Annotated in this window: 104 protein-coding genes and 1 pseudogene (1 of these 105 cut by a window edge); 36 read left to right on the top strand and 69 right to left on the bottom strand. The window is 49.7% G+C overall.

Annotated features, from left to right (window positions below; genetic code table 11):
* Nucleotides 1–1,079: the 3' portion of a capsular polysaccharide biosynthesis protein gene (locus D9597_RS19260; protein WP_130224033.1), read on the top strand. 949 nt of this gene lie to the left of the window's left edge; 1,079 of the gene's 2,028 nt are visible here — the last part of the coding sequence; its start codon lies off the left edge, out of view; the stop codon is at nt 1,077–1,079.
* A 34-nt stretch (nt 1,080–1,113) separates the two neighbouring features.
* Nucleotides 1,114–2,346: a capsular biosynthesis protein gene (locus D9597_RS19255; protein WP_130224031.1), complete on the top strand. Its 1,233-nt coding sequence runs from the start codon at nt 1,114–1,116 to the stop codon at nt 2,344–2,346.
* Between the two features lie 261 nt (nt 2,347–2,607).
* On the opposite strand, the gene D9597_RS19250 is transcribed toward D9597_RS19255, so the two are convergent.
* The 26 genes from D9597_RS19250 to glcD form a co-directional block, all read right to left on the bottom strand.
* Nucleotides 2,608–3,567: a hypothetical protein gene (locus D9597_RS19250; RefSeq protein WP_130224029.1), complete on the bottom strand. Its 960-nt coding sequence runs from the start codon at nt 3,565–3,567 to the stop codon at nt 2,608–2,610.
* Nucleotides 3,568–3,908: 341 nt separating this feature from the next.
* A complete protein-coding gene (locus D9597_RS19245) occupies nt 3,909–4,742 on the bottom strand; it encodes a hypothetical protein (RefSeq protein WP_240780442.1) in 834 nt (277 codons plus the stop codon).
* 576 nt (nt 4,743–5,318) lie between these two features.
* A complete protein-coding gene (locus D9597_RS19240; protein ID WP_000789018.1) occupies nt 5,319–6,692 on the bottom strand; it encodes a bifunctional cytidylyltransferase/SDR family oxidoreductase in 1,374 nt (457 codons plus the stop codon).
* Between the two features lie 17 nt (nt 6,693–6,709).
* Nucleotides 6,710–8,062, bottom strand: coding sequence for a CDP-glycerol glycerophosphotransferase family protein (locus D9597_RS19235; protein ID WP_240780441.1), 1,353 nt, complete (start codon nt 8,060–8,062; stop codon nt 6,710–6,712).
* A 234-nt stretch (nt 8,063–8,296) separates the two neighbouring features.
* Nucleotides 8,297–8,974, bottom strand: a complete 678-nt coding sequence (locus tag D9597_RS19230) for an ABC transporter ATP-binding protein (RefSeq protein ID WP_130224027.1) — start codon at nt 8,972–8,974, stop codon at nt 8,297–8,299.
* The gene (locus D9597_RS19225) at nt 8,971–9,747 is read right to left on the bottom strand and encodes an ABC transporter permease (protein ID WP_130224025.1); all 777 of its coding nucleotides are present in this window, start codon (nt 9,745–9,747) and stop codon (nt 8,971–8,973) included. Before D9597_RS19225 ends, D9597_RS19230 begins: the two co-directional genes overlap by 4 nt.
* Nucleotides 9,748–10,920: 1,173 nt before the next feature.
* Complete coding sequence (yghD, locus tag D9597_RS19220; protein ID WP_130224023.1) at nt 10,921–11,457, bottom strand: GspM family type II secretion system protein YghD; 537 nt, start codon at nt 11,455–11,457, stop codon at nt 10,921–10,923.
* Nucleotide 11,458: 1 nt separating this feature from the next.
* Nucleotides 11,459–12,637, bottom strand: a complete 1,179-nt coding sequence (gene gspL / locus D9597_RS19215) for a type II secretion system protein GspL (RefSeq protein ID WP_130224021.1) — start codon at nt 12,635–12,637, stop codon at nt 11,459–11,461.
* On the bottom strand, nt 12,634–13,611 hold the full coding sequence (gene gspK, locus D9597_RS19210; protein ID WP_130224019.1) for a type II secretion system minor pseudopilin GspK: 978 nt from the start codon (nt 13,609–13,611) through the stop codon (nt 12,634–12,636). The genes gspL and gspK overlap by 4 nt, the downstream gene beginning before the upstream one ends.
* Nucleotides 13,608–14,213 carry a type II secretion system minor pseudopilin GspJ gene (gspJ, locus tag D9597_RS19205; protein ID WP_130224017.1) on the bottom strand — a complete coding sequence of 202 codons (606 nt, stop codon included), beginning with the start codon at nt 14,211–14,213 and terminating at the stop codon, nt 13,608–13,610. The genes gspK and gspJ overlap by 4 nt, the downstream gene beginning before the upstream one ends.
* Nucleotides 14,210–14,581, bottom strand: coding sequence for a type II secretion system minor pseudopilin GspI (gene gspI, locus D9597_RS19200; protein ID WP_000820118.1), 372 nt, complete (start codon nt 14,579–14,581; stop codon nt 14,210–14,212). Before gspI ends, gspJ begins: the two co-directional genes overlap by 4 nt.
* Entirely contained in the window at nt 14,578–15,141 is a 564-nt protein-coding gene (gspH, locus tag D9597_RS19195; protein WP_130224015.1) for a type II secretion system minor pseudopilin GspH, read from the bottom strand. Before gspH ends, gspI begins: the two co-directional genes overlap by 4 nt.
* Nucleotides 15,142–15,144: 3 nt before the next feature.
* Nucleotides 15,145–15,600: a type II secretion system major pseudopilin GspG gene (gene gspG, locus D9597_RS19190; protein ID WP_001087296.1), complete on the bottom strand. Its 456-nt coding sequence runs from the start codon at nt 15,598–15,600 to the stop codon at nt 15,145–15,147.
* A gap of 16 nt (nt 15,601–15,616) precedes the next feature.
* Entirely contained in the window at nt 15,617–16,840 is a 1,224-nt protein-coding gene (gspF, locus tag D9597_RS19185; RefSeq protein WP_130224013.1) for a type II secretion system inner membrane protein GspF, read from the bottom strand.
* A complete protein-coding gene (gspE, locus tag D9597_RS19180) occupies nt 16,840–18,333 on the bottom strand; it encodes a type II secretion system ATPase GspE (protein ID WP_000249356.1) in 1,494 nt (497 codons plus the stop codon). The genes gspF and gspE overlap by 1 nt, the downstream gene beginning before the upstream one ends.
* Nucleotides 18,333–20,393, bottom strand: a complete 2,061-nt coding sequence (gspD, locus tag D9597_RS19175; protein WP_000498829.1) for a type II secretion system secretin GspD — start codon at nt 20,391–20,393, stop codon at nt 18,333–18,335. The genes gspE and gspD overlap by 1 nt, the downstream gene beginning before the upstream one ends.
* 29 nt (nt 20,394–20,422) lie before the next feature.
* Nucleotides 20,423–21,382, bottom strand: coding sequence for a type II secretion system protein GspC (gspC, locus tag D9597_RS19170; protein WP_130224011.1), 960 nt, complete (start codon nt 21,380–21,382; stop codon nt 20,423–20,425).
* A gap of 15 nt (nt 21,383–21,397) precedes the next feature.
* Complete coding sequence (gene gspS2 / locus D9597_RS19165; protein ID WP_001324279.1) at nt 21,398–21,808, bottom strand: type II secretion system pilot lipoprotein GspS-beta; 411 nt, start codon at nt 21,806–21,808, stop codon at nt 21,398–21,400.
* 65 nt (nt 21,809–21,873) lie between these two features.
* Nucleotides 21,874–22,683, bottom strand: a complete 810-nt coding sequence (gene pppA, locus D9597_RS19160; RefSeq protein ID WP_130224009.1) for a prepilin peptidase PppA — start codon at nt 22,681–22,683, stop codon at nt 21,874–21,876.
* A gap of 287 nt (nt 22,684–22,970) precedes the next feature.
* The gene (gene sslE, locus D9597_RS19150) at nt 22,971–27,518 is read right to left on the bottom strand and encodes a lipoprotein metalloprotease SslE (RefSeq protein WP_130224007.1); all 4,548 of its coding nucleotides are present in this window, start codon (nt 27,516–27,518) and stop codon (nt 22,971–22,973) included.
* A 496-nt stretch (nt 27,519–28,014) separates the two neighbouring features.
* Nucleotides 28,015–29,697 carry a glycolate permease GlcA gene (gene glcA / locus D9597_RS19145; RefSeq protein WP_000259282.1) on the bottom strand — a complete coding sequence of 561 codons (1,683 nt, stop codon included), beginning with the start codon at nt 29,695–29,697 and terminating at the stop codon, nt 28,015–28,017.
* Between the two features lie 355 nt (nt 29,698–30,052).
* Nucleotides 30,053–32,224 carry a malate synthase G gene (gene glcB / locus D9597_RS19140; protein ID WP_130224005.1) on the bottom strand — a complete coding sequence of 724 codons (2,172 nt, stop codon included), beginning with the start codon at nt 32,222–32,224 and terminating at the stop codon, nt 30,053–30,055.
* Between the two features lie 21 nt (nt 32,225–32,245).
* A complete protein-coding gene (locus D9597_RS19135) occupies nt 32,246–32,650 on the bottom strand; it encodes a GlcG family protein (protein WP_000853256.1) in 405 nt (134 codons plus the stop codon).
* A gap of 4 nt (nt 32,651–32,654) precedes the next feature.
* Nucleotides 32,655–33,878: a glycolate oxidase subunit GlcF gene (glcF, locus tag D9597_RS19130; RefSeq protein ID WP_130224003.1), complete on the bottom strand. Its 1,224-nt coding sequence runs from the start codon at nt 33,876–33,878 to the stop codon at nt 32,655–32,657.
* A 10-nt stretch (nt 33,879–33,888) separates the two neighbouring features.
* Nucleotides 33,889–34,941 (bottom strand): glycolate oxidase subunit GlcE, encoded by a 1,053-nt coding sequence (gene glcE, locus D9597_RS19125; protein WP_130224001.1) that lies wholly within the window; start codon nt 34,939–34,941, stop codon nt 33,889–33,891.
* Entirely contained in the window at nt 34,941–36,440 is a 1,500-nt protein-coding gene (glcD, locus tag D9597_RS19120; RefSeq protein ID WP_125097517.1) for a glycolate oxidase subunit GlcD, read from the bottom strand. Before glcD ends, glcE begins: the two co-directional genes overlap by 1 nt.
* Nucleotides 36,441–36,690: 250 nt before the next feature.
* Here glcD and glcC point away from each other — a divergent pair, with 250 nt between their 5' ends.
* Complete coding sequence (glcC, locus tag D9597_RS19115; RefSeq protein WP_130223999.1) at nt 36,691–37,455, top strand: transcriptional regulator GlcC; 765 nt, start codon at nt 36,691–36,693, stop codon at nt 37,453–37,455.
* Between the two features lie 6 nt (nt 37,456–37,461).
* Here the strand turns inward: glcC and yghO are convergent, their stop codons facing one another.
* The gene (yghO, locus tag D9597_RS19110) at nt 37,462–38,604 is read right to left on the bottom strand and encodes a protein YghO (protein WP_205712913.1); all 1,143 of its coding nucleotides are present in this window, start codon (nt 38,602–38,604) and stop codon (nt 37,462–37,464) included.
* Between the two features lie 396 nt (nt 38,605–39,000).
* Between yghO and D9597_RS19105 the strand changes: the two genes are divergently transcribed.
* Genes D9597_RS19105 through D9597_RS19090 form a run of 4 tightly spaced genes read left to right on the top strand, consistent with a single transcriptional unit; the run spans nt 39,001 to nt 43,064 of the window.
* Nucleotides 39,001–40,701 carry a fatty acyl-AMP ligase gene (locus D9597_RS19105; RefSeq protein WP_240780445.1) on the top strand — a complete coding sequence of 567 codons (1,701 nt, stop codon included), beginning with the start codon at nt 39,001–39,003 and terminating at the stop codon, nt 40,699–40,701.
* Complete coding sequence (locus tag D9597_RS19100) at nt 40,698–41,612, top strand: NAD-dependent epimerase/dehydratase family protein (protein ID WP_130223995.1); 915 nt, start codon at nt 40,698–40,700, stop codon at nt 41,610–41,612. Before D9597_RS19105 ends, D9597_RS19100 begins: the two co-directional genes overlap by 4 nt.
* Nucleotides 41,613–41,643: 31 nt before the next feature.
* Nucleotides 41,644–41,892, top strand: a complete 249-nt coding sequence (locus tag D9597_RS19095) for an acyl carrier protein (protein ID WP_001697422.1) — start codon at nt 41,644–41,646, stop codon at nt 41,890–41,892.
* The gene (locus tag D9597_RS19090) at nt 41,892–43,064 is read left to right on the top strand and encodes an aminotransferase class I/II-fold pyridoxal phosphate-dependent enzyme (protein WP_130223993.1); all 1,173 of its coding nucleotides are present in this window, start codon (nt 41,892–41,894) and stop codon (nt 43,062–43,064) included. The genes D9597_RS19095 and D9597_RS19090 overlap by 1 nt, the downstream gene beginning before the upstream one ends.
* Before the next feature lie 34 nt (nt 43,065–43,098).
* Here D9597_RS19090 and lptG read toward each other — a convergent pair whose 3' ends face one another.
* From lptG to D9597_RS19055, 7 genes are read right to left on the bottom strand one after another with little or no spacing between them, the layout of a single operon-like run.
* On the bottom strand, nt 43,099–44,178 hold the full coding sequence (gene lptG, locus D9597_RS19085; RefSeq protein ID WP_130223991.1) for an LPS export ABC transporter permease LptG: 1,080 nt from the start codon (nt 44,176–44,178) through the stop codon (nt 43,099–43,101).
* A complete protein-coding gene (gene lptF / locus D9597_RS19080; protein WP_130223989.1) occupies nt 44,175–45,245 on the bottom strand; it encodes an LPS export ABC transporter permease LptF in 1,071 nt (356 codons plus the stop codon). The genes lptG and lptF overlap by 4 nt, the downstream gene beginning before the upstream one ends.
* A 30-nt stretch (nt 45,246–45,275) precedes the next feature.
* Nucleotides 45,276–45,833, bottom strand: a complete 558-nt coding sequence (locus D9597_RS19075; RefSeq protein ID WP_130218311.1) for a YtfJ family protein — start codon at nt 45,831–45,833, stop codon at nt 45,276–45,278.
* An 11-nt stretch (nt 45,834–45,844) separates the two neighbouring features.
* Entirely contained in the window at nt 45,845–46,669 is an 825-nt protein-coding gene (locus D9597_RS19070; RefSeq protein WP_130223987.1) for a hypothetical protein, read from the bottom strand.
* Nucleotides 46,666–48,018 (bottom strand): lipopolysaccharide biosynthesis protein, encoded by a 1,353-nt coding sequence (locus D9597_RS19065; RefSeq protein ID WP_130223985.1) that lies wholly within the window; start codon nt 48,016–48,018, stop codon nt 46,666–46,668. The genes D9597_RS19070 and D9597_RS19065 overlap by 4 nt, the downstream gene beginning before the upstream one ends.
* Before the next feature lie 46 nt (nt 48,019–48,064).
* Nucleotides 48,065–48,823, bottom strand: a complete 759-nt coding sequence (locus D9597_RS19060; protein WP_064529665.1) for a hypothetical protein — start codon at nt 48,821–48,823, stop codon at nt 48,065–48,067.
* Nucleotides 48,824–48,854: 31 nt separating this feature from the next.
* Complete coding sequence (locus D9597_RS19055) at nt 48,855–49,568, bottom strand: dTMP kinase (protein WP_130208017.1); 714 nt, start codon at nt 49,566–49,568, stop codon at nt 48,855–48,857.
* A 173-nt stretch (nt 49,569–49,741) separates the two neighbouring features.
* Between D9597_RS19055 and D9597_RS19050 the strand changes: the two genes are divergently transcribed.
* Nucleotides 49,742–50,434 (top strand): dTMP kinase, encoded by a 693-nt coding sequence (locus D9597_RS19050; protein ID WP_130223983.1) that lies wholly within the window; start codon nt 49,742–49,744, stop codon nt 50,432–50,434.
* Nucleotides 50,435–50,481: 47 nt separating this feature from the next.
* Here D9597_RS19050 and pitB read toward each other — a convergent pair whose 3' ends face one another.
* Entirely contained in the window at nt 50,482–51,981 is a 1,500-nt protein-coding gene (gene pitB / locus D9597_RS19045; protein ID WP_130223981.1) for an inorganic phosphate transporter PitB, read from the bottom strand.
* Between the two features lie 302 nt (nt 51,982–52,283).
* The gene (gss, locus tag D9597_RS19040; protein ID WP_130223979.1) at nt 52,284–54,143 is read right to left on the bottom strand and encodes a bifunctional glutathionylspermidine amidase/synthase; all 1,860 of its coding nucleotides are present in this window, start codon (nt 54,141–54,143) and stop codon (nt 52,284–52,286) included.
* Between the two features lie 204 nt (nt 54,144–54,347).
* Between gss and yghU the strand changes: the two genes are divergently transcribed.
* Nucleotides 54,348–55,214: a glutathione-dependent disulfide-bond oxidoreductase gene (yghU, locus tag D9597_RS19035; protein ID WP_130223977.1), complete on the top strand. Its 867-nt coding sequence runs from the start codon at nt 54,348–54,350 to the stop codon at nt 55,212–55,214.
* A gap of 141 nt (nt 55,215–55,355) precedes the next feature.
* On the opposite strand, the gene hybG is transcribed toward yghU, so the two are convergent.
* From hybG to yghX, 10 genes are all read right to left on the bottom strand, one after another.
* A complete protein-coding gene (hybG, locus tag D9597_RS19030; protein ID WP_000334896.1) occupies nt 55,356–55,604 on the bottom strand; it encodes a hydrogenase maturation factor HybG in 249 nt (82 codons plus the stop codon).
* Nucleotides 55,605–55,616: 12 nt separating this feature from the next.
* The gene (gene hypA / locus D9597_RS19025) at nt 55,617–55,958 is read right to left on the bottom strand and encodes a hydrogenase maturation nickel metallochaperone HypA (protein WP_000544957.1); all 342 of its coding nucleotides are present in this window, start codon (nt 55,956–55,958) and stop codon (nt 55,617–55,619) included.
* Nucleotides 55,951–56,439 carry a hydrogenase-2 assembly chaperone gene (gene hybE, locus D9597_RS19020; protein ID WP_130223975.1) on the bottom strand — a complete coding sequence of 163 codons (489 nt, stop codon included), beginning with the start codon at nt 56,437–56,439 and terminating at the stop codon, nt 55,951–55,953. The genes hypA and hybE overlap by 8 nt, the downstream gene beginning before the upstream one ends.
* On the bottom strand, nt 56,432–56,926 hold the full coding sequence (locus D9597_RS19015) for a HyaD/HybD family hydrogenase maturation endopeptidase (protein ID WP_001221953.1): 495 nt from the start codon (nt 56,924–56,926) through the stop codon (nt 56,432–56,434). Before D9597_RS19015 ends, hybE begins: the two co-directional genes overlap by 8 nt.
* Nucleotides 56,926–58,629, bottom strand: coding sequence for a hydrogenase 2 large subunit (hybC, locus tag D9597_RS19010; RefSeq protein ID WP_000083065.1), 1,704 nt, complete (start codon nt 58,627–58,629; stop codon nt 56,926–56,928). The genes D9597_RS19015 and hybC overlap by 1 nt, the downstream gene beginning before the upstream one ends.
* Nucleotides 58,626–59,804, bottom strand: coding sequence for a Ni/Fe-hydrogenase cytochrome b subunit (hybB, locus tag D9597_RS19005; RefSeq protein ID WP_000017694.1), 1,179 nt, complete (start codon nt 59,802–59,804; stop codon nt 58,626–58,628). Before hybB ends, hybC begins: the two co-directional genes overlap by 4 nt.
* Nucleotides 59,794–60,780 carry a hydrogenase 2 operon protein HybA gene (gene hybA / locus D9597_RS19000; protein WP_001081870.1) on the bottom strand — a complete coding sequence of 329 codons (987 nt, stop codon included), beginning with the start codon at nt 60,778–60,780 and terminating at the stop codon, nt 59,794–59,796. The genes hybB and hybA overlap by 11 nt, the downstream gene beginning before the upstream one ends.
* Before the next feature lie 2 nt (nt 60,781–60,782).
* Complete coding sequence (gene hybO / locus D9597_RS18995) at nt 60,783–61,901, bottom strand: hydrogenase 2 small subunit (RefSeq protein WP_130218140.1); 1,119 nt, start codon at nt 61,899–61,901, stop codon at nt 60,783–60,785.
* 188 nt (nt 61,902–62,089) lie between these two features.
* The gene (gene yghW, locus D9597_RS18990; protein ID WP_001059136.1) at nt 62,090–62,377 is read right to left on the bottom strand and encodes a DUF2623 family protein YghW; all 288 of its coding nucleotides are present in this window, start codon (nt 62,375–62,377) and stop codon (nt 62,090–62,092) included.
* 118 nt (nt 62,378–62,495) lie between these two features.
* A complete protein-coding gene (gene yghX / locus D9597_RS18985; protein ID WP_130223973.1) occupies nt 62,496–63,383 on the bottom strand; it encodes a YghX family hydrolase in 888 nt (295 codons plus the stop codon).
* Nucleotides 63,384–63,539: 156 nt separating this feature from the next.
* Between yghX and gpr the strand changes: the two genes are divergently transcribed.
* On the top strand, nt 63,540–64,580 hold the full coding sequence (gene gpr, locus D9597_RS18980) for an L-glyceraldehyde 3-phosphate reductase (protein ID WP_130208031.1): 1,041 nt from the start codon (nt 63,540–63,542) through the stop codon (nt 64,578–64,580).
* Between the two features lie 39 nt (nt 64,581–64,619).
* Here gpr and D9597_RS18975 read toward each other — a convergent pair whose 3' ends face one another.
* Nucleotides 64,620–65,114, bottom strand: coding sequence for a TIGR00645 family protein (locus D9597_RS18975; protein ID WP_000439331.1), 495 nt, complete (start codon nt 65,112–65,114; stop codon nt 64,620–64,622).
* Between the two features lie 190 nt (nt 65,115–65,304).
* Here D9597_RS18975 and yghA point away from each other — a divergent pair, with 190 nt between their 5' ends.
* The gene (gene yghA, locus D9597_RS18970; protein WP_130223971.1) at nt 65,305–66,189 is read left to right on the top strand and encodes an NADP(+)-dependent aldehyde reductase; all 885 of its coding nucleotides are present in this window, start codon (nt 65,305–65,307) and stop codon (nt 66,187–66,189) included.
* Between the two features lie 165 nt (nt 66,190–66,354).
* On the opposite strand, the gene exbD is transcribed toward yghA, so the two are convergent.
* On the bottom strand, nt 66,355–66,780 hold the full coding sequence (gene exbD / locus D9597_RS18965) for a TonB system transport protein ExbD (protein ID WP_130223969.1): 426 nt from the start codon (nt 66,778–66,780) through the stop codon (nt 66,355–66,357).
* 6 nt (nt 66,781–66,786) lie between these two features.
* Nucleotides 66,787–67,521: a tol-pal system-associated acyl-CoA thioesterase gene (gene exbB / locus D9597_RS18960; RefSeq protein ID WP_130208037.1), complete on the bottom strand. Its 735-nt coding sequence runs from the start codon at nt 67,519–67,521 to the stop codon at nt 66,787–66,789.
* A gap of 251 nt (nt 67,522–67,772) precedes the next feature.
* On the opposite strand from exbB, the gene metC reads away from it, so the two are divergent.
* Nucleotides 67,773–68,960 (top strand): cystathionine beta-lyase, encoded by a 1,188-nt coding sequence (metC, locus tag D9597_RS18955; RefSeq protein ID WP_130223967.1) that lies wholly within the window; start codon nt 67,773–67,775, stop codon nt 68,958–68,960.
* A gap of 139 nt (nt 68,961–69,099) precedes the next feature.
* Nucleotides 69,100–69,759, top strand: coding sequence for a DedA family general envelope maintenance protein YghB (gene yghB, locus D9597_RS18950; RefSeq protein ID WP_064529651.1), 660 nt, complete (start codon nt 69,100–69,102; stop codon nt 69,757–69,759).
* A gap of 39 nt (nt 69,760–69,798) precedes the next feature.
* Here the strand turns inward: yghB and yqhC are convergent, their stop codons facing one another.
* Nucleotides 69,799–70,698 (bottom strand): DNA-binding transcriptional regulator YqhC, encoded by a 900-nt coding sequence (gene yqhC / locus D9597_RS18945; RefSeq protein WP_138158408.1) that lies wholly within the window; start codon nt 70,696–70,698, stop codon nt 69,799–69,801.
* Nucleotides 70,699–70,891: 193 nt separating this feature from the next.
* Here yqhC and yqhD point away from each other — a divergent pair, with 193 nt between their 5' ends.
* The 5 genes from yqhD to yqhH all read left to right on the top strand — a co-directional run bounded on the left by yqhD (nt 70,892) and on the right by yqhH (nt 74,706).
* Complete coding sequence (gene yqhD, locus D9597_RS18940) at nt 70,892–72,055, top strand: alcohol dehydrogenase (protein WP_130218152.1); 1,164 nt, start codon at nt 70,892–70,894, stop codon at nt 72,053–72,055.
* A 103-nt stretch (nt 72,056–72,158) separates the two neighbouring features.
* Nucleotides 72,159–72,986 (top strand): 2,5-didehydrogluconate reductase DkgA, encoded by an 828-nt coding sequence (gene dkgA, locus D9597_RS18935; RefSeq protein WP_130218154.1) that lies wholly within the window; start codon nt 72,159–72,161, stop codon nt 72,984–72,986.
* A gap of 199 nt (nt 72,987–73,185) precedes the next feature.
* Nucleotides 73,186–74,112 (top strand): YbjP/YqhG family protein, encoded by a 927-nt coding sequence (locus D9597_RS18925; RefSeq protein WP_130223963.1) that lies wholly within the window; start codon nt 73,186–73,188, stop codon nt 74,110–74,112.
* 26 nt (nt 74,113–74,138) lie between these two features.
* Nucleotides 74,139–74,387 carry a hypothetical protein gene (locus D9597_RS18920; RefSeq protein ID WP_130223961.1) on the top strand — a complete coding sequence of 83 codons (249 nt, stop codon included), beginning with the start codon at nt 74,139–74,141 and terminating at the stop codon, nt 74,385–74,387.
* A gap of 61 nt (nt 74,388–74,448) precedes the next feature.
* Nucleotides 74,449–74,706 (top strand): lipoprotein YqhH, encoded by a 258-nt coding sequence (gene yqhH, locus D9597_RS18915; RefSeq protein WP_130223959.1) that lies wholly within the window; start codon nt 74,449–74,451, stop codon nt 74,704–74,706.
* A gap of 41 nt (nt 74,707–74,747) precedes the next feature.
* Here the strand turns inward: yqhH and D9597_RS18910 are convergent, their stop codons facing one another.
* Entirely contained in the window at nt 74,748–76,967 is a 2,220-nt protein-coding gene (locus tag D9597_RS18910; protein WP_000095187.1) for a YgiQ family radical SAM protein, read from the bottom strand.
* A 248-nt stretch (nt 76,968–77,215) separates the two neighbouring features.
* Here D9597_RS18910 and D9597_RS18905 point away from each other — a divergent pair, with 248 nt between their 5' ends.
* From D9597_RS18905 to D9597_RS18875, 7 genes are all read left to right on the top strand, one after another.
* Nucleotides 77,216–77,965 (top strand): FadR/GntR family transcriptional regulator, encoded by a 750-nt coding sequence (locus D9597_RS18905; RefSeq protein ID WP_130218160.1) that lies wholly within the window; start codon nt 77,216–77,218, stop codon nt 77,963–77,965.
* A gap of 324 nt (nt 77,966–78,289) precedes the next feature.
* Nucleotides 78,290–79,762 (top strand): mannitol dehydrogenase family protein, encoded by a 1,473-nt coding sequence (locus tag D9597_RS18900; protein WP_130223957.1) that lies wholly within the window; start codon nt 78,290–78,292, stop codon nt 79,760–79,762.
* Nucleotides 79,759–80,775 carry a zinc-binding alcohol dehydrogenase family protein gene (locus tag D9597_RS18895; protein ID WP_130223955.1) on the top strand — a complete coding sequence of 339 codons (1,017 nt, stop codon included), beginning with the start codon at nt 79,759–79,761 and terminating at the stop codon, nt 80,773–80,775. Before D9597_RS18900 ends, D9597_RS18895 begins: the two co-directional genes overlap by 4 nt.
* A gap of 10 nt (nt 80,776–80,785) precedes the next feature.
* A complete protein-coding gene (locus D9597_RS18890) occupies nt 80,786–81,796 on the top strand; it encodes an Ldh family oxidoreductase (protein WP_130223953.1) in 1,011 nt (336 codons plus the stop codon).
* Between the two features lie 72 nt (nt 81,797–81,868).
* The gene (locus tag D9597_RS18885; protein WP_130218168.1) at nt 81,869–82,852 is read left to right on the top strand and encodes a TRAP transporter substrate-binding protein; all 984 of its coding nucleotides are present in this window, start codon (nt 81,869–81,871) and stop codon (nt 82,850–82,852) included.
* A gap of 41 nt (nt 82,853–82,893) precedes the next feature.
* Complete coding sequence (locus D9597_RS18880; protein WP_130223951.1) at nt 82,894–83,376, top strand: TRAP transporter small permease; 483 nt, start codon at nt 82,894–82,896, stop codon at nt 83,374–83,376.
* A gap of 10 nt (nt 83,377–83,386) precedes the next feature.
* Nucleotides 83,387–84,691 (top strand): TRAP transporter large permease subunit, encoded by a 1,305-nt coding sequence (locus D9597_RS18875; protein WP_130223949.1) that lies wholly within the window; start codon nt 83,387–83,389, stop codon nt 84,689–84,691.
* Nucleotides 84,692–84,779: 88 nt separating this feature from the next.
* Here D9597_RS18875 and ftsP read toward each other — a convergent pair whose 3' ends face one another.
* The 6 genes and pseudogenes from ftsP to ygiW form a co-directional block, all read right to left on the bottom strand.
* Nucleotides 84,780–86,192 carry a cell division protein FtsP gene (ftsP, locus tag D9597_RS18870; protein WP_130223947.1) on the bottom strand — a complete coding sequence of 471 codons (1,413 nt, stop codon included), beginning with the start codon at nt 86,190–86,192 and terminating at the stop codon, nt 84,780–84,782.
* 73 nt (nt 86,193–86,265) lie between these two features.
* On the bottom strand, nt 86,266–87,003 hold the full coding sequence (plsC, locus tag D9597_RS18865) for a 1-acylglycerol-3-phosphate O-acyltransferase (protein ID WP_130223945.1): 738 nt from the start codon (nt 87,001–87,003) through the stop codon (nt 86,266–86,268).
* Between the two features lie 234 nt (nt 87,004–87,237).
* Nucleotides 87,238–89,487 (bottom strand): DNA topoisomerase IV subunit A, encoded by a 2,250-nt coding sequence (gene parC / locus D9597_RS18860; RefSeq protein ID WP_130223942.1) that lies wholly within the window; start codon nt 89,485–89,487, stop codon nt 87,238–87,240.
* 137 nt (nt 89,488–89,624) lie between these two features.
* Nucleotides 89,625–90,599 (bottom strand): annotated as a pseudogene (locus D9597_RS18855) (ABC transporter substrate-binding protein); the annotation flags it as partial.
* 27 nt (nt 90,600–90,626) lie between these two features.
* Entirely contained in the window at nt 90,627–91,109 is a 483-nt protein-coding gene (locus D9597_RS18850; protein WP_130223940.1) for a GyrI-like domain-containing protein, read from the bottom strand.
* A 52-nt stretch (nt 91,110–91,161) separates the two neighbouring features.
* Nucleotides 91,162–91,554 (bottom strand): OB fold stress tolerance protein YgiW, encoded by a 393-nt coding sequence (gene ygiW / locus D9597_RS18845; RefSeq protein WP_096251400.1) that lies wholly within the window; start codon nt 91,552–91,554, stop codon nt 91,162–91,164.
* Nucleotides 91,555–91,705: 151 nt separating this feature from the next.
* On the opposite strand from ygiW, the gene qseB reads away from it, so the two are divergent.
* Nucleotides 91,706–92,365, top strand: coding sequence for a quorum sensing response regulator transcription factor QseB (gene qseB, locus D9597_RS18840; RefSeq protein WP_130223937.1), 660 nt, complete (start codon nt 91,706–91,708; stop codon nt 92,363–92,365).
* Nucleotides 92,362–93,711 carry a quorum sensing histidine kinase QseC gene (qseC, locus tag D9597_RS18835; protein ID WP_130223935.1) on the top strand — a complete coding sequence of 450 codons (1,350 nt, stop codon included), beginning with the start codon at nt 92,362–92,364 and terminating at the stop codon, nt 93,709–93,711. Before qseB ends, qseC begins: the two co-directional genes overlap by 4 nt.
* Before the next feature lie 45 nt (nt 93,712–93,756).
* Here qseC and D9597_RS18830 read toward each other — a convergent pair whose 3' ends face one another.
* The gene (locus tag D9597_RS18830) at nt 93,757–94,089 is read right to left on the bottom strand and encodes a DUF2645 family protein (RefSeq protein ID WP_130223933.1); all 333 of its coding nucleotides are present in this window, start codon (nt 94,087–94,089) and stop codon (nt 93,757–93,759) included.
* 357 nt (nt 94,090–94,446) lie between these two features.
* Here D9597_RS18830 and mdaB point away from each other — a divergent pair, with 357 nt between their 5' ends.
* Both mdaB and D9597_RS18820 read left to right on the top strand, forming a co-directional pair.
* Complete coding sequence (mdaB, locus tag D9597_RS18825; RefSeq protein WP_000065441.1) at nt 94,447–95,028, top strand: NADPH:quinone oxidoreductase MdaB; 582 nt, start codon at nt 94,447–94,449, stop codon at nt 95,026–95,028.
* A gap of 30 nt (nt 95,029–95,058) precedes the next feature.
* Nucleotides 95,059–95,373 carry a putative quinol monooxygenase gene (locus D9597_RS18820; RefSeq protein WP_000633737.1) on the top strand — a complete coding sequence of 105 codons (315 nt, stop codon included), beginning with the start codon at nt 95,059–95,061 and terminating at the stop codon, nt 95,371–95,373.
* 44 nt (nt 95,374–95,417) lie between these two features.
* On the opposite strand, the gene D9597_RS18815 is transcribed toward D9597_RS18820, so the two are convergent.
* Genes D9597_RS18815 through D9597_RS18795 form a run of 5 tightly spaced genes read right to left on the bottom strand, consistent with a single transcriptional unit; the run spans nt 95,418 to nt 100,095 of the window.
* Nucleotides 95,418–96,305, bottom strand: a complete 888-nt coding sequence (locus D9597_RS18815) for a MurR/RpiR family transcriptional regulator (protein WP_000614953.1) — start codon at nt 96,303–96,305, stop codon at nt 95,418–95,420.
* Nucleotides 96,302–97,249, bottom strand: a complete 948-nt coding sequence (locus tag D9597_RS18810) for an iron-siderophore ABC transporter substrate-binding protein (RefSeq protein ID WP_130223931.1) — start codon at nt 97,247–97,249, stop codon at nt 96,302–96,304. The genes D9597_RS18815 and D9597_RS18810 overlap by 4 nt, the downstream gene beginning before the upstream one ends.
* A 10-nt stretch (nt 97,250–97,259) precedes the next feature.
* Entirely contained in the window at nt 97,260–98,297 is a 1,038-nt protein-coding gene (locus tag D9597_RS18805) for an iron ABC transporter permease (RefSeq protein ID WP_001490512.1), read from the bottom strand.
* 8 nt (nt 98,298–98,305) lie between these two features.
* Complete coding sequence (locus tag D9597_RS18800; RefSeq protein ID WP_130223929.1) at nt 98,306–99,289, bottom strand: iron ABC transporter permease; 984 nt, start codon at nt 99,287–99,289, stop codon at nt 98,306–98,308.
* Complete coding sequence (locus D9597_RS18795) at nt 99,286–100,095, bottom strand: ABC transporter ATP-binding protein (protein ID WP_130223927.1); 810 nt, start codon at nt 100,093–100,095, stop codon at nt 99,286–99,288. The genes D9597_RS18800 and D9597_RS18795 overlap by 4 nt, the downstream gene beginning before the upstream one ends.
* A gap of 373 nt (nt 100,096–100,468) precedes the next feature.
* Between D9597_RS18795 and D9597_RS18790 the strand changes: the two genes are divergently transcribed.
* Nucleotides 100,469–102,610 carry a TonB-dependent siderophore receptor gene (locus D9597_RS18790; protein ID WP_130223924.1) on the top strand — a complete coding sequence of 714 codons (2,142 nt, stop codon included), beginning with the start codon at nt 100,469–100,471 and terminating at the stop codon, nt 102,608–102,610.
* Nucleotides 102,611–102,673: 63 nt separating this feature from the next.
* Here D9597_RS18790 and parE read toward each other — a convergent pair whose 3' ends face one another.
* From parE to nudF, 5 genes are read right to left on the bottom strand one after another with little or no spacing between them, the layout of a single operon-like run.
* Complete coding sequence (gene parE, locus D9597_RS18785; protein ID WP_130218204.1) at nt 102,674–104,566, bottom strand: DNA topoisomerase IV subunit B; 1,893 nt, start codon at nt 104,564–104,566, stop codon at nt 102,674–102,676.
* Between the two features lie 28 nt (nt 104,567–104,594).
* Nucleotides 104,595–105,176 (bottom strand): esterase YqiA, encoded by a 582-nt coding sequence (yqiA, locus tag D9597_RS18780; protein WP_000105733.1) that lies wholly within the window; start codon nt 105,174–105,176, stop codon nt 104,595–104,597.
* Nucleotides 105,176–106,003, bottom strand: coding sequence for a 3',5'-cyclic-AMP phosphodiesterase (cpdA, locus tag D9597_RS18775; RefSeq protein ID WP_130218206.1), 828 nt, complete (start codon nt 106,001–106,003; stop codon nt 105,176–105,178). Before cpdA ends, yqiA begins: the two co-directional genes overlap by 1 nt.
* A gap of 24 nt (nt 106,004–106,027) precedes the next feature.
* The gene (locus D9597_RS18770) at nt 106,028–106,450 is read right to left on the bottom strand and encodes a DUF1249 family protein (RefSeq protein ID WP_000833390.1); all 423 of its coding nucleotides are present in this window, start codon (nt 106,448–106,450) and stop codon (nt 106,028–106,030) included.
* Nucleotides 106,451–107,080 (bottom strand): ADP-ribose diphosphatase, encoded by a 630-nt coding sequence (gene nudF, locus D9597_RS18765; protein WP_021564655.1) that lies wholly within the window; start codon nt 107,078–107,080, stop codon nt 106,451–106,453.
* Nucleotides 107,081–107,284: 204 nt separating this feature from the next.
* Between nudF and tolC the strand changes: the two genes are divergently transcribed.
* The 6 genes from tolC to dsbI all read left to right on the top strand — a co-directional run bounded on the left by tolC (nt 107,285) and on the right by dsbI (nt 114,402).
* Entirely contained in the window at nt 107,285–108,766 is a 1,482-nt protein-coding gene (gene tolC / locus D9597_RS18760) for an outer membrane channel protein TolC (protein ID WP_130223922.1), read from the top strand.
* Between the two features lie 147 nt (nt 108,767–108,913).
* Nucleotides 108,914–109,585, top strand: coding sequence for a DUF1190 family protein (locus D9597_RS18755; protein ID WP_130223920.1), 672 nt, complete (start codon nt 108,914–108,916; stop codon nt 109,583–109,585).
* Between the two features lie 5 nt (nt 109,586–109,590).
* Nucleotides 109,591–110,751 (top strand): glutathionylspermidine synthase family protein, encoded by a 1,161-nt coding sequence (locus D9597_RS18750; RefSeq protein ID WP_130223918.1) that lies wholly within the window; start codon nt 109,591–109,593, stop codon nt 110,749–110,751.
* A 482-nt stretch (nt 110,752–111,233) separates the two neighbouring features.
* Entirely contained in the window at nt 111,234–113,030 is a 1,797-nt protein-coding gene (locus tag D9597_RS18745; RefSeq protein ID WP_130223916.1) for an aryl-sulfate sulfotransferase, read from the top strand.
* Nucleotides 113,031–113,047: 17 nt separating this feature from the next.
* Nucleotides 113,048–113,716 (top strand): thiol:disulfide interchange protein DsbA/DsbL, encoded by a 669-nt coding sequence (locus D9597_RS18740; protein WP_130223914.1) that lies wholly within the window; start codon nt 113,048–113,050, stop codon nt 113,714–113,716.
* A 14-nt stretch (nt 113,717–113,730) separates the two neighbouring features.
* Complete coding sequence (dsbI, locus tag D9597_RS18735) at nt 113,731–114,402, top strand: protein-disulfide oxidoreductase DsbI (RefSeq protein WP_130218214.1); 672 nt, start codon at nt 113,731–113,733, stop codon at nt 114,400–114,402.
* A 47-nt stretch (nt 114,403–114,449) separates the two neighbouring features.
* Here the strand turns inward: dsbI and ygiD are convergent, their stop codons facing one another.
* Entirely contained in the window at nt 114,450–115,238 is a 789-nt protein-coding gene (ygiD, locus tag D9597_RS18730) for a 4,5-DOPA dioxygenase extradiol (RefSeq protein ID WP_167852460.1), read from the bottom strand.
* Between the last annotated feature and the right edge of the window lie 105 nt (nt 115,239–115,343).

The raw sequence follows: 115,343 nt of genomic DNA, 5'->3' as shown, positions 1-115,343 counted from the left end.
TACAATTACAGCGCAGCCATCAGCAACAGCGTAATGGCTATTTATGGGCGCCAGGCTTAACGCTGTGGAAGTCGGCGATCCTGAAACCTTTCTTGCGAACAGCGACAAACCGACTGAGTTTTACACGTCGCTGTACTGCCGCCACCGCTTGCGTGGTATGGGGTGTAAAAGGAGAACAGCAATGGCAGGCCGAAGCGCAGCGAAAATCACTGCCATTATGGCGAATGGAAGATGGTTTTCTGCGTTCATCCGGGCTTGGCTCTGACCTGTTACCGCCGCTATCGTTAGTGCTGGATAAACGCGGGATCTACTATGACGCCACGCGCCCCAGCGACCTGGAAGAGCTGCTTAACCATAGCCAGCTAACGCTGGCGCAGCAGATGCGGGCTGAGAAGTTACAGCAACGCCTGGTTGAAAGCAAACTGAGCAAGTACAACCTGGGGGCCGATTTCTCTCTGCCTGCCGAGTCCAAAGGTAAAAAAATCATCCTGGTACCGGGTCAGGTAGAGGACGATGCATCTATTAAAACAGGCACTGTCTCGATTAAGAGCAACCTTGAGTTATTACGCACAGTACGCGAGCGTAATCCGCACGCCTACATTATTTATAAACCGCACCCGGATGTACTGGTGGGGAATCGCAAGGGCGATATTCCGGCAGAACTGATTGCTGAAATTGCTGATTATCAGGCACTGGACGCAGATATTATTCAATGCATTCAGCGCGCAGATGAAGTGCACACCATGACATCATTGTCCGGGTTTGAAGCGTTATTACATGGCAAACAAGTTCATTGTTACGGCCTGCCCTTCTATGCCGGTTGGGGTTTAACCGTTGATGAACATCACTGCCCGCGCCGCGAGCGCAGATTAACGCTAGCAGACTTGATCTATCAGGCGTTGATTGTTTATCCAACCTATATCCACCCAACACGACTACAACCTATTACGGTTGAGGAAGCTGCGGAATATTTAATCCAGACGCCGCGCAAGCCGATGTTTATTACCCGAAAAAAAGCGGGGCGGGTAATACGCTATTACCGCAAATTAATTATGTTCTGCAAGGTCAGATTTGGCTAAACAATTTCATAGTTGACTATTACGCAAATTATTTATGCAAGACAACGCACTAACCATTTTATTATCGGGTAAAAAATATCTGCTATTGCAGGGACCGATGGGACCTTTTTTCAATGACGTCGCCGAATGGTTAGAGTCATTAGGCCGTAACGCTGTGAATGTTGTCTTCAACGGTGGGGATCGTTTTTACTGCCGCCATCGACAATACCTAGCTTACTACCAAACGCCGAAAGAGTTTCCCGGTTGGTTGCGAGATCTCCACCGACAATATGACTTTGATACCATCCTCTGCTTTGGTGACTGCCGCCCATTGCACAAAGAAGCAAAACGGTGGGCAAAGTCGAAAGGCATCCGCTTTCTGGCATTTGAAGAAGGATATTTACGCCCGCAATTTATAACCGTGGAAGAAGGCGGAGTGAACGCATATTCATCGCTACCGCGCGATCCAGATTTTTATCGTAAGTTGCCAGATATGCCTGCGCCGCACGTTGAGAATTTAAAACCTTCAACGATGAAACGTATTGGCCATGCGATGTGGTATTACCTGATGGGTTGGCATTACCGTCATGAGTTCCCTCGCTACCGCCACCACAAATCGTTTTCCCCCTGGTATGAGGCTCGTTGCTGGGTTCGTGCATACTGGCGCAAGCAACTTTACAAGGTAACACAGCGTAAGGTATTGCCGAGGTTAATGAACGAGCTGGACCAGCGTTATTATCTTGCCGTTTTGCAGGTGTATAACGATAGCCAGATTCGCAACCACAGCAATTATAACGATGTGCGTGACTATATTAATGAAGTCATGTACTCATTTTCACGTAAAGCGCCTAAAGAAAGTTATTTGGTGATCAAACATCATCCGATGGATCGTGGTCACAGACTCTATCGACCATTAATTAAGCGGTTGAGTAAGGAATATGGCTTAGGTGAGCGAGTCATATACGTGCACGATCTCCCGATGCCGGAATTATTACGCCACGCAAAAGCGGTGGTGACGATTAACAGTACGGCGGGGATCTCTGCACTGATTCATAACAAACCACTCAAAGTGATGGGCAATGCCCTGTACGACATCAAGGGCTTGACGTATCAAGGGCATTTGCACCAGTTCTGGCAGGCCGATTTTAAACCGGATATGAAACTGTTTAAGAAGTTTCGAGGGTATTTATTGGTGAAGACGCAGGTTAATGGGGTTTATTATGGGGAGATGATTTTTAACAAGATAAAACTGGATAAATATATTCAGAGCTTGTCGTGTCAAGTATGAAATATAATAATAAACAACACAAAACAATTATTAAAATGATGCCATTTTAATGTTACAAATATAAACAACAACCATCCACAAGCCAAGTTAAAAATCCAAGATGTAATTTTGTTATTATCTATAAATGATACAAGTATAATCTATACACCAATCAATTATTTTTGTAGAAATTTTATTTTATTAGTATTCACACGAAAATATGACGAAGTTATTAGCATTACACATTTATAATCATCAAATATGAAAATATTGTTACTATCATCACTCATCAATAAGTTTATCTAAAGGAATATAATATAATTGAGCAAATCTTTTTTTATGATCCCCAAAAGCATACATGATAACCAATGATTTTGATTTGCGATCAATAGCTAAACCTTCAGGTTCCCAATGTTTTTCTTTGCCACTGTTAAGAGAATCTTTTTTCCCTACTGTTACATTATTAAACTTTCTTACAAGCTCTCCTTTTAACGTGTAAATATAGATTCTTTTGTTTTCTCTATTCCCTCCCCCACTCAACAAATATATATATTTATTATCAGCGGTAATGGCTTGCAGTACATAATTATCATTGGTTAAACCTGCATCGATAAACCATTCTATATTTTGTTCTGATGAAATATCACTCTCGATTCGAAAGTTAACTTCTTCACTATTATAGACTCTTAATAAGTCTCTACCATTCAACTTACTTCTTACTATTAAATATTTAGCATCTAAGGTTAAAACAGGCATTGTACTAACACGAGTATTATATGGTCTATCGAATACTTTTGTAAATTTCATATCATACGGAAACGCTTGCTGCTGATATTTAAAGTGCGTGATAAACCATCCCTTGTAACTAAATGCATCACCAGCCGAAGAAACTAAATACCCATTGCTATAATCAAAAGTTAAACCTTGATGACCTATAAAATCCGTAGGATTCTGAAAAGAACAAGCCGTAATTTTATTAGATTCGTCAACAAGCAAAAAATGATTTACAACTCCTTTTTCTGGTTTCCCTGTTACATGTAGTGTGTATAGACCATCAGTTTTATCATCAATCACAAGACCTTGAGTAACGTTATTCTTACCTTTCCCCAACCGATGTAGCTTTATTTTTTTAAATATATAATTATCATCTATAATAACATCTTTATCAGAAGTGATGCTTGCCTTAACATTAAAACACAACAATAACAACAACAAGAGATATAAATTCTTAATCGCATTCATAAAAAATAATCATCATCCTGACAACAAGAATATTTTAATATATTGACTCTAGGAGTTTTGTCTTTATTTTCTTATCTTCATGCACATAATTACATAGCCATTGTATTCTCTCAGAATATGTTTTATGTTTTAACGTAGGCAGGGAATAAGATATCATGTAATCAATTATATCATTAGGGCATGATGGAATACTTGAATTACACACCACCTTATCAAATAAAATATTCTTATAAAACGGCAGCATTCTTTTGGGGATATGTATTCTTTCCGCCTTGTTTTCTTTTAGCACTACGCTACATGGAATTCTTCGAGAGTGAAACTGTACCTCCATAGCAGAAATATCAGTAATTGCAAATGAAACGCCGATATTTTCTACCTTTTTTTTTCTGCCTTTCCAAAAAACAAAATAATAATATTGTCGCACAAATCCATCCTCTACCAAGAAAACAGTTAAATTTGATCTCAAAAAAAAAATCAATGCATTCATTCAAATAATATCGATACTTTGCATCTCTATGTCCTAAATTAGGATGAGGTTGTATAAAAATTTTTTTAATGTTATTTTTTTTACAGAATTTATCTATGTTTTTTGCGATAGACATACTAATCGAGCAATAATTTTCTTCCGGAACTCCACCCTCCCATGTAGGGGCATAGACAAGACTATGCGAATTTGATTCGTATTTAAAAATATTGCTACCGATAAAAGTATCGCCTAATTTTAGCACTTTCCCATTGTTGATATCGTACTGAGTGAATATACCTGATTTCAAATATCTATCAACTCCAACATCACCTGATGTAATTACATAGTCGTAGATTCTAATAATTGGTTTAACAGAGGCTAGCTTATGACTCTCGCCGTGAGTTACAAAAACATGGATAAGATCTCTATTGGCTACGACACGACAATTGGACTGTGCATTAAACAAATAAAATACAATCCTTCCCTTGATAAAGGATAGATCTGAATTTTTTTTAATAAACTTAAACGTTATATTATGTTTATTAAATACCTCGACAGCTAAATGTTCTATTTCCTTATAATATTTACAAAAAACACTAATACAATCCTTGTTATTAAATACTTGTGATTGAAAGTAACGAATAAGTTGCTCAAATGCACCTTTTATCTTTGTATCTATATATATATAATATAGGCTATTATTGGACATAATGTATGCCCCTTGTATTTATTGTCATATTAATATCTATTTATTTATGATATCTCACAGGGTTTAATATTTTATAAATGTTATTAAAAAGACCAGCAGGTTTATCTTTAACAATTATAAAAACACAAACCAATAACTATTGGTGCAATTTATCTGGAGCAATGCTATTTAAAATCTCATTCTTAATAAAAAAATGTAGTAAAATCTTGTAAAAAAAATAAATTTATAATGCTTTATGGAAAACCTAAATGAAATATACATTCATCCATTTTTTGTTAAGAATATTAAATTACAGATCGTTTATTACAATAACTAAAACTCAAAAACAGTCATGTTATAAGTAAAACATTGATAATTACATGCTATATTAGGCCATGATAAATAAACATAATTTAAATAAGGTAGTAGCATAATGAAATTTATAGTACTAATCATTTTTGTTTAATTAATAACTTTAATGATTAATCATTTATGATTACTATCTGTAAAATGATTATTAGCCACTACCTGTGATATAGCGTTTGTTAATTGCCCACCGGTTAATTAACACCCGTATAATTCTCTATCAATTACAAATCATCTTCCATCTTTACGGATATCAACAATAAGCCCTGTTCTGTTTGAGCCTAACACTTTAAGGCTTGTAAGGGCAACATCTTTGGGGTCAAGAAGCAAGTCGCTTGGTTCAACGCCAAAATTCGATGTTCTCATCGGTGTTGCAGTTCTTTCTGGATTAATACAATTAACTTTTATGTTGTCTGAGGTCCATTCTTCTGCAATTGCTTGGGTAAAGTTTACAATTGCAGCCTTCGAAGATGAATAAAGAGCATAATAAGAACGTCCACGAGTATACGAACTTGATGTAAAATTCAATAGCATCCCTGAAGATTTTTTTAAATATTTTTTTGCAGCGATAGCTATATTAACAGCGCCAACATAATTAATGCCTATTAGAGAATTCACTTCATTAAATGTAAGTGCATCAATTGGTTTCTTTATCAAAACACCAGCTGTATTTATTATATAATCGATTGATCCCAACTTTTCATTAACATTATTAAGGAAGTGTTCTATATTCTCGATATTAGCAATATCAACATTATTGAAAGAACGACTTGCAACTTCAACATTTGCGCCTAATAAAATTGCCTCCTTTTGTATTTCCAATCCAATACCACTGTTCCCACCAAAGATGACAATATTTTTCCCTTTAATAAAACTTAAATCATCACCTGTAGAAAAAGATATTTTATTCGCTTCCTGAAGTAATTTTTCTGCGATAAAAAGATCAATAGGTTGTGTTACTTTCATATTTGCTTCAGTCCCCATGACTGTAGCAACCCGGACACCAGGTACCATTGATCGAACAACACCACAATCACACGTAAAACTAAACCGCTTTTCAGCAATTGCACGTTGATATGCCAATTTTATTGTTCCTAACTTAAATGCTTGTGGTGTTTGGCCCCTCCGCATTAGTGCGCGATTTGGTATATTAGAAATACATCCGTCATCATAGACCTCGACTAAGGTATCTGCCGATGGAATAACAACATCTACAGCCTCAAAAATTTTCAGAGATTCGATACAATTACTAATTATTGTCTCATCGATTAATGGTCTTACAGCATCATGGAAAAGGATATTGCAATTATCGTCTTCGCCTTCCAAGCCTTGTAACGCTGAATATGTTGAATCAAATCGCTCCTTCCCTCCATTAAAAATTTTTGTAACTTTATTCCATTGGTTTTTCTTCACATAATCCCATGTCAGTTCAGTGTAATTTGGTTGTGAAACTATAATAATTTCATCAATTAACTCTGTTCTTTCGAAAGCATCGATAGTATATTCTATAACTGCTCTTCCTGCTAACTTTGTAAACTGCTTTGGTAAGGTTCCTCCAAATCTCGCACCTGAACCACCAGAAAGAATAACAGCAATATTTTTCATATTAAACCACCTTATTTTTATTGAATGACAAATTCACGTTTATTTTCTTTTTCTGAAACAGTTGAACTTATTCTCTTAAGTTCATTTAAAAATGCATCGTTTACTGTTTCATTTACACTCAAAAGATAATCTAATGCTTTATATCTGGCTTCAGCTAGATGATCATTCCCATTAATAATTATGTTTTCTATTAGTTGCATCAACTGCTCTATATTTGAAAAGGTGTATGCATAATCAGAATAATGCATATCACTTCCAGAAGTAATCACATTACGATCTTCAGGAATATAAATAAAAATTGGAGATAATGAAGATATACATTCACTTACTACAGCTGAAATATCACAAATAAACAAATCACTGTTAACAACCAAGTTGGGTATCGGTTCTGACTTGTTAGCAATTGAAAGCATGCAAGAACGATCTATGAAACTATTTTGTAATGCATCTTGGATCGTTTCTAATGTTTTATCTCGTGAGCCTGTAAGTGGATGGTATTTAGCTACTATTTTACAATTAAGTTTTTGTTGTAATTCAGAGAGAAATATAGGTGACAATCTAGCTGATGAATAATTATTCTCCTCAAAAGCACCTTCCCATGTTGGAAAGTAAGTTAGTGTTTTAATAATATGTTCTGTCACATTATTATTACTAACAGATTGTTTTACAATTTGCTTTAAGGAAGGACGCCCTACTTTAACAAACTTTATATGTTCTACATTGAATCCTGCATTTTTAAATCTATCAATATGTGCCTGCCCTGCTACCCAAATTTCATCATACACCCTAAAAAACTTATGCGCACTTGCTGCTTTATCACTATCGCCATGTCCTAAAAATATATGTTGGTAAATATTATATCTTAGAGTATGAATCAAATTACCAGTATTAGAAAGATAGTAAATTGCTTTAAGATATGGTAACTGATTCAGAACCTGTTCCACTGCGATGGCTGACTTTGCATACACAATATCCACATTGGGATATTTTGTAATAGCCCAATTATAAAGATTAATGTCTCTAATTAATAATGCAAACCTTTCATTTGAGGATATAAATTCACCGATCCATTGTTCAATATGAAATGAACAATTTATACCTTCTCCCGTATGTATCAAGTGGTTTATTTTTGTAAACAGCCTAATATTTGTTGTAATCATTTTAGGTTCATTTTTAGCTAAGTTATTAGTAATGTTTTTTTTCTTATCTTTTTCAGCCAACTTAGGTGTTTTTGAAACAATATTGACTTTTTCTGATTTATCAGGTTGTTTTTTATTATTTGAGTCTTTTATTGTATCCCCACGTCTTTTCTTAATCATATCTCTGAAGAACATATCAGGCTTTGTTACTAACTTGCTTAACTTTGACAAGCTCCAACTCCTTTTCAAAAACAATTAATGATTTAAAATATGAATGCATAAAATATTTTTATCTTAAGATGTGACATCTAATAAAAACACCATTACATTTTACATTTTTTTGCTCAACAAAGGCATACTCATCTTATTTTACTATACACAATTAAAGTGTATTTTTATAATATATAAGATAAATGCTTTAGATCGATTTTGTAATAACTCTTTTTTACATCATCAATATATGACTTATGGTAATGGATTTAATATACCTTCACACCTATACTCATCTATCCCCTCCTGAACATCCTCATAAAAACTAACCGCATTATCATCCTTAAACACAATCGCCACATCACAAAACTCTTTCAATGAATTCAAGCTATGTGAAACCATTAAAAAACTAGATTCTTTATGCCTTTCTTTAAACAATTGAGCGCACTTTTCTTTAAACCTGGCATCACCGACTGCGGTTACTTCATCGACGATATAATAATCAAACTTAAATGCCATACTTAAACCAAAGCCCAGGCGAGATCGCATACCTGAGGAGTAAGTTTTAATCGGCATATCAAAGTACTTACCGAGTTCGGCAAATTCTTCAACAAACTCAATTTTCTCTTTCAGTTCTTCTTGCTTCGCGTATAACCGCGCAACAAATTTTACGTTTTCGCGTCCGGTTAAACTTCCCTGAAATCCACCTGCAAGGCCGACTGGCCATGATATCGTTTTATTGGTGATGATCTTTCCGCTATCGGGGCGGTCAATGCCACCAATCATTCTCAGTAACGTTGATTTACCCGCACCATTACGACCAATAAAGGCGACACTTTTTCCTGAAGGGATTTCGATGTTTAAATCCTTAAAGACATAATGTCGACCCGTTGGCGTGCGATATGACTTCGTCAAATTCTCAATCTTAATCATGATGTCAGCATTGCCTCTTCACGCGTTCGGTATAACGCCAGACCGATGAACAGGGTGACCAGAGTGAACATTGCCAGGTAGTTCAGACTCACGCCTTCGCTGATATAGCCAGGCATAACTGCCTCGCGGCTTAACTCTACGACATGCACTAATGGGTTCCAGAGTAGATATGACCAGTATTGCTTTGGAATCGAGTGTAGAGGGAACATGATGCAGGAGATGAAATACAGCGGCTTAAGCAGTATCGGCAGGACCTTTTGCATTTCAGGGAAGGTTTTGCCAACGACCATGAATATTAAGCCGACGCCACATGAAAGAATGATCAGCAGACTCCAGGTAAGCACAAGTTGTAAAAAGTTTGTTATTTCGTAATATTCGCCTGCCATCCAGACGATAAGCATGAGCAATATATAAACAGCAACGTAAATCAGTGTCTCAAGCAGTGCGCGCGCAATGATCGTATCGATGGGTTTTACTGGTCGATAATTAAACAAACCCTGATTCGCTTCAATAGCACCTACAGAACGATTGCTGATACTGCTAAAGATAAAAAAGGGAATCAGGCCATTAAGTAAAAACACCGGGAATGAGATGTCTGGCATCGTGCGGTGCATAATGTAACCAAAAATGCCCAACAGTATCAGCAAATGCGCAGAGGGTTCGAGAATCGCCCACAGATATCCCAGACGGAACTTACCAAAGCGTGTTCGTATTTCTCGTAGAAATAATGCCTCTACGGTGACTTTCTGGACTTCAAATCCACTTCTTGCCATTTGGTGATGTGATCCTATTCTCTTCAGGTATGCTACCGCCCCTGGCTTAACAGCTACCAATACACTGGAGGTAATACTTGTTTGTAACTGGATAAAATTCAGTCAGACGGTTTGACCTTTTTAATAGCCGCAAACAATTTCAGCAGAAATTATTTCCACAGGGATAAATAGATCTATTTCCGTCTCGTTTCTTCTAATCCATTCTTCAGGCATGAATGTATTCGGTCTTCTGGTAATTTCAGAAAACTGGCCATTTCAGAATGTAGAGTTAATTTCTCAGGAAATTATTTCTACCTCTTTTTGCTTAACCAATATGGCTTGAAAAAGACGTAAAGCAGCATGCGTTCTGAATTACTCCGGAACACACTTATTCAAAATGGGCTGCTAATTTCGCAAGAAATTATTTTTTACTATTACTGTTAACTACTTGATTATAATACCACCTATGAATTTTATGCGTAGCAACACCTGCAATCTGTCTCAAACCAGAACGCATGCGATTGATTACCAATAAATTGTTTAGCGAGAAACTATTTCCCTATTTAAAATTCACTCATGTACTTCTCATTTATATCTACAGCACCCTCTTCACAGCCATATTTGTGATTTATATCACATTTAAATGGTGTTATTTAAGTCGCATCAATAATCCCGGAAGTAATTATTTTCGTCGATTAAAATATACATCTTGATTATTTTGTGTATTTATTTTAACCAGCGTTACAGCCAGCATTATCCCTCGGTAGATATACCTGAGCAGACTTTTCCTAAAATCGACGAATAGTTTCTTGGGAAATTATTATACTATTTGAAATTCCCTCTCTGATTATCTCCAGGAATTTTACTAATTTCCAGGCTACACAAAATACAGATCACACAAGAATTATCCTATATGTTTTGGCCTATCAATTGTTACTCAATGATTTATTGCAACTATTAATAATCATAATGTGTCAAAACACTTAAGCATCTTTACAGTCTGTGAAAGGTGTCTATTCACAAGGGCTACATAGTGAAAAACGAATTCCTACAGTATTGTCGAACATTCCGTGGCGGCCTGGAAGGAGAGTGCATTCTTGCTACATCAGAACTCAGCCCGGTGAGCGGGTTTGACAGTTCCGCACTCACCATTGGGCTAAGGGTTATCAGGTGGGGTTAAGGAAATGGCAATACCTACCCCCGCCCAAACTCCAGTCGCTGCACGTTCACCATTCCAGCCTTTTCACCTGCACTGACATCAATTTGTGTCACCCGCAGCGCATACTTTTCATCCAGCGCGTTTAACCAGTTCAGCAGGTCATGAAACACCACCGGTTCTATCCAGACCTGAATATTCTCCCCGCGCTCGGCTATCCGCTTGATGACCACGGAGTGCACGGAAGCACTGTCACTGATGACCCGCGATACCTGTGCAGGCGTTGTCGTGGCGGATTTTCGCGCCGCAATAATATCCGGCGCGGCGCTCTTCATCCGGGAGTTCATCGCCACCAGCTGTTGCAACATCGTCTCCTGTTGCTCTATCCGTTCGCTCAAAGGCTGCCAGATGAGGACGTAATATCCGGCGCTAAACAGGAACACTGCCGCTGCCAGCAACATGCCTTTTTCACGCGGCGAACGCCCCGCCAGGTGCTGTGCCAGCCAGTGTTCGCCACGGCTTAACTGGCGTTCACGCCATTGCTGAAAATAGTGAATAAATTTATCGCGTAACATGTTATTTCCTCCGCAACGTTACGCCGCCGGAAACCGCCTCACCCTCTTTCTGTAACGCGTCCTGTTGCACAACATAATCTGCCGCCAGTGCGCTACGCAGTTTGTCGAAACTGGCAAAGTTCGCAGCCCGCAGCTGGAGGTGAAGAGTCTGCCGTTTTTGATCAAAGGTGAAACCACGCATCTCAATGTCGGTAAGTGACGCTGATTTCAGGGTACTGGCAATCGCTGACAATTCTGCGAGCAGCCGGGTATCGTCGGCCTGCGGGCGATATTTTTTCAGCGCCATCGTCACCTGAGAGCGTAAATTCACAATCCGCTTCTGCTCCGGGAACAACGTTAAGAACTGTTTCTCGGCCTGGGCGCGGCTTTGCGCCACCTGTTCGTTGACGCTCCATAATGTCACGCCCCGTTCCACTGCCAGCGCAACCAGAATCAGCAATATCGGCAGAATCATCACTCGCCAGCGCGCCCACTGTTTTCGGTAGCTGACACGAGGCTGCCACGGCCCTGTCAGCAAGTTCCCTTCTGGTTCGCCGCAGGTGGTAATGGCGGGCAGAGGCGTAACGGTCAGGCGTTCGGCCTCCGCGCCAGCCCATGCAGATAGCTCTTCCGGTGCAATACCGACCACGGTTAGCGAAAGCGGTAAATCCTGCTCATTGAGCTGGGCGCGGAACATGACCGGAGCCAGCGCCAGCCCGGCGCTCCATCCCCGGCATTCATCAATGCGGCATATAACCCGTTGCGCATCGCCAACCATAAATCCACAAGGAATAGACATCCAGTCTGGCGCGACGGTAGCGCGGGTGATGCCGTTTTCCTGCAACCACTGCGTAATGTTGCGCATATGCTGTTGGTGAATCACTGCCACGGTTGCCAGTTGCTGGTCGATTTTCAACGGGGCGAAATGCAGTTCGTCGATATCCTGATTCAGCTCTTCTTCCAGTAAGGCGGGCAGAATAGTCGGTATCTGCTTGCGGGCGACATCAGGCAGTTCAACCTGCCAGACGCTGATCCATTCGCCGGGAATGTAGAGGCGAATCGCATCAGTTTGCAGCCATTGCTGAAGTTGTTCATCGCCGATTTCAGGCCAGATGCCGTGCTCCACGTCGGGTGTACGGCGCTGCCAGCGGATGGGAGCAGCGGCGCAAAGCGGGAAAAAAATCTCAAGGATGGAACTCACTCACTTTCTCCTGTCTGATGCCAGAGAACAGAAAAGTGTTGTGGGCCCATGCGGACAATTAACGAGTTCATCGTCAGTTCAATCTCATTCACGGTGATATCTGAACGCAGCCAGAAGTAATTGCTGTCCACGCTCAGGACGGTTTTTAGCTGTTTTTTAGTACGCTCATCGACGTCAGCAAGTAGCGGCTGTGCAAGAAACTGATCGACATCTTCCCAGCCCTTCGCCGGACGTTGTTGTAATAACGCCCGCGCCTGAACAGGGCTTAACCACGGGTCAAACAGCGCCTCAAGAATCACACTTTGCGTGACGTCCAGGGTGTTGATGTTGATTTTCTGGCGGGTCATCGGTAGCGCACAGACCAGCGGTTTCAGTTTTTGATAAAGCTCTGCGTCCATTCCCTGTACCACGCGCATCTCACTGATATCCGCCAGCGGTTGATTGGCGGCGTAGAACGGCACCGAGCGGGCGAGATACTCACTGTCTTCACGCCCCAGACGCGTCTGCACGCTGCGGTCCTCGTCAATAAACTCCCACAGGCTTTCGGCTATCAGTTCGGCCCGATAAGCAGGCACATCCAGGCGCGAGATCAGGGCAATCAGTTGTTGCACTGCGAGCGGACGCGACGCCGTTGTCGGCTGAGCAAGGGCATTCAGGTTAAAGCAGGCCTGTGCGTCACGCAGAGTGACAGCGATTTGCCCCTGCGGCAGTGGGAAAAAACGAGGACCAGAAGCCCACGGCTGTGCCAGATGCACGCGTTGTTCATTTTTCAGGCTCAGACTGAGCGCACTCAGCGCCAGGCTTTCCGCACTGGCGCTGTACCACAGCGCCTGCTGATACTCCTGCTGGCTGCGCGTTCGCCCAAGTTGTTGCTGCATCCGCCCGGAAAGTGTGATGGTTACCAGCATCATAACTGCCAGCAATACCAGCACCACGACCAGTGCCATTCCGCGTTTTGGTGGTGAGATGATCATGATAATTGCGGCCCGCGTAACAACCAGATGCGTTCAATATCGCCCCATTGCGGCGAATGCAGGGTCATACGCACCGCCACGGGGATCGCCTGAAGTGATGACCAGGTTTCCTGCCAGCGCGTGCCGTCGTAGAACTGCAAACGGAGCGAATCCGCCGGAATCAATTTTTGCGTTGTTGGCTTCACGCTGCCTGCTGCATCGGTCAGCGGCCAGGATAACCGTTCGAGATAACCGTCATGAATGCGGTAACCGACGGTGAGCAGATTACTGCGCGGCAGGCGCATCAACGGATTAACCACGCCGCCGCGCACAAAGCGCATCCCTTCACTCTCAGACGCCAGCACGCCAGCGCCAGCCAGTAACGCTGGTTCACGCTGGCCCTGCTCGCCTCTTACCGGACGCGGCAGCATTTGTGTCAGATCGTGGTTTAAAAAACTCATCGTTTGCTGCATGAGGTTTAGTTTTTTATCGTGTCCGGCGACGGCGCTATTCACGCGCGTGACGCCGTTTGTCACCTGCTGCGCCATCAGTGCCAGTGAGGCAAAAATGGCGATTGCCACCAGCATTTCCAGTAACGTGAAACCAGCGCGAGTCCTTCTCACTGTTGGCCTCCCACGGCGCTAAACCAGGCGCGTCGTGACTGAATCACTGGCGAAAAGTCTTCATGAAGGCTGACTTCAATATCCACTGCCTGGAGCAGCGCGTTGCCGGTATTCAACGGTGTGGTTCGCCAGTACCAGCGGCTTCCTGCCATATCGCTCTCGCCCTGGTGCCTGACCGCTCGTTGTTCACGGGTCATCAGGTAAAGCAGCGCGGTCTGGTTTTCAGCCACCCAGCCCGCTACCGTTTTTTCCTCAAGAATTTGCTGATTACTCAGCGCACCGCTGGCAATCTGTAACACCGCCGTGGCAGCCAGCGCAAAAATCGCCAGCGCGAGCATCACTTCCAGCAAGGTAAATCCGCGCTTCATGGCATCCTTTCATCACATTGATTGAGGGATAACGCGCCATCGTGCGCCAGTTTTACCGCCCAACATGCGTTTTGCGCCGCCGAGTAGAAGCGCAGCGTAAACGCCGTGGCGGGTTCAAAAGGCGAAAAACGGATCTGCGGCGTCTTCTTTTTCGCCTCTTTTTGCAGCTCCAGTTCAATATCGTGCAGCGTCAGGCGGCGACGTTGCAGCTCCAGCGCATACTCCTTCTGCCAGATATCACTTCCGGGTTGTAACAGCATCTGCACCTGTTTCGGCACCGTAACCTGTGCCGATAACCGGGTCGCAGAAACGGGCAACCACTGCCCCTGACGACGCTGCATAAACTGGTATCCCGGCGGGTCGATTAGCACACCGAGTGTTTGCCCTTCGATCACTGCCCTGTCCTTAAACTGCGCAAAGCGAGTCAGAAAATCCTGCGCCGCTTTTTTCGCAGGCGGCTCCGAATCGGTCGCAAACGTCTGTACCACGCCCGCACTGGCAAGGCCGATAAGGAAAATCACCAGCATGATTTCCAGAAGTGTGAATCCGCGTTCAGGCACTGCTTACTGAAACTCCTGCAAATTCCAGTTACCGATATCTGCGCCAGCGCCTTCCCCGTTTTCCTGACCATCCGCCCCCAGGGTATAAACATCAAACAGTCCTTTTTCACCCGGGCTGAGATACTGATAATCATTGCCCCACGGATCCTTTGGCAGTCGTTTGATGTATCCACCGGTACGGTAGTTGCGGGAATCCGCCATATTGGCTGGCTGCTGGATCAGCGCCTCAAGCCCCTGCTCGGTAGTCGGATAACGCCCGTTATCCAGTCGGTACATATCCAGCGCGTTTTCCAGCGCCACGATATCGCTGATGGCTTTTTGCCGATCCGCTTTCTCTTTGTTGCCCAACAGGTTAGGCACCACCAGACTTGCCAGGACGCCAAGAATAACAATCACTACCATCACTTCCAGCAGGGTAAAACCTGCCCGTGGTTTTTGTGTGCGGGATAACGAATTCATGTGATAACTCCGTAAATTACATTCCAACCATATTGTTCAGTTGCAGCATCGGCTCGAGGATGGCGATGACGATAAACAGCACCACGCCCGCCATCATCACCACCAGCGCAGGCTCAAACAGCCCCAACGCCAGCCCCACCTGGGTATCAAATTCCCGTTCCTGGTTAACTGCGGCCTGTTCAAGCATGGTTTCCAGCTCGCCGCTCTGTTCGCCGGAGGCGATCATGTACAGCATCATCGGCGGGAACAGGCGCAACTCCGCCAGCGCAGCGCGCAGACTGCTTCCTTCGCGGACGCGATCTGCCGCCAGCAGTAGTTGTTGCTCGACATAGCGATTTGCCGACACAGCGGCAGCGGTCTGAATACCTTCCAGCAGCGGAACACTGCTGGCGGTGAGGATGCTTAACGTGCGGGAAAAACGCGCCGTATTCAGTCCGCGCGCAACACGCCCCGTCACGGGCAGGCGCAGCACGGTTTTGTCCCAGCGCAGGCGCATAGCAGGATTTTTGAGTAGCCGTTGCCCCAGCACCAGAAGCCCCAGCAAACCCGCCAGCCAGTAAACGCCGCTGGCCTGTAACGCGTCGCTCATGGCAATAAGCGTGCGGGTAGAGGCGGGCAGCGCGTGTCCGAGATGATCAAACTGTTCGATAATTTTCGGCACTACCGCCGTCAGCAAAATAGTGACCACGCCCGTTGCCACCATCAGCAATACCAGCGGATAGAGCATGGCCTGCAGCAGGCGTGATTTCAGGCGCTGGCGTTGTTCGGTGTAATCTGCCAGGCGATTGAGCACCACATCGAGATGCCCGGATTTTTCTCCGGCAGCAACCATCGAGCAAAACAGAGAATCAAAGACGCGGGGATGTTCGCGCAGGCTGTCCGACAGGGTATAACCTTCCTGAATCCGGCTGCGCAGCGCCATTCCGAGGCTTTTCACATGCAGTTTTTCACTTTGCTCACTGACCGCCTGCAAGCAGGTTTCCAGCGGCATTGCTGCCTGCACCAGCGTTGCCAGTTGGCGCGTGAACAGCGCCAGATCTGCCGCCGCCACGCGTCGATGTGCATGTCGCCGACGCTGCAACATTCCCCCTGTAGAAGCATTCATCCGGGCTTCAATGTTCACAGGGATAAGCTCTTTAGCGCGCAACAACTGGCGGGCATGACGCGCGGAATCCGCCTCAATCATGCCTTTGGTTTTGCGACCATTACGCTCCAGCGCCTGATAGTAAAACAGTGCCATTACGCCTCCATGGTTACCCGCAGAACTTCATCGAGAGAGGTTTCTCCGGCGAGCACTTTCTCAATGCCGTTGCTGCGAATACCCGCAGAGTGTTGCCGGACATAACGTTCCAGCTCCAGTTCCCCGGCCTGACGGTGGATCAAATCACGCAATGTGGCGTCCACCACGATCAGCTCATGGATGGCAGTACGTCCGCGAAAACCTTTGTGATTACAGGCGGGGCAGCCCTGCGGATGGTACAGCGTGACGGTACGCGCATCGGTAATCCCCAGCAGGCGTTTTTCTTCGTCGGTGGCAGGCGCGGGCTGGCGGCAGTCGGGACACAGCGTGCGAACCAGTCGCTGCGCCATCACGCCCGTCAGACTGGAAGAGAGCAGGAAAGGCTCGACGCCCATATCCTGCAAACGCGTAATCGCCCCCACCGCCGTGTTGGTATGCAGGGTTGAAAGTACCAGGTGTCCGGTCAATGACGCCTGGACGGCGATTTCTGCGGTTTCGGTATCGCGGATTTCACCGACCATCACCACATCCGGGTCCTGACGCAAAATCGCGCGCAGCCCACGGGCGAAGGTCATACCGACGCGGGTGTTGACCTGCGTCTGACCGATCCCTTCAATCATGTATTCGATGGGGTCTTCAACCGTGAGAATGTTGCGCGAGTGGTTGTTCAGCTCCTGCAATCCGGCGTACAGCGTGGTGCTTTTGCCGGAACCTGTCGGCCCCGTCACCAGAAAAATGCCGTGCGGTTTGTGCAGTAGCTGGCGCAACTGCACGGTCAGTTGCTGACTCAACCCCAGACGCTCCAGCGTCAGGCGGGCCTGGTTTTTGTCCAGCAGTCGCAGCACCACGCGCTCGCCCCAGGCAGAGGGCATAGTGGAGACACGCACGTCAATCGCCCGACCGCCCAGCAGCAGCGCAATACGTCCATCCTGCGGTACGCGCTTTTCGGCGATATCCAGCCGCGCCATCACCTTGATACGCGATACCAGCAGCGAGGCCAGTTTGCGCCCCGGGCGCAGCATTTCATGTAATGTGCCGTCAACGCGAAAACGGATCACCAGACTCTTTTCAAATGTCTCGATGTGAATATCCGAAGCGCCTTCTTTAATCGCCTCTGCCAGCATGGCGTTGATCAGTTTGATGATCGGCGCATCGTCGTCACTTTCCAGCAGATCTTCCGTTTCTGGCAGTTCTTCAGCGAGGGTAAAGAAGTCTTCGGCGGAACCGAGATCTTCCATCAGCTGGCGGGCCTCGGAAGAGTCCCGCTGCCAGACCGCATTCAGCCGCTGTTCAAATTCGGCCTCGTCGATTTGCCGCAGCGTAAAGGGCGCGTTCAGCCCCCGTTGCAGCTCCTGCAACACAGAGAGCGACAACGGATGAACATGGAGGATCTCCAGCGACGCTTCGCACCATGCCACCAGGCTAAACCGACGGCTGAAACTGTAGGGCAGACGCACGGTGTTAGCGGTGGTTTCCTGTGCTACAGGCACCATTAACGCGTTCTCCCGGCATTAAGGAACGCGCGAACTTCCGGCGGTAGAGCCTGATTTTGCGCAGGCAGTACCGGCTGCGCGGTGTGCGGCATCAGGCTTAAGCCTTGCTCATCGCGATAGATCTGCTCGGCGCGCATATAGTTATATTTGCGCTGCGACACGCCGTCTGCCGCCATACCGTCACGCAGAATGGTCGGGCGGATAAACACCATCAGGTTACGTTTTTCTTTTTTATCCGCCGTGGATTTAAACAGGTTACCAATCAATGGGATATCGCCCAGCAGCGGCACTTTCGCCACGCTTTCTCCCGCCTGGTCGTCCATCAGACCGCCAAGCACAATCAGCTCACCATCGTTAGCCAGCACGGTAGTTTTCAGTTTGCGCTCACCAAACACGACGTCGAGGCTGGTCTGTCCTTCCACCTTCGAGACTTCCTGCTCAATCACCATCTGTACCGCGTTACCTTCGTTAATCTGCGGCGTGACTTTCAGCATGATGCCGACTTTTTTCCTCTCTACCGTATTGAAAGGATTGCTGTTATTGGAACCAACGGTAGAGCCGGTTAATACCGGAACGTCCTGGCCCACCATGAAGAAGGCTTCCTGGTTGTCCAGCGTGGTGATGCTCGGCGTGGAGAGAACGTTCGAGCTGGAGTCGTTTTTAACCGCCTGTACCAGCGCCATCCAGTCGCCTTTCACCACGCCAACCGCGGTACCGCTAAAGCCGGAAAGTAGCTGGGCGAGCGTGGAGAGATCGCCGTTGGTGTCCGGGTTAATGGTGGTAGCGCCGTTTTCGCTGATCACCGTGGAGCCTTTCTGCGGTTTCGCCTGAGAAATCGCCGCCCCCAGCGTGCCGATAGGGATCTGCGTACCGTTAGCAAACTGCATTAATCCAGCATCTTTCGACGCCCACTGCACGCCGAAGTTGATATTGCTGCCTTCGGCAACTTCCACGATCAACGCCTCGACATGCACCTGAGCACGGCGAATATCCAGTTGTTCAATCACGCTTTGCAGCGACTGCATGATGTCCTGCGGCGCGGTAACAATCAGGGCATTACTGTGTTTGCTGGCGGCGATGGAGACAACCTCACGCCCGCTACCGACCGTGCCTTCCGCCTCTTCTTTAGCCGCCGTGAGCGTGCCGCTGACCTGCTTCAGCACATCGACCAGATCTTCGGCTTTGCTGTATTTGAGATAGAAAACCTGGCTGTTGCCGCTGCGCTCCATTTCTGAGTCCAGCCGACGGATCAGGCGGCGCATTTTGTCTCGCGTGGCGGGGTCACCGCTGACAATCACACTGTTGGTGCGTTCGTCGGCGACAATCTGTGATTTCAGCGTTGCAGGCTGGTTCTCGCCGCTGTTTTTGGTCAGGCTTTCCAGCACGCGGGCAATTTCCGAGGCCGAGGCGTTATCCAGCGGGATCACCTCTTCGGTGCGGTTTCCTGCGTGATCCACGCGCTGGATCACTTCCGTCAGGCGCTCCACGACTGAAGCGCGTCCGGTAAGCATAATCACGTTGGAGGGATCGTAATTGACGACGTTGCCAGACCCCGCACTGTCAATCATCTGGCGCAGAATCGGCGCCAGTTCGCGTACTGACACATTACGTACCGGCACTACTTTGGTGACCATTTCATCGCCCGCGTAGTTGTCGCTGCCTTCACCGACCAGCGGCAGCGGCTCGACTTTCGCGGCACTGGATTTCACCACCTTCAGCACGTCGTTTTCCATCGGTACGACGGCATACCCCTGTGCTTCCAGCAGGTTAAGGAATAGCTGGTAATACTGACGTTCATTGAGCGGGGTCATGGTGCGAATACTCACTTTCCCCTGAACGCCCGGCCCCATAATGATGGTCTTATTAAGGTTAGCGCCGACGGTTTCGATGAACGATTTCAGGTCGGTATCTTTAAAATTAGCGGTGAAAGTGGCTTCTTCCGCCCAGACCGGTGAACTGCATAATGCCGCTGCCAGCACCAGCGGCAGTAAACGCTTTTTTGTTTTGAGGCCAGTTGTCTTCTTACGCCAGACCGACAACGTAATATCACGCCAAAACACGATGAATGATTCTCCTGGATTAAATGCGGTTAGCGCAGCGCGATGGAAATGTCGTAGCGCGCACCCTTGCGTAAAACCGTAAGTTGAATGGAATCCATTGAAGGTAACTGCCGCATCAGAGCAATCATTGCTCGTGGATCAGTAAAATCCTGCTGATTTAACGCAATGGCGATATCGCCTTCCTTGAAACCGCTGGCATCGAACAGAGAACGATCTGCCCCCGGTTTCACTGCATAACCGACAATCCCCTCCTTACGCACGGGCGTAAGCTGGATATAGTTAAAAATTTTCTGCGGATCTTTCGCCAGCGCCTGACGCACGGCTGCCGGGATCTCAACTGGCGCACTGGCAGCAGGCTCAGCAACAGCTTGCTTTGCTTCGTCACTGATGGCTTTTTTGTTGGTCACGGCTACGGTGGAACGTTCCTCTTCTGCCAGGCTCAGACGCTCTATTTTTCCCTGATAACGCAGCATCACATGGTCGCGATTGATTTCCTCAATCACTGCGTTGTGCGAGCCAAGCGTTTCCCCCTGCAAATAGACCTGCTGTTTGCCGCCTTCTTCAATGACCGCACCGGGTCTGGCGCCAAAGGCGATCCCGCGCAGCACCACATTAAGACGCGTTTCTGCCACAGGCGCAGGTTCGGGTTGTTTTACCGGCGCGGCGACAGGCTGATATTTGCCAAACCAGTTTTGCTGGCTGATTAATTGCGCGTCTTTTTTATCGAACGTTTTTGCATCCGCACGTGCCGGTTTATTCGCCGATGGAGAAGCCGATGTATATTCCGCAGAAAAGGAGATATAGCGCCAGAGTGAATGCGCCATTTTTGCAGAAATAATAAGCAGCATCAGCCAGAACATCCCGCGTGCAATTTTGCGCAGGTGCTCTTTGTCTGTATTAAGAGATTGTCTCTGGCTAAGTGTGTGACGAATTTTTGTCAGCCATTGAATGAGATAAATTCGTGCGTCACGAAAAACAACCCGCGCCAATTTATATACCCGACGTTATGCTTTGACTATTCCACAGGTGGTACGATCCAGTTTCCGCTGATACTGGTTACCTGTGCGTGTATCATTAATCGTTATGCTGTAATTAATTCCCTCGGTGATCATTAATTTCACCGTCGGATCAGCGCACATTTGTCGTTGGTAGCTGGTTAAAAAGGCGTCAGGCGTCTGCGTGGTTTGTGTACCCGCTTCGCTGATAATGGTCATTTTTACCGTCGTGCCGCTACTTTGCGCCAGCACCAAGGTATATCCCGCAGATTTAATCGGCAGGTTTTGGCTGATATTTTGCGCCTGTTTTTTCGCCAGTAAACTGGCATTTTCATTATGGCTGGCGCAGCCACTTAATAATCCTGTAACGCTCAACAATAGCGATATTAATACCCTCCCTGGCATTTGTTTTATCGACATGGTAAATAATCTCTAAGGTTATTAATAAGAGTTAAAATGTCACTTCGATAATGACATGGTTATCATTAAAACAATGCCTGTAGATAAAGTGTTGCTATACCGCCCAGACTTAAACACGGTCCAAAAGGCAGTGTGGTTGATCCTCTTTTTGTAATAACGGCATATATCAGGCCGCAGCATGAGGCGATTAAAGCAACATTGGGTAGCGACAACGCCCCCACCCAGCCACCTAAAGCGGCGAAGAGTAATACATCACCCATGCCTAATGCTTCTTTACGCAGAACTATTCCGGCTATCCAACGCAGGGAGTAAAAAGTGATAAATCCCACCAGTACGCCGGTGACTGCGTCTTGTAGCGTTAACGGACTCTGTTGCGCCCATGCCGCAATCAGTCCTGTCCACAATACGCCCTGAGTAAAAACATCGGGGAGCCATTGGTTGTCGAGGTCGATGACACTCGCGGCAATCAGCCAGGCGGATAATATCATCACCGCCAGCCCCCATCCACTTTCCGGCCACACCAGACTCGCCAGCAAAAAAGCGAGTGCCGTCAATAACTCGACTAACGGATAACGCTTGCTGATTTTCGCCTGACAGTCGCGGCAGCGCCCTTTGAGCATCAGCCAGGAGAGCAGCGGAATGTTGTCACGTATCCGGATGGTCTGCTGACAATGTGGGCAGTGCGAGCGTGGCAGCGCCAGGCTTATTTTTGACTGCGTGTCCGGCGTTTCACCGTGAAACTCCGCCATTTGTTGGCGCAGCATGATGGGGTAACGCCAAATCACCACATTCAAAAAACTGCCGATGATTAATCCTCCGACGGTTGCCAGGACGGGCATCGCCGCGGGGTATTGCTGAAACACATCAAAAAGCATGGTTAAAGGTTATTTGTTGTAACTTGCCGGATGCGGCGTGAACGCCTTATCCAGCCTACGGGTGACTGCAAACGCAAATAATCGCGGCTTTCCCTCTAGGCCCGGTGCGCCTTATTTCATGCCGGATGCGGCGCGAGCGCCTTATCCGGCCTACGGGTGTCTACCAACGCGAATAATCGCGGCTTTCCCTCCAGGACCGATAAGCTGGCGCATCGGGCATATGTGTTGACCCGATGCGCCTTATATCATGCCGGATGCGGCGCGAACGCCTTATCCGGCATACAGGCTTACTCGGCTGACATCTTATGCTCGGTAACCTTGTTAATGGTTTCCGGCCCTTGCTGCGGTTTCGGCAGATCGAGTGACGCGAGCGTGTTGTAAGCCGACTGGCTCACACCGCCCTCGAAGCTCATCTCTGTCGCTCCCGGCAACTGGTAAGCATTCGCGCCCGGATTCCATTTCTTAAAGAACTCCGAAAGGTCCGTCTGAGCGACCCAGGATGCACACAGCATCAGCGTGTCGGCAGCGTTACCGTTGGATTCGGCACAGTAATTTCTTTCGCCAAACTTGGTTTTGCCAACATCATCGCCGCGTGCTTTACGATGCATCAACTGGAACAGGTTCCAGCCTTTCATCCCTTCACGCTCGCTGTAGAACTCTGGCAGCTTGCTATCTGGATACCATTTCTTGATATCAAAGTTTTTCTCTGCCCATTCCTTCAGCTGCGCGTACATCAGCAGACGGTCACCCGCACCGCCGCGCGCCCATGCCTGACCGTTGCTCTCGTCCAGATATTCCGGCGCGACGGTAATATCTTCAGCGACACGGTTCATCTTGCCGAGATAGCGATCCTGCATGTACAGCGCCAGCACGTTGTTCGCCACTTCAGTTGCGCCCGGTACAGTCAGGGGTGTTTCTGCGGCGTTATGCCCTACTTCATGCCAGATCAGCCAGTCGTTCAGCGGCGTCGTCGGCAGCGTGGTGCTGTTCGTCGAGAAGCTGCTGTTCATTACCGGATAACCAGAGTGCGCATCACCAATGGAGATCTGCACATCGTTGGCGAAACGATGTTTATGTCCCGTCAATGCTTTATAGGTAAACATCCGGTGCTTACCGCTTTCGCCATCACGACCGTAGAAGTCATTCATCGAGCTGGCAAAGGTATCCAGATCTTTAGCGAATTCTGCTACGCCACCATTGAAATTGCTGGCCTCAAGGTTCTTCTTCGGCGTGGTATAGACGAACGACGCAGACTCCAGCTCGCCTAGCGGCGCAGGGGAGTTCAGCTCGTGTTGCCACTTACCATCTTTATAGAACGGTGCTTTTACCACGCCAGTAAAGGTGAAGTTGGCTGACTCATTCTTTGAGCTGTTGCCCTTGATATAAATCAGACCACCGTAAGGCACCTTGAAGGTCACCGTGCCTTGAGCATCCAGATCATAGGTTTTCGTCACTTTTGGCGGACGGTTCAGAGCAACTTCATGCTTCTCACGTCCGGTCAGGTCGTCGGCCAGCGCCACGGTGACAGTCACAGGAACGTTCGCATTGGACTTAATGCTGACTTCCTGCTGAGCCGGAGCCCACAGGCCTGTAGACTGCATGTTACCCGCAAACCATTTGGTCGGACTCGAGTACAGGCTGATGCTTTCAGTAACCTCCTGCCCTTCTGCCGATACCGCTCCCGGATATTTCTCGACATCAACCTTAATGTTCAGATCCCACCAGGAACGACCCAGCATCAGGCGTGTCAGCGGTTTTTCCATATAGTTGAGCGGATAGCTCGGGTTCATCATGCCCGCTTTGGCAGTTGTATCTCCGTAGATCATATTGTTATCGACCAGCGATTTTTTCAGATCTGCAGAACACAGCGTGCCTTCGGTATAGGCATTGTTGGCGTAGCAGTTCAGGAACTCGGTGAACGTTTTAAAGCCCAGCTCGTCTTCCTTGCCGCTTTCATAGCGGTATTTAATGTCGTTCCACAGCCAGACCGTCATGTTCTGGTACAAACGTTCAAGATCGACGCTGTTCAGACGCTCACCTTTACGACCATTGGTACGGAAGTAAAGCTCGTGCTGATACAGGCGCTGAATGTTGGTGCCTAAATCCGCAGCCTGCACCATCGCTTTCGCGGTGTCGGCGCTGAGATTCAGTTGCGTATAGCGCGGAACATACATTGTCCCCGTCACAGGAACACCCGTGCCAGGACGGTATTCCAGACAGTTGACCTCGTAGTGGTAGTCAGGATCCTTACACTCTTCCAGCCCTGGGAACGCTTTAAAGATTTTATCCTTTGCAGCCTTCAAAGAATCTTCCGTCTTATGCTCCGCCACATCAATAAAGGCATAACGAGTTACCTGCTCACCATCCACATCCTCCAGCCAGCTGGCAACTTCCAGTGTCGGTTTCTTATCAGGTTTGTTATCAATCTGATATTTCCAGGTAACTTCACCTGTCTCAGAATTAATGGTGTACGGCAGCGCACCTTCCACAACCGGATAACGTTCATAAACCCAAATGCCTGTCGCTCGGCGCTGGCGCACCCGGTCTGGATATCCCTGAGGATCGGTATTCACCACCGATTTGTTAAGCGCCATCGACAGACCTGCGGCATCAAGCAGACGTACAAAGCCTGATGCGCTCTCTTCCTTAAGATTGCTCATCACGTTTTCCATGATCAGCACCGAACCGCCTTTGTTCAGATAGGCGATCAGATCGGTCACATCCTGCTGGGTCAGCTTCGGTTTGCTGGTATCTGCACGCAGAGGCACTGCATAGGGATCGCCCCCCACCTGAGTCACATACTCAAAGCCGTTAAGGATCAGCAGCGGCATTTCCTGCGGATCGAGATCGCCATAGCTACTTAAATGCTCAACGGAGATACCCGCAAAATCCGGATGGAAGCCGAACGCTGCACTGTTTCCTGTAACCTGACCATGACGTTTGAAATAGACGGTATCCAGGTTGGTGCCTACGGTCATGCTGGCTTTCGCGTCCGGCGTCCATTTATCGTCGGACAAATAGCGCAACACGTTCTGCATAAAGTGCTTCATGTCATTTGAATCACTGTTACGCATACACTGACCGCTTTTATCAACACCGCCTTCCCAGCTGTAACCGTTCGGGCAACGCAGAATGCTGTTGTAGTGCGGGTTACCGATAACCATCAGCTTACCTTTGCCGACTTGCCCCAGCGAGATAAACGGCAGGTTGAAAGTGGCAGTTTCGCGTGTCACGTTCTCCGGGCGCACAATGGAAGGCGCTTCAGTAATGTACGCCAGCTCGTTTTTATCCCAGGCGCGTTTTTCGCCGAAGGCCAGCCAGTAGTTTTTATCATTACGCGCCATCAGAATCGGGAATGCCGCGTTGGAGATATTCACCACTGCCTGACCGCGCGCATTACCGGTGCTGCCATAGAAGTTGGTAGAGTCATGGAAGACGTGGAATTTCGTCACTGATTTGTAATCTTTATCCACACCCCACAGCTTGTTGATAACGCCCTGAATCTGACCTTCGTTAACATTGCGCGTCGTCAGCGAGAACCAGCGAGCCTCGTTACAGCGGTCGTTTTTCGCACAAATCGCGGTATCGATCTCTTTGGCCTGACCCGTCTTAAACTGCTCGATAAATTCGTTTGGCAGCACAACATTTTGATCGCCTTCATCCAGCGTAGCGCCATTGGACAACGAGAGATTGATAATCTCGTTGATCACGTTGGGATATTCGGCAAAGACCTTGCGTACATCGTCCGCAACAACACGGGTATTATTTTGCCCGGTCGTCGAATAGCGATGAATAAGCTGATCAATATTCGCGCCGCGAACTTCGTCGCCCAGTTCCGTCAGCGCAATGGTCGACTTATTGCCGCGTACTGAGCCCAGTTCAAAGGTGTCGATACCAAAGGAGATGGTTTCGCCCCAGCTGAAGTTGAATTTGCCGTTTTCGCCAGTCACGCCACGGCCTGAGCTGGTGTAGTAATTTACGCCAACCACACCATTGCCCATGCTATCTACCAGTCGGCCTTCGGAGAGAATGATTTCCGTAGGTTGATACTGATAAAACTGTTCCGCGTTAGCCGACACGAAGGAAGCGTTCAGATCCGGTTTTGTTCCCGGTGTGGTGACTGGCACAACCGGTGAAGTATGAGTGGATGGCGCTTTATCAGTCGCGGCATTGTTTTCCACCTCTTCATTGACCAGCTTTTTGAACTCTTCCGGTGCCAGATCGATCTGCTTATACAGCGAGTCGAAGCGTTTACTCTCGATCACCGAGGAGAACGTCAGACAAACCTGTTCTGTATTCGCCGGACAGCTGTTACTGGACGTTACCAGCGAAACCGCATTGCTTTTCTTGTCATCGGAGCCCGCCAGTTCTTGCGCATCCTCAAGGCTAAACGACACTTTTTCAACCGCACGCAGGCTACGCGCAGCTTCTGACTGAGTGTTGAAGGTGGCAATTGTCGTGTTACCCGCCACGCAAGTAACGTTCTCGCCAGGTGTAAAAGTAAAGCCGTCGCTGGATTCACCATTACATTTAGCACCGATTACCCGCTGGCTTCCGCCCAGGGTCAGATAACCGGTTTTCGTAGGAACAGGTTCTGGCTCCGGTTCTGGCGTTGGCTCTGGATCAGGTGTCGGATCCGGCGTAGGTTCAGGCTCCGGCGTCGGCTCCGGGTTTGGCGTTGGATCGGGTTTCACTTCCGGCAAAGACCCGGTTCCAGAATCTACAGGCGGAGTATCGGAGGAAGAACCTGAACCGCCGCCGTCACAACCGGTTAATAAGGTTGCGCTTAAAATAGCCGCTAAAAGCGATTTTTTATATTTAAATTTCTTATTCATTAATAACGCAAGTGACAAAATATAGTTAAAAAATTCGTAACTGGGGAAATAGTTTTATGTTTTAGCTTCTCTAATAACTTCCTCCATTCTTAAAAAAACTGCATTATTGATAACGAAACAGGTGAAATTTATAAGAATATCCCCTATTCGATGCCAGACGGGGTATTTATAAAATGATTCAACAAACAAAAAAGTAACAATTATTCACAATGTAACTATCCCAAGTTGTTGATAGTTTTAACGATTGCGATTGCAAAAGCAACAGATAGCACGGTGTTTGCTCATCAAGCGAACACAATTAATACAGACTTGTTTTGCGTGACAAAAAAATAGATATTCTCACCCCCCTTAATTATTTAGAGAGTTATCTGACCATGAAATATTATTTATGCCTGGATAATAAACAGCGAAATGATTTTGCAATTATTTAGCCAGGATAATGAAACGAGAATAGAAAGAAGCCGGATGATATTAACGATCATCCGGCTTTATTGACTTACGAAACTAACATCCCGGTAAACACATACGCCTGCAACAGCGTGATAATGCCGATAACGCTGGCAAAAATCAGACTGTGCTTCACGGTGTAGCGGAACAGTTCAGATTCTCGGCCCACCATGCCCGTCGCGGCGCAGGCCACGGCGATAGATTGTGGGGAGATCATCTTGCCAGTTACGCCGCCGCTGGTATTTGCTGCCACCAGCAGAGTGTCAGAGACGTTGATTTGCTGCGCCGTGGTTGATTGCAGTGAACCAAACAGAGCGTTCGAGGAGGTGTCCGAGCCGGTAAGGAATACCCCCAGCCAGCCGAGGAATGGCGAAAAGAACGGGAACATCACACCAGTACCCGCCAGTACCAGCGCCAGCGTGGTAGACATACCGGAATAGTTGGTCACGAAAGCAAATGCCAGCACCATGCCAATCGACAATATCGGCCACTTCAGGCTAATTAGCGTTTCGGCAAAGACACCAATACCTTTCTTGATCCCCACGCCGAGGATGAAGATAGAGATAATCGCTGCAATGAAAATAGCGGTGCCGCCAGCAGAGAGCGGGTCGAATTTAAACACCGCGTCCATTGGCGTCGGCTGGGCGACAATGGGTGCCGCTTTCAAGACTTGTTGATGCAAATGAGGGATCTGGAAATTAATCACCAGCGAATAAAACGCGCCGCCCGGAGCAAATAACGCTTTAAACGGTTTCATGGTCCAGATGGTGACCAGTACCGTTAAGATTAAAAACGGTGACCACGCACGAATGATTTGCCCCAGACTATATTCTGAAGGCACGGGACCGCCAGAAGACGGTTTATTTACCACCATCGCACCAGCGGATTGCCCCATGCTGATTGCCGTTTCGGTATTTTTCGGTCGCCAGACTTTAAGGAATAAAGAGAGTGAGACGATACTCACTAGCGCCGAAGTAATATCCGGCAGTTCCGGACCAATATAGTTAGAGGTAAAGAACTGAGTGACAGCGAAGCTTCCCCCTGCAACCAGCGCCGCTGGCCACGTCTCTTTCACCCCTTTCCAGCCGTCCATCATTGCTACCAGCCAGAACGGCACAAGAACCGACAGGAACGGTAACTGACGTCCCGCCATTGCGCCAATGTCGAACGGATCGATTCCCGTTACCTGACCGGCGACCAGAATTGGCACACCCAACGCACCAAACGCCACCGGCGCAGTGTTGGCAATCAGACACAGCCCCGCCGCGTATAGCGGTTTGAAGCCCAAGCCCACCAGCAGCGCACCGGTAATCGCCACCGGAGCACCAAAGCCAGCCGCCCCTTCCAGCAACGCGCCAAAGGAGAAACCAATCAGTAACACCTGCAAACGCTGATCGTCGGTGATGGAGATAACCGAGCTGCGGATAATATCGAACTGGCCGCTGGCAACGGTTAATTTATACAGGAATACCGCCGCGACAATAATCCACGCAATAGGCCATAATCCATAAATAAAGCCATAGCCCGCAGCAGCAAATGCCATATCAATCGGCATTTTAAAGGCGAATATCGCAATCAGGATCGATAATATAAGGGTTATTGCTCCGGCGACATGTCCTTTCAGACGTAATACCGCAAGTGCAACGAAGAAGAATATTATTGGGATCAGGGCAACCAGAGCGGATAGCCCCAGTCCTCCCATCGGCATATACATTTGAGTCCAGGTAACCATATTGTTCAGTCTCTTATTATCTTTATATGCTTGATATGATTAAGGTTGTAATAAGCAAAAGAGGACTGAACTGTAAAATATAGGCGTTATACTTTACAGCAACAGTACGCTGCTAACGCAATTGCTACCTCTGGCATAACAAGTATATCGGGTAAGGGGTTCTGTTCCGCACACGCAGGTGCAGAGTATCGTTAAGATGTCCATATTGTTGTTTTAGGCCCGCTAGTAATGCGCTGCGGGTATTTAATTTTGTTAAACCCTGATAATCGCTCCGGTTATTTCCGGGATAAATGTACTACCGCAGTTACTATAATAGCCCCGACAATAAAACTTGCCGGGGCTTTTTTTGACGCTATTAATGACTTTCTTTTTCGCGTAAACGCCAGGCGTGTAATAACGGTTCGGTATAACCGTTTGGCTGTTTCACGCCGAGGAAGATCAAATCGCTGGCAGCTTTAAAGGCACACGAGTTAGCGAAATTCCCCGCCATCGGACGATAAGCCGGATCGCCAGCGTTTTGCTGATCAACCACTTTCGCCATATTCTCCAGTGACGCCTGCACCTGCTCTTTGGTCAGGATGCCGTGACGTAACCAGTTGGCAATATGCTGGCTGGAGATGCGCAGCGTTGCACGGTCTTCCATCAGCGCCACGTTGTGAATATCCGGCACTTTTGAACAACCAATCCCCTGCTCCACCCAGCGCACCACGTAGCCCAGAATCCCCTGCACGTTGTTATCCAGCTCTTGTTGGATCTCTTGCGCCGACCAGTTAGCATTTTCAGCAACCGGAATGGTCAGCAGATCGTCCAGCAGCGGTTCAAATTCAGCATTGAACTCGGTCTGGGCTATGTTGGCTTGCACGCTCTGTACGTTGGTTTGGTGGTAGTGCAGCGCATGGAGCGTAGCGGCAGTTGGCGACGGAACCCAGGCCGTGTTTGCCCCGGCACGTAACTGGTCGCCCTTCTGGCTGTACATGTCTGCCATCAGGTCCGGCATTGCCCACATGCCTTTGCCGATTTGCGCTTTACCGCGCAGCCCACAGAACAGACCGGAAAGCACGTTATTGCGCTCGTAGGCTTTGATCCACGGCGTCGATTTCATCTGGTTTTTACGCAGCATCGGGCCAGCTTCCATCACCGAATGCATTTCATCGCCGGTACGGTCGAGGAAACCGGTATTGATGAACGCCACGCGGTTGCGCGCCTGAGCGATACAGCTACGCAAGTTCAGCGAGGTCCGGCGTTCTTCATCCATAATGCCCATTTTCAGGGTATTCGGTGCCATACCGAGCATTGCCTCAACGCGGGTAAACAGTTTGTTGGCGAACGCCACTTCCTGCGGACCGTGCATTTTCGGTTTCACAATATAGACGCTGCCAGTGCGCGAATTTTTCTGCACTTTTAAATCATAGAGGGCAATCGCGCCAGTCATGACGCCATCAAGAATACCTTCCGGAATTTCATTGCCTTCGCTGTCCCAAATTACGGGAATGGTCATCAAATGACCTACGTTACGGATAAACAGCAGCGAGCGCCCGTGCAGAGAAATTTCAGAGCCATCGGCGGCGGTGTACTGACGATCGTCATTCAGTTTACGCACGATTTGCCGACCGTTTTTCTCCATTTTCTCTTGCAGAGTCCCCTGCATCAGGCCCAGCAAGTTGCGGTACAGCAGGATTTTATCTTCCGCATCAACCGCAGCGACCGAATCTTCACAGTCGAGAATGGTACTGATGGCCGCTTCGACGATAACATCGTTGATGTGTGCCGGATCGTCTTTGCCAATCCGCCCGTTGGCATCAATTTGCAGTTCAATATGCAGGCCGTTATTTTTCAACAAAATGCAGGTCGGCGCAGCGGCATCGCCACGGTAACCGACAAACTGCGCCGGGGTACGTAACGTGGTTTCTTTACCATTTTTCAACTGGATGCGTAATTGTTTGTCGACCACCTTAAACGCCACGACATCCTGATAGCTGCCGTTTTCCAGCGGTAGAGATTCATCGAGGAAACGCCGAACCCAGGCGATAACCTGCTCACCGCGCTGCGGATCGTAGCCGCTGACCATCGCCCCTTCCTGCGGGATGATGTCGCTGCCGTATAACGCATCGTACAGTGAGCCCCAGCGAGCGTTCGCCGCGTTCAGCGCGTAGCGGGCGTTCATTGCCGGAACCACCAGCTGTGGCCCCGCCTGGCTGGTGATTTCACTGTCGATGCCCGTGGTTTCCACCGTAACGTGGTCAGGCTGCGGCACGAGATAGCCCAGTTCCCGCAGGAAAGATTTATAGGCCGCTTTGTCTTTTATCGGCCCCGGATTGCTGCGATGCCATTCGTCCAGCGCCGCCTGAATGCGATCGCGCTCTGCCAGCAACTGACGATTTTCTGGCGACAGATCATGAACGATCTCATCAAAATTACGCCAGAACGCCGCAGCGTCCAGCCCTGTTCCCGGTAAAACTTCTTCATCCACAAAACGTTTAAAATTGGCGTCAATGCGTAAACGGCCTTGGGTTATGGTTTGACTCATTGTTTATCTCCTCGTTTTCGCTTATTTCGCCAACACCGCTGCTGCCGCTTTCGCGACCTGCGCATCCTGTGCTCCGGTTAAACCAGAAACGCCCACGGCACCAATAATTTGCCCATCCACAACAACCGGTACGCCGCCTTCCAGCGACGTCAGTAACGGCGCAGTCACGAACGCGGTACGTCCGTTGTTCACCATCTCTTCATAGCCCTTAGTTTCACGACGCCCCAGCGCGGCGGTACGCGCTTTCTCCTGGGAGATGTAAGCCGCAATCGGCGCGCAATCGTCCATGCGACTTAACGCCAGCAGATGACCGCCGTCATCGGCAACAGCAATGGAAACAGACCAGTTATTTTTCTGCGCCTCTTCCTGACCTGCGGCAATAATTGCACTCGCCATTTGCTGGCTAAGAATGACTTTAGTTTTCATTTTGTTATTCCTTTTCAAGGGCTTGTTCTACAATTTCAATCCAGTGACGCACAGAGGTTCGACCGGCGCTCGCCAGATGCGTCTGGCAACCAATGTTGGCGGTGACGATCATTTCCGGTTTGCCGCTTTCCAGCGCATTCATTTTGTTATCCCGCAGCTGGCGCGCCAGATCGGGATGCGTTAATGCATACGTTCCCGCCGACCCGCAGCACAGATGGCTGTCGGGAACGTCCGTTAAGGTAAATCCAAGACGAAGTAACACTTTTTCCACTTCGCCGTTCAGCTTTTGCGCATGTTGTAGGGTACACGGGCAGTGGAAGGCCAGCTTTTTATCGCCGCGAATTGCCAGTTTTTCCAGCGGTTCCTCGCGCAGAAGTTCGACTAAATCGACCGCCAGCTCACTGACCTGACGCGCTTTATCGGCATACAGCGCATCGTTTTTCAGCATCTGCCCGTACTCTTTGACAAACGCACCGCAGCCGCTGGCAGTCTGCAAAATTGCCTCGGCACCTGCTTCAATCGCGGGCCACCAGGCATCAATATTATTTCGCGCCCGCGCTAGCCCTTTCTCTTGCGCATTAAGATGATAGTCCACCGCGCCACAACAGCCTGCTTCGTTAGCTGGCATGACGCTGATCCCCAGACGATCCAGCACCCGCGCAGTTGCCGCGTTGGTGTTGGGCGAAAGCGTAGGCTGGGCGCAACCTTCCAGCATTAAAACCCGACGCTTATGGCGCAGCGGTGGACGCGGTTTGGCTTTCACCGTTTCAGCGGGTAATTTTGCTCTTATCTGTTCTGGCAAAAACGGTCGCAGCACCAGCCCTACCTGCGTCAATGCGCGAAAGACCGCCGGACGCGGCACTACCTGGCGCAATCCTTCGCGCAGCATTCGCTCCGGCAGTGGGCGTTTCACTTTCTGCTCGACAATATCACGCCCGATATCCAGCAAATTGTGATAGCGCACACCAGAAGGACAGGTGGTTTCACAATTGCGGCAAGTGAGACAGCGATCGAGATGCTCCTGTGTTTTAAGCGTAACTTCGTTGCCTTCCAACACCTGTTTAATCAGATAGATGCGCCCGCGCGGCCCGTCCAGTTCATCGCCCAATAGCTGATAAGTTGGGCAGGTTGCGGTACAAAATCCGCAGTGAACACAGGCGCGCAGGATGCTGTCGGCTTCCTGCGCCCGCGCGTTCTGCCGCATCTCTTCGGTTAATTGGGTTTGCATAGCCTGCTCCTCAAAGTTCCGCGTACATGCGACCGGGGTTAAACACGCCGCAAGGGTCGAGCTGCTGTTTAAGCTGCTGGTGATAGCGGAATAAAGGAGCGGGTAGCGGGGCAAAGCCGCCATCTCCGGCACTAAAGCGGGTCGCATGACCGCCAGCGTTGCGGGCGATGCGATGGATTTGATTGTCATCGGCTGTCGATTTCAGCCAGCGTAACGCGCCGCCCCAGTCGATCAGTTGTTCGCCGGGTAAATCCATCATCGGCGCATCGCTGGGTAATGAAATGCGCCATAAGGTACCTGGTAACGAGAAGAACGGCAGTTGTTGTTCACGCAATTGCTGCCAGAACTGATCCGCAACCTCTTCGCCACCCAGCAGTTCACGCGCTGCTTTTACCGATCCTTCGCCGCCCTCAAGGCGGATCCACAACGCATTGTCGAAGTAACATAAGCCACTAATGGGTAATGGCTGGAGTTGCCACTGGGCGATTTCGTCCATGGCTTCTTGCAGGCTGATTTCCCGACGCAGGCTCAAGGTGGCACGCGGTCGCGGTAACACTTTCATCGAGATTTCAGTGAGCACGCCAAGACAACCGTAGCTTCCGGCCATTAACCGTGAGAGATCGTATCCGGCAACGTTTTTCATCACTTCGCCACCAAAACGCAGATGTTTTCCTGTGCCGGTAATGATGCGCGTGCCGAGGACAAAATCGCGGACCGAACCGCTCCACGGGCGACGCGGCCCCGCCAGCCCGCAGGCGACCATCCCGCCCCAGGTGGCTTCTTCACCATAATGCGGCGGCTCGCAGGGGAGCATTTGCCCGGCGCTCTCCAGCGCCGCTTCAATCGCCACCAGCGGCGTTCCCGCACGCGCGGTGATCACCAGCTCGGTCGGGTCGTAATTAACAATGCCGCGATGACAACGCACATCCAGCGTTTGCCCGGTGACAGGGCGGCCTAAAAAGGCTTTGCTATTGCTGCCCTGAATCACCAGCGGCGTTTTATTACTAATCGCCTGATTCACCTGTTCCAGCAGCGCCTGGCTGTAATCACACTCGCGTAGCATCAGAAACGCTCCAGTTCGGGGAAAGGTAAATGACCGTGATGCACGTGCATGGCACCAAATTCAGCACAGCGGTGTAGCGTGGGAATGTTTTTCCCTGGGTTCAGCAAACCATCGGGATCAAACGCCGCCTTGACTGCATGGAAGGTCGTGATTTCATCGCTGTTGAACTGGGCGCACATTTGATTGATTTTTTCTCGCCCGATGCCATGTTCCCCACTGATGCTGCCGCCAACTTCAACGCAGAGTTCGAGGATCTTCCCGCCCAGCTCTTCCGCGCGGGCAAATTCACCGGGCTCGTTGGCATCGAAAAGGATTAACGGGTGCATGTTGCCATCTCCGGCATGAAAGACGTTGGCAACACGTAAATCATATTGCTGCGATAAACGGGCAATGCCTTCCAGTACGCCAGGCAGGGCGCGACGCGGGATGGTGCCATCCATGCAGTAGTAATCCGGGGAGATGCGCCCCACCGCCGGAAAGGCGTTCTTGCGGCCAGCCCAGAAACGTACGCGCTCTGCTTCGTCCTGTGCCAGACGGACGTCAGTCGCGCCCGCTTTCAACAAGATGTCGTTAACCCGCTCGCAGTCTTCCTGTACATCAGACTCCACGCCGTCCAGCTCGCATAACAAAATCGCTTCGGCGTCGACGGGATAACCGGCATGAATAAAATCTTCCGCCGCGCGGATCGACAGGTTATCCATCATCTCCAGCCCGCCGGGGATAATGCCATTAGCGATGATGTCACCAACCGCAAGTCCGGCTTTTTCTACCGAGTCAAAGCTGGCTAACAACACGCGCGCCACGGGCGGCTTCGGCAGCAGTTTTACCGTTACTTCGGTGGTCACGCCGAGCATACCTTCCGATCCGGTGAACAGCGCCAGCAGGTCAAAACCAGGCGAATCCAGCGCGTCCGATCCCAGCGTCAGCGCCTCGCCGTCCAGCGTTTGCACTTCAATTTTCAGCAGGTTATGTACGGTCAGACCATATTTCAGGCAGTGGACGCCACCGGCATTTTCCGCCACATTGCCGCCAATCGAACAGGCGATTTGTGAGGAAGGATCCGGCGCGTAATAGAGATTATGCGGCGCAACGGCCTGGGAGATCGCCAGGTTACGCACGCCCGGCTGCACGCGCGCACGGCGCCCGACGGGGTTAATGTCGAGGATCTCTTTAAAGCGCGCCATCACCAACAACACACCTTTTTCCAGCGGCAGCGCGCCGCCAGAAAGCCCGGTGCCTGCGCCACGGGTCACCACCGGCACACGCAGGCGGTGGCAGACAGCCAGAATCGCCGTCACCTGTTCCATCTGCTTAGGCAGAACAACCAGTAATGGACGCGTGCGATACGCGCTCAACCCGTCACACTCGTAAGGAGTGATCTCCTCATCGGTATGCAGGATCTCCAGTCCAGGGACATGCTCACGCAGTGCCATCAGTACCGATGTGCGGTCGACATCGGGTAAAGCGCCATCAAGACGCTCTTCGTACAAGATGCTCATGAGTAGGGTTCGCTTTGTTGTGTTGTGTGGCAGCTGATTTTTGCGCGCTGCTTCTGTGAACAGTTATTAAGCGGGCTTTTCGTTTTCGTCTATCTCTTTAGTTACCGGTCAGACCATTTTTTTTCCAGCTCTGTGACTTCGCATTGGTTAACTTAATGTTAAATTGATGTAACATAATCACTTACGTGATGTGCGTGTTTTGCGAGTTAAGAACAGAAAAATTGGTCCTACCTGTGCACGAGGTCCGGGAATGAAAGATGAACGTCGCCCTATTTGCGAAGTAGTTGCTGAAAGTATCGAACGGTTAATTATCGACGGCGTGCTGAAGGTCGGGCAGCCGCTTCCTTCAGAACGTCGACTGTGTGAAAAGCTCGGCTTCTCACGTTCCGCACTGCGTGAAGGACTGACCGTGCTGCGCGGGCGCGGGATTATTGAAACAGCGCAGGGTCGCGATTCTCGGGTCGCGCGGCTTAATCGGGTCCAGGACACCAGCCCGCTAATTCATCTGTTCAGCACGCAGCCGCGAACGCTGTACGATCTGCTTGATGTTCGCGCATTGCTGGAAGGCGAATCGGCAAGGTTGGCGGCTACGCTGGGAACCCAGGCTGATTTTGTTTTGATAACCCGCTGTTATGAAAAAATGCTCGCCGCCAGTGAGCACAACAAAGAGCTTTCGCTGATCGAACATGCACAGCTGGATCATGCTTTCCATCTCGCCATTTGTCAGGCTTCCCACAATCAGGTGCTGGTGTTTACGCTGCAATCATTGACCGATCTGATGTTTAATTCGGTGTTTGCCAGCGTGAATAATCTCTACCATCGGCCACAGCAAAAAAAGCAGATCGATCGCCAGCATGCGCGGATCTATAACGCGGTGTTGCAGCGACTCCCGCATGTCGCCCAGCGCGCCGCCCGCGATCATGTGCGGACCGTGAAAAAGAATCTCCACGATATTGAGCTGGAAGGCCACCACTTGATTCGTTCGGCGGTGCCGCTGGAAATGAACCAGAGTTAGCTGGAGTCAAATCTGCTTTTCATACAAGCGGTAACGCTTGTACGGCTCCGCCCCAATGCGTTCCAGCATGTTATTCATGCCTGTATTGGTTTCGAGGATCCATGACATTTCCAGCGCATCGATCTTCCGGCGAGCAAACGGATCATGTAAGGCTTCAATCAATAACAGAGCAATCACCGGGCCGATGCGGCTGAACTGATACTCGTCGCGAACCCCCATTAGCGGCACTCGCGCGGTCCGCACACCGCTGACTTTCAAGCGCCACAGCAATTTTGCCCAGCCGAAGGGAAAGAGCGATCCGTTCAGATCGGCAATCGCCTCGTTGATGTTCGGTAAGCCGACAATAAACGCGCAGGGTGCAGAATCAATCTCGGCGATGTAGATCATATCGTCCGGCACCAGATACTTAAGTTGATCGCCCATGGTCGCGAATTCATGTTCGGTAAACGGCACAAATCCCCAGTTGTGCTGCCAGCCGGAGTTGAAAATCTCACGCAGGATCTGCATCTCTTCGGCAAACCGCTGACGATTGATGCAGCGAATGGTCACCTTTTTGCGCACCTGATCCATCAGTTTTTTTAGCGCCGGAGAGAAAGTGAGATCGGTTCGCTGCATCCACCACGCCAGTAAATCAATACCTTTGTGATAACCCAGTTGTTCAATATGCGCGGTATACCACGGTTTACCGTGCGGCATCATCGCACAGGGCGGTGTATCGAAACCTTCAATCAGTAATCCACTTTCCTGATTGATATTCAGGCTAAAAGGTCCGCTGATCTTGCTTGCACCTTGTGACTTCAACCACGCTTCCGCTGCGCCAAACAACGCGGCAAAAACCTGCGAGTCATCAATGGCGTCAATCATGCCGAAATGACCGGTATCTTCGCCGTAACGCTCGCGGTGTAAGGTATCGATTTGCGCGGTAATGCGCCCTACTACCTGCCCTTCTTTTTTCGCCACCCATGCCTGCCAGATGATATGGTCCGTCCCCGGATTCTTCGCTGACAGATGCTCGCTGCGTTCAATGAATAAAGGAGGGATCCAGTTCGGATCATCGGGATAAAGTGACGACGGAAAAGCGATAAATGCTTTTAAGTCGTTTTTATTTATTACTTTTTCAATTTTAATCATCAGCAGATCGCATTCCATATCTTAGTGGATAACAAATAATTAATGCTGAAAATAAACAGCAACGGACGGCACCTTAAAAATCCATTCGGTGAATACAAGAAAAAATAAAATAATATTTATGAATAATTACGATAAACCAGAGCTACCATTAGCCGATCAACATGACTATTGTGGACTTAATGCGACCCGCCAGGGCATTATCTTAATATATTCATAAATTAAATATTATTCACAATAAACAGAGTTAAGATTTAAAGCATTATTTAAATCAATGTTCAATATCACACCAATGAAAATACTATCTCATTTATCTTTTATGCATATATAATCCACCGCATTATTGTCACTTTATTTTTGATATCCAATTTTTTCGTGGTGTATATGTCCAATAAAATTTTTACGCATTCCCTGCCTATGCGCTATGCCGATTTTCCAACGCTTGTTGATGCTTTGGACTATGCCGCGCTGGGAAGCGCCGGAATGAGTTTTTATGACAGGCGTTGCCAACTTGAAGAAAAATTGGAATATCAGACACTAAAAGTGCGCGCCGAAACAGGAGCAAAGCGGCTGCTATCGCTGAACCTGAAAAAAGGCGATCGCGTGGCGCTGATTGCCGAAACCAGCAGCGGGTTTGTCGAGGCATTTTTTGCCTGCCAGTATGCTGGATTAGTTGCCGTACCATTGGCGATTCCAATGGGCGTCGGTCAGCGTGATTCCTGGAGCACCAAACTGCAAGGTTTACTGGCAAGCTGCCAACCAGCCGCGATAATCACTGGCGATGAATGGTTGCCGCTGGTCAATGCCGCGACGCATGACAACCCCAAATTACATGTTTTAAGCCACGCCTGGTTTAAGGCATTACCGGAAGCCGATGTTGCACTCCAGCGTCCAGTTCCAGACGATATCGCCTACCTCCAGTACACCTCCGGCAGCACCCGTTTTCCCCGTGGCGTTATCATCACTCACCGCGAAGTGATGGCTAATCTACGCGCCATAAGCCACGATGGCATTAAATTACGTCCGGGCGATCGCTGTGTCTCCTGGCTGCCTTTCTACCATGATATGGGGCTGGTCGGTTTTCTCCTGACGCCTGTTGCCACGCAGCTTTCGGTGGATTATTTGCGCACCCAGGATTTCGCCATGCGCCCACTGCAATGGCTTAAATTGATCAGTAAAAATCGTGGCACTGTTTCCGTTGCGCCGCCGTTTGGCTATGAATTGTGCCAGCGCCGCGTGAATGAAAAAGATCTCGCTGAACTGGACCTTTCCTGCTGGCGCGTCGCTGGTATTGGTGCAGAACCCATCTCAGCAGAACAGCTCCATCAGTTCGCTGAATGTTTCCGTCAGGTTAACTTTGACGATAAAACCTTTATGCCCTGCTACGGACTGGCAGAGAACGCGCTGGCCGTCAGCTTCTCCGATGAAGCCTCCGGGGTTGTGGTTAACGAAGTGGATCGCGACATCCTTGAATATCAGGGTAAAGCCGTCGCACCGGGTGCTGAGACACGCGCCGTATCGACTTTCGTCAACTGCGGTAAAACGTTGCCGGAACATGGCATTGAAATTCGTAATGAAGCGGGTCTGCCAGTAGCCGAACGCGTAGTGGGCCATATTTGTATTTCTGGTCCTAGCCTGATGAGCGGCTATTTTGGCGACCAGACTTCGCAGGACGATATCGCGGCGACGGGTTGGTTAGATACCGGCGACCTCGGTTATCTGCTGGACGGTTACCTTTATGTCACTGGGCGTATTAAAGATCTGATTATTATTCGTGGCCGCAATATCTGGCCGCAAGATATTGAATACATTGCGGAACAGGAACCAGAAATTCATTCTGGCGATGCCATTGCTTTTGTTACTGCCCAGGAAAAAATCATTTTGCAGATCCAGTGCCGGATCAGCGACGAAAATCGTCGCGCCCAGCTAATCCACTCTCTGGCGGCGCGGATACAAAGCGAATTTGGCGTTTCGGCGGCTATCGACTTGTTACCACCACACAGTATTCCGCGCACATCTTCCGGTAAACCTGCCCGCGCAGAAGCGAAAAAACGTTATCAGAAAGCCTATGCCGCCAATCTTCATGTGCAGGAATCCCTCGCAGGTTTTGCGCAATGAATCAAACGGTCGCGGTGACGGGCGCTACCGGGTTTATCGGTAAATATATTATCGATAATCTGCTCGCCCGCGGCTTTCACGTCCGCGCATTGACGCGTACTTCCCGTGCTGACCATAACGATAACGTTACCTGGGTGCGCGGTTCGCTGGAAGATACGCATTCACTTAGCGAGCTGGTTGCTGGTGCCGGTGCTGTGGTCCATTGCGCCGGGCAAGTACGCGGACACAAAGAGGATATCTTTACTCGCTGTAACGTTGACGGCAGTCTGCGCCTGATGCAGGCGGCAAAAGAGAGCGGCTTTTGCCAACGTTTTCTTTTTATCTCTTCGCTGGCGGCGCGCCATCCCGAACTCTCCTGGTACGCGAAATCCAAACACCTCGCCGAACAACGACTGGCAGCAATGGCGGACGAAATTACGCTGGGCATTTTTCGCCCAACAGCAGTCTATGGCCCCGGCGATAAAGAGTTAAAACCACTGTTTGACTGGATGCTGCGTGGCCTGCTGCCACGGCTGGGCGCACCAGATACACAGCTCTCTTTCCTGCACGTCACCGATTTCGCGCAAGCCGTGGGTCAGTGGTTAAGCGCCGATTCCGTACAGACGCAAACGTATGAATTATGTGATGGTGTCGCCGGTGGCTATGACTGGCAGCGCGTGCAACAACTGGCCGCCGCCGCCCGTCAAGGAGCTGTACGGATGGTCGGCATTCCTCTGCCGTTGCTCACCTGCCTTGCAGATGTCAGTACCGCGTTGAGTCGCCTGGCAGGTAAAGAACCTATGCTGACCCGCTCAAAATTGGGTGAATTAACTCATGTTGACTGGTCGGCAAGTAATAACCGTATTTCTGAAGATATTAATTGGTTTCCCGGGATTAGCCTGGAACACGCATTACGCAACGGGCTATTTTGATTGTCTTGTTTAAAGGTGTGTTAACGTTTCTATGGTAAATCGTGAAATAGTAATGGATTACATCCTTTCCTGTTTACAGGATTTGGTCGAAAACGGTGTGGAAATTAAGCCTGACAGCGATCTCGTCAACGATCTCGGCCTGGAGTCGATCAAAGTGATGGATCTCTTAATGATGCTTGAAGACAGATTTGATATTTCCATTCCTATTAATATTCTGCTGGATGTCAAAACCCCTGTGCAATTAATGGAAACACTACTTCCATGGCTGGAGAATAAATAATGGGGCTATACGATAAATATGCGCGTCTTGCGGGCGAGCGACTGCAATTTAGCGATAACGGGTTAACGCCGTTTGGCACCTGTATTGATGAAGTGTATTCCGCCACCGAAGGGCGTATCGGCAATAAAAAAGTGATTCTGGCCGGGACCAATAATTATCTCGGTTTAACTTTTAATCATGATGCCATCGCCGATGGTCAAGCAGCGTTAGCGACGCAAGGCACCGGCACCACCGGTTCACGTATGGCTAATGGCAGTTATGCGCCGCATCTGGCGTTAGAGAAAGAGATTGCCGAGTTTTTCAATCGTCCTACCGCTATCGTTTTTTCAACCGGTTATACCGCTAATTTGGGCGTCATCAGCGCACTCGCCGACCATAACGCCGTGGTGTTGTTGGATGCCGACAGCCACGCCAGTATTTATGACGCCTGTTCTCTCGGCGGCGCGGAAATTATTCGTTTCCGCCATAATGACGCCAACGATCTGGAGCGTCGCATGGTTCGCCTCGGTGAACGGGCAAAAGAGGCGATTATCATCGTTGAAGGCATCTACAGTATGCTCGGTGACGTTGCGCCGCTGGCGGAAATTGTTGATATCAAACGTCGTCTCGGCGGATATTTAATTGTCGATGAAGCGCATTCGTTCGGCGTGTTAGGCGCAACGGGGCGCGGACTGGCTGAAGCTGTCGGCGTTGAAGATGATGTGGATATTATCGTTGGCACCTTCAGTAAAAGCCTGGCCTCGATTGGTGGTTTTGCCGTGGGTTCGGAAGCGATGGAAGTGCTGCGCTACGGCAGCCGTCCGTATATTTTTACCGCCTCTCCTTCTCCTTCCTGCATTGCAACCGTGCGCTCGTCGTTAAGAACCATTGCCACTCAACCAGAGCTGCGGCAAAAGCTGATGGATAACGCCAACCATCTGTATGACGGTCTGCAAAAACTGGGTTACGAGTTAAGCTCACATATTAGCCCAGTAGTGCCAGTAATAATCAGTTCGAAAGAGGAAGGTTTACGCATCTGGCGTGAGCTTATTTCGCTGGGCGTGTATGTGAATCTTATCCTGCCACCTGCCGCGCCGGCGGGCATGACGCTGCTGCGCTGTAGCGTTAATGCTGCCCACAGTCGCGAGCAAATTGATGCCATCATTCAGGCGTTCGCTACTCTGAAGCAGTAACGTGAGCCCGCCGTGGTGTTGCGCCACGGCGGGTTTAATGTTGACTGTCATACCAATACACCAGGCTCAACGCCACCAGTACAAACGCTATCGGTAAACCGAGCGCGGTAACGGGTGCGCTCAACGCAAATAGCAATCCCAGATTGACCATGATTTGGTAGCTGATCCAGGTGAGTAAGCCAACGATGACGCCTACAGCGAGACGGCTACCCATCCCTGGCGAGCGCGGGGCGCTAAAGGTAAACGGTACAGCCAGCAAAATCATCGCCAGGGTTAAGATCGGTTGCCCCAGTTTTTCCCACAGTGCAAGGCGGTATTCGCTGCTGGGTTGCCCGGTTTCCTGCAAATAATGGATGTAATGATTAAGCTGACGGACAGAAAAAGTATTCCCCGGCATCGATAACTCTTCAAGATTCATACTGGTGAAGGCCGATTGCCAGGCAAGATTATCTAATGTTTCCAGCGTTTCTTTGCCATTCAGCCATTTTTTATGATTCACACCATGCAAGATCCACGTTTTGTCGTCTTCAATGGTGGCGCTGCGTGCATAAATGTAGGATTCGAGCGAGAGATTGTCGCGGTAATGAAATATCTCCACGCCCACCGGCTGGCCCTGCTCGTTTAGCGATTTCACCGTCACAAATTCATTACCGCGCCTGGCCCACAGCATATTGCCAGTAATGTCATTGTCCTCCCCCAACGCGGTGGCGGTCGATTTGATTTGCAACGCCTGTTGCTGCAATGGCGACGCCACCCACTCATCTATCGCGCCTAACGAAACAGTCCACAATATCCCGGCGACCAGCGCCACCAGTGCAATACGGAAGATAGAAAACCCCGTGCTGCGAATGGCGGTAAGCTCACTGTTTTTCGATAACTGCCCCAGGCCAACAATACCACCCAATAACGCGATAAACGGCGAAAGTTCGACCAGTGTGCGCGGTAAGGTCATTAGCACTACCAGCACTGCCTGAGTCCAGCGATAACCGCCCGGACTGACATCATCCAGTTCGTTAATCAGGTTGAAGGTGGTAAAAAGCGGCAGCAATAGCCCTGCGGCGGCGGCAAAACCGAGAAAGAGGTAACGGATTAAATAGCGACTGAAAACATTCATCGGGAAAATTTCTGCAGCAAGGAGAAGTCGCGTGCAACCAGCATCAGCAGGCCCATTAGCATGAGTGCGGGCACTAACCACAAACCAGGAATGAGGGGAATAGCGCCGTTAGCCACCAGCGTACGACAGACGTCGCCGCCATAAAAAATGGCAACAAACAGCAACGTCAGTGGCAGTAACGTTGAAAATCGCCCTTGCCGCGGTTTTACCCGACTTAAAGAGATAGCCAGCAGAGCCATTAACAACGCTGTCAGGCCACGGCTTTGTCGCCATTGCAGTTCGGCATGATCGGCAGGAAATACAGAGCGCGCCAGTTCCGCGACCGATTTCGCTTTGCGTTTGACGTTGGCACTTTGATCCAGTGGATTGAGATGTAATTGCAGATTACGGTAGATCTGTTCGTTGTCGTCACTGCCCTGATGATCGAGTATATAAGCCGTGCCGGTATGCAACATAACGGTTGGCTTCTCCGGAGAGGGGTCAACAACATCAAGCGAACGGGCGCGGAAAACGCGGGTTCGGTTGGCGGTAGAGGTGTAAATCAGCGCGTCAGTCAGGCGATTATTGTCTTGATCAACCGTCTGCGAAAGGATCATTCGTCCGTTATCGTTAGTGTTAAATTTCTTTGCCCGCAACTGGCGAACATCCAGCTCCGACTGCGACTGTTGTTCCAGTTGATAAATCTGCGCATAAGCCCAGGGCCGACCATACATCGACAACAGCGTGACAAAAATGCTTAATGGAATTGCCAGATACAGAACGGCTTTATACAAACGTGCGGGACTGGCGCCCGCCGCAGAGATAGCGGTAATTTCTGAGTCGGTATACATCTGCCCAAGTGTCACACCAACCGACACATACAGGCCCACTGGGAGTAACATTTCAAGCGCTATCAGCACTTTGTAGAAAACAACATTAAGTACTACATCAAGCGCTAAAGTCCCATTGGCTGCTTCGGTCAGGTAACGCTGTGCAGAGTAACTGGCGAAGATAAAGATCAAAAAACCAACGATAATCAGCACCAGACGGCGTGTACCACGCATGATGTAGTGTTCAACCAGCTTCATCTCACTAACGCCCTCAATCCTTTGAGTTTTTTATTCATTGATCAGCTTCTGCGCCAACGCAATGACCTGATCAACCTCTTCTGGCGTCAGGCTGCCGTCCTTCGCCCACTGAATTTGCCCGTATTTATTCAGCACCAGAATGGTTGAACTCTGTTCCGGCAGTTGCCAGGCAACGCGCCCCAGACCGCTGCCGTCGATTACGAATTGCGCCCACGGATAACGACGTTTATTTTTTTCAATTTTACCTGTCACAAAATAGCCGGTGCCAAAGATGGCATCATCGGTGTTCACAATGGTGGTGGGCTGAAAACGATCCTGAGGAAAGTTTGCTGTTTCTACTGCTTTGATTAACAGAGAGTTCTTCTTCTTCGCTGACTTTCGCCCAGCGATATACTGAATAATGCGGACTTTTCCTTTCAGTTGCGTGCTGTTCCACTTTTGATAGTAAATTTCGTCATTTTTGAGCAGTAATTCGCCACCGTCCTGAATATAAACAGGTGTGACCGGTTTTCCGATGACGAAATTGTGCGCAGTAGCGCAGAACGAGAAGAGTGAAAATATCAGCGCAGTAATCAGACGAGAGGGCATCATTACTCCGGTTATAGCGGAAAACGCGAAATCAGCAGTTCTAAGCGCTGACGAATATCGCTGTCGAGTGCCACTGGCGCATCATACGATTGGCGATTGTCCAAATCATCCGCCACCATGTCGTCGTGCTTATCCCCCATCAGGCCATTAATGGCCGCCAGGAAGCGGGAAATCTGCAACGCCTCTGTATTTTCGGGATCAAGCGATCTTAGAGTGTCGTAATAAGAAACCTGCTGACTGATGATTTTTCGCACATCATGAAATTCCCTGCCGGTTAGCTGCGGCCTGGCAATAATTTCTTTCAGGATGCGCATTTGCTTCTGCCGATAAGCGATAAAACCATTAACGCTTTCTAGCTGGCTATGGCGTAATGAATAGTTCACCAGCCACCAGACAGGAGAGCTTAAATAAATACGTAACAGGTTGCCGTAATACGACACAATATTTTTCTTACCGTTACGAAAACCATCCTGAAAACGCCCCAGAAAAACGGTCGTTTTGCCAAATAAAAAACCAGCCTGATGCTTCTTTAAATACAGCCGTTGCGCAAAACGCAGATGCTTGTAGCGCGCTCGCATGTATTTATACTGTTTGCGTTCTTCGTCGGTAAGAGAGTCACCTTTAGCCTGCTTCAGGGTCAGGTGGAGTAACGCCTTGCGATTGACTCCGTCCAACCAGAATCTCAGGCATAATGCATAATTATCATGAATAATTTCCGATGAACAACGCAGTGCGATCGTTGGTGGTAAGCTAACTTGAGCGTCAACAACATCATCTTCTTCGACCGCGATAAATAAACGCTCACTGACCTCAAGTGGAAAATATTTTTTCATCATTGGGATTTTTCTCCCACTGCGTTATAGGCCAATAAATGGCGTTGAAAGAACGCCTTCAATGTCGGAATTAACGAGAGCACCACATCAAGACATTGCCCACCGAAGTAAGCAAATGCTGCCCCCAGCACGCCAAACAGATGGCAGAACATGAACAGCAATACGATGTAGCCGATTGAGGCGATGGTTTGCGCCACGAGAAAAGCACGCTGTTTCCCTGCCATTAGCAATAATGACTCCTGTGGGAAGCCCAGCATCGAAATAACAATGGCTCCGAGCATCACCTGGATCAGGTCATACGCTTCGAGATACTTAACACCAAACACCAGTGAAATAAGTGGCTTGCCAACGATTAACACGGCCAGCGCCACCAGAATGCCAATCCCACCTGCCAGCAATCCAGACTTCACGCCCAGGAGCCACGGTCTGGTAGTTCGTGGATCTAAGCGCATGACTTCAGGGTAAAAACTCTTACCCAACAAACTGGCGGGCGTCCCGGCGGCATCGAAGAATGTCATGGCGATTTTAAATAACCCGGCAGCAGCTGGCCCTAATACGATCCCCACCAGCACCGTGCTACATGAATTACGCGCCGACCAAATGGAATGGGCAATGTTGGTTGACCAGACAAAACTCCATGCGCCTTTGATGTGTCGGGCAGACTCAAACAGATTCAATTTGAACGCGTTATGGATATTTCTGCGGCGTAATTCGCGCGCGGCAAACCACCAGTACATAGTGCCGCCAACCAGATTCGATGCGTACCAGGCGATAACAAATCCGGCAAAGCCAAAGTTAAAATACCAGGCGATTACGCTGCCCGCTGCGCGCAGAAAAGGTTTCGTCGCCTGCTGTACAGCAATCAAATCGAAGCGATCTACCGCACGCAGAATGCCGGTCGGCGTGGAGGAAGCCATTGAAGGAATGAGCGTGCAATACAGCGCCGCCAGCCAAAAGCTTTGGTCATCCAGACCTAATGAATGGGAAAGGAATGGCAGTAAGGCAATGCCGCCGACAATCGCCACCGCGCCGCTGACGATATCCAGCGAGAAGGAAAATGAGACAACATTACGGAATTGCTGGGGATTATTGTTGGTTAATGCTGGCGTTCCGTACTGCACCACCAACTGCCATGTCTGAAACTTAATAAAATCACTAATCGACTTGGCATAAGACTGTATGACGACAAGTACACCAAACATCGCTGGCGTCATTCCTTTACCGGCGCACGAAAGCGCCAGTAAGCCCAGCAAGGCACTCACGACATTGCTGGAGCCTAACCAGGCGCTGTTACGAATAATGGTGCGAAAGGCTCCATCTGCAAACCAATGTTTGATGTTAAAACCTGCCAATTCAGCCTGACCTTATCGTTGAAAAATGAAAAATATCCCGTCTGCCTTAAGTCAAGCTTCGGCGGTCAGAAACGATGGCAACCAGAGAAACCGCTTTCTGTGCCTGTTCCAGCACTTCGCTGTAGGGCGCTCTGGAATCAATCTCTAAAATTTTTGTGCCGTTATAGCCAATCTTCGACATGACGCCGATTTTGTCCTGCAACTCGGCATAGTCATGGTCAGGCTTGCGGGAAATGGCAGTATCAATATCAATCCCCAAACGAATGATTAATTCAGGACGGTACTGCGCCATTTGTTGGTATAACTGTCGCTCGCGCTGCGCCAGAAATTGGTTGATTTTCCCGGTCGCGCGCTCGACGCCAATCCCCGGCCCGTCATAATAAAAACCGGAAATTTCCGCCTGCGGAAAGCGATCGCTGACCACCAGAACGCCGCTTTGCGCCAGTCGCTGGACCTTGCGCAGATTCGCCATTCTTCGCAGCGAGAAGCAGTACATAATCACCGCCGCCCAGAGCGCCGGAGAGCGAGTTTTCATGCTTTGGGTTTTCGAGGATTTTGCCGCCAGTCGCCGCTCCAGCCAGACACCAACCAACGGTAATCGTTTGATTTTGTCACCGTCTTCGCCGGACAGTAGCCCCAGATAGCGCCGCTCGGTTTGCCAGTGCTGTTGCAATGATTTCACCAGATCGGTGGTCAGCGTAGATTTACCGGTGCCATCGCACCCGACCACCGCAATTAGCCCCGGAATGTAGCTGGGCTGCGGCGCGGTAGTGCTGTTAACAGCTTGCGTTTGTAGTGCATCCATTCTTTAAATCATCCCCTATCCATTTTGGTGATCAGGAAAGTGCGGCGTGAATTGCACGTAGTGACGCTTGCAGGATTTCATCGGCTGGTTGCCGACCATCCAGTTCAAGGATCCTGGCGCCGTTGAAAGTCAGTTGCGGCGTAACGGCGATTTTTTCCTGTAACGCTGCCAGTTGATGGTCAGGTTTACGCGAAAACGCGGTTTGTTCATCAATGCCAAGACGAATCAACAATACGGGCAAATAAGACGCCATCCATTGGTACAGCTTCAGCTCGCGCTGCCTTAACATTTTTACCCAGCCATTACCGCCTTTAGTTTTAGCCAGTTGTGGACCATCAAAACGAAAGCCAGGGACTTCAACCTGCGGGTAGCGGTCGGTAATCAACAAAAAGCCATGCTGGCTTTTTCTCAACATTTTTCGAAACTTGTACGCCCGCCAGCAGGAAAGCAAATAGATAACCAGCGCGGTAATATTGCCTGGCGGTGTTGAGGGCTTTTCATGTACATGAGCTGCCTTACCCCGCAGATAACGCCCAAAAGGGGCGCCAATTATAGGGAACTGTGAAATCCATTCGCCAATTCGTCCGGAAGACTGCCCAAGATAAATTTGTTCTGTTGGCATTATTGCTGCCAGTTCATTCACCAGGCTTGCCGTGAGGGTCGATTTACCTGAACCATCACATCCCACAATGGCAATAACACGCACTGGCATGGAATTAATTATTGACATATTACGTTGATTCACGAAAAACCCGGCAGCAAATAATGTATTGAATATTACGTGGTCCGTGCTCAGAATATCCGTTCAACCTTATTGTGACAATGGTTAATTGTGACATTGACCTGAATTACGCTTTCATTAAAACATATTAACCAGATAAATATTTGGGATGGATATTTAAATTTAAAGATATATTCATGCAGTCTATAACACCTCCATTAATAGCCGTTATTGGTAGTGATGGTTCAGGCAAGTCAACAGTTTGTGAACATCTCATTACCGTTGTCGAAAAATATGGTGCCGCAGAAAGAGTTCATTTAGGAAAGCAAGCCGGAAATGTCGGTCGTGCAGTGGTAAAACTGCCCTTAATGGGAAAATCGCTTAATAAATCAATTGAACGCAATAAAGTGAAAACAGCGAAAAAATTGCCTGGGCCAGTTCCGGCGCTGGTAATTACAGCGTTTGTCGCCCGCCGCTTACTGCGCTTTCGTCATATGCTTGCCTGTCGTCGTCGCGGGTTAATTGTTTTAACCGACCGTTATCCACAGAACCAGATTCCTGGCGCTTACGATGGTACGGTGTTCCCGCCTAACATTGAAGGTGGTCGTTTTGTGTCATGGCTGGCAAGTCAGGAACGTAAAGCATTTCACTGGATGGCGAGCCATAAGCCTGATCTGGTCATCAAACTCAATGTCTCCCTGGACGTGGCCTGCGCGCGTAAGCCTGACCACAAACGAGAATCTCTGGCGAAGAAAATTGCCATAACGCCAAAGTTAACCTTTGGAGGCGCGCAACTGGTTGATATCGATGCCAATCAACCGCTGGAACAAGTGCTGGTTGATGCGGAAAAAGCGATAATGGATTTTATGACAGCGCGAGGTTATCACTAGTCAAAAGTGATAATGCCCGATCGCAGGACCGGGCATTAACAGGAAGGTTAGATAAGCTGCAATGCAATCCAGTACAGACTACCAGACAGAAAAATTGCCGCCGGTAAGGTAAACACCCACGCCATCAGGATACTGGTTACCGTTTTACGCTGTAACCCACCGCCATCTACCACCATCGTCCCCGCCACCGCAGAAGAGAGTACGTGAGTTGTGGAAACAGGCATCCCAATATAACTGGCAAGACCGATAGATACCGCCGCCGTCATCTGCGCCGCCATCCCTTGCGCATAAGTCATGCCGCGCTTACCAATTTTCTCACCGATGGTCATCGCTACACGGCGCCAGCCAATCATGGTGCCAATACCGAGTGCTAAAGCCACCGCCATGATTATCCACACTGGAGCATATTCAATGGTGCTTAACATATCGCTGCGCAGTTTTTTCAGCAGGCTCTGGTCTTCTTTGCTAACGCCTGGCAGTTTCGCCAGCTTCGCAGAGGTATCAGAGATACAAAGCATAATACGGCGCAGCTGACTGCGTTGACTTACGTTTAACGGCTCGTAGCTTTCCATATTGCCCGGCAGCATCGTTTTAACGCGCGCAATCGCATCAAAGGTATTTGCCGGATGACAATGGAACTCCGTCACTTGCGTGCCATCAGTCGATGCCGCAGGCAATGGAGGTTCCATTGCAATTAACTTCTGCGGCAGTTCAGGATGCTGTTGCAGATAGTGTTCAAAGTTGGTGACGGCATCGCGAGTACGGGTAATTTCATAGCCAGACGCATTCATATTGACGACGAAACCAGCGGGCGCTATCCCCACCAGCACCAGCATCACCAGGCCGATCCCTTTCTGCCCGTCGTTCGCACCGTGCGAAAACGCCACGCCCGCAGCGGAAACAATGAGGGCAATACGTGTCCAGAATGGCGGCTTACGTTTGCCTTTTTTCTTTTTGCGATCTTCAGGAATTCGGTGAATACGGTCACGCTTTTTCGTCCCGCTCCAGAAACGGCGCAGCAGGAAAATCAGCCCCCCCGCAATGACCAGGCCGACGATGGGGGAGACAATTAACGAGGAGAAAATCTTGGTCACTTCACGCAGGTTTAACGCATCCATCACCGATGAGCCGGTTAACAGCGCGTTGGTTAAACCGATGCCGATAATCGCACCAATCAAGGTGTGCGAACTGGAGGCCGGTAAACCAAAGAACCACGTTCCCAGGTTCCAGATAATCGCCGCCAGCAGCATGGAAAAGACCATCGCCAGACCGTGGGTTGACCCCATATTCAATAGCAAATCGGTTGGCAACATATGGACGATGGCATAAGCGACACTAAGTCCGCCCAATAACACGCCAAAAAAGTTAAAAAATGCCGCCATCACCACGGCAAGTTGTGGCTGCATGGCACGAGTATAAATAACGGTTGCCACCGCATTCGCCGTGTCATGAAAACCATTGATTGCTTCGTAGAACAACACAAATGCCAGAGCAAGTAATAACAAAAGCCCTGTGTATATATCAAGGCCAACAAATAAATTTAGCATATATTAGATTACGCCATTTTGAATTTACGAACGGACGCATTATCAGTGACTTTAACGGCGTGGGCAAAGTGAAATATCATTTTTTAACGATAAAAAGAGTGTTATTTCTTTAGTATCAGATAATAAGTTGCCATTCAAAATTTTAAGAAATAATTAATGGCGAATCATTTCAATCATTAATACATTCATGTTGTGAATTTATTAACTTAATGCATTTCAATATTCAATATTTTGAGCATTCCATGAACGATTTTCCGTGCTGATTATTTTTGATAATCAGCACGGGTTTGCGAAAAAGTCTATTACTCTTTCAGCACAATTAGCGGTTCAATATCACTCTCTTTTTTGATGACCAGAGATTCATCGCCGCGCAAACACGTCCCGCCGTAGTTGCCGCCCACGGTGAAGGTACATACCTGAATGTATTTACCGTCCACTTTTGGCAGGCACCACAGTTGCTGGTAGATATTTTTCTGCTCGGCAAATTTACCGCTGGTTTGGTCGAGCACCTCTTCATGATGGCTGACCAGGTCGATATTGCTACCACAGCGACCGGCAATCGGTTTCACGGCGTAACCGGTTTTCACCAGTTCATCATTAACAGTGAAATCGGTATCCAGCAGATAACGATGATGCGGGAACAGCGACCAGAGAATTGGCAGAATCGCTTTGTTGCCAGGGATCACCGTCCATAGCGGTTCAAAGACCAGCACTTCCGGGCGTAGCAGAACGTCGATAAGACGCACTTCATTTTGCGGATGACCAGTGCGAATCGGTACTGCGGCAAACTCACGGTCGCTGACTTCGCGAATCTGATCAAACGCCGTTTCCCACGCCCAGGTCTTCCACACGCAGTTAACCAGTCGCCCTTCCCCATCAATCAGTTGTCCGGCAGCATCCCAGCCCAGTTCATCTAGCCCACGCAAGATACGCGTTTCAAAGCCCGCCTGTCGCAGCGCCTGCTCCATAAACTGAGCGTGATAGTTCTCCTCAATATCTTTGTCCTGCATGATATGGACAAACGGACGCGCACGACTGTGTTTCCACGCGCCAGCCAGTTCGTTAATCAGCCCTTCCGCCGGATTGAAGCCATTGCCTTTATAGCCCTGCTCCGCCCAGCGTTCGAGGATCAAGCCCGCTTCAGTATGACAAGAGGCTGAATCGGCGTTGTATTCATAGACCTTCAGGCCACGTTCATCCATACAGAAATCCATACGACCGGTGATCATATGGTGGCGACGACGCTGCCAGGAGAGGCGCAAACGCGGCCAGAGGATTTTCGGAATGTCGAACAACGCCAGCAGGTTGTCATCTTTCAGCACTTTATCGGTGGCGTGAAGATACATCAGGTGCAGCTCGTTGGTGGCTTTAACCAGTTCCTGTTCGGCGCTCTCCGTAATGGTGTAGTAATGATACGGATCCTGATTAATCACCTGACCGTTGGCCTGCACATAGGCGTTTTGTAGCGGATCTTTTTCATCCAGCCATTTACCGTCAAACTGGCCTTTGTTTTCCAGTCGCGCTCCGCTGATCTTCAACAAATCGCCTGCAATTTCCGGCTGTGGCAAGCTGTATTCAGTATCTTCCGTCTGGATCATCCAGCCCAGAATAGTGGTGTCATCGAAGGTGTCTTTGAGGGTATAGCAGCCGTTTTCTACCACCATCTCCAGCTCGCGCGTCCACTGTTGCCCTTGCGGCAACGGGGAATGAATCACGTTCTGTTCCGCAATACGGACTTTGTTGCCATGCAATTGGGTAATGATGGCGACATGGCCGGTGTCTTTAAATTCACCGCCTTTATCCCAGATAAGAAGCGCGCCCGCGACCGGCGCACGCGGCGAACCGTTAGGAAATGCCTGCAATGGCAGAATGTTGTCATTAACCACTTCACGCAAGAAGCGCAGCGAGAAAATCTCCCACGCCATGCCCACGTCAGTGAAGACCACACCGTAGTTCAGAAAGAGAAAACGGCGAGCAAACTCAACGCATTGCCATTTGTGGCCCATATATTCATCGTCGATATAGCTACGGAATACGGCGTCATCTTCGTATTCCTGCGGATCGAGAGAACTGTAATCTGAAGAGTAGATTGCTACACCACCGGGGGCGTAGCCCAATAACGTCCCGAACGGGGCATCCTGGCTGGTCGTTCCTTTGCTCATCACTTTACCTTTAACAATACAACCTAAGCAGTTGGCGTAATTGTTGTGCTCTGATTACCTGCTCAGCGACATTAACCGGACAGAGGTTAGACTTATCATACACCTCAACGCAGCGGCTGGCGCAAAGGGTTAAAAAATTCACATTCTGTACAGCAAGTGACCTGCTACACTGCTTCAACACTACCACTCAGAAGGCAACTCACTATGGCAGACAATACTTATCAGCCCGCGAAAGTCTGGACGTGGGATAAATCCGCTGGCGGCGCGTTCGCCAATATCAATCGCCCGGTTTCTGGTCCTACACATGAAAAAACGCTGCCCGTTGGCAAGCACCCATTGCAACTCTATTCGCTGGGAACGCCGAACGGTCAGAAAGTAACGATTATGCTTGAGGAGCTGCTGGCGCTGGGCGTCACCGGCGCAGAGTACGACGCGTGGCTGATTCGCATTGGCGATGGCGATCAATTCTCCAGCGGTTTTGTCGAAGTGAACCCGAACTCGAAAATTCCCGCTCTGCGCGATCATACGCATAACCCGCCGATCCGCGTGTTTGAGTCAGGATCGATTCTGCTTTATCTGGCCGAGAAATTTGGCTACTTCCTGCCGCAGGATCTGGCGAAGCGAACTGAAACGATGAACTGGTTGTTCTGGTTACAGGGCGCTGCGCCGTTCCTCGGCGGTGGTTTTGGTCACTTTTATCATTACGCGCCGGTGAAAATTGAGTACGCCATTAACCGCTTTACCATGGAAGCCAAGCGCCTGCTCGACGTGCTGGATAAGCAACTGGCGCAGCACAAGTTTGTTGCGGGCGATGAGTACACCATTGCGGATATGGCGATCTGGCCGTGGTTTGGCAACGTGGTGTTAGGCGGCGTGTATGATGCCGCAGAGTTTCTTGATGCGGGCAGTTATAAGCACGTGCAACGCTGGGCGAAAGAAGTGGGCGAACGTCCGGCAGTGAAACGTGGGCGTATTGTTAACCGCACCAACGGACCGCTGAACGAGCAGTTGCATGAACGCCATGACGCCAGTGATTTCGAGACAAATACGGAAGATAAGCGCCTGGGGTAATGGTTACCGTTCGTCGCAGCAAGCCATCCAGACCAATGTAGGCCGGATAAGGCGTTCACGCCGCATCCGGCAATCAGGCACAATGCCTGATGCGACGCTCGCGCGTCTTATCAGGCCTACGAAAGCATCCGGCTTTAATCATCACGCGCTGGTAATGTCGTAATCCATTTGGCGCAGCGCGTCTAATGTGGCTTTGGCTTCATCTTCGTCGATGATGCTCATGGCAAATCCGACGTGCACCAGTACCCACTGGCCCAGCAGATCGGCAGGGTTACCTTCGCAAATCAGGGCGATATTCACGTCACGCTTGATACCACATACTTCAACCTGCGCAAGCTGGTGAATATCTTCACCGACAGCCAGCACCTGGCCTGGAACGCCAATACACATTGTTAACTCCGGTTATTCAACTTCAATACTTTTGACGATCAGCGAATCGCCGGTATCGACACGCAACCGCTCGCCGTGACAGAGCGGACACTGCGCATCGTGCTGATGAATCTCCACCACCTGGCTGCAATCCCAACACCAGGCCTGGGCGGGTTTATAGACGATATGTAAATCGCACCCTTGCGCCACCGTTCCCTGGCAGACAATTTCAAAACTAAAACGGACGGCGCTCTCCTCAACGCAGGAGAGCGCACCAATTTCCAGCCACACGGCGGTGACGCGCTTAACATCGTGCTGCTCCGCCTGCCGTTGGATAATTTCAACGGCGCTCTGGCAAAGCGACAACTCATGCATTTTCGCCACTCCTGCGACCAAACAGCAGGGCGCGACGCCCTGCATGTGGTACATCCGGATTAGTGACTGGCAGCGAAAGGATCATTCGCGCGCAGTCATCCGTCAGGCGTTGGCCCTCTTCAATCGACATGCTGTGCGAAAGCGGCGACATCAGCGAGCAGGAGAGGTATTGCGACACACCGTCCAGTTCGCCAACGGTAAAGGTCATAGTGCCATACGGCAGTTGCAGACCGATTTTTTCACTCACTTTGCGCAGCGGCCAAAGTTGATCCGGGCCGGGGAAGATAACTGCACTCAGCATCCACGGGGTGATCACACACCCCGTCCACTGACTTTCGAACAGCGTAAAATCGGAAACATACACCGGCATTGAAGGATGCAGAAAAGAGAGATCGTGCATCGAACGCCGGGCAATTTCTTCAAACGCTGCCTGTACTTGCGCCTTCGGGGAGGTCTGGAAACCTGCTATCTCTTCAGTCATGAATCGCCTCCCGTGGGATAGCTTCCACGCCAGATTCACGCAGCGCAGCCAGAACCTGCTCAAGCGCAGGTTCAATCATCGCTTCGACCGTCGGCGTCAAGCCGATGTGCGGCTCCAGTGATTCCGGAATTACGCCGACCAGGGTCAGCTTTTTCGGAAACTCGCCGGTGAAGCGCAGGGCCGACAAGACGTCGGCCAGGCCAAGCTGATGCGGAGAGATTTTGTTGGTAAACAACGCCGGAACTTCTTCATCCCGCAGGATCATCATCGTTCCCGGTGCGCTCTTCTTCGATACAATGGCATCCGCAATAATCAGATGATCGCGATTTGCCATGTCGCCAAGCAGCTCCATTCCCGCCGTGCCGCCATCGAGGATCTCAACATAATCCGGCAGAATGTATCGTTGCTCTAACGCTTCGACAATCCGCACACCGATGGCTTCATCGGTCAGCAAAATATTGCCGACCCCTAAGACTAAAATACGCATTACAGAACCTTCACTGAAACCACTTCGTTGCCGTCAGCATCCACTACGTGTACCGCACAGGCCATGCACGGGTCGAAGGAGTGAATGGTACGCACCACTTCCAGCGGTTTATTCGGATCGGCAACCGGTGTACCCACCAGCGACTGCTCGTAAGGACCGACGTCATCATTGAAGTTACGCGGACCAGAGTTCCAGGTTGATGGAACAACTGCCTGGTAGTTGCTGATGATACCGTCTTTGATCACCATCCAGTGAGAGAGCATACCGCGCGGCGCTTCGAGGAAGCCAACGCCTTTAAACTCACCCGTTGCCGGAATGTTCGGCTTCACAAAGGTGGTGTGATCGCCTTTGCCGATATTGGTGATCAGTGCACTGTATTGGTTTTGCAGGATATCCTGCAATTCACAGCAGTGAACGGTACGACCAATAATACGGCCCAGCGTGGAGTGCAGCTGTGCCACTTCCAGCGTGTTGCCAGTCAGTTTCTGATAAATCGCAACGATTTCATTCAGTTTGTTCTGGGTAGATTCGCGACCTGCCGCCAGTTTCACCAGCATATTAGCCAGCGGACCCACTTCTACCGTTTTGCCGTAGAAAGTCGGCGATTTCACCCAGGAGTATTTACCGTCGTCAGACCAACCGTCGTAAGCCGGAATGGTGGTGCCTTCCCACGGTGCCTGTGGCGCTTCGTCCTTATACCAGGAGTGCTTCGCGCTTTCCTGAATTCCTTTGATCAGGTATTCATCGGAATGAGAAGTGATCGGACGATACGAGGACAGATCCGCATTCTCAATGTAGCCGCCCGGGAACAGGAAGCTGCCGTTTTTACTGTCGGTCGGGAATTCCGGCACGCTCAGGTAGTTCACCGCACCTTTACCGCGCGTCAGCCATTCCGGGTAGAACGCGGCGATAACTGCGGTATCAACCTTGTAAACCTGCTCAACAAAGTCGCTCAGCTTGTCGATGAAGGACTTGATGTACATCAGGCGCTCAAGGTTCAGCACGCCCAGACCGTCGAGGTTGATTGGGTTAGCGACCCCGCCTACCGCCAGGTTCTGAATGTGCGGCGTTTTACCGCCCAGCAGCGCCACGACGCGGTTAGCGTCACGCTGGCACTCCAACGCTTGCAGGTAGTGCGCTACCGCAATCAGGTTCACTTCCGGCGGCAGTTTCATCGCCGGGTGACCCCAGTAGCCATTGGCGAAAATACCCAACTGACCGCTGGCAACCAGATCTTTGATCTTGTTCTGAACTTTAGTGAACTCTTCCGGGCTGTTCAGATGCCAGGTCGAAACGCCTTTCAGCATTTCGGAGGCTTTGGTTGGATCAGCTTGCAGTGCAGAAGTGATGTCCACCCAGTCCAGCGCCGAAAGCTGATAGAAATGAACGATATGGTCATGCGTGGTGTGCGCAGCCAGAATGATGTTACGGATGTATTGCGCGTTAACCGGAACGTCGATATTCAGCGCACTTTCTGCCGCACGAACGGAAGACAGCGCGTGAGTGGTAGTACATACGCCACAGATACGTTGCACAATCATCCATGCATCGCGCGGATCGCGGTTTTTCACGATCTCTTCCATGCCGCGCCACATGGTACCGGAAGCCCATGCTTTCGAAACGACGCCATTTTCGATTTCGCAATCGATGCGTAAATGCCCTTCAATTCGGGTTACCGGATCAATAGTAATTCTCTGGCTCATGCTTTGCTCGCCTCATGACGATTATGATCGTTTTGTTTTAAAGGAGGAAGTATCGGCAGTAGACGAATGAGTACGATGTAAGCGCAAATCTCAATAGCCACAAAACCAATAGAAATCAACAGTTCTTCCCAGGTCGGGAAGTAGGCGTAACCGCCGCCCGGGTTGAATGCCACCAGCGAATAGGTCAGACGCCAGGTTGCACAACCTAACAGCGCGCTCAGTGCCGACAGGAACAGCATGCGGGAATCATTACGCAGCTTCGCCACACGCAGAACCACCAGCGGGAAGAGCATCAGCAGGACTTCAATCCAGAACATCACGGAGTAGAAGTCACCGGCAAACGCTAACGACAGCTTGTCGCGATAGATAAGCTCGCCAAAGCGCAGCACGATGAAAATCGCCAGCAACACACTGATGGTGTTGGTCAGCTTGACGAACAGGCTTTTTTCATCTGGACCATTGCCACGCAGACCCGCCTGCACCAGCGAACCTTCAAAGATGACAATCGAGAAGCCCATGATGAACGCCGTCAGCAGCGAGAACAGCGGCAACATTTCATAGCTCTGCCACAACGGATGCACTTTGTAGCCCGCCGAGATCATCAGCGACCCCATTGAAGACTGGTGCATAGTTGGCAGCAGCGCACCGAGCGCGATGATGAAGAACATCACCTTGTTCAGACGCTTGAGCGACACCTTCCAGCCCAGACGTTCAAACAATGCCGGAGCAAACTCCAGTGCCATCACGCCGATGTAGATGGTCATACAGACCGCCGTCTCGAACAGTACCGAGTTCACGTTGAAGTGACCCGGAATGTAGAAGTACGGCAGGTTCCAGTAGCGACCAACGTCGATGGTGATCGACAAGCCACCCAGTGAGTAACCGAACAGACTCGCCAACAGCGCCGGACGCACCAGCGGATGGTATTGCCCACGGTTAAAGACGTATACCGCCCACGCCAGCGCCCAGCCGCCACAGGCAAAGCCGGTGCCGATCAACAGGTCAAACGCGATCCACACGCCCCACGGGAAGCCGCCGTTCAGGTCAGAGACAGAGCCCAGACCGAACACCAGACGCTTCACAATCAGGAGCATACAGATGACGATTAACGGTCCAAAAATCATGACCGGTTTACTGATGATTTTGCCGCCCAGCGGTTGTGGATCATGACTCATGATCGTCTCCTCCGTCGTGATGGTCGTTTTTGGTGTTGCGACGAACCAGCACGGTTAAGCCCGCCAGCACGGCCAGTGGTAGCATCATGCCTTTATACAGGGTGTGTTGAATATTTTCTGAACGCGCGCCAGTTGAAAGATCGTCCAACTTCGGCAGGTCGAGATTTTCATAAGGAACACCCGTCAGTACCAGAACCTGAGTACCGCCGCCCTCTTTCTCGCCGTACAGATGCGGATAATATTTCGGCACCGTGTGCAGGTAAGTGTCGCCAGATTTCAGCGTCTGACGCGGATAGTGGTATTCGCTGCCAGGCTTCAGCGCCAGACGTTTTTTCGCCTCAGCCATCAGCTCTTCACGCGTACCAAAAATCACCGCCCCCGCCGGACACACTTCTACGCAACCTGGCAGACCGCCTTTATCGAGACGTTCCACACCTTTCTGGTTGCACAGCTCACATTTATGCAGCGCACCAAACGGGTTGTTGTAGTCGTACTTCGGCACGTTGTACGGACAGGCAACCATGCAGTAACGACAGCCGGTGCACACGTCTTTGTCGTAATGGACAATGCCGGTTTTCGGATCTTTTTTCAGTGCAGAAACCGGACACACGGAGACACAGTTCGGATCGACGCAGTGCATACACTGTTTCTTAATGTACGCGTAGCCGTTCTCCTCCTGGTCTTTGTTGACACCTGTGCCGCTGGTCCACACCTGAATGATGTTATTGGTATACGGCGACAGTTTGTCGTTGTTCGACCAGGTCTGTTCCCCTTGTGGGTTACGCTCAGGGAAGTTGATATCCTGACACTTGGTGACGCAAGCCTGACAGCCTACGCACAAAGTCGAGTCGTACAACATCCCCAGCGATCCCGGAATTGGCGGGCGGTTTTCAGCAGCCGCATGGCTGACAGATGGCAGTGCGCCCGTCAGCAATGCCCCGCAGGAGGCTGCTTTAATAAAATTACGTCTGTTCACGGTTATTCTCCCCGTGAGTCAGCGTTATCTTTCTTTTGCTGACGACCCAGTTCACGCACCGCCATCACGCTGACACCGGCAACCAGCCCAACCACACCGCCGAGCAAACCGATAGCGCCCGCAGAGACGTTGCCGCCTTCTTTAGCGTTGACATCCGGTTTCTGTGAACGCGGAGTCTGGTTTTCGACGTTGGCAAGCTGATGGATGCCTTTATGGAAGCCGATACCTTCTTCGTTACAGCCATAGCATGGGTGACCAATTGCCACCGGCCACACGCCGCCCACGTCGCAGAATTGCAGCGTTGAGCAGTTGCCGTAAGTTTCTGGCCCTTTACAGCCGAGGTGGTACAGGCACCAGCCTTCACGGTGGCCTTCATCACCGAACTCTTTGGCAAAACGACCAGCATCGAAGTGCGGGCGGCGTTCGCAGTGTTCGTGAATCAGACGACCATAGGCGAAGGTCGGACGGTTTTTATCATCCAGCTTCGGCGGTTTGCCGTAAGTGATGAGGTGCGCAACGGTCGCGAGGAAGTTGTGCGGGTTTGGCGGGCAGCCAGGAATGTTGATTACAGTTTTGCCTGGCAGAACTTCTTGCAGGCTGACTGCGCCGGTTGGGTTAACCCCAGCCGCGGCAACACCGCCCCACGCGGAGCAGGAACCGATAGCGATAATTGCTGCTGCGCCTTCTGCCGCTTTGCGGATGTGATCCACAATCGGCTCACCGGCAACCATGCAATAAATACCGTTATCTTTTAATGGGATGGAACCATCCACAACCAACACATACTGCCCTTTGTACTTCTCAAGTGCGTTGTGTTTGTTCTCTTCAACCTGATGGCCGAAGGCGGCAGAAAGCACTTCGTGATACTCCAGAGAGATAGTCTCCAGCACGAGGTTTTCTACCGTTGGATGCGTCGCACGAAGCAGAGATTCCGTACAACCGGTGCATTCCTGCGCGCCAATCCAGATAACCGGCGGGCGCTGCGGGTTAGTGACCGATTCGGCCATCTCTGCGGCGGCTTTGCTACTTAACCCCATGGTGGCGGCTAATGCTGCACAAAGCTTCATGAAATCACGACGATTAATGCCGTGAGAATGGATGAGGGTGTTATCTCCAGTCATTTATTGTTATTCCGTTGCGAAGACCTGGCATATATTTTGCCTCAACCGCAAAATCAATAATGCGATCGATGCGCCATTTACCACACATTTATTATGGTTATCATTACAATGATACTGCGGCGGGGCGCTAAAACGAAGGGAATAAGCATTAGTGTAATTAATTAAAGCAAGATAATACGTATGTTTGATCAATTTTCGAGGCGATAACCCGCCATAAAAAAGCGCAACGTAGAACAGGAATTATTCTCACGAAAGAAATCCATTACCATCTCTTTATCCAGCCCATAACGGCGCGTCAGAATACCCGCTTCCCAGGCGCTGAGCTGGCGATCGCCGGTCTTTTCATACATCCGGTGCGAGTAGCCTAATACAAAACCACGTTTATAATCGGCGCAAAATTTAGTCACATTAACTGCACTGTCGGCATGCGTTGCTTTTAATCCCGCCATTAAGCCTTTACCGAAATGGTTATTCATCGTTTACCTCAAACGCTATATATCAGTATATATAGCGATATTTTAGGCAAACTCCGACTTTTACGCACGCTATTTTTTCCTGCACATGTAGGACGTTATCCTTTAAGGGATAAACACATCAGGAAAGATATTTATCGAACCATGTCAGCGTCCTTTGCCAGGCAAGATCGGCGGCTGATTTGTCATAACGTGGCGTGGAATCATTATGGAATCCATGGTTAACCCCCGGATAAATATACGCTTCATAGACTTTGTTATTGGCCTTCAACGCCGCCTCGTAAGCGGGCCAGCCCTCATTGATTCGGGTGTCCAGTTCAGCATAGTGGAGCAGTAAAGGCGCTTCGATCTTCGCCACATCGGCAGTAGGTGCCTGGCGACCATAAAAAGGCACCGCACAGGCCAATTCCGGATACGCCACGGCAGCAGCGTTCGAGACGCCGCCGCCATAGCAAAATCCGGTTATGCCAACTTTGCCCGAGGCTTGGGGATAGCGTTGCATAAACTCAATTGCGGCAAAGAAATCATTCATCAGTTTGGTTGGATCAACCTGCTGTTGCAGTTCGCGGCCTTTATCATCATTTCCCGGGTAACCACCAACGGAACTTAAACCGTCGGGTGCCAGAGCAATGTATCCCGCTTTAGCCACCCGCCGTGCTACATCTTCGATATACGGATTCAGCCCACGATTTTCATGCACGACCACCACAGCGGGTGTTTTGTCGCCCTTCTTCGCAGGCTTCACCAGATAACCACGTACCTCGCCGTGACCATTTGGCGAAGGATACGTGATGTACTCAGCGACAATCTCCGGGTCGGTAAACTCCACCTGGGTCGCCCACGCGTAATTTGGCTTGAGCAAATCAAACAACGCTAACGCCGTCATCCCGCCCACCGCGTACTTCGCTGCCAGGTTGAGGAACTCACGTTTCGATATTTTCCCGTGAGCGTAATAGTCGTAGTAATCCAGCAACTCTTGCGGAAAATCTTTGGCGGTCAAACGCGGCATCGTTTTACTCCTCAGCTGTTGTTTTTTTAAGCAAAGCATAAGCGTGTGTTTTTGCCCAGTTTTTCGTCACTCTGTGAGCGATGCTACGGGATACGTCCTGGTAAATCGCTAGACTAGAAACATTGTTTCGAAATTGAATGGTGGAAAGGAGATGTCATGGTCTGGTTAGCGAATCCCGAACGTTACGGGCAGATGCAGTACCGCTATTGCGGAAAAAGCGGTTTACGCCTGCCCGCGTTATCGCTCGGTTTATGGCACAATTTCGGTCACGTTAACGCGCTGGAATCACAGCGTGCGATCCTGCGTAAAGCGTTTGATTTAGGCATTACGCACTTTGATTTAGCCAACAATTACGGCCCGCCTCCAGGAAGTGCAGAAGAGAACTTTGGTCGTCTGTTACGGGAAGATTTTGCGCCTTATCGCGATGAACTGATTATCTCTACCAAAGCCGGATACGATATGTGGCCCGGCCCGTACGGCTCTGGCGGCTCACGTAAATACCTGCTCGCCAGCCTCGACCAAAGCCTGAAGCGTATGGGGCTTGAGTATGTCGATATCTTTTACTCGCACCGTGTCGATGAAAATACGCCAATGGAGGAAACCGCCTCTGCGCTTGCCCATGCGGTGCAAAGTGGTAAGGCGCTGTATGTTGGGATCTCTTCATACTCGCCAGAGCGGACGCAAAAAATGGTCGAGTTGCTGCGCGAGTGGAAAATTCCGCTGTTAATTCATCAGCCTTCATACAATTTACTGAACCGCTGGGTGGATAAAAGCGGCCTGCTGGATACCCTGCAAAATAACGGCGTGGGCTGCATTGCCTTCACCCCACTGGCCCAGGGATTGCTGACCGGAAAATATCTCAACGGCATTCCTGAAGATTCACGGATGCATCGCGAAGGTCATAAAGTACGCGGCCTGACACCGAAAATGCTCACCGACGCTAACCTCAACAGCCTGCGGTTATTGAATGAAATGGCACAGCAGCGCGGTCAGTCTATGGCGCAAATGGCGTTAAGCTGGTTGCTGAAAGATGAGCGAGTGACGTCGGTATTGATTGGTGCCAGCCGTCCGGAGCAACTGGAGGAGAACGTACAGGCATTGAATAATCTGGCGTTTAGTGCCGAAGAACTGGCGCAGATTGACCAGCATATTGCCGATGGCGAGCTAAACCTGTGGCAAGCATCTTCCGATAAATAACAAGTTCATACCGGGCGCGGTTCTCGCGCCCGCATAAATTCAGTGATTATGACGAGTCAGTCGGTCAAGATAGCCCATCACAAATGCAGAAAGCACAAACGTCAGATGGATAATGACGTACCACATCAGTTTGTTATCCGGGACATTTTTCGCATCCATAAAGACGCGCAGTAAGTGAATGGAAGAGATTGCCACAATCGACGCTGCCACTTTGTTTTTTAGCGACGTTGCGTCCATTTTCCCCAGCCAGTTCAGTTTCTCTTTGTTCTCGGAGATATCCAGCTGCGAGACGAAATTCTCATAACCGGAAAACATCACCATCACCAGCAAACCGCCAACCAGCGTCATATCCACCAGCGACAGCAACACGAGGATCAAATCTGATTCTGCCATTGAGAAGATATTCGGCAGGACGTGAATAATCTCCTGAAAGAACTTCAGCGCCAGGGCAACCAGCGCCAGCGAAAGGCCAAAGTACACGGGGGCAAGCAGCCAGCGAGAAGCATACATTGCATTTTCAAGAAAACGTTCCATACATTCCTGTCGTGTAGTTAAAACGGGCAACAGTATATCGCAATTGAGTAAACAGCGCGCAACAGCAAATCAACATATACGTTAAACCGTTGTCGCATGATTCTGAGATTTAGGGATCTTCCTGGTTCACTGATTACCGTGGCGCGTGCGTCTACCCTTAAAGGACGTTGAACCTGAAGGGAGAAAAACGATGTCTCATTTAAAAGACCCGACCACGCAGTATTACACTGGTGAATATCCCAAACAGAAACAACCGACGCCAGGCATCCAGGCGAAAATGACACCGGTGCCAGATTGCGGCGAGAAAACCTATGTTGGTAGCTGTCGCCTGAAAGATCGTAAAGCACTGGTGACAGGGGGCGATTCCGGAATCGGTCGCGCTGCCGCCATTGCTTACGCGCGTGAAGGGGCTGACGTGGCGATCAGTTATCTTCCCGTGGAAGAAGAAGACGCTCAGGATGTGAAAAAGATAATTGAAGAATGCGGACGCAAAGCTATTCTGCTGCCGGGCGATTTAAGCGATGAGAAATTTGCCCGTTCGCTGGTTCACGACGCGCATAAGGCGTTAGGCGGGCTGGATATTATGGCGCTGGTCGCCGGGAAACAGGTTGCCATTCCTGATATTGCAGAGCTCACCAGCGAACAGTTTCAAAAGACCTTTGCCATTAACGTTTTCGCGCTGTTCTGGCTAACCCAGGAAGCAATTCCCCTGCTACCGAAAGGCGCCAGTATCATCACCACTTCGTCAATCCAGGCCTACCAGCCAAGCCCGCATTTGCTGGACTATGCGGCAACGAAGGCGGCGATTCTGAACTACAGCCGTGGCCTGGCAAAACAGGTCGCGGAGAAAGGTATTCGGGTGAATATTGTCGCGCCAGGCCCTATCTGGACAGCACTGCAAATTTCCGGCGGACAGACGCAGGATAAGATCCCGCAGTTTGGTCAGAAAACACCGATGAAACGTGCGGGGCAACCGGCGGAGCTGGCCCCTATATATGTTTATCTGGCAAGTCAGGAGTCGAGCTATGTCACCGCAGAAGTGCACGGCGTGTGTGGCGGCGAACATTTAGGCTAAAAAATACCCGGTTGTGTGATAGCAACCGGGCATCATTGTGCTTTTAACCTTGCCGGATACGGCGTGAACGCCTTACCCGGCCTACAAACTTATGAAAACTCAACACGTTGCGATAAATTTTGTAGGCCTGATAAGACGCGCCAGCGTCGCATCTGGCAATTCTCTTTACGTCGCTTTGGCAGTTTCTTCGCCGACCAGACCAATCTTCAGGTAACCTGCCTGATGCAGCTTATCCATTACCTTCATCAACATCTCGTAGTCGACGGTCTTATCTGCACGGAAGAAGATGGTGGTGTCTTTCTTACCTTCGGTTAACGCATTCAGCGCCGTAACCATCGTTTCATCGGTGACCGGATCGTTACCGATAAACATTGAGTTGTCCGCCTTCACCGACAGATAAACCGGTTTTTCCGGGCGCGGCTGCGGCGTGCTGGTAGAAGCAGGCAAGTTCACCTTCACATCTACCGTCGCTAACGGTGCCGCCACCATAAAGATAATCAGCAGAACCAACATCACGTCGATAAACGGCGTCACGTTGATATCATGCATTTCGCCGTTATCGTCGAGGTTTTCGTTAAGATGCATTGCCATCGGACATTATCCTGCGCGTAATTTTTGTGCAACACGAACCGGATGCGCAGCGGCGCTGGCTTCCAGATCCAGGTCACGGCTTTGCAGCAACAATACCTGCGCTGCGACATCGCCAAGCATCGCTTTAAAGCCGCCAATCTGGCGTGCAAATACGTTATAGATAACGACCGCCGGAATCGCTGCCACCAGACCGATTGCCGTTGCCAGCAACGCTTCTGCAATCCCCGGTGCAACCACTGCCAGGTTGGTAGTCTGCGTTTGCGCAATACCGATAAAGCTGTTCATGATGCCCCAGACCGTACCAAACAGACCAACGAACGGCGAAATTGCACCGATGGTAGCAAGATAACCGTTGCCGCGGCCCATTTGACGACCTACTGCGGCGACCCGACGCTCAAGGCGGAAACTGGTACGCTCTTTAATACCTTCGTTATCGTCGCTGCCTTCCGACAGTTCCAGCTCATTTTGCGCTTCATTGAGCAAATGCAGGCTTAAGCTTTTGCTACCAAAATCAGCGGCGATATCGCTGGCCTGGTTTAAAGAGCGTGCTTCAGCCAGCAGTTGCTGCTCGCGCTTCAGGCGACGCTTCTGGTTGAAGAACTCTACGCTCTTACTGAAAAAGATTGCCCAGGTGACTACGGAGGCCAAAATAAGCCCAATCATCACGCACTTAACGACAATATCGGCGTGCTGATACATACCCCAGACGGAAAGGTCCGTCTGCATTAAATTATTACCCACTGTGTATCTCCAGGACGCAAGTCACAAAATCTGCGCACAATAATATCAAAACGACGTCGAATTGATAGTCGTTCTCATTACTATTTGCATACTGCCGTACCTTTGCTTTCTTTTCTTTGCGTTTACGCAGTAAAAAAGTCACCAGTACACCTTTTGCGAAATTTTTCTGCTTTATGCCAATTCTTCAGGATGCGCATAACCTCATTCGTGCTAGTTTAGACATCCAGACGTATAAAAACAGGAATCCCAACATGGCAGACAAACAACTTGATACTCAACTGGTCAATGCAGGACGCAGCAAAAAATACACTCTCGGCGCGGTAAATAGCGTGATTCAGCGCGCCTCTTCGCTGGTCTTTGACAGTGTGGAAGCCAAAAAACATGCGACGCGCAATCGCGCCAATGGCGAGTTGTTCTATGGACGGCGCGGAACGTTAACCCATTTCTCCTTACAAGAAGCGATGTGCGAACTGGAAGGTGGCGCAGGTTGCGCGCTGTTTCCTTGCGGGGCGGCAGCGGTTGCCAATTCCATTCTTGCTTTTGTTGAACAGGGCGATCATGTGTTGATGACCAATACCGCCTACGAGCCGAGTCAGGATTTCTGTAGCAAAATCCTCAGCAAGTTGGGCGTAACGACATCATGGTTTGATCCGCTGATTGGTGCCGATATCGTTAAACATCTGCAGCCAAACACTAAAATCGTGTTTCTGGAATCGCCAGGCTCCATCACCATGGAAGTCCACGACGTTCCGGCGATTGTTGCCGCCGTACGCAGTGTGGTGCCGGACGCCATCATTATGATCGATAACACCTGGGCTGCCGGAGTGCTGTTCAAAGCTCTTGATTTTGGTATTGATGTTTCTATTCAGGCCGCCACCAAATATCTGGTAGGGCATTCAGATGCGATGATTGGCACTGCCGTGTGCAATGCCCGTTGCTGGGAGCAACTGCGGGAAAATGCCTATCTGATGGGGCAGATGGTCGACGCAGATACCGCCTATATGACCAGTCGTGGCCTGCGTACACTGGGCGTGCGTCTGCGCCAACATCATGAAAGCAGCCTGAAAGTGGCTGAATGGCTGGCCGCACATCCGCAGGTTGAGCGAGTTAACCACCCTGCTCTGCCAGGCAGTAAAGGCCATGAATTCTGGAAACGAGACTTTACAGGTAGCAGCGGACTATTTTCCTTTGTCCTGAAGAAAAAACTTAATGACGAAGAACTGGCGAACTATCTGGATAACTTCAGTTTATTCAGCATGGCCTTCTCATGGGGCGGGTATGAATCCTTGATCCTCGCGAACCAGCCAGAACATCTCGCCGCCATCCGCCCGCAAGGTAAGATCGATTTTAGCGGCACCTTGATTCGCCTGCATATTGGTCTGGAAAACGTCGACGATCTGATTGCCGATCTGGACGCCGGCTTCGCGCGAATTGTGTAACATTGCCAAATTTGGACAATTTTGCAGACATTTAATTGTGAATAGTCTTAAATTGTTGCGTCCGGGATCAAGGCGTCCCGGACGATTCAGGAGTACAATAGTCAAATTAAGGCTTAAACGCTGTTCCACAGGAAAGTCCATGGCTGTTATTCAAGATATTATCGCTGCGCTCTGGCAACATGACTTTGCCGCGCTGGCGGACCCTCACATTGTTAGCGTTGTTTACTTTGTCATGTTTGCCACGCTGTTTTTAGAAAACGGCCTGCTGCCCGCCTCATTTTTGCCTGGCGACAGCTTGTTGATTCTGGCTGGCGCATTGATTGCCCAAGGGGTTATGGATTTTCTGCCAACAATCACGATTCTGACTGCCGCAGCCAGCCTGGGTTGTTGGTTGAGTTATATTCAGGGACGCTGGCTGGGTAATACCAAAACGGTGAAAGGCTGGCTGGCACAGCTTCCGGCCAAATATCACCAGCGCGCCACCTGTATGTTTGACCGCCACGGTCTGCTGGCGCTGCTTGCTGGACGTTTTCTCGCCTTTGTCCGCACGCTGCTGCCAACCATGGCGGGGATTTCCGGACTGCCAAACCGCCGCTTCCAGTTTTTCAACTGGTTAAGCGGGTTGTTATGGGTCAGCGTGGTAACCAGTTTTGGCTATGCCTTAAGCATGATCCCGTTTGTAAAACGCCATGAAGATCAGGTGATGACGTTCCTGATGATCCTGCCGATTGCCTTGCTAACCGCTGGCTTGTTAGGCACGCTGTTCGTGGTGATTAAAAAAAAGTACTCTAGTGCCTGACGATTTCCTCCGTTCCCGGTGGCCATGCCGGGAACGCATTTAACTCCCCTGCATCGCCCGCATTCTGGCTGCATCTTCTCCCGGCGTCACACCGAAATAACGTTTAAACTCACGGCTAAATTGCGACGCGCTTTCATAGCCGACGCGCATCGCCGCCGCGCTGGCCTTCATGCCGTCGTGGATTATCATCATTCGCGCCTTATGCAGACGGTAATTCTTCAGATACTGCAACGGCGAGGTACTGGTGACAGACTTAAAATTATGGTGGAACGCTGAAACGCTCATATTGGCTTCTGCTGCCAGTTGCTCAACGCTCAGGTTTTCGGTGTATTTATTCTCAATTCGTTTCAGCACGCGGCTAATCAGGCTGAAATGCGTCTGGCGACTGACCAGTGCCAGCAACGCGCCGCCGCAAGGCCCCGTCAGCACATAGTAAAGAATCTCGCGGATAATCTGTTTACCGAGAATGCGCGCATCCAGCGGTCGTTCCATCACATCCAGTAACCGCTCCGCCGCGCATAAAATCTCTTCGGACAATGTAGCGGAATTAATACCGCTGGCAGCCATCGACGGCTGGAAATGTTCATCTTCGCCAATGTCCATCAACAGCTCTTGTAACTGTAAAATATCAACATTGAGACGCACCCCCGCCAGTGGCACCTCTGGCGTGGCATAAGTTTCGCACTCAAACGGCAACGGCACCGTCAGCAGCAGGTATTCATTGGCGTCATAGCGAAACACGCGTTCATTGATATAACCGATTTTATGCCCAGAAAAGAGAATTATGATGCCAGGTTCATACATCACTGGCGTACGCGCACCGGGGTTCTCGCCATACAATAAGCGCACATCAGGCAACATATCCGACAAACTATTTTCTTTATCTTTCAGTCTATTAATTTTATCCGTCAGTAGGCGGCATATCTCTTCACGTTTCATATCGCGTAATTTCTTAGGAATAATGCGGCAATTTGATTGTGCGCAATTTTGTACCATTTCTCCAGTACTCTGGAGAAATAGGCAAGACATTGGCAGAAATGAGCATTGAGAGCCACGGCGCTGGCGACCACAATGAAAAACATCAGGCAGACCGATCTCTGCCCTCATATTGACCCAGCAAAGGGAGCAAGTAATGAACAACTTTAATCTGCACACCCCAACCCGCATTCTGTTTGGTAAAGGCGCAATCGCTGGTTTACGCGAGCAAATTCCTCATGGCGCCCGCGTATTGATTACCTACGGCGGTGGTAGTGTGAAAAAAACCGGCGTCCTCGATCAAGTTCTGGACGCACTGAAAGGTATGGACGTGCTGGAGTTTGGCGGTATCGAGCCAAACCCGGCCTATGAAACGCTGATGAACGCCGTAAAACTGGTTCGCGAACAGAAAGTGACTTTCCTGCTGGCGGTTGGCGGCGGGTCCGTGCTGGATGGCACCAAATTTATCGCCGCAGCGGCAAATTATCCTGAAAACGTCGATCCGTGGCATATCCTGCAAACTGGCGGCAAAGAGATTAAAAGCGCTATCCCGATGGGCTGTGTGCTGACACTGCCAGCGACCGGTTCTGAATCTAACGCGGGAGCGGTTATCTCCCGTAAAACCACTGGCGACAAGCAGGCGTTCCATTCTGCCCATGTTCAGCCGGTATTTGCCGTACTCGATCCGGTTTATACCTATACCCTGCCGCCGCGCCAGGTGGCTAACGGCGTAGTGGACGCCTTTGTGCACACCGTAGAACAGTATGTGACCAAACCGGTTGATGCCAAAATTCAGGATCGCTTCGCAGAAGGCATTTTGCTGACGCTGATCGAAGATGGCCCGAAAGCCCTGAAAGAACCAGAAAACTACGATGTTCGCGCCAACGTTATGTGGGCGGCGACCCAAGCGCTGAACGGTTTGATCGGCGCTGGCGTACCGCAGGACTGGGCAACGCATATGCTGGGCCACGAACTGACCGCTATGCACGGTCTGGATCACGCGCAAACGCTGGCTATCGTCCTGCCTGCACTGTGGAATGAAAAACGCGACACCAAGCGCGCGAAACTGCTGCAATACGCTGAACGTGTCTGGAACATCACCGAAGGTTCCGACGACGAGCGCATTGACGCCGCGATTGCTGCTACCCGTAACTTCTTCGAGCAATTAGGCGTGCCGACACATCTTTCCGACTACGGTCTGGACGGCAGCTCTATCCCGGCATTGCTGAAAAAACTGGAAGAACACGGCATGACCCAACTGGGCGAAAATCATGACATTACACTGGAAGTCAGCCGCCGCATCTACGAAGCCGCCCGTTAAGCTTTTTACGCCTCAAACTTTCGTTTTCGGGCATTTCGTCCAGACTTAAGTTCACAACATCTCACCGGAGCCTGCTCCGGTGAGTTCATATAAGGAGGAACGTATGGCTAATCCAACCGTTATTAAGCTACAGGACGGCAATGTCATGCCCCAGCTGGGACTGGGCGTCTGGCAAGCAAGTAATGAGGAAGTTATCACCGCTATCCAAAAAGCGTTAGAAGTGGGTTATCGTTCAATTGATACCGCCGCAGCCTACAAGAACGAAGAAGGTGTCGGCAAAGCCCTGAAAAATTCCGCACTTAACAGAGAAGATCTGTTCATCACCACGAAACTGTGGAACGACAACCACAAGCGCCCCCGCGAAGCCCTACTCGACAGTCTGAAAAAACTCCAGCTTGATTATATCGACCTCTACTTAATGCATTGGCCCGTTCCCGCAATCGACCATTATGTCGAAGCATGGAAAGGAATGATTGAGCTGCAAAAAGAAGGATTAATCAAAAGTATCGGCGTCTGCAATTTCCAGATCCACCATCTTCAGCGTCTGATTGATGAAACTGGCGTGGCGCCTGTCATTAACCAGATAGAACTTCACCCGCTGATGCAGCAACGTCAGTTGCATGCCTGGAACGCCACACACAAAATCCAGACCGAATCCTGGAGCCCATTAGCCCAGGGCGGGAAAGGCGTATTCGATCAGAAAATCATTCGCGATCTGGCAGATAAGTATGGCAAAACCCCGGCGCAGATTGTTATCCGCTGGCATCTGGATAACGGTCTGGTTGTAATCCCGAAATCGGTCACCCCTTCACGAATTGCCGAAAACTTCGATGTCTGGGATTTCCGTCTCGACAAAGACGAACTTGGTGACATTGCAAAACTCGACCAGGGTAAACGCCTCGGCCCCGATCCCGACCAGTTCAGCGGCTAACGCACAAATTCTCCCGGTAGCGGTAATATTCCGCTACCGGACTTTTCAGAAATCATTTATTCCCCTCGCCTCCCGCCCGTTGTTACTCTCCCCTGTTCAGGAACACCAAATATAAGGACATCATCATGCGGAGCTGGAAGCTCTTAAAGGAACAACTCATCTACACCAGGGATAAACGCGACAGAGAGGTGAAAAACAGATGAAAATAATGATTCTGTTTTTGGCAGCCTTTTTAAGTTTTACCCTCCAGGCGCAATCCCCCTCGCTAACCGCTGAACAAACAGTCAGGCAGATTTATCAACACTATACCGGTGGGGCTAGCGTTCCTTATTTCGCTGATAACAGTGAGCAAGCAATAACATCAACGCGAATGCAAAAGGCGCTAACCTTGAATGACAATCTCACACTGCCGGGTAATATTGGCTGGCTGGATTACGATCCGGTTTGCGATTGTCAGGATTACGGCGATCTGGTGTTAGAAAGTGTCGCGGTTACTCAAACGGATGCCGATCACGTGGATGCCCTTGTGCGCTTTCGTCCCTATAAAGACGATAAAGAAAAGACCACGCAAACACTGAAGATGGTGGCAGAAAATGGTCGTTGGGTGATTGATGATATTGTCAGCAATCATGGCAGCGTCTGGCAGTCGGTTAATGGTGAGAATGAAAAAATATTGGCGGTACTGGCATCGCTGCAAAAAGAGCAGCCTGAAGCCTTTGTCGCCGAGTTGTTTGACCATATCACTCATTATAGCTGGCCCTGGACGTGGGTTGTTTCCAACACCTATCGCCAGGCTGTTAATGCCTTCTATAAAACCACCTTCAAGACTGACAGTAACTCCGATGAAAATATGCAATTAGAGCGGCAATTTATCTACGACAACCCAATCTGTTTTGGCGAAGAGTCGTTATTTTCACGCGTTGATGAAATTCGAGTCCTGGAGAAAACCGCCGATTCCGCCCGCATTCATGTTCGTTTTGCATTGACCAATGGCAACAGCGAAGAACAAGAACTCGTTTTACAGCGTCGTGAAGGTAAATGGGAAATCGCCGATTTTATCCGCCCAGGCAGCGGAAGCTTACTTAAACAGATTGAAGCGAAGACTGCCGCCAGATTAGCTGAATAATTAACACCAGATAAAGGAAACTGGAAATGAATAATCAACTGTTACTCTTTTTTCTAATGTTCATACTCACAGGCTGCGTCAGTAATGAAAAAATCAGTCATGTAGAAAATGATATTCATCTGATAAATATAAAAATCGATCAACTCCAACAAGATATCGACGCTTTACGTCAGGAAATTCAGATAGCGAAAGAAGCGGCAGAAAAAGTTAACACACGGCTGGATGATGAAGGGAGATGGCCTGACGGAATTTGGGCGCACCCGCCACGGTGGTAATTCTCCACTAAACGTCAATCAACTATTAACCATAACAATAAAAGACAGGGAGAAATAAATAATGAAAAAGACTTTCAGCGTGGGAATACTAATTCTGATAACCGGCTTATTAAGCGGGTGCGTCAATGAGCAAAAGGTCAATCAACTGGCGAGCAATGTGCAAACATTAAATGCCAAAATCGCCCAGCTTGAGCAGGATATGAAAGCACTACGCCCACAAATCTATGCTGCCAAATCCGAAGCTAACAGAGCTAATACGCGTCTTGATGCGCAGGACTATTTCGATTGCCTGCGCTGCTTGCGTATGTATGCAGAATGATAAAAAAATCCCCGGCAGCATTCTGTTACCGGGGATTTTTTTTAACGTCCGACCGCTGCTTTAGGGCGTTTCTTCGCGCCAGCATTCACCGGACGAGATTGCGTAGACGACGCTTTTTTTGCCGTAGCAGGCGTCTGACGCTGGGTCGCCATCGGCGTATGTTTGGTCAACGCCGGACGGGTATTGCGGTTCTGGCGACGAGCTTCACGCATCTCTTCAATGGTTGGCGCAGGCACTAAGCAATCGCGACGGCTGCCAATCAGATGCTTTTTACCCATCGCTTCCAGCGCCTGACGGATTAACGGCCAGTTTGCCGGATCGTGGTAACGCAACAACGCTTTATGCAAACGACGCTGTTTGTCGCCCTTCGGTACGAAGACGTCTTCACTCTTATAACCAATCTTCGCCAGCGGGTTTTTGCCGGTGTAATACATGGTGGTCGAGTTAGCCAGCGGCGATGGGTAGAAGTTCTGTACCTGGTCGAGACGGAAACGATGCTTTTTCAGCCACAGCGCCAGGTTCACCATATCTTCATCACGCGTACCGGGGTGTGCAGAGATGAAATAGGGGATCAGATACTGCTCTTTACCTGCCTGTTTGGAATAGGTGTCGAACAGCTCTTTAAAGCGGTCATAACTGCCCATGCCCGGCTTCATCATCTTCGATAACGGCCCTTCTTCAGTATGTTCCGGGGCAATCTTCAGATAACCGCCGACGTGATGGGTCGCCAGCTCTTTGATATAGCGCGGGTCTTCCACGGCAATGTCGTAACGCACGCCGGAAGCGATCAGGATCTTCTTGATACCTTTGAGATCGCGAGCACGGCGATAGAGATTGATGGTCGGTTCGTGGTTAGTGTCCATATGCGGACAAATATCCGGGTAAACGCACGACAAACGGCGACAAGTTTGCTCGGCGCGCGGCGATTTGCAGCGCAGCATATACATGTTGGCAGTTGGCCCACCGAGATCGGAAATCACGCCAGTAAAGCCAGGAACGGTGTCGCGGATCGCTTCAATCTCATTAATGATCGAATCTTCCGAACGGCTCTGAATAATGCGCCCTTCGTGCTCGGTAATAGAGCAGAAAGAGCAGCCGCCAAAGCAGCCACGCATAATATTGACCGAGAAACGGATCATTTCGTAAGCCGGAATACGGGCATTACCATAGGCCGGATGCGGCACGCGCTTGTACGGCAGCGCAAAGACGCTGTCCATCTCTTCGGTAGAAAGAGGTATAGCAGGCGGGTTGATCCACACATAGCGGTCGCCATGTTTTTGCATCAACGCGCGGGCGCAGCCTGGGTTAGTTTCGTGGTGCAGAATACGCGAAGCATGAGCGTACAGCACTTTGTCGCCCTTCACTTTCTCGAATGAAGGCAGCAACACGTAGGTTTTTTCCCACGGTTTCGGGCGCGGCGGCTGCACGGTAACGGCTTTGGCTTCTTGTTTTTTCGGCGCCACTGGTTTGTTATCCGCGCACGGCAGGTCTTCACCATACGGATGCGGGATCGGGTCGATTTTCCCCGGGGTATCGAGACGGGTGGAATCCACGCCGCTCCAGCCTGGCAACGCCTCTTTCACGATAATCGCGGTATTACGCACATCGCGGATTTCACTAATCGGCTCGCCCATCGCCAGACGATGCGCCACTTCCACCAGCGGACGCTCACCGTTACCGAACATCAGCATGTCGGCTTTCGAATCCACCAGCACCGAACGGCGCACGGTATCGGACCAGTAATCATAATGCGCGGTACGGCGCAGACTAGCCTCAATACCGCCTAGGATCACCGGCACATCTTTCCACGCCTCTTTACAACGCTGGGTATAAACCAGTGTGGCGCGATCCGGGCGCTTACCCGCGACGTTATCCGGTGTGTAGGCATCGTCATGACGTAAACGGCGATCGGCGGTATAGCGGTTGATCATCGAGTCCATGTTGCCAGCAGTAACGCCGAAAAACAGATTCGGTTTACCCAGACGCATGAAATCGTCTTTGCTGCTCCAGTCCGGCTGAGCGATGATCCCGACGCGAAAGCCCTGCGCTTCCAGCATACGACCGCAGATCGCCATCCCGAAGCTTGGGTGATCGACATACGCGTCGCCAGTAACCAAAATGATGTCGCAGCTATCCCAGCCAAGTTGATCCATCTCTTCACGAGACATCGGCAAAAACGGTGCCGGTCCAAAACAGGCGGCCCAGTACTGCGGCCAGGAGAACAGGTCGCGATCCGGTTGGATCAGGGAGATAGAGCTCATTTTGCTTCCAGAAATGGTAAAAAAATAATCAAAGGCCGGGGATTATACGCTGTATCGCGCGCGGAAATGAAGTGATGTTGATAAACGGTGACAAAATACCTGGTGAAGTTTTCACTGCCGATCGAGGCAAACACATTTAAGGCTAGCGGTAGCGTGGCAACTGCCGCTACTATTTATGCCGATCAGCAACGTTCAGGTCATGTTGCACGACGATCAGCTAACCGAGGACACCCACAGTAAGGCAAGGTATGGAACAGGTTATTACAAAGCGCCGCTATTACGATATTGGTCTACAGATTGAAGAGCTGCTGTATTCAGGCGTATTTAAAGCCGGAGAGCGCCTACCTTCAGAACGTGAACTGAGCGAGCGGTTTAATACCAGCCGAACTACCATTCGTGAAGCTATCATTATGCTGGAACTCAAAGGCGTGCTGAATGTGAAGCAAGGGTCAGGGATCTTCTTTGTTGATTCCACCGATAAGCTCAATCAGAAATCATTAATGCCTTATTCAGAAATTGGCCCGTTTGAACTGTTGCAGGCACGTCAGGTAATTGAGAGCAATATTACTGGTTTTGCAGCCAGCCAGATCAGCTTTAACGAATTACAAGAATTAAAGAAAATCATTAGCTTGCAGGAAAAGGCTATCGCAGCGGAAAGTGATAAATTTGAAGAGTTGGATCACCGTTTTCATAGCCTTATTGCCGAAGCAACGCAAAATCGGGTGCTGATCAAACAAGCGGCCGAATTATGGCGGGCAGTGCGCACAGAAAACCCCCGCTGGAAGAAGCTGAACTACAAATACCTTCACGAAAAGCATTTGCGTCTGCAATGGCTGGAAGATCACCAGGCTATTTTCCTTGCGCTGCAACAGAAAGATTCAGAGCTTGCCAGAGAAGCGTCCTGGAACCATCTGGAAAACAGCAAAAATGAACTGATCAAAATCTTCAAACAAGACGCTTCCATCAGCGACTTTGATGACTTTTTCTTCGCTCGTTAACCTTCATTAGTCCAGAGCTGACGTGAAAAATAACGCTGGCTCTGTGTTCCGCCCTCCACTGGTACACGCTCTCTTTTCAATTGGTCTAATAAATCGATTATCATCAGATATCTTAGATTAGCGGCAATTATCCCAAAAACTGACACCTAAAAAACTTTCCTTTCAATTTATTCTTATAATTCATTGATATAGATATAAATAACACCTCGTTGTTCTGTTCCGTACTTTTACCTTTCTCTGCAAGCGTGATGCATCTCTCTGTTTTTGGTCTAGTGAATTATGTAAATTGGTCTACACACACCAACTACCAGGAGTAAGAGCATAATGTCAGGGAACGAAAGCATCGCTGTCGCCAACTATGATCAGGTAACCATCTGGCCTCGGGACAGGTTACAGGCAGATATTGTCCATATTGGTTTTGGCGCGTTTCATCGCGGACACCAGGCTGTCTACACGGATCTCACTAATCAGCTCTCGGACACCCGCTGGGGGATCTTTGAGATCAACCTGTTTGGTGATGCTCAACTGATCGAAAACTTAAATGCGCAAAATGGGCTGTTTTCGGTTGTGGAAACGTCTGCATCGCAATCTACCTCACGCCTTGTGCGTTCGGTAACTGGCGGTATTCATACCCCCGTGGATGGCATTGCCGCAGCAATCCAGAAATTGACTGAACCCCAGGTAAAAATCGTTTCATTAACCATCACCGAGAAAGGCTATTGCCTCGATTCGCAAACGCGATCACTTGATCTCACCAATGGATTAATCAAACACGATCTACAAAACCCGGATGCGCCTCAGTCGGCTATTGGCTTGATCGTCTGTGCTTTGCAACAACGTAAAGCGGCAGGACTTGCCGCGTTTAGCGTGCTCTCCTGCGACAACTTGCCAGACAATGGGCATCTGACGCGAAATGCCGTTCTCGGTTTTGCCCGACAACTGGACCTGCCCCTGGCTCAGTGGATCGAAGAAAATGTCTCATTTCCAGGCACGATGGTAGATCGCATTGTTCCGGCAATGACCGAATCGCAATTCACCTTACTGGAAACTAAAACCGGTTATGCCGATCCCTGCGGGATCGTCTGCGAATCATTTCGTCAGTGGGTGATCGAAGATAATTTTGTTCACGGGCGACCGAAATGGGATAAAGCAGGCGCGATGTTTGTCAGCAATGTTCAGCCTTATGAAGAGATGAAGTTACGCATGTTAAATGGTAGCCATTCATTTCTGGCTTATAACGGCTCACTGGCAGGCTATGAGTTTATCTGGCAATGCATGGAAGACGCTGATTTTCGTTCCATTACCCGCCAGTTGATGATTAATGAACAAGCCCGAACACTTAATCCAGACTTAAATATCGATGCCCAGGAATACGCCGACCTGTTAATTGAACGCTTTAGCAACCGTAATGTTGCACACCGTACCGGGCAAATCGCTATGGACGGTTCGCAAAAGCTTCCCCAGCGTGCGCTGACTCCCTGGCTGAAATTGCATCAGCAAAAACAAAACAATGCTGTTCTGTCACTGCTCGTTGCTGGTTGGTTGCATTATGTCATTGAAGCTGTTGAGAAAAGCCAGTCTGTCGCTGATCCAATGAGTGAACAATTTCATGCGCTAATTAAGGAACAACAAGACGCATGGCAACAGGCGCTCGCATTACTGCACCTTAGCGCCATATTTGGTGAATTAAACAATCATCAACCATTTATAAATGAAATAAAAATCGCTTTTGCGAATATAAAAAACAAAGGCATCAAGGCCACCATCAGCCAGTTATTATCGGATAAGCAAAAATGAAAACATTAATTTGTCAGCAGCCTGGCGTTATGGAATATGTGGAAAAGGATATTCCCACACCAGCAGATAATGAAGTGCTATTAAAAATCAAAGCTGTGGGTATTTGTGGTACTGATATTCACGCATTTGCCGGGAGACAGCCTTTTTTTAGCTACCCACGTGTATTAGGTCATGAAATATGCGCCGAAGCGGTTTCGCGAGGCAGTCAGTGCCAAACAGCACAATCAGGCCAGCGCTATTCCGTCATCCCATGCATTCCGTGTGGCGAGTGCGCCGCCTGTCGGGAAGAGAAAACGAACTGCTGCGAACGTGTTTCGCTGTATGGCGTGCATCAGGATGGGGGTTTTAGTGAGTACCTTGCGGTACGTGAAGACAACCTTGTGCCTCTCCCTGACGAGGTCAGCGACAGTGCCGGAGCATTGGTTGAATGTTTCGCCATTGGTGCACATGCCGTTCGTCGGGCAGAGATCAAGGCTGAACAAAACGTACTGGTGATTGGCGCTGGGCCAATCGGTCTGGCTACCGCAGCCATCGCCAGGGCTAAAGGGGCACAGGTTGTTGTTGCTGATATTGACTGTCAACGTCGCCAGCACGTTGTGGATAATCTTGCTATTAATGCCTTCGATCCCACACAGGAAGATTTTATTACCGCGCTTAGTGAAGTGTTTGGCGGCGAACTGGCTTGCGTCGTACTTGATGCTACGGGAAATAAAGCCTCGATGAGTCAGGATGTCAATCTTATTCGTCATGGCGGCAAAATTGTTTTCATCGGTTTGTATATCGGTGAACTCGTTATTGACGATCCAACCTTCCACAAAAAAGAGACAACGTTACTCAGCAGTCGTAATGCCACACGGGAAGATTTCGCATTGGTAATTGAACTGATGCGCAGCAATAAAATTCACGAAAACTTAATGAAAAATCAGGAGTTTGATTTCTTTAGTGTTGGCGAAGATTACCAGCGTAACGTTGTAGAAAATAAAAATATGGTCAAGGGTGTGATCACTTTTTAAGGGAACAAAGATGACAACTGTTTATGTCGGTGAAACAAATTTAAAATCACTGGTGCACCACAAATTATATACTGCCGGGCTGAATACTAACACCGCACAACAAGTTACGGATGTTTTAGTACATGCCGATATTACCGGTGTGCATTCTCACGGTGTTATGCGTGTCGAACATTATTGCACTCGCCTTGCTGCCGGAGGGTTAAATAAAACCGCGCAATTTAGTATTGAGCAAATATCACCGTCAGTGGCCATTCTCGACTCTGATGACGGGATGGGGCATTCAGCATTAATTAGCGCCACAGAGCACGCCATCAAACTGGCACAGGAAGAAGGTCTTGGGTTTGTTAGCGTTAAAAACGCCTCTCACTGTGGCGCGTTGTCTTATTTTGCAGAGATGGTCACCAACCAAGGATTGATTGCTATCGTAATGACGCAAACCGATACCTGTGTGGCTCCTCATGGCGGTGCCGAGCGCTTTTTAGGAACGAACCCCATCGCCTTTGGTTTCCCGGTGGAAAACAGCCATCCGATGATTGTTGATATGGCGACCAGTGCCACGGCTTTCGGCAAAATACTTCATGCAAAAGAAACCGGAAAACATATTGGTGAAGGGCTGGCGATAGATAAAGACGGTTATGGCACCACTGATCCGCACAAGATTGAAAACCTGCTACCTTTCGGCCAACACAAAGGTTCAGGAATTGCGCTGGCTATAGATGCACTGACTGGCGTGCTGATGAATGCGAATTTTGGCAACCATATTGTTCGTATGTATGGTGATTATGACAAGATGCGTAAGCTGGCAAGTTTGGTTATTGCCATCGATCCGAAAAAGCTCGGCAATCCTGTTTTTGCAAAAACCATGGCGCAAATGGTCACGGAGCTGCATGCCGTTAAACCAGTTCCCGGCGTTGAAAAAGTATTAGCACCGAACGATCCACAAATGCACTATAAAGAAAAATGTCAGCAGGAAGGCATTCCAGTTCCGGCAGGGATTTTCCATTATCTGACAACGAATTAATAACCACTTTTTATTATAACGATAGAAAAGCGCTGTATTTATCGTTTCTGTTATATTAACCAGGAGCAGGATATGAAAGCACTTCGTCCTCTGACGGCATCGCTTATGCTGTTGACCAGTTGTTTATTAATTTCTAATACAACACTAGCAAAAACAACATTAAAACTCAGTCATAATCAGGATAAAAGCCATGCTGTCCATAAGGCATTAAGCTATTTAGCTGATAAAACAAAAGAATATTCAAACGGTGAATTAGTTATTCGTATTTACCCAAATGCGACATTGGGTAACGAGCGCGAATCACTGGAGTTAATGAACTCAGGCGCATTACAGATGGTGAAAGTGAATGCTGCGTCACTGGAATCTTTCGCCCCGGATTACAGTCTTTTCAGCCTGCCTTTCTTATTCCGTGACCGTGATCATTATTATCGCGTTCTGCAAAGTGATTTAGGTAAAAAAATACTCAAATCATCAGAAAGCAAAGGCTTCGTCGGTATCACATATTATGACGGCGGAGCGAGAAGTTTTTACGCCAATAAACCAATTACTAAACCTGAAGATTTAGCAGGAATGAAAATCAGGGTTCAGCAAAGCCCCAGCGCCATTGCAATGATGAAAGCACTTGGCGGTGTCGCCACACCTATGGCCCAGGGTGAACTCTATACCGCCCTTCAGCAAGGCGTGGTTGATGGCGGGGAAAACAATACCGTTGTCTATTCTGATATGCGTCACGCCGAGGTGGCAAAAGTCTATTCACGTGATGAACACACCATGGTGCCTGATGTGTTAATTATCAGCACCAATGTGTTGAATAAACTTGGCGACAAAGAGCGTACGGCATTATTAAAGGCAGCCGATGAATCAATGATGCAAATGAAAGATGTCATCTGGCCTGCCGCTGAAAAAGAAGCCTACGACAAAATGAAAGAGATGAACGCAACAGTGGTTGATGTTGATAAATCCGCTTTCAAAGAACGCGTAAAACCGCTATACGATGAATTCAAGGCAAAAGATGCACAATCGGCTAAAAACCTTGAGCAAGTAGAAAGTATGTAACCTTAATGGGCAGATAATTCCTGCCCTTTCATGGAAGACTTATGCGAACACTCACTCATATTCTTAACAAGATCCTTTCCGGATGTTGCAGCATCATTCTTGCCATTATGGTGTTCTGCGTAACCTGGCAAGTTATTGCTCGTTTTATTTTTAATGCTCCCAGCACCGTGCTTGATGAATTTACCCAAATTTTATTTATGTGGATGATTTTATTAGGCGGTGTATATACAGCCGGTTTAAAAAAACATCTGGCTATTGACTTATTGGCGCAGAAACTTCCTACGGCATCTGTTCTGACACTTGACAGTTTTATCCAAATTATCATTACCGTCTTTGCAGTTATTTTCATGATCTATGGCGGAAATATTGTTGTTGAAAAGGCCCAACATGTTGGACAAATTTCCCCTGTATTAAAATGGCCGATGGACAAAGTCTATTGGGTTATGCCTGTCAGTGGTTTTATTCTGGTCTGGTATTCAGTGATGAATATTATCGATAACTATAGAAAATGGAATTCTCATTAACGAGGGATGTATGGACTTTGAATATATCTACCCCATCTTAATTTTATTTGGTAGTTTTGCCGTCATGCTGGCAATAGGTGTGCCAATTACTTTTGCTATTGGCCTTTCTTCACTGTTATCTATTATTACTGCCTTACCACCCGATGCCGCCATTTCTGTGATTTCGCAAAAAATGACAGTAGGACTGGATGGCTTTACGTTATTAGCCATTCCCTTCTTCGTGTTAGCCGGAAACATTATGAATACCGGAGGCATCGCCCGACGACTGGTTAACCTGGCGCAAGCATTAGTTGGGCGTCTTCCTGGCTCACTGGCTCATTGTAATATTCTCGCGAATACACTGTTTGGTGCGATTTCAGGTTCAGCTGTGGCATCAGCTGCCGCGGTAGGTGGCATTATGTCACCACTGCAGGAAAAAGAGGGCTATGATCCGGCGTTCTCTGCGGCGGTTAATATTGCCTCTGCACCTATTGGCCTGATGATCCCACCGAGCAATGTGTTGATTGTCTATTCACTCGCCAGCGGAGGGACTTCTGTTGCTGCGTTGTTCTTAGCCGGATACTTGCCAGGCATTCTCACCGCTATTGCTTTAATGTTTGTGGCTGCACTTTATGCGCGACGTAACCATTATCCGGTAGCCGAACGCATCAATTTTCGTCAGTTTTTGCAGATATTTCGTGAATCAATTCCCAGCCTGATGCTTATTTTTATCATTATTGGCGGCATTATCGCAGGGGTTTTTACGCCCACGGAAGCATCGGCAATTGCGGTAATTTATAGTTTAGCCCTGGCAATGATTTACCGGGAAATCACCATCAAGAAACTTAATGATATCCTGTTAGACTCCGTAGTAACCAGTTCAATTGTTCTGTTGCTGGTAGGCTGCTCTATGGGGATGTCATGGGCCATGACGAATGCTGATGTTCCTGAGTTGATCAACGAACTGATTACCAGTGTTTCGGATAACAAATGGGTCATTCTATTTATTATTAATATTATTCTGTTGATCGTCGGTACCTTTATGGATATCACGCCGGCGATCCTGATATTTACACCTATTTTCCTGCCGATCGCCCAACATCTGGGGATTGATCCCATTCACTTCGGCATAATTATGGTTTTCAACTTAACCATTGGCCTTTGCACACCACCTGTCGGCACCATTCTGTTTGTGGGGTGCAGCATTGGTAAGGTCAGTATCGACAGGGCAATAAAACCATTACTGCCGATGTTTCTGGCATTGTTTGTAGTAATGGCAATTATTTGTTATTTCCCGCAGCTTAGTCTGATGCTGCCAGGATTATTTTCAACCTGACAAACAGACGGGCCTGAATGATTCAGGCCCGTCTGTTTACGTCTTTCCTCACCGTGACTGCATATCGCCAGGAGATTTAATTGGTCCATTACGGTATCGGATTGACCAACAGCTGCCCTATCGAGCCGCGATCGGCCATTTCCAGCGTCTGGCTATTAAAGTAGAACGGGAAGTGCGCCCAGGAAGGCTGACCGAAATAGACAAGCAGCTCCACTTGTCCGTCGACCCAAACGGTATCTTTCCAGCCTCTGTCTTCCGGGAACGGCATTGCGCCGTTAACGTTACGGATCAGGAACATCACGCCTTCAATATGGAACGCTTGCGGTTCGTCCGCGCGTACCGTCCAGCGCTCCCACGTTCCTTGCTGCGCGGTGACATCAATACGGTTGACGTCCCACAACTTCCCATTGATACCAGGATCGTCACCCAGGCTAATATCACGACTACGAATCGGTGAACCGGCCATAATTTCAGTCGGCAACAGGCGCATCGGCAGGCTGTCAGTGACCAGCGGCAGTAGCCCAGTTGGGCGCAGCGTTAGCACCAGCGTAGAAACCAGAATGCTGGATGGCTCAAAGAAGCCACGAATACGATCAACAATACTCGCCGCTTCGCCACAGGTGATAGACACTTCATCACCGTTGCTCATATCCACCAGAATCTCGCGGCGCTCGCCCGGTGCCAGCGAAAGTTGCTTCACCGATACAGGAGCAGGCAGGAATCCCTGATCGCCTGAAATTACATGCAATGGGCGTCCGTCACTCATCTGTAGTTGATAGCGACGAGAGTTCGACGCGTTCAGCAGTCGCAAGCGCACCCAGCCACGCGAGACTTCAACGTACGGGCTTTGTACACCGTTAACCAGCAGCGTATCACCAACAAAGCCGCCGCTTCCCGGTTCGTTGTATTCTGGCGTACCAAAGTTATCCAGCCGTTTATCCTGAATAATGACCGGAAAATCATCCACACCATAATGGTTGGGAATAGGCAGCGACTTGCTGACTTCATCTTCCACCAGCCACATCCCGGCAAGGCCGTTATAGACCTGCTGAGCCGTGCGGTTGGGGGTATTGGCGTGATACCACAAGGTCGCGGCGTTCTGGCGAATGGGGAGTACGGGCGCCCAGTCAGCATTAGGCGACATCATCCGTGCCGGACCGCCCATCAGTGGGCCTGGCACCTGTAGCCCGGCCACCGTCATTGAGACATTTTCTGTCAGGCGGTTGCTGTAAATAAGCTTAACATCGTCGCCCTTCCAGACGCGGATAGTCGGCCCCAGGTAACGGCCATTGATTCCCCAGACCGACGCACGTGTCCCTGGCGTAAATGACCAGTGCGCACGTTGTACAGTCATAAACAGCGGTTGCCCACGGCGAGATTCAAGCAGCGGCGGAACGGGTAGCGGTTGCTGTTGCCCGGCTGCGCTGGCCTTCAGGGGAACAGCGCCTGCACAAAGTGCAATCCCCGATGCCTGAATGAACTGACGCCGACTGAGTGACATATTTGCTCCATGTAAAACTGGCTAAAGTAATACCGTGCAGGAAAGTGTTCCCGCAAAAATACAGATTGCCGACTTAAACTTTTCCGGCGGCTTCGCGTTCTGCGACTTCTTTATCGAGCTCGGCGATTTTTTGTTCCATTATCGAACGACAATGGGCCGCCAGCTCGCGAACCTGATCTTTACCATATTGACTGACATCAATTGGCGGCAGCATTTCGACAATCACCAGACCGTTGTGTAGCCGGTTAAGATTAATCTTATTCGAAGTTGTAGAGACGCACACGGGAATAATCGGCACACCTGCTGCAATTGCCGCGTGAAATGCCCCGGTCTTGAACGGTAGCAGGCCGCGACCACGGCTGCGGGTACCTTCCGGGAACATCCAGATGGAAATACGGCGTTTTTTGAAGTGATTCACCACTTCCGCAATAGTGCCGTGTGCCTTAGTACGATTGTTTCTGTCGATCAATAAGTTACCGGTTAACCAGTACAACTGCCCAAAGAAGGGGATCCACAGCAAACTCTTTTTACCTACAGTGACTGTCGGCGGCTGCACGATGTTTGATGCCGTCACCATGTCATAGTTGTTCTGATGGTTAGCAATATAGATAGCATTACCGTAGCTTTCGGCATCAGCAGGTTTGCGACATTCGACCTTCAGGCCGTACAGCGGCGCAAGACGACCAAACATATGCCCGAAGGTAGCCACATGCTTCGGATTACGCGGGCTGAAAAGGCAGTAAATGGAGCCGAATACACAGACTAAGATGCTGTAAATAACGGTAATAATAAGACGAAAGATATATAGCATAACACCCTCTGAAGATCTGAGAGACTGGCATTGTACGTCACCTGAAATCAGGTTAGGGCATTGTTAAAAGCCGCTCTCTGGAAAAACGTATTGTTAATCGCAACGCATGAATAAACAACGGTTTCAAGGGAATTTTTATTGTTTATACAGACTAAATGCGGCACCGGATGACGACTTCAACGTTTCATCCGGTTCACCTTTTTGACAGGAGAAGGTACGGCCCTCTCCTGCATTTTACTCTTCGCTGTCAGCGCGTCGCGGAGCGTCAATCTCGACGCGGTCGATACGCTGTAAACCACGCATCAAGGTGCCGCGACGGCCACGCTCACCGGTCACTTTCAGCAACTCTTCCGGGCGCAGTTTAATTTTGCGTTTCCCGACATGAATCGTCAGCGTACTTTGTGGGGGCAGGACATATAGATGCGCAAGACCATCCTCGCCACGAGCGGCTTCTGCCGACGGGATGTTAATGATCTTATTGCCTTTACCCTTCGACAGTTGCGGGAGCTCACTGACCGGGAACATCAGCATACGTCCAGCCAGAGTAATCGCCAGCAACATATCGGAAGGATCCTGAATCACCACAGGCGGCATAACATGCGCGTTTTCTGGCAGAGTAATCAGTGCCTTACCTGCACGGTTACGCGCCACCAGATCGTTAAAGGTACAGACGAATCCGTAACCTGCATCGGAAGCCATCAACAGTTTCTGATCGTCGCTTTCCATTAGCATGTGATCAACGGTAGCGCCTGGCGGCAACGTCAGTTTACCGGTGAGCGGTTCGCCCTGACCACGCGCTGAAGGCAGCGTAATGGGGTCGATGGCGTAGCTGCGTCCGGTAGAGTCTACAAACACCACAGGCTGGTTACTCTTGCCTTTCACCGCAGCCTTGAAACTATCACCTGCTTTGTAGTTCAGACCAGGGGCGTCGATATCATGACCTTTGGCGCTACGCACCCAGCCCATCTGCGACAACACAATGGTAACTGGCTCAGACGGCAACATGTCGTGCTCGCTCATCGCTTTTGCTTCTTCGCGTTCCTGCAGCGGCGAACGGCGATCGTCGCCATACGCTTGTGCGTCGGCCTGTAGCTCTTTCTTCAGCAGGTTATTCATTTTGCGCTCGGAAGCCAGAATGCCCTGCAACTGATCGCGCTCTTTTTCCAGCTCGTTCTGCTCACCGCGAATCTTCATCTCTTCCAGTTTGGCGAGGTGACGCAGTTTCAGTTCGAGAATCGCTTCCGCCTGAGTTTCCGTAATGCCGAAGCGCGACATCAGCGCCGGTTTCGGTTCATCTTCATTACGAATGATCTCAATCACTTCGTCGATGTTGAGAAATGCCACCAGCAAACCTTCGAGGATATGCAGGCGCTTGAGGACTTTCTCCAGACGATAGTTCAGACGGCGGCGTACGGTATCACGACGGAACACCAGCCATTCGGAGAGGATTTCCCGCAGGTTTTTCACCGCCGGACGCCCATCCAGACCGATCATATTAAGGTTAATACGATAGCTCTTTTCCAGATCGGTGGTGGCGAAGAGGTGATTCATCACCTGCTCCATATCCACGCGGTTGGAACGCGGCACGATCACCAGACGGGTCGGGTTCTCGTGGTCAGATTCATCGCGCAGATCGTCAACCATCGGCAGCTTCTTGTTGCGCATTTGCGCAGCAATCTGCTCCAGCACGCGCGCGCCAGAAACCTGATGCGGTAGTGCGCTGATAACCACCGCGCCATCTTCTTTCTTCCACACCGCGCGCATACGCACAGAACCGCGACCGTTCTCGTAGATTTTGCGGATCTCGGCACGCGAGGTAATGATTTCCGCTTCGGTCGGGTAGTCCGGCCCCTGCACGATATCCAGTAACTGGTCGAGCGTGGTATTGGGCTGCTCAATTAAGGCGATTGCCGCCTGCGCGACTTCACGCAGGTTGTGCGGCGGAATATCCGTCGCCATGCCGACGGCAATGCCGGTGGTGCCGTTAAGTAAAATATTCGGCAAGCGGGCGGGGAGCATTTTCGGCTCTTGCAACGTGCCATCGAAGTTTGGCACCCAATCCGCCGTTCCTTGCCCCAGTTCACTTAATAAAAGCTCGGAATATTTCGACAGGCGGGATTCGGTGTAACGCATTGCTGCGAACGATTTCGGATCGTCCGGCGCCCCCCAGTTCCCCTGCCCGTCCACCAGCGGATAACGGTAAGAGAATGGCTGCGCCATCAGCACCATCGCTTCATAGCAGGCGCTGTCGCCATGCGGATGGTATTTACCCAGTACGTCACCGACAGTACGAGCCGACTTTTTAAATTTGGCGGTCGCATTCAGGCCCAGTTCTGACATCGCATACACAATGCGGCGTTGAACGGGTTTCAGACCATCACCAATAAACGGCAACGCACGGTCCATGATCACGTACATGGAGTAGTTTAAGTAGGCGTTCTCCGTAAACTCATGCAGCGCAAGGCGCTCTGCCATATCGCTCATTAATTCTGATTCCTCAACTTATTCGCCAGCCTTCAAAGGGGCAATATTGCTGGAGATACTACATTATCTGCCGCGTCGAGTCACAGGAGATCAGCGTCATTAGCGCCGCCGGACGTGCTCCGGCGGCGATAAAGGCATCAATGTGCCTTGATATACAACTCTTTGCTGTAGACATAATCCTGAGGATTATGCAGCGGGAAACCGCCAACGTAGGGTTTAAGCAGTTTGATCAGCGGTTGATAGTAGATGGGAATGAGCGGAGCCTGCTGGTTGATAATGGCCTCGGCCTGTTGATACAGCGCATTACGTTTCCCCGCATCGGTGGTTTGCGCCGCCTGATTCAATAACGCGTCATACTGCGTGTTTTTCCAGTGACCGACGTTCTCTTCACTATCGCTTTTAAGCGTGTTCAGGAAGGTGGAAGCATCATTATACGTCGCATCCCACGACTGCCGCGACAACATGAAATCACCGCTACGCCGGGCATCAAGATACGTTTTCCACTCCATCGTGCGCAGCGTCACCTGTGCGCCAAGCCATTTTTTCCATTCGGAAGACAAGGCTATCGCCGTTTTCTCATGCAGATCGTATTTGTTGTAGAACAGTTCAAAGCGTAGCGGGTGAGAGGCGTCGTATCCCGCCTGTTTCAGCAATGCTTTTGCCGTCGCCACGCGCTCACTCATTGGCTGTTGCAGTTCATCGAACGTCGGCGCGTTAAAGCCTTCAACTTCTGGCGGCGTCAACGTAGTTGCAGGGGTTCGCAGCCCAAGTACCTTTTGCGCGATTAACTGTCTGTCGACCGTCAAATATAACGCCCGCCGCACACGCACGTCGTCAAACGGCGTTTTCTGCATATTGAAGTTGTAATATTCGCTGTTCAGACGCGGGATAATCTGCAACTCGCCTGGCAACGATTTTTCGATAACAGGAATTTGCTGCGCCGGAACCCAGGTCAGATCAACCTCTCCCGCGCGATAACGGTTATAGCCAGTGACCGAATTATCCAGCGCCAGATACTCGACCTGCTGCAAAACGGTATGCTCTGCATCGCGGTACTTAGAATTTTTGCGAGCAGTAATCTTTTCGTTAACCACCCATTTATCAAGCACAAAGACACATTTGGCTCACAAGATTCCCCATCACACCAACGGCACATAAACATCCGTTTCCAGTCGCTGCTCTGTCATCCCTTCGGCAAGATTGGTGTAGTGAAACAGGAGCGGTGCTTTACGCATTTTCTCACCACTTTCAGGAAGCCAGCGGCGAATGATGGCCCAGATGGTATGAGATATGTTATCCAGGTCGCCAACATGGCGGGCTACGGCATAACGTCCCGAAGTAAGTTCACCATTACTCACGCCATAACGATTCTCCGGAATCGGTTCGTTAACGCTGCCGCAGATATCAAAGCGAAATGCTTCAGGCGCGGTGGTGGCAGGATCGTCCCAGGCGACGCCAAAAGTCTGGCTTTGGTTAACAGGAGAAAGCCCCGTCTCTTTGCGCCACATGATAAATTTTGCCACGCTGTAGTTGAGCAACTCAGGGCTACAGCGATGTGGCAACATCGCCACAGGGATTGATGGGAAATCGATAATGTTTACATCCAGTGTCAGGTTTGTCATTTTGCCTCCCTGCGAAATTATTCCCGGGAACGCGTCCCGGGAGCGGTAACAATTACGGATTCACTTTACGAATCTGTTTAACGTCAATTTCAACAGAGTTCCAGTCTTTATCCACTTCGCCCTGAATCTCAACCGTATCTTTCGGCGTTACCGTCACACCGTTCCAGCGTTTGTGGTCGATATCTACATTGATGGTGCCGCTGGCATCTTTGAACAGATACAGATCGTCAGAGATGCGCTCAACGATATTGCCACGCAGAGTTACCCAGGTGTCGTCACGCAGAGATTTCGCGTTTTCTACGTTAGTTACGCTGCCGTTCGGCCCCTGGAATCCTCCGGTCTGACTTTGTGTTGCCGATGGGCCAGAAAAACCCCCCTGCTCTGCTGCCATTACCGGTGCGCTGCACAGGGCCATTACTGCAATTGCTGCTGCGAATTTTTTCATGTTTGTTACTCCCTTTAATGTCTGTTTCCGAGTATTAAACAAGATAGTCCTTAACAACTTCTTAAGGAAAAAAAAGAAAATTTAGGGCTGTACAGAGCACGTTACAACACGGTTTACTTGCAACAAATACAGTTATCGCAGGGATGAAAAGATGCGAATTTTACTGATAGAAGATGACATGCTGATTGGCGATGGCATCAAAACAGGTCTGAGTAAGATGGGTTTTAGCGTCGACTGGTTTACGGAAGGTCGTCAGGGAAAAGAGGCGCTTTATAGCGCACCTTATGACGCGGTGATCCTTGATCTCACCTTACCGGGAATGGATGGTCGCGATATTTTACGCGAGTGGCGGAGTAAAGGTCAGCGTGAACCGGTACTGATTCTCACTGCTCGCGATGCTCTGGCCGAACGCGTGGAAGGTTTGCGCCTGGGAGCCGACGATTATCTGTGCAAACCTTTTGCATTGATAGAAGTGGCCGCCAGGCTGGAAGCTCTGATGCGCCGAACCAACGGCCAGGCCAGCAACGAGCTGCGCCACGGTAACGTCATGCTCGACCCCGGCAAACGTATCGCCACGCTGGCTGGCGAACCCTTAACGCTGAAACCAAAAGAATTTGCCCTGTTGGAATTACTGATGCGTAACGCTGGTCGGGTACTGCCACGCAAACTGATTGAAGAAAAACTGTATACCTGGGACGAAGAGGTCACCAGCAATGCCGTTGAAGTGCATGTGCATCATCTGCGGCGCAAACTTGGCAGTGACTTTATTCGTACCGTTCACGGTATAGGCTACACATTAGGTGAGAAATGAAATTTACCCAACGCCTTAGTCTGCGAGTCAGGCTGACGCTGATCTTTTTGATTCTGGCCTCGGTGACCTGGCTGCTTTCCAGCTTTGTCGCCTGGAAACAAACAACGGATAACGTCGATGAGTTGTTCGACACCCAACTGATGCTGTTTGCCAAGCGGTTAAGTACGCTCGATCTCAACGAGATTAACGCTGCGGATCGTATGGCACGGACACCAAATAAATTAAAACATGGTCATGTGGATGACGACGCGTTGACCTTTGCCATCTTTACCCACGACGGCAAAATGGTGCTCAATGATGGCGATAACGGAAAAGACATTCCCTACAGCTATAAACGTGAAGGATTTACTAACGGTCAACTGGTAGATGAAGATGATCCCTGGCGTTTTGTCTGGATGACGTCGTCTGATGGTAAATACCGCATCGTTGTAGGTCAGGAATGGGAATACCGTGAAGACATGGCGCTGGCGATTGTCATCGGACAACTGATCCCGTGGCTTATCGCCCTGCCCATTATGTTAATCATCATGATGGTACTACTGGGGCGTGAACTCGCACCGCTGAACAAACTGGCGCTGGCGCTACGTATGCGTGACCCTGACTCGGAAAAACCACTCAATACTACTGGCGTACCCAGCGAAGTAAGTCCACTGGTCGAGTCGTTGAATCAACTGTTCGCCCGCACACATGCGATGATGGTCCGTGAGCGCCGCTTTACCTCTGATGCAGCTCACGAACTGCGCAGCCCGTTAACAGCACTGAAAGTACAAACCGAAGTCGCACAGCTTTCTGACGATGATCCGCAGGCACGGAAAAAAGCACTGATGCAATTACATTCGGGGATCGATCGCGCCACACGCCTGGTTGATCAGTTGCTCACCCTGTCGCGGCTCGACTCACTGGATAACCTTCAGGACGTCGCGGAGATCCCGCTTGAAGACCTCCTGCAATCGTCGGTGATGGATATTTACCATACAGCGCAGCAGGCAAAAATTGACGTGCGGCTGACGCTCAATGCCCACGGCATCAAACGCACCGGACAACCGCTATTGCTAAGTCTACTGGTACGAAATCTGCTGGATAACGCAGTACGTTACAGTCCACAGGGCAGCGTGGTGGACGTCACTCTGAATGCAGATAATTTCACCGTAAGAGACAACGGCCCCGGTGTGACACCAGAGGCACTGGCGCGAATTGGTGAACGTTTCTACCGCCCACCAGGACAAACCGCTACCGGCAGCGGGCTTGGGCTATCGATTGTCCAGCGGATCGCCAAATTGCATGGCATGAATGTTGTGTTTGGGAATGCAAAACAAGGTGGATTTGAGGCGAAGGTGAGCTGGTAGTGCATATGTCTATGAGAGCCGTTTAAACAGCTCTCATAGATATTCTTAATAGCAAAATATAAGCTGTCCCCAAAAAAGCCACCAACCACAAACCAGACAAATAACGAGCGAGAATACATATAGCCAAAACTCGAACATTTCCCGTACAAAGAGTTTTCTTAAGATGATAATAATAAGTGGCGTCAGAAGAAAAAACGCGGCTATCACTGCTTGTAATATACGTTCTTCGCCTGATACGGAAGGTATATTGCAAATATTGTCTCCCGATTCAAGCATCCAGTCATATTTATTGAATGCAAAAAATGTATCTGCTAACCAATAAACAAGCATTATATATAACAGAGCTTCAAATATTGTTTTAATTTTCTGTTTTAACATAAGTTAGTACTCTCTAAAAAAGTCCAGTCTGCGCTCTGATTTCCGATGCCCTCCCGTAAATCTATTTAGAATTATCTACGCCACACGCTGATATTTTCATTTTTACTTATCCAATACCATAATTATCAACTCGCAGAAAATCCGAACCAACATTGTAAATTAATCCTGTGCTAGTGGGAATTATGAGAAATTGCTATCAGTATTGTCATTTTCAGAAAATATTTATCCTGCATCGGTGAGTCAGAGCAAGAACAGATTTTTGCAAAATTCGCAAAAGACTTTGCACATTTTGCTAATTTCACCGCACCGCTCTGTGACGTACTATAGTCGGCAAACGTCTCACCCTGAGGATAAAAAATGAGCAACATCCTGATTATCAACGGCGCGAAAAAATTCGCCCACTCCAATGGTCAACTGAACGACACCCTGACCGAAGTCGCGGATGGTACGCTGCGCGACCTCGGGCATGATGTCCGCATCGTTCGCGCCGAGAGCGACTACGATGTCAAAGCCGAAGTACAAAACTTTCTCTGGGCTGATGTGGTGATCTGGCAGATGCCAGGTTGGTGGATGGGCGCACCGTGGACGGTGAAGAAATATATCGATGATGTGTTCACCGAAGGTCACGGCACGCTGTATGCCAGCGATGGTCGTACCCGCAAAGATCCGTCAAAAAAATACGGTTCTGGCGGCCTGGTACAGGGCAAAAAATATATGCTTTCCCTGACCTGGAACGCACCAATGGAAGCCTTCACCGAAAAAGACCAATTCTTCCACGGCGTTGGCGTTGACGGCGTGTATCTGCCGTTCCATAAAGCAAACCAATTCCTGGGTATGGAACCGCTGCCGACATTTATCGCTAATGATGTGATAAAAATGCCTGATGTTCCCCGCTATACTGAAGAATATCGCAAGCATCTTGTAGAGATTTTTGGTTAACTAGGGCTCTGGCTTTAGAAGGAGTTAACCATGATTACAGTAATTGCAGAAATCCGTACTCGTCCTGGTCAACATCACCGTCAGGCGGTATTGGATCAGTTTGCTAAAATCGTTCCAACCGTACTGAAGGAAGAAGGTTGCCACGGCTATGCGCCGATGGTGGATTGCGCTGCTGGCGTGAGTTTCCAGTCTATGGCGCCGGACTCTATCGTGATGATTGAGCAGTGGGAAAGCATCGCGCATCTTGAAGCGCACTTGCAGACCCCGCACATGAAAGCGTACAGCGAGGCCGTAAAAGGCGATGTGCTGGAGATGAATATCCGCATCCTGCAACCGGGGATTTAACCTTCCTGAAAAGAGGCCGGTGTTGCTACCGGCCTCAGGTCAGATTAGCCATTCTTTCTTCCCGTTTTCAAACCCCGATGGAAATCGTTAATTCGCTTAATGGTTTTAACCGCACGCTGCGGCATCGCGGAAGCCACCGACCAGACAATCATTTCCAGGCACAACAATACCGTACCATGTAGTGGCGTTTTCCCCTTTTCATCCCCGCGCGGAACATGAATCACGATACTGGCGTCTTTGCTAAAACGTGAATCCAGCGCGTTTGTCAGCAAAATAACAGGGATCCCCAGCCGTCTCGCTTCACGCAGCGTTGTCAGTCCTTCCCGGTGCGCAGATTTTTGCGCCATCATGATCAGAACATCGCCACGTTGAAGCGCGATCAGTTGCTCGGCAAGGCCAATACCCGTACGGTTTAGTGCCGTGGCAGGCAAGCCTATGCGGTTGAATAGTCGTGCGGTATAGTCCGCCAGAATACCCGAAGCGCCAATGCCAAAAATTGCGACTTGCCGTGCCTGCACCAACAACGCTACCGCTTGCGCAAGCGCGTGGCGGTTTTCAGGCTCTGACAGGACATTACAGGTATACAAATGCCCTTCAAGAACAAAGTCGATTGCGGTGTTAACATCGCTCGTCAAGTTACTCACCGTCGTAGACATCTTTTCGCTGGAACTAAGGGCTGGACCAAGCCACTGTTCCAGAGTGCGTTTCAGATCTCGCAGCCCGGCAAACCCCAGGGCCTGTATAGCCCTGATAACTGTGGCATCGGAAGTGTTCAACGTGGCCGCAATTTCCATCGCCGTTTGCTCGAGTACCACTTCACGATGCTCATTAATGTAGCTGGCGACAGCTCTTAACCCAGGCGTTAACTGACTCGCGCGAGTGCGAAAACGCTCACCATAAATATCAACCCGCGTTTTGTCTTTCTGGATCATTTAGCCTCCGGTAGAGGTCGTCCCGCAATTTGTGATTGTATCTGCGCAGCCATCAGCCCCAGAGATGCAAAGGAGTTAGAAATCGCCTCTTCACGAGAAATCAGCACATAGCGCCCGGAACGACAGGCCGTCAGAAACTGACACCATCCCGGCATGACTTTTTCCATTGCTGCCAGCTCATCCTGAGGTTTACCACCGGTGTCACCGCGCCAGGTTGCAAAAACAAAATCGGCATCCAGTTCAGGTAAACGCTCCGCGCTCACATCCATTCGTCCACCTTCAGGAATGCTCTCAATCAGCGGCGGAAAGCGAAAACCAGCATCGCGTAATACCCGCCCCAGCGAATGATAGCTATGCATCACATTAATTTTTCCCTGATTTGCCTGAATCACCGATACCGTTATTTTTTGGCTGTCCAGCGTCGCCTTCAGCGCATTGATTTGTGCCCGATAGCGGCGTTCAAGTATCGCCAGCTGCGACTGCGTTCCTGTAAGTTCTGCCAGCTTGCGGTAGATTTCTGGCGCGCCCCCTTTGAGATGATCAATGCTCACCGTGGGCGCAATTTTTTCCAGTTGTTCAATGGGCGTATTACGGGTCGGTTCTGTGATGATCAGGTCAGGCTTTGCCGCCACAATCGCTTCAATATCAATATCAGCGGTGCCAATAAAAGCGATCGATGAATTATCAAAGTCGACACCTGTCAATAACGCGCCAGATCGAATGAAATGGCTACCGTCAGGCCGGGTTCGCCCGTGGCTGGCGACAGGTGGTACACCGAGCTCAATCAGAGGAATAGTGATATCAAGATCGTGTAAAGAGACAATTCTCTTTGGATGAGCAGGAACAGTGACTTTGCGCCCTAAATCATCAGTAAAGACCTGAACAGGTTCTGTCGCGCGGGCAAAGAATGACAACAGTATCAGCAGAGAAAAAAATAAACGCATATAACTCCCATTAAAAACTGTTCCTGCGCTGCCAGAGCAGTAGCAAAAAGAATGGTCCACCAATCAATGAAATAATGATTCCGGCAGGCAGTTGCAAAGGCAAAAAAGCCAAACGACCAATGCTATCCGCCAGGATAACTAACAACGCCCCCGATACGGCGCTCCCCAGCAGTAATGTCGTCTGCCCGCCACGTAGAATAAAACGTGATATATGGGGTGCTATCAATCCGACAAAACCGATGTTACCAACACACGAAACGCAGACGGCTGTCAGGATTATTGGTGCGGCGACACGTAACAACGCCAGACGAGAACTATTCACCCCTAACCCGGTTGCAACCTGATGACCAAGCAGAGCGATATCCGCCGTCCGGGCGGTGAACAGCAATAAAAGAGCGGCTGGCAACATCCAACAGGCTGAAATACCGACTAACATCCAGTTAGCTGCATGCAGGCTTCCCGATAGCCACATCAATGCAGTTTGTACATCTCGAACATCTGCAGTGGTCATAAATACACCGATACCGGCGGCGAAAAACCAGGAAACACCAATGCCAATCAGAACAAATCGCGGACGGGAAATATCGCGCGCGCAAAAAATCACGATTAAAGCCACCAACAAGCCACCAGCAAGACCAGCCACTGGACGCCAGAACATTCCCAGCATTGGAAACTGGAAAATCAGCCACAGCACTGCCACGCTACATCCTTCTTTGACGCCGATTAAACCGGGATCGGCAAGGCCGTTACGCGCAATGGATTGCATCGCGGCCCCCGCCATACCTAACATAGCTCCGCATAGCAATGCCATGATGACTCTCGGCAAGCGGATATCCTGCACAATATAACGTGCGTCTGTGCTTACGTTTTCTGGAGCAAACAACGCTCGCCCTACTTCCGATGCCGGGACGGAGAAAGAGCCATGCATCAGACCGAATATCAGTATTCCAACCGCAAACAGAAACAACCCACCAAGCAACACCAGATTTTTAGGGCGTACCAGTGTCGAAAACTTACCAACACGTAGTGGGCGTAGCCCGACGTTCATTATCCGACTCATTTGAACATCCTCGTCGCCATAATGACAAAAACGGGCGCACCAACTAATGCCGTCATGACACCGGTTGCCAGCTCATGGGGCGTGAAAAGCGTCCGGGCAATAATATCTGCCAGTAATAACAAAAAGGCGCCGACACAAGCTGAAAGAGGGAGCAGAACGCGCAGATCCGCTGATACCAAACGCCGGACAATCTGCGGTACCAACAGGCCGACAAAACCAATGGGGCCAGCAATCGATACGGCTGCGCCACAGAGCAACGCGATCGCAAGCAGGGTGAATGTTCGCGTGCGCAGTACCGAGACGCCCAGCCCCTGCGCCATGCGATCGCCCAGTGCCAACATGTTAAGAGAGGGCGCAAGGTAAAGGGCTAACACAAATCCCCCCAGAGAAAACCAGGCGGACGTACCCAGCGTCGCCCAATCCTGCCCCGCTAAATCACCTGCTAGCCATGTCCGCATCGCCAGCAGCGTTTGTTCGTCAAGAATCAGGATTGCAGCCGTTATTGAGGACACGAACGCCGATAGCGCCACGCCGCATAAAGTAACTTTCATTGGCGTTAACCCTGAACGCCCTGCGGAGGAAAGCAGCAATATCAACAGGAACAATAACGCGCCCCCCGTAGATGCCAGCAGTGGGCGTCCAACCGGAAAGGCCAGTCCAAGCGCACTGGCGGCAACGACAGCAAGAGCGGCTCCGGCATTTAAGCCTAAAATATGTGGCTCCCCCAATGGGTTACGAATGACAGCCTGCAACAAAGCACCGGCAACACCAAGAGAAGCACCGGTAAGCAATGCTGCCGCTAAACGCGGCAAACGGAGTCTTACAATTACGTTGTGATCGAAGTTTTGCGGATCAAAATGAAGAAATGCCTGCAACACCGTTTGTGGTGCAATAAATCGGGCACCAATCCCTGGATATACCACGCATCCCACCAGCAGTAAGGCGAGGAAAATTACAGTAACCAGCCCTGTGCGCATCATACTTTTTCTACACCACGAAACGGCATGAAGAACGGTTTTCCCGTCAGAGGATTTATTGATGCGTGAACATCAACGTCAAAGACAGCTTTTACCAGCTCAGGCGTGCAATGCTCCCCCTCATTCAACACACGCACCACTTTCCCCTGGCGTAAAAATATCAACGTATCGCCATAATTGACGGCAAAATTCAGATCATGCAACACCACGACGACTGTACGCCCGTGATGACGCGTTAAATCATGTAATAACTCAAGAATTTCAACCTGATAACGTAAATCAAGCCAGGTTGTGGGTTCATCCAGCAGGATATAAGGCGTCTTTTGCGCCAACACCATCGCAATCCAGCAACGCTGGCGCTGCCCACCAGAGAGTTTTTCAACCGATAAATGTGCAAACTCCTGCGTACCGGTTAATTTCAGGGCCTCTTCTACCGCCTGCTCGTCGGCGTCGCTCCATTGACGTATGAAATTCTGCCAGGGAAAACGCCCACGCGACACCAGTTCATAAACGGTTAAGCCCTCCGGCAATAATGGCGACTGCGGCAAGATCCCAAGTCTACGGGATAACGCTTTCGTTGGTTGCTCGTGAATCGCTTTACCATCCAGCAATATCGAGCCGCCCATAGGTTGCAAGATACGTGCAATGGTGCTGAGCAACGTCGACTTTCCACAGCCGTTTGCCCCAACCAGAACGGTCATTTTTTCTGTGGGAACGGAGAAAGAAACACCATCAACAATGATTTTCTTGTGATACCCGGCAGAAACAGTGTCGAGGATCAGCCCCTGCCCTTTTGCGTTATGTGCCACGTGTACGCCAACTTAATCAAAGACAAACAAAAATAAAACTCATTCTCCTTTGAGAGTTTGACGTCACAAAATGTAGTAGTCAAGAAGTTAAAAGCCATACAAAAACAAGGTAAATAACAGGTGAAATATTTTTAAATACAAAAATAAAACTATTAAATATTAATAAGTTACCATCAATTTAATTGCATTAACCTCTCATAAAAACACATGTAGCAATTTTTTGTTATTTCTCATTTACTACTACATCACCTCATGATTGAATGATTCTCAATTACATATCCGATGGCGAAATAACAAACGGATAGTGCTTAGTGAGCAACAAGAAACAATTTTCACTCACGACAATCCGTGAGTTTTTGGGATAACAGACTAAATGGCTAAGTTCACACCTTCATTCTCAGGAATCAAAGGTCGGGCGCTCTTTTCACTGCTCTTTGCAGCACCAATGATTCATGCAACCGACACTGCAACGACCAAAGATGGCGAAACAATCACTGTTACAGCGGATGCAAATACCGCAACTGAGGCGACCGATGGTTATCAACCTCTGAGCACCTCCACGGCGACATTAACCGATATGCCGATGCTGGATATCCCGCAAGTGGTCAATACGGTTAGCGATCAAGTTCTGGAAAATCAGAATGCGACGACGCTGGATGAGGCGCTTTATAACGTCAGTAACGTGGTACAGACCAATACATTAGGCGGAACTCAGGACGCCTTTGTACGTCGTGGGTTTGGTGCTAACCGGGATGGCTCCATCATGACCAACGGTCTGCGAACCGTACTTCCTCGCAGCTTCAACGCTGCAACAGAACGTGTAGAAGTGCTAAAAGGTCCGGCCTCCACGCTGTATGGCATTCTCGATCCTGGCGGACTGATTAACGTCGTGACAAAGCGCCCGGAAAAAACATTTCATGGTACTGTCTCAGCCACGTCCTCCAGTTTTGGCGGAGGCACTGGGCAACTGGATATCACAGGTCCCATTGAAGGCACTCAGCTGGCATACCGCCTGACGGGGGAAGTGCAGGATGAAGATTACTGGCGGAATTTCGGTAAAGAGCGCAGCACATTTATTGCCCCATCACTCACCTGGTTTGGTGATAATGCAACAGTAACCATGCTCTATTCACATCGGGATTATAAAACGCCGTTCGATCGTGGAACGATTTTCGACCTTACGACGAAACAGCCCGTAAACGTTGATCGAAAAATACGTTTCGACGAACCGTTTAATATTACAGATGGTCAGTCCGATCTGGCGCAACTCAACGCAGAATATCATCTCAATAGCCAGTGGACAGCGCGCTTTGATTACAGCTACAGCCAGGATAAATACAGCGATAATCAGGCTCGTGTTACCGCGTATGATGCAACGACAGGAACGCTGACACGGCGTGTTGATGCAACTCAGGGATCTACCCAGCGTATGCATTCTACTCGTGCGGATCTGCAAGGGAATGTTGATATTGCTGGGTTCTATAATGAGATTCTGGGTGGGGTGTCATATGAATATTATGATCTTCTGCGCACAGATATGATTCGCTGTAAAAACGCTAAAGATTTCAATATCTACAACCCCATTTATGGCAATACCAGCAAATGCACAACGGTTTCGGCGTCGGACAGTGATCAGACGATCAAACAGGAGAGCTACTCAGCTTATGCACAGGACGCACTCTATCTGACCGATAACTGGATTGCCGTCGCCGGGATCCGCTATCAGTATTACACGCAATATGCGGGTAAAGGCCGTCCTTTTAATGTCAATACTGACAGCCGCGATGAACAATGGACGCCCAAACTGGGGTTAGTCTACAAACTGACGCCATCGGTATCCTTATTTGCTAATTATTCGCAAACATTTATGCCGCAGTCGTCAATTGCCAGCTACATTGGCGATCTTCCACCGGAATCATCTAATGCTTACGAAGTCGGGGCAAAATTCGAGCTGTTCGATGGTATAACCGCAGATATTGCGCTGTTTGATATCCATAAACGTAACGTGCTGTATACCGAAAGTATTGGTGATGAAACCATCGCCAAAACGGCAGGCCGCGTTCGTTCAAGAGGGGTAGAAGTCGACCTTGCGGGAGCATTAACTGAAAACATTAATATCATTGCCAGCTACGGCTATACCGATGCAAAGGTTCTGGAAGATCCTGATTATGCAGGAAAACCATTGCCGAATGTTCCTCGTCATACCGGTTCGCTATTCCTGACCTATGATAGTCATAACATGCCTGGCAATAACACACTAACGTTTGGCGGTGGCGGACATGGCGTAAGCCGTCGTTCGGCAACCAATGGGGCTGACTATTATCTGCCAGGCTATTTTGTTGCCGATGCCTTCGCCGCATACAAAATGAAATTGCAGTATCCGGTCACTCTGCAATTAAACGTCAAAAACCTGTTTGATAAAACGTATTACACCTCTTCCATCGCCACAAATAATCTGGGTAATCAGATTGGCGATCCGCGTGAAGTGCAATTCACGGTGAAAATGGAATTTTGATCAAAAAAGCCCGGTATACACGTGTATACCGGGCTATGTTTTATTCTTCTGGCGGGAGGATTATCAGACCTCAATCTCCGCCATGTCACCTTTCTCTTGCAACCAGTTACGGCGATCTTCCGAGCGTTTCTTCGCCAACAGCATGTCCATCATCGCGTCGGTACGCTGATCGTCTTCATCATCGATGGTCAACTGCACCAGACGGCGAGTGTTCGGGTCGAGCGTGGTTTCACGTAGTTGCAGCGGGTTCATTTCACCCAGACCTTTAAAACGCTGGACATTTGGCTTGCCTTTCTTGCGTTTTAATTGTTCGAGCACGCCCTCTTTCTCTTCTTCCGTCAAGGCGTAATAGACCTCTTTGCCAAGGTCAATGCGGTAGAGCGGTGGTAGCGCTACATATACGTGACCATGTTTCACCAGCGTACGGAAGTGTTTTACAAACAAGGCGCAGAGCAGCGTGGCAATGTGCAGACCATCGGAGTCAGCATCCGCCAGGATACAGATCTTGCCATAACGCAGTTGGCTAAGATCATCGCTGTCAGGATCGATACCGATCGCTACCGAAATATCATGCACTTCCTGCGAGGCCAGCACTTCGTCGGAAGAAACTTCCCAAGTGTTAAGGATCTTACCTTTCAGCGGCATGATCGCCTGATATTCACGATCGCGCGCCTGCTTGGCAGATCCGCCTGCGGAGTCACCTTCCACGAGGAACAGTTCGGTACGGTTAAGATCCTGCGCGGTACAGTCAGCCAATTTACCAGGCAGCGCCGGGCCGCTGGTTAGCTTTTTACGCACCACTTTTTTAGCCGCACGCATACGACGCTGGGCGCTGGAAATCGCCATCTCAGCAAGTAGTTCCGCCGCCTGAACGTTCTGGTTCAGCCACAGGGTAAAGGCATCTTTCACCACGCCAGAAACGAATGCCGCGCACTGACGCGAAGAGAGACGCTCTTTGGTCTGCCCGGCAAACTGCGGATCCTGCATTTTTACTGACAGCACATAGGCACAGCGATCCCAGATATCTTCCGCCGACAGCTTCACGCCGCGCGGCAGGATGTTGCGGTATTCGCAAAACTCACGCATCGCATCCAGCAGCCCCTGACGCAGACCGTTAACGTGCGTACCGCCCTGCATCGTTGGGATCAGGTTGACGTAACTTTCGGTCAGCAGTTCGCCACCTTCCGGCAGCCACAGCAGCGCCCAGTCAACGGCTTCCGTTTCACCGTTAAAGTTACCGATAAACGGTTTTTCCGGCAGTGTCGGCAGGCCGTTTACCGCTTCCGCCAGGTAATCATTCAGACCGTCCTGATAGCACCAGCGTTGTTCGGTATTGTTGATCTCATCTTTAAAAGTGATCTCAACGCCAGGGCACAATACCGCTTTGGCTTTCAGCACATGTGTAAGGCGTGAAACAGAGAAGCGCGGGCTGTCAAAGAAGGTTTCATCCGGCCAGAAGTGCACGCTGGTACCGGTATTGCGTTTACCGCAAGTGCCGACAACCTGCAAATCCTGCACCTTTTCGCCATTTTCAAAGGCGATGTTATAAATCTGACCATCGCGGCGCACGTTAACTTCTACGCGCTTTGACAGGGCGTTAACCACCGAGATCCCCACGCCGTGCAGACCGCCAGAGAACTGGTAGTTTTTGTTAGAAAATTTACCGCCCGCGTGCAAACGGCAAAGAATCAGTTCTACCGCCGGAACACCTTCTTCCGGGTGAATATCCACCGGCATCCCACGGCCATCGTCAATCACTTCCAGCGACTGGTCAGCATGTAAAATAACGTCCACGCGTTTTGCGTGACCCGCCAGTGCTTCATCCACACTGTTATCAATGACTTCTTGCCCCAAATGGTTAGGGCGAGTGGTATCGGTATACATCCCCGGACGGCGGCGAACCGGCTCAAGCCCGGTGAGTACCTCAATGGCATCAGCGTTATAAGTTTGCGTCATGGTTTAAGTTAGTAATTCGAGTTGATCGTCAGAGATGGTGCAGACCAAGAAAATCGACGATCGGGTTGAAATAATCTTCGAAGCCCGTGAATGCGTGGTTGCCGCCTTCTATAACAGTCTGGCGGCAGGAAGCGTAGTACGCCACCGCCTGGCGGTAATCCAGCACTTCATCTCCCGTCTGTTGCAGCAGCCAGATCAAATCCGGCGCTTCCAGCGGGTCAATCTGCATGACTTTGAGATCGTAAATATGGCGAGACTCTAGCACATATTGCTGCCCGGTGTAGGGGTTCTCGTTCTGACCGAGATAGTCCGTCAGCAGTTCAAACGGGCGCACCGCCGGGTTTACCACCACTGCGGGCAGCATAAAACATTGCGACAACCAGGTGGCGTAATATCCCCCCAGTGACGAACCGACAATACCCAGCGAATCGCCGCCATGTTCCAGGACAATGGATTCCAGCAGTTCTGCCGCATCGGAAGGATACGGCGGCAACTGCGGAATAATCATCTCAACGTCAGGGTGATGTTCCGCCAGCCAGTTTTTCAACAAGCTCGCTTTCGCAGAACGCGGCGAACTATTGAAACCGTGTAAATAAAGAAGCGTCGACATCAGTAACCTTCTGAAGCGGTATCTGGTTGGAAACGGGAGTCTGCCAGGCGGTGTACTTCTGTGGTCAGCGTGCCATCGGCATGGAGTTCCAGCGTACGCCAACCGGGCGCGATAGTGTCCAGCGTGAAGTTAGAACAGTGCGGCTTAAACTGCACGCAGGTCGATGGCGTTGCCAGCAGGCGACGACCATTCCAGTCGAGATCCAGTTCCTGATGGATATGGCCGCATAACAGATATTTGACGTGCGGAAACTTCACCAGCACGTTATCCAGTTCACCCGCGTTACGCAGACTGTGTTGGTCAAGCCAGCTACAGCCCGCAGGCAACGGATGATGATGCAGCAAAAGCAAGGTATGGCGCTCTGGCGCATCAGCCAGTTTACGTTCCAGCCACTCGAGTTGAAACTCGCTTAGCTCACCGTGCGGTACGCCAAACACCTGGCTGTCCAGCAACAGGATTTGCCACTGTTCACCGATAAACACGCGTTTCGCTGAAGATATACCCGCGTCCTGTAGCGCGCTGTACATCGCAGGCTGGAAATCATGGTTGCCCGGCAGCCAGACGCAGGGCGCACGAAAACTTGCGATGCCTTCAGCGAAGTGCTGATAGGCCGCAGCCGTTTGATCCTGCGCTAAATCACCTGTCGCGACAATCAGGTCGAATTCGTGCTGGTGTGGGCGAATCGCCTCCAGCACCGCCTGGTAACTCTCCCAGGTGTTCACCCCTAACAGGGCTTCGTGCTTTTGCGCAAACAGGTGAGTATCGGTAATTTGTAAAATCCTGACTCTGGACTCACCAGCCAGAGGAAGGGTTAACAGGCTTTCCAAATGGTGTCCTTAGGTTTCACGACGCTAATAAACCGGAATCGCCATCGCTCCATGTGCTAAACAGTATCGCAACCAGTCCGCTAAAAACTGATTAATTTGATGCTTTTCGTCGCGTTGATGCAACTTTTTATTAGGATAATCATACCGCGCTTTGAAGCGAAAAATCTGCTGACTTGAACACACTTCAGCCACCATCGCGTCATGATACAGACGCACCGTCATCGACGGAAGGCTCCAGTAACTGATCGCTGGCGCAATCTGTTCAATAGTCACCAGGGTAGTGTATCGGGTCGATTCCACAATCGTTAGCCGATATTGTGCGTTTGCCACCTGATAGCTTACAGTTTCACCGGGTGCGTCATTGCGCGGTAACAAACGGCGCAATTGTGAAAAGTTCATCTCGCACAGGCGCATCATTTCAGGAAAGTCAGGTGTGTAACGCTTCATTTATGCCCACTCATTTTTTAACGCTTGATGATGCAGTTGCAGCCATTGCAAAGCGATGACCGACGCTGCGTTGTCGATTTTCCCCTCTTCTACCCATTGGTATGCCTGTTCCCGACTTACCACATGAACGCGAATATCTTCGTTTTCATCAGCCAGACCGTGAATACCGCTTGCGGTCGTGGCGTCCACTTCGCCCACCATAATTGACGAACGCTCGCTGGTGCCGCCCGGGCTTGCCAGGAAACTTAACACCGGTTTGGTCCGTTTCACTTTTAGTCCCGCCTCTTCAATCGCTTCGCGACGGGCAACATCTTCCACACTCTCACCTTCTTCAATCATCCCGGCAACCATTTCCAGTAACCAGGGCGTTTCGCTGGTGTCATACGCGGCGATTCGTATCTGCTCAATCAGTACAACTTCATCGCGCACTGGGTCAAAGGGTAGCAAGACTGCGGCGTGACCGCGTTCAAAAATTTCCCGTCGGACCTCATGACTCATTTGTCCGTTGAATAGACGATGGCGAAATCTATAAAGATCTAATGAAAAAAAGCCGCGATAAAGTGTTTCTCGTGCAATAATTTCTACATCGTTTTTGCCAAATGTAACGGGCAGGTTGTCTGGCTTAAGCATGGCTAATGTCCTGGCACTAATAGTGAATAAAATGTGAATTTCAGAGACGTTTGACTGCCGTTTGAGCAGTCATGTGTTAAATTGAGGCACATTAATGCCCTATGGCACGTAACGCCAACCTTTTGCGGTAGCGGCTTCTGCTAGAATCCGCAATAATTTTACAGTTTGATCGCGCTAAATACTGCTTCACCACAAGGAATGCAAATGAAGAAATTGCTCCCCATTCTTATCGGCCTGAGCCTTTCTGGGTTCAGTTCGTTGAGCCAGGCCGAGAACCTGATGCAAGTTTATCAGCAAGCACGCCTTAGTAACCCGGAATTGCGTAAGTCTGCCGCCGATCGTGATGCTGCCTTTGAAAAAATTAATGAAGCTCGCAGTCCATTACTGCCACAGCTAGGTTTAGGTGCAGATTACACCTACAGCAACGGCTACCGCGACGCGAACGGCATCAACTCTAACGCAACCAGTGCGTCCTTGCAGTTGACCCAGTCCATTTTCGATATGTCGAAATGGCGCGCACTGACTTTGCAGGAAAAAGCTGCCGGTATTCAGGACGTCACTTACCAGACCGATCAACAAACTTTGATCCTCAACACCGCGACCGCTTATTTCAACGTGTTGAATGCCATTGACGTGCTTTCTTATACTCAGGCACAAAAAGAGGCAATCTACCGTCAGTTAGATCAAACCACCCAACGCTTTAACGTGGGCCTGGTGGCGATCACCGATGTGCAGAACGCCCGCGCACAGTACGATACCGTGCTGGCGAACGAAGTGACCGCACGTAACAACCTCGACAACGCCGTTGAGCAGCTGCGTCAGATCACCGGTAACTACTATCCGGAACTGGCGGCGCTGAATGTCGAAAACTTCAAGACCGACAAGCCACAGCCGGTTAACGCGCTGCTGAAAGAAGCCGAAAAACGCAACCTGTCGCTGTTACAGGCACGTTTGAGCCAGGACCTGGCGCGCGAGCAAATTCGCCAGGCGCAGGACGGTCACTTACCGACTCTGGATTTGACGGCCTCTACCGGAATTTCTGACACCTCTTACAGCGGTTCAAAAACCCGTGGTGCGACCACAGGCCAGTATGACGACAGCAATATGGGCCAGAACAAAGTGGGCCTGAGCTTCTCGCTGCCGATTTATCAGGGCGGAATGGTTAACTCGCAGGTGAAACAGGCACAGTACAACTTTGTCGGTGCCAGCGAGCAACTGGAAAGCGCCCATCGTAGCGTCGTGCAGACCGTGCGTTCCTCCTTCAACAATATTAATGCATCTATCAGTAGCATTAACGCCTACAAACAAGCCGTGGTTTCCGCCCAAAGCTCTTTAGACGCGATGGAAGCGGGCTACTCGGTTGGTACGCGTACCATTGTTGATGTGTTGGACGCGACCACTACGCTGTACAACGCCAAGCAAGAACTGGCAAATGCGCGTTATAACTACCTGATTAATCAGCTGAATATTAAATCAGCTCTGGGTACGTTGAACGAGCAGGATCTGCTGGCACTGAACAATGCGCTGAGCAAACCGGTTTCTACTAATCCAGAAAACGTTGCGCCGCAAACGCCAGAACAGAATGCTATTGCTGACGGTTATGCACCTGATAGCCCGGCACCAGCCGTTCAGCAAGCATCCGCACGCACTAACACCAGTAACGGTAATAACCCTTTCCGTAACTGATGACGACGACGGGGCTTCGGCCCCGTCTGAACGTAAGGCAACGTAAAGATACGGGTTATCTGCCGCATTCTTCCCCCTTCTCGCTTCAATTTCGACCAGCCATCCTCTATTCTGATGGGTATTTACCACTGGTCCCGGAAGACAAAAATGAAACGGACAAAATCCATACGCCACGCATCGTTCCGTAAAAACTGGAGCGCACGCCACCTGACACCTGTCGCTCTCGCTGTTGCTACTGTTTTTATGCTGGCAGGCTGTGAAAAGAGTGATGAAACTGTGTCTCTCTATCAAAATGCTGACGACTGTTCAGCTGCAAACCCAGGCAAAAGCGCCGAATGTACCACCGCGTACAACAATGCGCTGAAAGAAGCAGAACGTACTGCGCCGAAATACGCCACTCGTGAAGACTGTATTGCCGAATTTGGTGAAGGTCAGTGCCAGCAGGCGCCAGCCCAGGCTGGCATGGCACCTGAAAACCAGGCGCAGACCCAGCAATCCAGCGGGAGTTTCTGGATGCCGTTGATGGCCGGTTACATGATGGGACGTCTGATGGGCGGCGGCGCAGGATTTGCACAGCAGCCGCTGTTCTCCTCGAAAAACCCAGCCAGCCCGGCTTACGGTAAATATACCGACGCGACGGGTAAAAACTATGGCGCAGCCCAGCCAGGCCGCACCATGACCGTACCGAAGACGGCAATGGCACCAAAACCGGCGACCACCACTACCGTTACCCGCGGCGGTTTTGGTGAATCTGTTGCCAAACAAAGCACTATGCAGCGTAGCGCAACCGGCACCTCTTCTCGTTCAATGGGTGGCTGATACCGATGGAAAGAGTCAGTATTACCGAGCGCCCAGACTGGCGTGAAAAAGCCCACGAATACGGTTTCAATTTTCACACCATGTACGGCGAGCCGTACTGGTGTGAAGATGCTTACTACAAGTTAACCCTCGCCCAGGTTGAAAAGCTGGAAGAAGTCACCGCCGAACTGCACCAGATGTGCCTGAAAGTGGTGGAAAAAGTGATCTCCAGCGATGAGCTGATGACCAAATTCCGCATTCCAAAGCACACGTGGAGTTTTGTGCGTCAGTCATGGCTGACGCACCAGCCGTCGCTTTATTCACGCCTTGATCTGGCGTGGGATGGCACTGGCGAACCTAAGCTTCTGGAAAATAATGCCGATACGCCCACGTCACTGTATGAAGCAGCATTCTTTCAGTGGATCTGGCTGGAAGATCAGCTTAACGCGGGCAACCTGCCGGAAGGCAGCGACCAGTTTAACAGTCTGCAAGAAAAGCTGATCGATCGCTTTGTCGAGCTGCGTGAACAGTATGGCTTCCAGTTGCTGCATCTCACCTGCTGTCGTGACACGGTGGAAGATCGTGGCACCATCCAGTATTTGCAGGACTGCGCGACGGAAGCTGAAATTGCTACCGAGTTCCTGTACATCGACGATATCGGTTTAGGTGAAAAAGGTCAGTTCACGGATTTACAGGATCAGGTCATCGCTAACCTGTTCAAACTGTACCCGTGGGAATTTATGCTGCGCGAGATGTTCTCCACCAAGCTGGAAGATGCTGGCGTACGCTGGCTGGAACCGGCGTGGAAGAGCATTATCTCCAACAAAGCACTTCTGCCGCTACTGTGGGAGATGTTCCCGAATCATCCGAACCTGTTGCCCGCTTATTTTGCGGAAGATGATCATCCAGAAATGGAAAAATATGTGGTTAAGCCAATCTTCTCGCGTGAAGGCGCAAACGTGTCGATTATCGAGAATGGCAAAACCATTGAAGCGGCAGAAGGTCCGTATGGCGAAGAAGGCATGATTGTTCAACAATTCCATCCGCTGCCGAAATTTGGCGACAGCTATATGTTGATTGGTAGCTGGCTGGTGAACGATCAACCCGCCGGAATTGGCATTCGTGAAGACCGTGCATTGATCACCCAGGATATGTCTCGGTTTTATCCGCATATTTTTGTTGAATAACACTGCTTAATATTGCCCCGATAATCGGGGCAACTTTTCATAATCCATCATTTATAATTTCCATCAATATATAAAGCCACACATCTCCAACCTTTATTTAACATTAATAACCAATTTAATGTTAAATCGTCATATGTAAGTGATATTGCAATTAAAGTAAGTAAATAAATCACCGCATAACACATTGATATATATTAAATATTTTGTTTTTATCTCTTCATATTTTAATTTAATAATTAAAAAACAATGTCACAGAGATCACACTACGCAATATTGAACATTGTTATTAATATATCGCCACCATACTATCCATTAAAAATAAATAGTTGTTTCAACAAATAACAACATATTCAAAAGCAGCAAAACATTCTCATATTTTATTAGAGTCACATTTTTCATTCACAAAACAAATTTATTAGTACCATCTCAACAGTCGATATTCATCATTATTATATATTTGCGTTATATAAGGAGATATATCCATGTTTGATAAATATAGAAAAACACTGGTAGCTGGAACGGTGGCATTAGCTCTGGGATTGTCTGCAACTGGCGTAATGGCGGCGGGTTTTAAACCTGCACCACCTGCCGGGCAACTCGGAGCAATCATTGTCGACCCCTACGGCAATGCACCACTGACCGCTCTGGTTGACTTAGATAGCCACGTCATTTCTGACGTCAAAGTTACCGTCCACGGGAAGGGCGAAAAAGGTGTTGAAATCAGCTATCCCGTGGGCCAGGAGTCCCTAAAAACTTACGATGGTGTACCGATTTTTGGTCTTTATCAGAAATTTGCCAACAAAGTGACCGTTGAGTGGAAAGAAAACGGTAAGGCCATGAAAGATGATTACGTGGTGCAAACTTCAGCCATCGTCAACAATTACATGGATAACCGTTCCATCTCTGATCTACAGCAGACCAAAGTCGTTAAAGTCGCACCTGGTTTTGAAGATCGCCTCTATCTGGTTAATACCCACACCTTTACTGCACAAGGTTCCGATCTCCACTGGCACGGTGAGAAAGATAAAAATGCCGGGATCCTCGATGCAGGTCCGGCAACCGGCGCACTGCCTTTTGATATCGCGCCCTTTACTTTCATTGTCGATACCGAAGGTGAATACCGCTGGTGGCTGGATCAAGACACCTTCTACGATGGCCGTGACCGTAATATCAACAAACGTGGTTATCTGATGGGTATCCGCGAAACACCACGCGGCACCTTTACCGCAGTACAAGGCCAGCACTGGTACGAGTTCGACATGATGGGTCAGGTGCTGGAAGATCATAAACTGCCGCGCGGATTCGCTGACGCCACTCATGAATCCATTGAGACGCCTAATGGTACGGTACTGTTGCGCGTAGGTAAGAGTAACTACCGTCGCGATGACGGCGTACACGTCACCACCATTCGTGATCATATCCTCGAAGTCGATAAATCTGGTCGCGTTGTCGATGTATGGGATCTGACGAAGATCCTCGATCCGAAACGTGATGCTCTGCTCGGTGCACTGGATGCAGGCGCAGTTTGCGTTAACGTTGATCTTGCTCACGCCGGACAGCAGGCAAAACTGGAACCAGATACGCCGTTTGGCGACGCACTGGGTGTAGGACCAGGTCGTAACTGGGCGCACGTCAACTCCATCGCCTATGACGCGAAAGATGACTCAATTATCCTCTCTTCTCGTCACCAGGGCGTTGTAAAAATTGGTCGTGATAAACAAGTGAAATGGATCCTTGCCCCCTCGAAAGGCTGGGAAAAACCATTGGCCAGCAAATTGCTGAAACCCGTTGACGCTAACGGTAAGCCGATCACCTGTAACGAAAATGGCCTGTGTGAAAACTCAGACTTCGACTTCACCTATACCCAGCATACCGCATGGATCTCCAGCAAAGGTACACTCACTATCTTTGATAACGGCGACGGTCGCCATCTGGAACAACCTGCCTTACCAACCATGAAATATTCCCGTTTTGTGGAATATAAGATTGATGAGAAGAAAGGTACCGTTCAGCAAGTTTGGGAATACGGTAAAGAACGCGGTTACGATTTCTATAGCCCAATCACCTCCATTATCGAATACCAGGCTGACCGTGACACCATGTTCGGCTTCGGTGGCTCCATTCATCTGTTTGACGTCGGTCAGCCGACCGTCGGTAAGTTGAACGAGATCGACTACAAAACCAAAGAAGTGAAAGTGGAAATCGACGTGATGTCTGATAAACCCAACCAGACTCACTACCGTGCGCTGTTAGTCCGTCCAAAACAGATGTTTAAATAATTAAGAAGGGAATAAAAATGTCGAAATTAGGGATCTCATCACTGTTTAAAAGCGTACTACTTACTGCGGCTCTGGCGGTTTCATTTACTGCTTCTGCATTTACCGAAGGCACGGATTATATGGTCCTGGAAAAACCGATTCCGAATGCCGACAAAACGCTGATTAAGGTATTCAGCTACGCCTGCCCGTTCTGTTACAAGTACGACAAAGCGGTTACCGGTCCGGTATCGGAAAAAGTGAAAGATGTCGTTGCTTTCACGCCGTTCCATCTGGAAACCAAAGGCGAATACGGTAAACAGGCGAGCGAAGTCTTTGCTGTCTTGATCAATAAAGATAAAGCAGCAGGTATTTCCTTATTTGATGCTAACTCTCAGTTTAAGAAAGCCAAGTTTGCCTACTACGCGGCTTATCACGACAAAAAAGAACGCTGGTCTGACGGTAAAGATCCCGCGGCCTTTATCAAAACGGGTCTGGATGCTGCTGGTATGAGCCTGGCGGATTTTGAAGCTGCACTGAAAGAGCCAGCGGTACAAGAAACACTGGAAAAATGGAAAGCCTCTTATGAAGTCGCCAAAATCCAGGGTGTTCCAGCTTATGTCGTTAATGGTAAGTACTTGATCTACACCAAGAGCATCAAATCCATCGACGCGATGGCAGACCTTATCCGTGAGTTAGCAAGCAAATAACAGGGAAACAGGCTATGGGTATTAAGGGAATGTGGAAAGACCTTCGCACATCACCAGTCGACACACTGGTCAGATGGCAGGAGCAACGCTTTTTGTGGTTGTTAATGGCCGTTGCGATGGGCGCGTTAATTATCCTGGCGCACTCTTTCTTCCAGATCTATCTCTACATGGCCCCCTGTGAGCAATGTGTATACATTCGCTATGCCATGTTTGTGATGGTTATTGGAGGATTGGTTGCGGCGATCAACCCGAAGAACATCATCCTTAAGCTGATTGGCTGCGTGATGGCATTTTACGGCAGCATCATGGGGCTGAAGTTTTCATTCAAACTGAACGATATCCACCATGCGGTGCATAACCCGGATCCCGATTCACTGTTTGGCGTTCAGGGTTGCTCTACCGATCCAACTTTCCCCTTTAACCTGCCGCTGGCACAGTGGGCACCAAACTGGTTCAAACCTACCGGGGATTGCGGCTATGATGCGCCAATCGTTCCCGATGGCGTCACACTGAGCAGTATGCAGCAGTGGTTTGTGGCGATGTATCAGCAATCTGAAGGCTGGTATCTGCTACCGCCGTGGCACTTTATGAACATGGCTCAGGCCTGTATGTTGGCTTTTGGTCTTTGCTTATTGCTGCTATTAGTGATGAGCGGCGCATGGGGACTCAAGCTGCTGAGAAAGTAAGGTAATGCAAACCGAAGCCAGAAATTGGCTTCGGTTTTCTTCATCTATTAACCTACCTGCACCGACAACATACTTAAACTGCCCATTTCTATACCATCGACCGGAATGGTAATTGGCTCCTGCCCATCCCATGCACCTAAAACATACAATAGCGGCAGGTAATGCTCCGGTGTTGGATTCGATAACGCGCCACCTTCATGGTCGAGATAATTCACCAGAGGATGCTGCTCCACCGGTCCTTGCCACGTCAGATTCGCTTTCACATACTCATTAAACGACGTCGCCCACGGATAGGGGGAACTATCGCCATGCCATTTCACCGTGCGCAGGTTATGCACCACGTTACCGCTGGCGACCAACATTATTCCTTCATCTCGCAGCGCTGCCAGTTTACGCCCCATCTCAAGGTGCCAGGCGGCGGGTTTGGTGCTATCAATACTTAACTGCACCATCGGGATATCCGCTTGCGGATACATCTTAATCAGTACGCCCCACGAGCCGTGGTCAAAGCCCCAGGCTTCTTTATCCAGTGTGACAGGCACTGGCGCTAACAGCTCAACCAATCGCTGAGCCAAAGCCGGTGAGCCAGGAGCCGGATAATGGGTGTCGTACAGCGCCTGAGGAAAGCCGCCAAAGTCATGAATCGTTGGCGGCGTCTCCATCGCAGTCACTCCTGTACCACGGGTAAACCAGTGAGCCGAAACCACGACAATCGCTTTCGGACGTGGCAATGTCATCCCCAACTTCTGCCAGCTGCGGGTATACAAATTATCTTCCAGCACGTTCATCGGACTACCGTGACCTAAAAACAATGCTGGCATACGTGTTGAAGACATGATGATATCCTTAACTAAAGGTGTCATTTTGATATCCTCACAATACGCTTGTTCGGCGGAGTAAGAACCCGGATAACGATGATGATCATCATCAGTTATTTTGAC

It is taken from the genome of Escherichia sp. E13S3 (assembly GCF_004212325.1).
Classification (GTDB): domain Bacteria; phylum Pseudomonadota; class Gammaproteobacteria; order Enterobacterales; family Enterobacteriaceae; genus Escherichia.
This window is presented reverse-complemented; position numbering and strand designations above follow the sequence as displayed.

Coding starts and splice junctions, on each gene's coding strand:
- D9597_RS19050 (WP_130223983.1), top strand. CDS start 49,742: ATGCAGTCTATAACACCTCCATTAATAGCCGTTATTGGTAGTGATGGT.
- lptG (WP_130223991.1), bottom strand. CDS start 44,178: ATGAATGTTTTCAGTCGCTATTTAATCCGTTACCTCTTTCTCGGTTTT.
- D9597_RS19070 (WP_130223987.1), bottom strand. CDS start 46,669: ATGATGAAAAAATATTTTCCACTTGAGGTCAGTGAGCGTTTATTTATC.
- hybC (WP_000083065.1), bottom strand. CDS start 58,629: ATGAGCCAGAGAATTACTATTGATCCGGTAACCCGAATTGAAGGGCAT.
- exbD (WP_130223969.1), bottom strand. CDS start 66,780: ATGGCAATGCATCTTAACGAAAACCTCGACGATAACGGCGAAATGCAT.
- gspF (WP_130224013.1), bottom strand. CDS start 16,840: ATGGCACTGTTTTACTATCAGGCGCTGGAGCGTAATGGTCGCAAAACC.
- D9597_RS19105 (WP_240780445.1), top strand. CDS start 39,001: ATGCGCTATGCCGATTTTCCAACGCTTGTTGATGCTTTGGACTATGCC.
- yqhC (WP_138158408.1), bottom strand. CDS start 70,698: ATGAAACGTGAAGAGATATGCCGCCTACTGACGGATAAAATTAATAGA.
- D9597_RS18805 (WP_001490512.1), bottom strand. CDS start 98,297: ATGAACGTCGGGCTACGCCCACTACGTGTTGGTAAGTTTTCGACACTG.
- D9597_RS19075 (WP_130218311.1), bottom strand. CDS start 45,833: ATGCCCTCTCGTCTGATTACTGCGCTGATATTTTCACTCTTCTCGTTC.
- yghB (WP_064529651.1), top strand. CDS start 69,100: ATGGCTGTTATTCAAGATATTATCGCTGCGCTCTGGCAACATGACTTT.
- D9597_RS18925 (WP_130223963.1), top strand. CDS start 73,186: ATGAAAATAATGATTCTGTTTTTGGCAGCCTTTTTAAGTTTTACCCTC.
- D9597_RS18800 (WP_130223929.1), bottom strand. CDS start 99,289: ATGATGCGCACAGGGCTGGTTACTGTAATTTTCCTCGCCTTACTGCTG.
- dsbI (WP_130218214.1), top strand. CDS start 113,731: ATGGGTATTAAGGGAATGTGGAAAGACCTTCGCACATCACCAGTCGAC.
- mdaB (WP_000065441.1), top strand. CDS start 94,447: ATGAGCAACATCCTGATTATCAACGGCGCGAAAAAATTCGCCCACTCC.
- D9597_RS19060 (WP_064529665.1), bottom strand. CDS start 48,823: ATGGATGCACTACAAACGCAAGCTGTTAACAGCACTACCGCGCCGCAG.
- D9597_RS19255 (WP_130224031.1), top strand. CDS start 1,114: ATGCAAGACAACGCACTAACCATTTTATTATCGGGTAAAAAATATCTG.
- hybB (WP_000017694.1), bottom strand. CDS start 59,804: ATGAGTCATGATCCACAACCGCTGGGCGGCAAAATCATCAGTAAACCG.
- D9597_RS18740 (WP_130223914.1), top strand. CDS start 113,048: ATGTCGAAATTAGGGATCTCATCACTGTTTAAAAGCGTACTACTTACT.
- yqhH (WP_130223959.1), top strand. CDS start 74,449: ATGAAAAAGACTTTCAGCGTGGGAATACTAATTCTGATAACCGGCTTA.
- D9597_RS19090 (WP_130223993.1), top strand. CDS start 41,892: ATGGGGCTATACGATAAATATGCGCGTCTTGCGGGCGAGCGACTGCAA.
- yghO (WP_205712913.1), bottom strand. CDS start 38,604: ATGGAATGCGATCTGCTGATGATTAAAATTGAAAAAGTAATAAATAAA.
- D9597_RS18850 (WP_130223940.1), bottom strand. CDS start 91,109: ATGACAAACCTGACACTGGATGTAAACATTATCGATTTCCCATCAATC.
- D9597_RS18755 (WP_130223920.1), top strand. CDS start 108,914: ATGAAACGGACAAAATCCATACGCCACGCATCGTTCCGTAAAAACTGG.
- gss (WP_130223979.1), bottom strand. CDS start 54,143: ATGAGCAAAGGAACGACCAGCCAGGATGCCCCGTTCGGGACGTTATTG.
- dkgA (WP_130218154.1), top strand. CDS start 72,159: ATGGCTAATCCAACCGTTATTAAGCTACAGGACGGCAATGTCATGCCC.
- D9597_RS18790 (WP_130223924.1), top strand. CDS start 100,469: ATGGCTAAGTTCACACCTTCATTCTCAGGAATCAAAGGTCGGGCGCTC.
- yqhD (WP_130218152.1), top strand. CDS start 70,892: ATGAACAACTTTAATCTGCACACCCCAACCCGCATTCTGTTTGGTAAA.
- pppA (WP_130224009.1), bottom strand. CDS start 22,683: ATGCTTTTTGATGTGTTTCAGCAATACCCCGCGGCGATGCCCGTCCTG.
- qseC (WP_130223935.1), top strand. CDS start 92,362: ATGAAATTTACCCAACGCCTTAGTCTGCGAGTCAGGCTGACGCTGATC.
- parE (WP_130218204.1), bottom strand. CDS start 104,566: ATGACGCAAACTTATAACGCTGATGCCATTGAGGTACTCACCGGGCTT.
- D9597_RS18830 (WP_130223933.1), bottom strand. CDS start 94,089: ATGTTAAAACAGAAAATTAAAACAATATTTGAAGCTCTGTTATATATA.
- gspI (WP_000820118.1), bottom strand. CDS start 14,581: ATGAAGCGCGGATTTACCTTGCTGGAAGTGATGCTCGCGCTGGCGATT.
- lptF (WP_130223989.1), bottom strand. CDS start 45,245: ATGAAGCTGGTTGAACACTACATCATGCGTGGTACACGCCGTCTGGTG.
- hybG (WP_000334896.1), bottom strand. CDS start 55,604: ATGTGTATTGGCGTTCCAGGCCAGGTGCTGGCTGTCGGTGAAGATATT.
- qseB (WP_130223937.1), top strand. CDS start 91,706: ATGCGAATTTTACTGATAGAAGATGACATGCTGATTGGCGATGGCATC.
- D9597_RS18905 (WP_130218160.1), top strand. CDS start 77,216: ATGGAACAGGTTATTACAAAGCGCCGCTATTACGATATTGGTCTACAG.
- D9597_RS19135 (WP_000853256.1), bottom strand. CDS start 32,650: ATGAAAACTAAAGTCATTCTTAGCCAGCAAATGGCGAGTGCAATTATT.
- D9597_RS18910 (WP_000095187.1), bottom strand. CDS start 76,967: ATGAGCTCTATCTCCCTGATCCAACCGGATCGCGACCTGTTCTCCTGG.
- D9597_RS18875 (WP_130223949.1), top strand. CDS start 83,387: ATGGACTTTGAATATATCTACCCCATCTTAATTTTATTTGGTAGTTTT.
- D9597_RS18750 (WP_130223918.1), top strand. CDS start 109,591: ATGGAAAGAGTCAGTATTACCGAGCGCCCAGACTGGCGTGAAAAAGCC.
- glcD (WP_125097517.1), bottom strand. CDS start 36,440: ATGAGCATCTTGTACGAAGAGCGTCTTGATGGCGCTTTACCCGATGTC.
- D9597_RS18920 (WP_130223961.1), top strand. CDS start 74,139: ATGAATAATCAACTGTTACTCTTTTTTCTAATGTTCATACTCACAGGC.
- glcE (WP_130224001.1), bottom strand. CDS start 34,941: ATGCTACGCGAGTGTGATTACAGCCAGGCGCTGCTGGAACAGGTGAAT.
- metC (WP_130223967.1), top strand. CDS start 67,773: ATGGCAGACAAACAACTTGATACTCAACTGGTCAATGCAGGACGCAGC.
- D9597_RS19240 (WP_000789018.1), bottom strand. CDS start 6,692: ATGAAAAATATTGCTGTTATTCTTTCTGGTGGTTCAGGTGCGAGATTT.
- hypA (WP_000544957.1), bottom strand. CDS start 55,958: ATGCATGAGTTGTCGCTTTGCCAGAGCGCCGTTGAAATTATCCAACGG.
- yghW (WP_001059136.1), bottom strand. CDS start 62,377: ATGAATAACCATTTCGGTAAAGGCTTAATGGCGGGATTAAAAGCAACG.
- D9597_RS18815 (WP_000614953.1), bottom strand. CDS start 96,305: ATGATCCAGAAAGACAAAACGCGGGTTGATATTTATGGTGAGCGTTTT.
- hybO (WP_130218140.1), bottom strand. CDS start 61,901: ATGACTGGAGATAACACCCTCATCCATTCTCACGGCATTAATCGTCGT.
- yqiA (WP_000105733.1), bottom strand. CDS start 105,176: ATGTCGACGCTTCTTTATTTACACGGTTTCAATAGTTCGCCGCGTTCT.
- parC (WP_130223942.1), bottom strand. CDS start 89,487: ATGAGCGATATGGCAGAGCGCCTTGCGCTGCATGAGTTTACGGAGAAC.
- D9597_RS18810 (WP_130223931.1), bottom strand. CDS start 97,249: ATGCGTTTATTTTTTTCTCTGCTGATACTGTTGTCATTCTTTGCCCGC.
- glcA (WP_000259282.1), bottom strand. CDS start 29,697: ATGGTTACCTGGACTCAAATGTATATGCCGATGGGAGGACTGGGGCTA.
- D9597_RS18820 (WP_000633737.1), top strand. CDS start 95,059: ATGATTACAGTAATTGCAGAAATCCGTACTCGTCCTGGTCAACATCAC.
- D9597_RS18745 (WP_130223916.1), top strand. CDS start 111,234: ATGTTTGATAAATATAGAAAAACACTGGTAGCTGGAACGGTGGCATTA.
- ygiW (WP_096251400.1), bottom strand. CDS start 91,554: ATGAAAAAATTCGCAGCAGCAATTGCAGTAATGGCCCTGTGCAGCGCA.
- yghA (WP_130223971.1), top strand. CDS start 65,305: ATGTCTCATTTAAAAGACCCGACCACGCAGTATTACACTGGTGAATAT.
- D9597_RS19015 (WP_001221953.1), bottom strand. CDS start 56,926: ATGCGTATTTTAGTCTTAGGGGTCGGCAATATTTTGCTGACCGATGAA.
- D9597_RS19250 (WP_130224029.1), bottom strand. CDS start 3,567: ATGAATGCGATTAAGAATTTATATCTCTTGTTGTTGTTATTGTTGTGT.
- sslE (WP_130224007.1), bottom strand. CDS start 27,518: ATGAATAAGAAATTTAAATATAAAAAATCGCTTTTAGCGGCTATTTTA.
- D9597_RS19225 (WP_130224025.1), bottom strand. CDS start 9,747: ATGGCAAGAAGTGGATTTGAAGTCCAGAAAGTCACCGTAGAGGCATTA.
- glcC (WP_130223999.1), top strand. CDS start 36,691: ATGAAAGATGAACGTCGCCCTATTTGCGAAGTAGTTGCTGAAAGTATC.
- glcF (WP_130224003.1), bottom strand. CDS start 33,878: ATGCAAACCCAATTAACCGAAGAGATGCGGCAGAACGCGCGGGCGCAG.
- gspG (WP_001087296.1), bottom strand. CDS start 15,600: ATGAATTCGTTATCCCGCACACAAAAACCACGGGCAGGTTTTACCCTG.
- yghD (WP_130224023.1), bottom strand. CDS start 11,457: ATGTTACGCGATAAATTTATTCACTATTTTCAGCAATGGCGTGAACGC.
- D9597_RS18890 (WP_130223953.1), top strand. CDS start 80,786: ATGACAACTGTTTATGTCGGTGAAACAAATTTAAAATCACTGGTGCAC.
- D9597_RS18895 (WP_130223955.1), top strand. CDS start 79,759: ATGAAAACATTAATTTGTCAGCAGCCTGGCGTTATGGAATATGTGGAA.
- gspK (WP_130224019.1), bottom strand. CDS start 13,611: ATGATCATCTCACCACCAAAACGCGGAATGGCACTGGTCGTGGTGCTG.
- nudF (WP_021564655.1), bottom strand. CDS start 107,080: ATGCTTAAGCCAGACAACCTGCCCGTTACATTTGGCAAAAACGATGTA.
- glcB (WP_130224005.1), bottom strand. CDS start 32,224: ATGAGTCAAACCATAACCCAAGGCCGTTTACGCATTGACGCCAATTTT.
- D9597_RS18880 (WP_130223951.1), top strand. CDS start 82,894: ATGCGAACACTCACTCATATTCTTAACAAGATCCTTTCCGGATGTTGC.
- yghX (WP_130223973.1), bottom strand. CDS start 63,383: ATGCCGCGTTTGACCGCCAAAGATTTTCCGCAAGAGTTGCTGGATTAC.
- gspE (WP_000249356.1), bottom strand. CDS start 18,333: ATGGTGCCTGTAGCACAGGAAACCACCGCTAACACCGTGCGTCTGCCC.
- D9597_RS18770 (WP_000833390.1), bottom strand. CDS start 106,450: ATGAAGCGTTACACACCTGACTTTCCTGAAATGATGCGCCTGTGCGAG.
- plsC (WP_130223945.1), bottom strand. CDS start 87,003: ATGCTATATATCTTTCGTCTTATTATTACCGTTATTTACAGCATCTTA.
- yghU (WP_130223977.1), top strand. CDS start 54,348: ATGGCAGACAATACTTATCAGCCCGCGAAAGTCTGGACGTGGGATAAA.
- gspS2 (WP_001324279.1), bottom strand. CDS start 21,808: ATGTCGATAAAACAAATGCCAGGGAGGGTATTAATATCGCTATTGTTG.
- hybE (WP_130223975.1), bottom strand. CDS start 56,439: ATGACTGAAGAGATAGCAGGTTTCCAGACCTCCCCGAAGGCGCAAGTA.
- gpr (WP_130208031.1), top strand. CDS start 63,540: ATGGTCTGGTTAGCGAATCCCGAACGTTACGGGCAGATGCAGTACCGC.
- ygiD (WP_167852460.1), bottom strand. CDS start 115,238: ATGTCTTCAACACGTATGCCAGCATTGTTTTTAGGTCACGGTAGTCCG.
- ftsP (WP_130223947.1), bottom strand. CDS start 86,192: ATGTCACTCAGTCGGCGTCAGTTCATTCAGGCATCGGGGATTGCACTT.
- D9597_RS19245 (WP_240780442.1), bottom strand. CDS start 4,742: ATGTCCAATAATAGCCTATATTATATATATATAGATACAAAGATAAAA.
- pitB (WP_130223981.1), bottom strand. CDS start 51,981: ATGCTAAATTTATTTGTTGGCCTTGATATATACACAGGGCTTTTGTTA.
- D9597_RS19095 (WP_001697422.1), top strand. CDS start 41,644: ATGGTAAATCGTGAAATAGTAATGGATTACATCCTTTCCTGTTTACAG.
- D9597_RS19100 (WP_130223995.1), top strand. CDS start 40,698: ATGAATCAAACGGTCGCGGTGACGGGCGCTACCGGGTTTATCGGTAAA.
- tolC (WP_130223922.1), top strand. CDS start 107,285: ATGAAGAAATTGCTCCCCATTCTTATCGGCCTGAGCCTTTCTGGGTTC.
- D9597_RS19230 (WP_130224027.1), bottom strand. CDS start 8,974: ATGATTAAGATTGAGAATTTGACGAAGTCATATCGCACGCCAACGGGT.
- D9597_RS18885 (WP_130218168.1), top strand. CDS start 81,869: ATGAAAGCACTTCGTCCTCTGACGGCATCGCTTATGCTGTTGACCAGT.
- D9597_RS18975 (WP_000439331.1), bottom strand. CDS start 65,114: ATGGAACGTTTTCTTGAAAATGCAATGTATGCTTCTCGCTGGCTGCTT.
- D9597_RS18900 (WP_130223957.1), top strand. CDS start 78,290: ATGTCAGGGAACGAAAGCATCGCTGTCGCCAACTATGATCAGGTAACC.